79 protein-coding genes, 2 tRNA genes and 2 pseudogenes (1 of these 83 only partly in view) are annotated in these 97,700 nt (G+C 50.9%); 44 read left to right on the forward strand and 39 right to left on the reverse strand.

The genetic code is table 11. The annotated features are described in order from the left end of the window. The 6 genes from X474_RS11460 to smc form a co-directional block, all read right to left on the reverse strand. Positions 1-102, reverse strand: the 5' end (the start) of a protein-coding gene (locus X474_RS11460) for an ABC transporter substrate-binding protein (RefSeq protein WP_044348923.1). It extends 1,965 nt beyond the left edge of the window; 102 of the gene's 2,067 nt are visible here — the first part of the coding sequence; it begins with the start codon at positions 100-102; its stop codon lies off the left edge, out of view. Between the two features lies 1 nt (position 103). Beyond that, complete coding sequence (gene dnaK / locus X474_RS11465) at positions 104-2,035, reverse strand: molecular chaperone DnaK (RefSeq protein WP_044348924.1); 1,932 nt, start codon at positions 2,033-2,035, stop codon at positions 104-106. 113 nt (positions 2,036-2,148) lie between these two features. Further along, complete coding sequence (grpE, locus tag X474_RS11470; protein WP_044348925.1) at positions 2,149-2,739, reverse strand: nucleotide exchange factor GrpE; 591 nt, start codon at positions 2,737-2,739, stop codon at positions 2,149-2,151. Between the two features lie 11 nt (positions 2,740-2,750). Beyond that, complete coding sequence (gene hrcA, locus X474_RS11475) at positions 2,751-3,800, reverse strand: heat-inducible transcriptional repressor HrcA (protein WP_044348926.1); 1,050 nt, start codon at positions 3,798-3,800, stop codon at positions 2,751-2,753. Between the two features lie 367 nt (positions 3,801-4,167). Beyond that, positions 4,168-5,799, reverse strand: coding sequence for a signal recognition particle-docking protein FtsY (ftsY, locus tag X474_RS11485; RefSeq protein WP_231688320.1), 1,632 nt, complete (start codon positions 5,797-5,799; stop codon positions 4,168-4,170). 233 nt (positions 5,800-6,032) lie between these two features. Beyond that, positions 6,033-9,593 (reverse strand): chromosome segregation protein SMC, encoded by a 3,561-nt coding sequence (gene smc, locus X474_RS11495; protein WP_044348929.1) that lies wholly within the window; start codon positions 9,591-9,593, stop codon positions 6,033-6,035. 312 nt (positions 9,594-9,905) lie between these two features. Between smc and X474_RS11500 the strand changes: the two genes are divergently transcribed. The 6 genes from X474_RS11500 to X474_RS11530 all read left to right on the forward strand — a co-directional run bounded on the left by X474_RS11500 (position 9,906) and on the right by X474_RS11530 (position 16,075). Beyond that, positions 9,906-11,048, forward strand: a complete 1,143-nt coding sequence (locus X474_RS11500) for a (Fe-S)-binding protein (protein WP_044348930.1) — start codon at positions 9,906-9,908, stop codon at positions 11,046-11,048. A gap of 225 nt (positions 11,049-11,273) precedes the next feature. After that, complete coding sequence (locus tag X474_RS11505; protein ID WP_082464311.1) at positions 11,274-12,431, forward strand: radical SAM protein; 1,158 nt, start codon at positions 11,274-11,276, stop codon at positions 12,429-12,431. Positions 12,432-12,608: 177 nt separating this feature from the next. Then, positions 12,609-12,684: transfer RNA gene (locus tag X474_RS11510), tRNA-Asn, on the forward strand. A 478-nt stretch (positions 12,685-13,162) separates the two neighbouring features. Further along, a complete protein-coding gene (locus tag X474_RS11520) occupies positions 13,163-14,107 on the forward strand; it encodes an AEC family transporter (RefSeq protein ID WP_044348933.1) in 945 nt (314 codons plus the stop codon). 393 nt (positions 14,108-14,500) lie between these two features. Then, positions 14,501-14,576 (forward strand) — tRNA-Asn (locus X474_RS11525). Positions 14,577-14,863: 287 nt separating this feature from the next. Continuing rightward, the gene (locus X474_RS11530) at positions 14,864-16,075 is read left to right on the forward strand and encodes a hypothetical protein (protein ID WP_044348935.1); all 1,212 of its coding nucleotides are present in this window, start codon (positions 14,864-14,866) and stop codon (positions 16,073-16,075) included. Here X474_RS11530 and X474_RS27265 read toward each other — a convergent pair. Next, positions 16,004-16,372: an ASKHA domain-containing protein gene (locus X474_RS27265; RefSeq protein WP_044348937.1), complete on the reverse strand. Its 369-nt coding sequence runs from the start codon at positions 16,370-16,372 to the stop codon at positions 16,004-16,006. The two genes, X474_RS11530 and X474_RS27265, sit on opposite strands and share 72 nt — an antisense overlap. A 40-nt stretch (positions 16,373-16,412) precedes the next feature. Between X474_RS27265 and X474_RS11540 the strand changes: the two are divergent. From X474_RS11540 to X474_RS11550, 3 genes and pseudogenes are all read left to right on the forward strand, one after another. Continuing rightward, a pseudogene (locus X474_RS11540) lies at positions 16,413-17,098 on the forward strand (IS1595 family transposase). Positions 17,099-17,584: 486 nt separating this feature from the next. Continuing rightward, positions 17,585-18,868 (forward strand): nickel pincer cofactor-dependent isomerase, group 22, encoded by a 1,284-nt coding sequence (locus tag X474_RS11545; protein ID WP_044348939.1) that lies wholly within the window; start codon positions 17,585-17,587, stop codon positions 18,866-18,868. A 91-nt stretch (positions 18,869-18,959) separates the two neighbouring features. Continuing rightward, positions 18,960-20,921 (forward strand): aq_1923 C-terminal domain, encoded by a 1,962-nt coding sequence (locus tag X474_RS11550; RefSeq protein ID WP_044348941.1) that lies wholly within the window; start codon positions 18,960-18,962, stop codon positions 20,919-20,921. A 157-nt stretch (positions 20,922-21,078) separates the two neighbouring features. Here X474_RS11550 and X474_RS11555 read toward each other — a convergent pair whose 3' ends face one another. Continuing rightward, positions 21,079-22,440, reverse strand: coding sequence for a sigma-54-dependent transcriptional regulator (locus X474_RS11555; protein ID WP_044349115.1), 1,362 nt, complete (start codon positions 22,438-22,440; stop codon positions 21,079-21,081). A 550-nt stretch (positions 22,441-22,990) separates the two neighbouring features. Between X474_RS11555 and X474_RS11565 the strand changes: the two genes are divergently transcribed. Next, on the forward strand, positions 22,991-23,272 hold the full coding sequence (locus tag X474_RS11565) for a hypothetical protein (RefSeq protein ID WP_052515113.1): 282 nt from the start codon (positions 22,991-22,993) through the stop codon (positions 23,270-23,272). Positions 23,273-23,806: 534 nt separating this feature from the next. Here the strand turns inward: X474_RS11565 and X474_RS11570 are convergent. From X474_RS11570 to X474_RS11605, 8 genes are all read right to left on the reverse strand, one after another. Beyond that, entirely contained in the window at positions 23,807-24,556 is a 750-nt protein-coding gene (locus X474_RS11570) for an amidohydrolase family protein (RefSeq protein WP_044348944.1), read from the reverse strand. 12 nt (positions 24,557-24,568) lie between these two features. Further along, complete coding sequence (locus X474_RS11575; RefSeq protein ID WP_044348945.1) at positions 24,569-25,540, reverse strand: ABC transporter permease; 972 nt, start codon at positions 25,538-25,540, stop codon at positions 24,569-24,571. Beyond that, positions 25,537-28,011, reverse strand: coding sequence for an ATP-binding cassette domain-containing protein (locus X474_RS11580; RefSeq protein ID WP_044348946.1), 2,475 nt, complete (start codon positions 28,009-28,011; stop codon positions 25,537-25,539). The genes X474_RS11575 and X474_RS11580 overlap by 4 nt, the downstream gene beginning before the upstream one ends. 394 nt (positions 28,012-28,405) lie before the next feature. After that, positions 28,406-29,476 (reverse strand): ABC transporter substrate-binding protein, encoded by a 1,071-nt coding sequence (locus X474_RS11585; RefSeq protein WP_197282060.1) that lies wholly within the window; start codon positions 29,474-29,476, stop codon positions 28,406-28,408. Between the two features lie 108 nt (positions 29,477-29,584). After that, a complete protein-coding gene (gene larAH10, locus X474_RS11590; RefSeq protein WP_044348947.1) occupies positions 29,585-30,880 on the reverse strand; it encodes an NPN-dependent 2-hydroxyacid racemase, LarAH10 family in 1,296 nt (431 codons plus the stop codon). Between the two features lie 165 nt (positions 30,881-31,045). After that, positions 31,046-31,768: a hypothetical protein gene (locus X474_RS11595; protein ID WP_044348949.1), complete on the reverse strand. Its 723-nt coding sequence runs from the start codon at positions 31,766-31,768 to the stop codon at positions 31,046-31,048. A 153-nt stretch (positions 31,769-31,921) separates the two neighbouring features. Further along, positions 31,922-32,764 carry a 3-methyl-2-oxobutanoate hydroxymethyltransferase gene (gene panB / locus X474_RS11600; protein ID WP_082464321.1) on the reverse strand — a complete coding sequence of 281 codons (843 nt, stop codon included), beginning with the start codon at positions 32,762-32,764 and terminating at the stop codon, positions 31,922-31,924. Between the two features lie 36 nt (positions 32,765-32,800). After that, positions 32,801-33,577 carry an IclR family transcriptional regulator gene (locus tag X474_RS11605; protein WP_044348950.1) on the reverse strand — a complete coding sequence of 259 codons (777 nt, stop codon included), beginning with the start codon at positions 33,575-33,577 and terminating at the stop codon, positions 32,801-32,803. A gap of 1,347 nt (positions 33,578-34,924) precedes the next feature. Between X474_RS11605 and X474_RS11610 the strand changes: the two genes are divergently transcribed. From X474_RS11610 to X474_RS11750, 29 genes are all read left to right on the forward strand, one after another. After that, a complete protein-coding gene (locus X474_RS11610) occupies positions 34,925-35,611 on the forward strand; it encodes a GTP-binding protein (protein WP_044348952.1) in 687 nt (228 codons plus the stop codon). Continuing rightward, the gene (locus X474_RS11615; RefSeq protein ID WP_197282061.1) at positions 35,604-36,398 is read left to right on the forward strand and encodes an ATP-binding cassette domain-containing protein; all 795 of its coding nucleotides are present in this window, start codon (positions 35,604-35,606) and stop codon (positions 36,396-36,398) included. The genes X474_RS11610 and X474_RS11615 overlap by 8 nt, the downstream gene beginning before the upstream one ends. Then, positions 36,395-37,261: an ABC transporter substrate-binding protein gene (locus X474_RS11620; RefSeq protein ID WP_044348953.1), complete on the forward strand. Its 867-nt coding sequence runs from the start codon at positions 36,395-36,397 to the stop codon at positions 37,259-37,261. Before X474_RS11615 ends, X474_RS11620 begins: the two co-directional genes overlap by 4 nt. Positions 37,262-37,345: 84 nt before the next feature. Then, the gene (locus X474_RS11625; RefSeq protein ID WP_044348954.1) at positions 37,346-39,412 is read left to right on the forward strand and encodes a TonB-dependent receptor plug domain-containing protein; all 2,067 of its coding nucleotides are present in this window, start codon (positions 37,346-37,348) and stop codon (positions 39,410-39,412) included. A gap of 2 nt (positions 39,413-39,414) precedes the next feature. Beyond that, positions 39,415-40,425, forward strand: coding sequence for an ABC transporter substrate-binding protein (locus X474_RS11630; RefSeq protein WP_044348956.1), 1,011 nt, complete (start codon positions 39,415-39,417; stop codon positions 40,423-40,425). Next, positions 40,415-41,182 (forward strand): ABC transporter permease, encoded by a 768-nt coding sequence (locus X474_RS11635; RefSeq protein WP_197282062.1) that lies wholly within the window; start codon positions 40,415-40,417, stop codon positions 41,180-41,182. The genes X474_RS11630 and X474_RS11635 overlap by 11 nt, the downstream gene beginning before the upstream one ends. Beyond that, positions 41,175-41,783: an ATP-binding cassette domain-containing protein gene (locus tag X474_RS11640; protein ID WP_052515115.1), complete on the forward strand. Its 609-nt coding sequence runs from the start codon at positions 41,175-41,177 to the stop codon at positions 41,781-41,783. The genes X474_RS11635 and X474_RS11640 overlap by 8 nt, the downstream gene beginning before the upstream one ends. A 1,181-nt stretch (positions 41,784-42,964) precedes the next feature. Continuing rightward, positions 42,965-44,785, forward strand: a complete 1,821-nt coding sequence (locus X474_RS11645; RefSeq protein WP_044348958.1) for a putative Na+/H+ antiporter — start codon at positions 42,965-42,967, stop codon at positions 44,783-44,785. A 715-nt stretch (positions 44,786-45,500) separates the two neighbouring features. Further along, positions 45,501-45,896, forward strand: coding sequence for a terminase small subunit (locus X474_RS11650; RefSeq protein ID WP_044348961.1), 396 nt, complete (start codon positions 45,501-45,503; stop codon positions 45,894-45,896). After that, a complete protein-coding gene (locus X474_RS11655; RefSeq protein WP_044348963.1) occupies positions 45,889-47,379 on the forward strand; it encodes a phage terminase large subunit in 1,491 nt (496 codons plus the stop codon). Before X474_RS11650 ends, X474_RS11655 begins: the two co-directional genes overlap by 8 nt. 174 nt (positions 47,380-47,553) lie before the next feature. Then, positions 47,554-47,763 carry an Acb2/Tad1 domain-containing protein gene (locus X474_RS11660; protein ID WP_044349128.1) on the forward strand — a complete coding sequence of 70 codons (210 nt, stop codon included), beginning with the start codon at positions 47,554-47,556 and terminating at the stop codon, positions 47,761-47,763. Between the two features lie 60 nt (positions 47,764-47,823). After that, a complete protein-coding gene (locus tag X474_RS11665; protein ID WP_044348965.1) occupies positions 47,824-48,486 on the forward strand; it encodes a hypothetical protein in 663 nt (220 codons plus the stop codon). Positions 48,487-48,576: 90 nt separating this feature from the next. Beyond that, positions 48,577-49,641 (forward strand): DNA cytosine methyltransferase, encoded by a 1,065-nt coding sequence (locus X474_RS27270; protein ID WP_044348967.1) that lies wholly within the window; start codon positions 48,577-48,579, stop codon positions 49,639-49,641. A gap of 10 nt (positions 49,642-49,651) precedes the next feature. Next, entirely contained in the window at positions 49,652-51,631 is a 1,980-nt protein-coding gene (locus X474_RS11675) for a portal protein (protein WP_044348969.1), read from the forward strand. A 636-nt stretch (positions 51,632-52,267) separates the two neighbouring features. Then, the gene (locus tag X474_RS11680) at positions 52,268-53,365 is read left to right on the forward strand and encodes a hypothetical protein (RefSeq protein WP_044348971.1); all 1,098 of its coding nucleotides are present in this window, start codon (positions 52,268-52,270) and stop codon (positions 53,363-53,365) included. A 100-nt stretch (positions 53,366-53,465) separates the two neighbouring features. After that, the gene (locus X474_RS11685; RefSeq protein ID WP_044348972.1) at positions 53,466-54,338 is read left to right on the forward strand and encodes a DUF5309 domain-containing protein; all 873 of its coding nucleotides are present in this window, start codon (positions 53,466-53,468) and stop codon (positions 54,336-54,338) included. Positions 54,339-54,422: 84 nt separating this feature from the next. Beyond that, positions 54,423-54,743, forward strand: coding sequence for a hypothetical protein (locus X474_RS11690; protein ID WP_044348973.1), 321 nt, complete (start codon positions 54,423-54,425; stop codon positions 54,741-54,743). Between the two features lie 199 nt (positions 54,744-54,942). Next, positions 54,943-55,224: a hypothetical protein gene (locus X474_RS11695; RefSeq protein ID WP_044348975.1), complete on the forward strand. Its 282-nt coding sequence runs from the start codon at positions 54,943-54,945 to the stop codon at positions 55,222-55,224. A gap of 13 nt (positions 55,225-55,237) precedes the next feature. After that, positions 55,238-55,669 (forward strand): hypothetical protein, encoded by a 432-nt coding sequence (locus tag X474_RS11700; protein WP_044348976.1) that lies wholly within the window; start codon positions 55,238-55,240, stop codon positions 55,667-55,669. A gap of 210 nt (positions 55,670-55,879) precedes the next feature. Beyond that, complete coding sequence (locus X474_RS26120; protein WP_044348978.1) at positions 55,880-56,512, forward strand: hypothetical protein; 633 nt, start codon at positions 55,880-55,882, stop codon at positions 56,510-56,512. Further along, positions 56,509-56,793 (forward strand): PQ-loop repeat-containing protein, encoded by a 285-nt coding sequence (locus X474_RS11710; RefSeq protein ID WP_044348980.1) that lies wholly within the window; start codon positions 56,509-56,511, stop codon positions 56,791-56,793. The genes X474_RS26120 and X474_RS11710 overlap by 4 nt, the downstream gene beginning before the upstream one ends. Next, positions 56,780-57,496, forward strand: coding sequence for a phage adaptor protein (locus X474_RS11715; protein ID WP_044348982.1), 717 nt, complete (start codon positions 56,780-56,782; stop codon positions 57,494-57,496). The genes X474_RS11710 and X474_RS11715 overlap by 14 nt, the downstream gene beginning before the upstream one ends. A gap of 167 nt (positions 57,497-57,663) precedes the next feature. Further along, positions 57,664-59,706, forward strand: a complete 2,043-nt coding sequence (locus X474_RS11720; protein ID WP_044348983.1) for a hypothetical protein — start codon at positions 57,664-57,666, stop codon at positions 59,704-59,706. Between the two features lie 3 nt (positions 59,707-59,709). Further along, on the forward strand, positions 59,710-61,197 hold the full coding sequence (locus X474_RS11725; RefSeq protein ID WP_052515116.1) for a hypothetical protein: 1,488 nt from the start codon (positions 59,710-59,712) through the stop codon (positions 61,195-61,197). Between the two features lie 12 nt (positions 61,198-61,209). Next, complete coding sequence (locus X474_RS11730) at positions 61,210-61,746, forward strand: hypothetical protein (protein WP_044348985.1); 537 nt, start codon at positions 61,210-61,212, stop codon at positions 61,744-61,746. Position 61,747: 1 nt separating this feature from the next. After that, the gene (locus X474_RS11735) at positions 61,748-62,005 is read left to right on the forward strand and encodes a hypothetical protein (RefSeq protein ID WP_044348988.1); all 258 of its coding nucleotides are present in this window, start codon (positions 61,748-61,750) and stop codon (positions 62,003-62,005) included. Then, positions 62,002-63,105: a hypothetical protein gene (locus X474_RS11740; RefSeq protein WP_044348989.1), complete on the forward strand. Its 1,104-nt coding sequence runs from the start codon at positions 62,002-62,004 to the stop codon at positions 63,103-63,105. Before X474_RS11735 ends, X474_RS11740 begins: the two co-directional genes overlap by 4 nt. Positions 63,106-63,117: 12 nt before the next feature. Beyond that, positions 63,118-63,549, forward strand: coding sequence for a hypothetical protein (locus tag X474_RS11745; RefSeq protein ID WP_044348990.1), 432 nt, complete (start codon positions 63,118-63,120; stop codon positions 63,547-63,549). Positions 63,550-63,576: 27 nt separating this feature from the next. Further along, positions 63,577-63,987: a hypothetical protein gene (locus tag X474_RS11750; protein WP_044348995.1), complete on the forward strand. Its 411-nt coding sequence runs from the start codon at positions 63,577-63,579 to the stop codon at positions 63,985-63,987. A 108-nt stretch (positions 63,988-64,095) separates the two neighbouring features. On the opposite strand, the gene X474_RS11755 is transcribed toward X474_RS11750, so the two are convergent. Further along, positions 64,096-64,629: a hypothetical protein gene (locus X474_RS11755; protein ID WP_044348996.1), complete on the reverse strand. Its 534-nt coding sequence runs from the start codon at positions 64,627-64,629 to the stop codon at positions 64,096-64,098. 286 nt (positions 64,630-64,915) lie between these two features. After that, positions 64,916-65,356, reverse strand: coding sequence for a hypothetical protein (locus X474_RS11760; protein ID WP_156360732.1), 441 nt, complete (start codon positions 65,354-65,356; stop codon positions 64,916-64,918). A gap of 241 nt (positions 65,357-65,597) precedes the next feature. On the opposite strand from X474_RS11760, the gene yihG reads away from it, so the two are divergent. Further along, positions 65,598-66,656 carry a 1-acylglycerol-3-phosphate O-acyltransferase, YihG family gene (gene yihG / locus X474_RS11765; RefSeq protein WP_082464314.1) on the forward strand — a complete coding sequence of 353 codons (1,059 nt, stop codon included), beginning with the start codon at positions 65,598-65,600 and terminating at the stop codon, positions 66,654-66,656. Positions 66,657-66,740: 84 nt separating this feature from the next. Here the strand turns inward: yihG and X474_RS11770 are convergent, their stop codons facing one another. The 20 genes from X474_RS11770 to X474_RS11850 all read right to left on the reverse strand — a co-directional run bounded on the left by X474_RS11770 (position 66,741) and on the right by X474_RS11850 (position 88,063). Further along, positions 66,741-68,540 (reverse strand): tetratricopeptide repeat protein, encoded by a 1,800-nt coding sequence (locus X474_RS11770; protein WP_197282063.1) that lies wholly within the window; start codon positions 68,538-68,540, stop codon positions 66,741-66,743. A gap of 109 nt (positions 68,541-68,649) precedes the next feature. Then, positions 68,650-69,606, reverse strand: a complete 957-nt coding sequence (locus tag X474_RS11775) for a type II secretion system F family protein (RefSeq protein ID WP_044349000.1) — start codon at positions 69,604-69,606, stop codon at positions 68,650-68,652. 2 nt (positions 69,607-69,608) lie between these two features. After that, on the reverse strand, positions 69,609-70,577 hold the full coding sequence (locus X474_RS11780) for a type II secretion system F family protein (RefSeq protein WP_156360734.1): 969 nt from the start codon (positions 70,575-70,577) through the stop codon (positions 69,609-69,611). Positions 70,578-70,582: 5 nt separating this feature from the next. After that, positions 70,583-71,962 (reverse strand): TadA family conjugal transfer-associated ATPase, encoded by a 1,380-nt coding sequence (locus X474_RS11785; protein WP_044349002.1) that lies wholly within the window; start codon positions 71,960-71,962, stop codon positions 70,583-70,585. A gap of 3 nt (positions 71,963-71,965) precedes the next feature. Continuing rightward, positions 71,966-73,108 (reverse strand): CpaE/TadZ family protein, encoded by a 1,143-nt coding sequence (locus X474_RS11790; RefSeq protein ID WP_044349004.1) that lies wholly within the window; start codon positions 73,106-73,108, stop codon positions 71,966-71,968. A 30-nt stretch (positions 73,109-73,138) separates the two neighbouring features. Beyond that, a complete protein-coding gene (locus X474_RS11795; protein ID WP_044349006.1) occupies positions 73,139-74,170 on the reverse strand; it encodes a TadG family pilus assembly protein in 1,032 nt (343 codons plus the stop codon). Beyond that, entirely contained in the window at positions 74,154-75,665 is a 1,512-nt protein-coding gene (locus X474_RS11800; protein WP_052515118.1) for a type II and III secretion system protein family protein, read from the reverse strand. Before X474_RS11800 ends, X474_RS11795 begins: the two co-directional genes overlap by 17 nt. Beyond that, positions 75,662-76,534, reverse strand: a complete 873-nt coding sequence (cpaB, locus tag X474_RS11805) for a Flp pilus assembly protein CpaB (protein WP_052515119.1) — start codon at positions 76,532-76,534, stop codon at positions 75,662-75,664. The genes X474_RS11800 and cpaB overlap by 4 nt, the downstream gene beginning before the upstream one ends. Before the next feature lie 10 nt (positions 76,535-76,544). After that, on the reverse strand, positions 76,545-76,958 hold the full coding sequence (locus tag X474_RS11810) for a TadE/TadG family type IV pilus assembly protein (RefSeq protein ID WP_044349007.1): 414 nt from the start codon (positions 76,956-76,958) through the stop codon (positions 76,545-76,547). Then, complete coding sequence (locus tag X474_RS11815) at positions 76,955-77,560, reverse strand: A24 family peptidase (RefSeq protein WP_197282064.1); 606 nt, start codon at positions 77,558-77,560, stop codon at positions 76,955-76,957. The genes X474_RS11810 and X474_RS11815 overlap by 4 nt, the downstream gene beginning before the upstream one ends. Before the next feature lie 21 nt (positions 77,561-77,581). Continuing rightward, the gene (locus X474_RS26125) at positions 77,582-77,755 is read right to left on the reverse strand and encodes a Flp family type IVb pilin (protein ID WP_197282065.1); all 174 of its coding nucleotides are present in this window, start codon (positions 77,753-77,755) and stop codon (positions 77,582-77,584) included. 127 nt (positions 77,756-77,882) lie between these two features. Then, entirely contained in the window at positions 77,883-78,056 is a 174-nt protein-coding gene (locus X474_RS26130) for a Flp family type IVb pilin (RefSeq protein ID WP_197282066.1), read from the reverse strand. A gap of 62 nt (positions 78,057-78,118) precedes the next feature. Continuing rightward, positions 78,119-78,292 (reverse strand): Flp family type IVb pilin, encoded by a 174-nt coding sequence (locus tag X474_RS26135; protein WP_197282067.1) that lies wholly within the window; start codon positions 78,290-78,292, stop codon positions 78,119-78,121. Between the two features lie 65 nt (positions 78,293-78,357). After that, entirely contained in the window at positions 78,358-78,531 is a 174-nt protein-coding gene (locus X474_RS26140) for a Flp family type IVb pilin (RefSeq protein ID WP_197282068.1), read from the reverse strand. 57 nt (positions 78,532-78,588) lie between these two features. Next, the gene (locus X474_RS26145) at positions 78,589-78,762 is read right to left on the reverse strand and encodes a Flp family type IVb pilin (protein WP_197282068.1); all 174 of its coding nucleotides are present in this window, start codon (positions 78,760-78,762) and stop codon (positions 78,589-78,591) included. A gap of 684 nt (positions 78,763-79,446) precedes the next feature. Then, positions 79,447-80,844, reverse strand: a complete 1,398-nt coding sequence (locus tag X474_RS11825; protein WP_044349009.1) for a sigma-54-dependent transcriptional regulator — start codon at positions 80,842-80,844, stop codon at positions 79,447-79,449. A gap of 195 nt (positions 80,845-81,039) precedes the next feature. After that, entirely contained in the window at positions 81,040-83,529 is a 2,490-nt protein-coding gene (locus X474_RS11830; RefSeq protein ID WP_052515121.1) for a hybrid sensor histidine kinase/response regulator, read from the reverse strand. Beyond that, positions 83,529-84,701: an ABC transporter substrate-binding protein gene (locus tag X474_RS11835; RefSeq protein ID WP_044349010.1), complete on the reverse strand. Its 1,173-nt coding sequence runs from the start codon at positions 84,699-84,701 to the stop codon at positions 83,529-83,531. Before X474_RS11835 ends, X474_RS11830 begins: the two co-directional genes overlap by 1 nt. Before the next feature lie 229 nt (positions 84,702-84,930). Then, positions 84,931-85,353, reverse strand: a complete 423-nt coding sequence (locus tag X474_RS11845; RefSeq protein ID WP_052515122.1) for an SCP2 sterol-binding domain-containing protein — start codon at positions 85,351-85,353, stop codon at positions 84,931-84,933. Positions 85,354-85,402: 49 nt separating this feature from the next. Next, positions 85,403-88,063, reverse strand: coding sequence for an aldehyde dehydrogenase family protein (locus tag X474_RS11850; RefSeq protein ID WP_044349014.1), 2,661 nt, complete (start codon positions 88,061-88,063; stop codon positions 85,403-85,405). 485 nt (positions 88,064-88,548) lie between these two features. Between X474_RS11850 and X474_RS11855 the strand changes: the two genes are divergently transcribed. From X474_RS11855 to X474_RS11875, 4 genes are all read left to right on the forward strand, one after another. Next, on the forward strand, positions 88,549-89,091 hold the full coding sequence (locus tag X474_RS11855; RefSeq protein WP_044349015.1) for a nitroreductase family protein: 543 nt from the start codon (positions 88,549-88,551) through the stop codon (positions 89,089-89,091). Between the two features lie 796 nt (positions 89,092-89,887). After that, positions 89,888-91,867 (forward strand): hypothetical protein, encoded by a 1,980-nt coding sequence (locus tag X474_RS11865; RefSeq protein WP_044349019.1) that lies wholly within the window; start codon positions 89,888-89,890, stop codon positions 91,865-91,867. 144 nt (positions 91,868-92,011) lie between these two features. Beyond that, a complete protein-coding gene (locus X474_RS11870; RefSeq protein ID WP_044349021.1) occupies positions 92,012-93,331 on the forward strand; it encodes a hypothetical protein in 1,320 nt (439 codons plus the stop codon). Positions 93,332-94,296: 965 nt separating this feature from the next. Next, the gene (locus X474_RS11875) at positions 94,297-97,323 is read left to right on the forward strand and encodes a hybrid sensor histidine kinase/response regulator (protein WP_197282069.1); all 3,027 of its coding nucleotides are present in this window, start codon (positions 94,297-94,299) and stop codon (positions 97,321-97,323) included. A gap of 240 nt (positions 97,324-97,563) precedes the next feature. On the opposite strand, the pseudogene X474_RS26810 reads toward X474_RS11875, so the two are convergent. Further along, a pseudogene (locus X474_RS26810) lies at positions 97,564-97,700 on the reverse strand (IS256 family transposase); the annotation flags it as partial.

A 97,700-nucleotide genomic window follows, 5' to 3' on the forward strand; every position in this document is an offset into this window, starting at 1 on the left:
CTCGGGCGGCGCCGTAGTTGGTCTGGGCTGGGCACAGGCCCCCGCAAGGAGGGCCAGCGCCAGCATTAATATGACATGAAGCTTTTTAAGGCGTTGATACACGCTACTTTTTCACCTCTTCAAAATCAGCGTCCACCACATCGTCTGCCGCATCCTGGCTCTTGGCCTGGCCTTGTTCCTGGCCCTGGCCCTCGCCGGGCTGACCCTGGGCGCCGGCCTGCTGCTCGGAACCGCTGGCAGAGTACATGGCCTCGGCCAGTTTATGGCTTACCTGGGTGAGTTCTTCCACTGCCTTGTCAATGGCAGCCTTGTCTTCACTATCGAGGACCTTGCGGAGTTCCGCCACCTTGGCTTCTACATCGGATTTAAGGGCCGCGTCAACCTTGTCGCCCATATCCTTTAAGTTTTTTTCGCAGGAGTAGGCCAGGCTGTCGGCCTGGTTCCTGGCCTCTACCAGTTCTTTATGTTTTTTGTCTTCTTCGGCATGGAGTTCGGCATCCTTGACCAGCTGCTCGATCTCTTCCTCGCTCAAACCGCTGGAAGCGGTGATCTGGATGGACTGTTCCTTGCCGGTGCCGAGGTCCTTGGCGCTTACGTGCACAATACCGTTGGCATCGATATCAAAGGTGACCTCGATCTGGGGCACGCCCCTGGGTGCGGGCGGGATGCCCACCAGCTCAAAACGGCCCAGGGTCTTGTTGTGGGCGCTCATTTCGCGCTCACCCTGGAGCACGTGAATGCTCACCGCAGGCTGATTGTCGGCCGCGGTGGAGAAGATCTGGCTCTTTTTGGTGGGGATGGTGGTGTTCTTTTCGATGAGTTTGGTCATCACGCCGCCCAAGGTCTCAATGCCCAGGCTCAAGGGAGTGACATCCAAAAGGAGCACGTCTTTTACGTCGCCGCCTAAAACGCCGCCCTGGATGGCGGCGCCCACGGCCACCACCTCGTCGGGGTTCACGCCCTTGTGGGGATCGCGGCCAAAGATGGCTTTAACCTTCTCCTGCACCCTGGGCATGCGGGTCATGCCGCCGACCAGGATAACCTCGTTGATTTCGCCCTTGTTCAAGGCTGCGTCTTTCAGGGCCATCTGACAGGGGCCTTCAACCCGGTCGATGAGGTCTGCTACCAGGGCTTCCAGCTTGGAGCGGTTCAGCTTGATGTTGAGGTGCTTGGGACCGGTCTGGTCAGCCGTGATAAAGGGCAGGTTGATGTCTGTCTCCATGGAGGAGCTGAGCTCCATCTTGGCCTTTTCGGCGGCTTCCTTCAAACGCTGCAGGGCCATTTTGTCCTGGCGCAGGTCAATGCCCTGTTCCTTTTTGAATTCCTCGGCCAGGTAATCCATGATGCGCAGGTCAAAGTCCTCGCCGCCCAGGTGGGTGTCGCCGTTGGTGGATTTAACCTCGAATACGCCGTCGCCGATCTCCAGGATGGAGATGTCAAAAGTGCCGCCGCCCAAGTCAAAGACCGCGATCTTTTCATCGGTTTTTTTGTCCAGGCCATAGGCCAGGGCTGCCGCGGTGGGCTCGTTGATGATGCGCTGCACATTCAGTCCGGCGATGCGGCCGGCGTCTTTGGTGGCCTGGCGCTGGGAGTCGTTGAAATAGGCGGGCACGGTGATAACCGCATCGGTCACGGTCTCGCCGAGGTAATCTTCGGCGGTCTGCTTCAGTTTGGCCAGAACCATGGAAGAGACCTCGGCCGGGCTCAAACTTTTGTCCTGCAACTTGATGGCTGCGTCGTTGTTGGCGCCTTTCACGATCTCGTAGGGCATGATATTCAAGTCTTTTTGCACTTCAGCGGACTCGAACTTGCGGCCAATAAGCCTTTTCACGGCATAGACGGTGTTTTTGGGGTTGGTAATGGCTTGCCTTTTGGCTACCTGACCCACCAGGCGTTCGCCCGAGTCGGTGATGGCCACCACGCTGGGTGTTGTGCGGCTGCCTTCCTGGTTAGTGATGACCTTGGCTTCGCCGCCTTCCATCATGGCCAGGCAGGAGTTTGTGGTACCCAAGTCGATTCCGATGATTTTGCCCATTTGTTATCTTTTCTCCTTAAAATGCTTTTTGACGCCGCAAAGGGGCTTTTTTATTATGTAAGGCTCGTTTGCCTGAAACCAGCCGGTTTCAATGCCGCCTTCAGTAAAAAAGTTTAATTAACTTTGATTTCCACTTCTTGTTCTTCTTCGCCTGCAGCCCGGGCCGGCTTTTTGCTCACCACCACCATGGAGGGGCGTAAAAGGCGGTCCTGGAACAGGTAACCCTTTTGAAGCTCCTTGATAACCGTGTTTTCTTCCGCTTCAGGGTCTTCTTCCTGCATCATTGCTTCGTGAAACTCGGGATTAAAGGGCTCGCCCAGGGCCTTTACAGGCTCAAGGCCATGGCCCGTCAGGACCTTTACCAGTTCCTGGTAGATCATATTAAGGCCCTCTATTACCGAGTTGTTCTCCTGGTTGCCATCCACATGCCCCAGGGCTCTTTCCATGTTGTCCAGAACCGGGAGCAGGTCTTTGGTTATGGACTCGTTGGCCCTTTTCAGGAACTCGGTTTTTTCCCGCTGGCTGCGTTTTTTAAAGTTTTCCAGCTCAGCGGCCTGGCGCAAAAGCCGGTCTTTGAGATCGTCTCTTTCCTTTGCCAGCTCGGCTGCCAAGTCTTCCGCGGGGGCTTTAGTCTTTTCGGCCTCCGGCGCAGCCTGTTCCGGGTTTTCCTGGGACTTGGGTTTTGAGTCTTTTTTCTTGGTCACACTTAAACTCCTTAACAGCGTTGATCCAACAGCCTGCTGACCAGTTTGGCGGTGTAATCCACTATAGGTATCACCTTTGAATAATTCATGCGCGTGGGGCCTATCACACCCAATGCGCCCGCAGGTGTACTGGGCGTGCCATAGGAGGATGTGATGGCGCTTAAACCTTCCAGATCCTCTTCCTGGCTTTCCGAGCCGATGAAAATGCGCACACCCTGAGCCAGAAGTGATTTTTCCAGCAGCCCCAAAATGGTGGATTTCTCCTCAAAGGCTGCAAAAATCTGGCGCAGACGGGCTACGTCATTAAACTCAGGAGCCTCCATCAGTCTGGTTTGCCCCTCTATTATGATGTCGTTTTGCACCTCATACGTTAAGGCCTGCTGACTTAAATTCAAGGCCTGTCCTAAAACTTTGTCAAAACGCATCTTTTCTCGCGTCATTTCGCTGGCTAAGCGCTTTTTGACTTCAGTCAGGGTGAGGTCGGCCATGAGGTCGCTTAAGTACCTGGAAAATTTATTCAGATCTTCTTGTCTCAGGGCAGTGTCGGCCTCTATGATGCGGTTTTGCACCGCCCCTGCCCGGGTTACTATGACCACCAGTATCAGGCCGGAATCCAAGAGGATGAACTCCATCTGCCTGAGGACTTCCTGGTCGGGGTGGGGGGCTGAGACTACGGCCACCTGTTGGCTGAGGCCGCTCAGGGCCCTTCCCGTGGCCTTCAACAACTCGCTTATATCCAGGTGCGTGGCTGCTTCATCTGTGGGCAAAGCCAGGCGAAGCCGATGTTTTACCGAATCGTCCAGTTCCCTGACTTCCAAAATGGAATCCACATAAAAGCGCAGTCCGTCCGAGGTTGGTATCCGTCCCGCAGAGGCATGAGGCTGGGTCAGGTAACCCAGTTCCTCCAGCTCGGCCATGACGTTTCTGATGGTGGCCGGGGATACCTTGATGTCTTCCCTGCTGGCCACGGTTTTAGAACCCACCGGCTCTGCAGTCCTTATGTAATTAGCTATCACTGCAGCCAGAATAGCCTGCGCCCTATGTGTCAGATTTTGCGCCACTTAGCTGTTCTCCGGATGGCTTTTCGGGCGATTTGGCATCTTGATCCTTTTCCACTAGGGCGCTTTTTCGGCTTTTTTCATCAACCTGGAACACCTCGGTTTTTGGCCATCTTTTATGTTAAGCATTCACTTGGGCAAATGCCATAGCAGGGCCCCACAAAAAATATTTTTAATTGCCGTTGCGTAAGATGTCTGGAAGGTGCGGGTTTTGGTTGGCTGGCTAAGCTTTCTTTCGGGAGGGGGAGGTTTGCCGGAACCCGGGGCGCGGCCCGGAAGCCAGAACTTAAAGGCGGGGAGAGAAATTCGGTTTTGCAATAAAGAACTCCGGCCAGGCTATAAAAAGCCTGGCCGGAGTGATTATGGTTGGTTAGAAAATGGCCTTGGCAAAATCGGCGGGTTCAAAGGGACGCAGGTCGTCGATTCCCTCGCCAATCCCCACAAAGCAGACCGGGGTCTGCATCTCAGAAGAGATGGAGACCACAATGCCGCCCTTGGCCGTGCCGTCGAGCTTGGTCAGCACCAGGCCGGTCAAGGGAACCGCCTGATTAAAGAGCTTGGCCTGGCTCAAGGCGTTCTGACCGGTGGTGGCATCCAAGACCAGGAGAACCTCATGCGGTGCACCGGGGAGGCGTTTTTGAATCACCCTGTGGATTTTTCTCAACTCGTCCATCAGGTTGACTTTGGTGTGCAAGCGACCGGCCGTATCGATCAGGACCAGGTCCCGCTCCCGGCTCAAGGCCGCCTCCAGGGCATCATAGGCTACGGCGGAAGGGTCTGCACCATGTCTTTGGCGCACAATGGGGCAACCGGTTCTTTCAGCCCAGACTTCAAGCTGCTCGGCAGCCGCGGCCCGGAAGGTGTCACCTGCCGCCAAAAGCACCTTTTTACCCTGTTTCGTGAAATAGTGGGCCAGCTTGCCGATGGAAGTGGTTTTACCCACTCCATTCACCCCGATCACCAGTATGACGTGGGGGTTGTTGTCCCTTTCCGGCGCTGGTTCAGGGGTGCTCAGGATTCCCTCGATACCTTTGGCCAGGGCTTTTTTAAGGGCTTCCACATCTGTCAGCTCGCTTCTTCTGACCTTGCCCCTTAAGTTGTCCATGAGCTTCATGGTGGTGGGCATGCCCATATCAGCCGTGATCAGAACCTCTTCCAGTTCGTCCAACAGCTCCTCGTCTATTTTGCGTCCCAGGGTGATTTTGTCTATGGAACCGGATATCTTGTCCCTGGTCTTGCCCAGGCGGCTGGAGAGGCGGCTGAAAAAACCCTGCTCTTTACCCGGCTCTGAGGGGGCTTCCTGTCTTTTCTCTCCCGCCTGTTCTTGGGTGCCTGGGCTTACGGCTTTTTCCGGTTCATCGGGTTCAGCCTCCGGCTCCGGCTCAGAAGGGGGCTCTTCGGGTTGGGGATCTGCCTTTTCAGCGGGCCGGGCCTTTGGCTCAGGCTTTTGTTTTTCCCTGACGGCCTCTGTTTCTCCCTGTTCTGCTAAAGGTTCGGAAACAGGTTTGTCCTGATCCGGGGAAGGGCCTGCCTGGTCAGATGCTTCCTTGGCCTGTTCGCAAGGCTCTTGCCGGGCCTGGTCGCTTTTTGCAGGTGTTTCCGGCTCGGGCTGCGCAGGGGAGTCTTTTTCTTGACCTTGGCTTTGAGCCCCGGCCTGGGCCTTTTCCTGCCTGGCCTTTTTCTGAGCCCTTCTTTTGGCAAAGAATCCCATTTTTTTCTCGGGTTGGGTCTCCTTGTCGTCTTTTTCCGCCTGTTTGTCGGGCTCTTTTGAGTCTGCCCCGGTTTTTTGGACAGGTTCGGGAGTCTCTGTCGAGTCTTCAGAGGCTTTGGGTTTATTTTCAATATATTTCGCGGGTTGATCAACCTCAGGTGATTTATCGGCGGCTTTGGCGGTCTGCTCTTCAGCCGATTCGGCGGCGGTTAACTCCGCCATCTCCTGAACGGCCTTTTGGGCCAGATCCTTGGCTTCTTTATCTTTTTTTTTGCGATTAAAAAGGCCCATTTTTCCTTGGTGGGGAAGGGTGATTATTAAAGTAAAAATATAAGCAGGTTTCCGCAGGAAAATTAACCCCGGCTTGGGTCAAAGTCAAGCAGGCTGTATTTGCTCTGTTTTTTAAAAAAAGGGAAATGGCCGAAAAACAAAGACGGCCTGACGACTTGCCGGGTTTGGAAAAACCGGGCATTTCGAAAAAAGACCGTCTTGGTAATCGGATTTAGGCCGGACCCACCAGCTGCTCAGGCTGCCATGGATTCTCCCTGGGCCAGGTTGACCGAGAGGATCTTGCTCACGCCCTTTTCCTCCATGGTCACTCCGTAAAGCTGGTCCATGATCTCCATGGTGCGCCTGCTGTGGGTTATCATTATTATCTGGGAACGGTGACTGAGCTTCTGCACCAGGTCGTGGAACCTGTTGACATTGGCCTCGTCCAAAGGCGCGTCGACTTCGTCCAAGATGCAGAAGGGCGCTGGTCTGATCAGGAACAGGGCAAAGAGCACTGCAACTGCGCTCAAGGCCTTTTCCCCGCCGCTCAGGGCCTCCAGGTTTTTGACTTTCTTGCCGGGCAACTCCACCAGAAGATGCAGCCCCGCCTCCAGGGGATCTGCGTCCGGGTCGGTTATGAGCTGGGCCTGGCCGCCGCTGAAAAGCACGGGATAAATTTCGGCCAGGCGCTGGTTTACCTGTTCCAAGGTGGCGTTGAACCTCTGACGGCTGGTCTTGTTGATCTTCCTGATAGCCTGGCGCAGATCGGCCAGGGATTCTTCAAGGTCTTCCTTTTGGCTGGTCAGGAAATTATAGCGTTCGCTCAAGGCCTGGTGCTCGCTTATGGCCTCAAGGTTCACCGCGCCCAGGTTTGAAAGCTGTTGCCTGAGTTTGGCCAGTCGCATGCGCGCGGTTTCCGGATCAAAAGGCTTTTCGGGTAGGTGGTTTTGATGGTTGGTGGAAAGGTCCACCCGGCAGCGCTCCATGATTTTTTCGCACAGGTTTTCCCGGGAAAGGAGGAGTTCCTTGTATTTGAGATCCAGCTCCTGGCAGGCGCTTTCCGCCCGGCGCTGCTCCTGCCTGGCCTGCTTCAGGTCCTGTTCCAGGTCGGAGAGTTGCATCTGGGCCTGGCTGTGCAGTTCCTTGGCCTTTTGATGAGCTTCCTTTTGTTCGTCCAGATCCTGGTAAAGCCCCCCCAGGCGCAACTGCTCCGCTTCTTTACGCTCTGAAAAACGGACGATCGCCTGGTCGGCCTTGTCCACCTCAAGCTCCAGGGATTCGCTCCTGGCCCGGGCCTTTTGGGTGTCCTGCTCCAGCCTGGCGGCTTCGGACTGGGCGTACTCTGTTTCAGAGGCCACGGCGGCCTCTTCCAGACGGGCCTGGTTTTCCTCGGCCCTTGTCTGTTCCAGTTCTTCCTTGCCGTATTCCAGGTCTTCCCTGGCCCGGGCAAGGTCTTCTTCCAGTTCGCTGTGCCTGCCTTGGTGATCCGCCAGCTTTTCCTGGATGGTCGAGTATTCCTCAGCCACCCTTTCATAATCCGCATTAAGCTCTTCGGCGTGGTATTCCACGCCCTCAAGCTCTCTTTTTTTCAGGGAGCCTGTTTCCTTGACCCGGAAAAGGTCCTGCTCCAGACGGGCCAGGCTCCTTTCGGTTTCCTGTTTTTGGGAGCGAATGCGGCTGAACTCTTCTTCCTGAAGGCCCAGTCTTTCTTCGGCTTCGCTGCGTTCTTGAGATGCCCGCTCCAGGTCTGCCCGGGCCTTTTCCAGTTTTCCCTTGCGTTCGGCCAGTTGGTTCTGCCGGGCCAGGACGCCGTCTTCCCTTTGCCCCACACCCAGAAGCGCAGCGCCGGGCCGGTCCAGGCGATGTCCCTGGTCTGTGACCAGAAACTGACCGGGGGCCAGGGCGGCCGCTGTATCCCAGGCCTGGTCCAGGTTTGCGCAACAGGCTGCGTCCTGGAACAGGTTTGCCAGGGGCTCAAACCCCTGGTTGGGCCGCACATAGGCCGTTATGGGCTCCATGCCGGACGGCGGCCCCACCCTGGTTTGCCCCAGGTCGTCCAGGGCCAGAATTCTGAGCCTGCCCAACTTGGATTCTTCGGCCCAGGCGGAGAGATTTTTAAGATCCTGTCCGCTCTTGACCAGGATGGCCTGCAGGTCATCGCCCAGGGCGGTCTCCACCAGGGACTCCCGGCCGGGCTCAACTTGCAGGTGATCCGCGGTAATGCCCAGGATTTCAACCGGTGTCTTTTGCTTGGATGCCTCTTCCAGAACCCGGCGGACCCCGTTCTGCACCCAATCCCTGCTTTGCATGGCGAGCGTCAGGGCGTCCACCGCGGCTTTATGCTCATGCATGGCCCTGGTGGCCTGCTGTTCCTGGTTGCCCGCCTGCTTGACCCTGCCTTGCCACAAGAGCCGCTCTTCTTCCAGGCCCGCGGCTTGGGAGTCCAGACCTTCCATTTCAACGGCCAGGCCGTCACGCTCCTGTCTGGTCTCTTCAAAGCGGCTTCTTAAGTCTTTCACTTCCGCGGCCAGCTCGTCTTTTCTGGTTTGCAGGGATTCTTTTCTGCGTAAAAGGTCGGACTGGTTGCGCTCCAGATCCAGAAGGCGGTTTTTGGCCTGGGTGGTCTGGGAGAGATGGTCCACCAGGGCTTGTTTGCAAAGATCAACCCGGTTTTCCATAACCTTCAGTTTTTCTTTGAACTCAGAGGCCTCGGTGGCTGCCTGGGACGCCTTTTCCCTGGCGCGGGAGAGGCGTTCTTCGGCCTCCTCGCCAATGCGGCGGGCCTTGGCCAGGTCTTTTTCCTGGGTCCTCAAACGCAGCTTGAGCTCTTCCGATTCTTCGGAATAGCGCATGCGCATGCGCCTTTGGTTTTCCATTTCCCGGCTTAAAAGGGTGAGCTCGTTCTCCGCCTTTTGAATATCCCCTTCGGCCCTAAGGCGTTTTTGTCCGGCTTCGCTGATATCCTGTTCAGCGGCCACAAGCCTGACCTTTAAGGTCTCCAGATCTGTTTCCTGGGCTGTAACCCTCTGATTGGCCAGTAGAAGCCCGGCCCCCAGGGCGTCCCTTTCCGCATTTGACTGGCTCAGCTCATCTTGCAGACGCAAATATTCGCTGCTGGCGATGTTAAGGTCCAGGCCCCGGATTTCTTTTCTCAGCTCATTGTATTTTTGGGCTTTTTTAGCCTGGCGATCCAGGCGTTTCATCTGGGTCTCCACCTCAACCATGATATCCATGAGGCGGTTTAAGTTGTCCTGGGCGGACTGCATCTTGCGGAGCGAGAGTTTTTTCTGGTTTTTATAGCGGGTTATCCCGGCGGCTTCTTCCACCCACAGACGGCGCTCCTCCGGCTTGGCCTCTATAAAGGCCGCCACCCGGCCCTGTTCAATAATGGCATAGGAGCGGTTGCCCAGGCCGGTGTCCATCAAAAGCTGTTGGATGTCTTTTAAGCGGCAGGGGATTTTATTGATCAGGTATTCGCTTTCACCTGAGCGGTAGAGCCTTCTGGTGACCATGATTTCAGCCAGGTCGGCAAAGCTCTGGTGGGTGATGTCGCCTGTATTTTCAAATACAAGGCTTACCTCGGCCACGCCCAGGGGCCTGCGGCCGGTGGAACCGTTGAAAATGACATCTTCCCGCGAATGACCTCTGAGCTGTTTGGGTGACTGTTCCCCCAGCACCCAGCGGATGGAATCCACTACATTTGATTTGCCGCAGCCGTTGGGGCCCACCACCGCGCACATACCCAGGGGAAAGTCCACAACCGTCTTGTCGGCAAAGGATTTAAAACCGTTTATTTCCAGGCGTCGAACCCGCATGGTGCTCCTTGGTTTGGTTCACTCATCTATAGCAAAGCAGGGGAAAATCGTCAAGCTCCAATACCATATTAAGTGTATCTGCCAAGCAGTATAACAAGATATGGGGTGGGCGTGAGTAGTAAAAAACAGCAAAGGTGCACTGAAAGGGCATTTTTTTGCGGCCGGGAACATGGTTTATTTAATTGCCATATTAAATATCTATATTGACACTATTTGCCCATGATGCTAACCAATGGACCCGGGCCGCTTAAGGGGCGGCCAGTCCAACCGCCCATCTGAGTTTGCCTTTTGCTAGTAAGGAGTTAGGCAGTCATGAGTCTTACACCGTTTCTGGAGGTATCCGAAGTAATCGCCGCCATGGGAGGCGAGACGATCAGTCAGTGCATGCAGTGCGGTCTTTGCTCGGGTCTATGTCCCTGGCCCAACGTGGGTTCGGAGTTTCGCACCAGAAAACTCATGCGCATGGGCCAGATGGGTATCGAAGGCTTTGAGTCCGACGAGATCCTTTACGCCTGCACCACCTGTAAACTTTGTCAGGAAAACTGTCCCAGAGGCGTGGCCATTGTGGATGTGGTTCGTTCCATGCGTGCCATTATCGCGGAAAGCGGAGCCACCCCGCCAAGCCTGCGACCGATTATGGGGTCAATTCACAGTAACGGCAACCCCTGGTCTGAATCTCGCGATAAACGTGAAGCCTGGACCGAAGGCTTGGAAGTGCCCCGGTTTGAGGAAGGAACAGAGTATTTTCTGAGCGTTTGCTGTACTTCCGCCTTTGATCCCCGCTCCATTGCCATTGCCAAGGCCATGGTAAAAATTTTGAATGCGGCCGGTTTGAGCTACGGCATCATCGGCAATGAAGAGTCCTGCTGCGGCGAGTCTTTGCGCAAGATGGGCGATGAAGAACAGTTCATGAACCTGGCCCAGAAAAATATTAATTTGTGGCAGGGTAAAGGCGTTAAAAAAATCATTACCACCAGCCCTCACTGCTTCATGACCTATACCCAGGAATACCCCGAATTCGGTGGCGAGTTCGAAGTGGTCCATTACACCCAGTTGTTAAAGCAGCTTCTGGATGAGGGCAAGCTTAAGCTTAACGGTGAATATGCCAAAAAGGTCATCTACCATGATCCCTGTTACCTGGGGCGTCATACAGAGGTCTATGAAGAGCCCAGGGATCTGGTCACGGCGGCTGGGGCCGAATTGATTGAGTTCCCCAAAAACAGGGCTTTGTCGACCTGTTGCGGCGGCGGCGGCGGCAGGCTCTGGATGGAGACCGAGCCTGAGCAGCGTTTTTCCACCCACAAGATCAGGGAAGCCGATGAACTGGGAGCGGAAGTCCTGGCCACCTGCTGCCCCTATTGTATAAATATGTTCACAGACTCGGCCAAGGGCGAGAACCTTGATGAAAAGATCGAGGTCAAGGATGTGAGCGAGATTCTGGCGGAGTGCCTGTAAGGGCGGTTTTGTTTTTTCCGCTAGAGAATAACTCTCAGTTTTGAAAATCCCCGGTCCCCTACGGACCGGGGATTTTTATCAGGCCTTGATTTCTTGACAGCAAGGGCAGGGCGTTTTACTTTGGCCATTAATCGTAATCGCTCTTGTCCGGTTGCATCCGGGCCCGGGGCAAGGTTTTAGTTGGCGTGTTGCCGCCCAATTGAGTCCTGTAACTGGAGAGGTAAAGTGGCTGTTACTCTGGATTCCAGTCTGAGCTTTGAGCAGGGCCCCATTCGTCCGCCCAGCGAGGCCAAAAGCCTTTTGCTGAGGTTTTCCCGCAACTGTCCTTGGAACAAGTGCAAGTTTTGCCCGGTATACAAGCGCCGCACCTTTGGCAGGCGAACCCTGGAGGAGATAAAGGCCGATATAGACGCCGCCACCCAAATGAGGGAGCAGATACTGAAGCTTTCCTGGGCCTTGGGTTCGGCAGGCAAGGTAAATGATCAGGTGGTGCAAAAGGTTTTCTCCAACCCTGCCTTGTCAGACTCGTTTCGCAATGTAGCGGCCTGGCTCTATTACGGCACAGGCAATGTTTTTTTGCAGGATGCCAATAGCCTTTTGATCAACCCGGAAACCTTGGCCGAGGCGGTGGGCTATTTACGCAGATCTATCCCCGAGGTGGAGAGGATCACCACCTATGCCCGCTCATCGACCGCAGCCCAGCGTACGGTGGAAGAGCTGACCCTCTTGAGGAAAGCAGGCCTGGACAGGGTGCATATAGGCCTGGAGACGGGCTATGATCCCTTGCTGAAGTTTATGAAAAAGGGGACCACCGCAGCCAAGCAAATCAAGGGCGGCCAAAATATCAAGGCTGCGGGCATGGAGCTGAGCGAATATGTCATGCCCGGGCTGGGCGGTAAAAAGTGGTCCAAGGAACACGCCGTTCATTCGGCCCAGGTGCTGAACCAGATAAACCCGGACTTTATCAGGCTGCGCACTTTAAGGGTCCCCACCCGAGTGGAACTTTACAAGGATCTTGAAAACGGCGCTTTTGAGAAGTTAAGCGATGACGAGGTGGTGGAGGAGATCAGGCTTTTTGTATCCTGCCTTGAAGGCATTGAGTCCTATGTGGCCAGCGACCATATCATGAACCTGATAGAGACCGTGGAAGGCCGTTTGCCGGATGCCAAGGAAAATATGCTCGAGATATTGGACCATTACCTGGGGCTGCCAGAGAAGGAAAAGCTCATGTACCGCCTTTGCCGCCGCATGGGCCGATGTAGGGAGCCCAGGGATATAGATCGCTACGGCCTGCGCGGGGATCTTACGGCCGCCTTTGAACGGGTGGCGGCCCAGGGTGATGTGGAGGATATCCTGACCCAGATGGCGGACAGCATGGTTTAAGCCGCTGGTTTTTGAAGGGATTGTTTTCTTGATTTTGCCCTAATGGAAAAGACTGGCTTAACTGCGTGATTAAACCGTTGAAAAGACTGATAAGACATTTTGCTTGTCAATATGTGGCAATAAAATGCCTGTCATGTGTTGACGCGTCTGCCTGGGTGTGATAGATACATCGCACTTTCCCCGGTAGCTCAGTTGGTAGAGCAGGTGGCTGTTAACCACCCTGTCGCTGGTTCGAGTCCGGCCCGGGGAGCCAAAAGTGAATAATTCGGTGAGCAACCGTTTTAAAGCCCTTGAGGAAATCTTCAGGGGCTTTTGTTATGGGCGAAATCAATTTGCTTCCGGGTAAAACCGAGCAACTTTTAGCGTTAGGATGCGACGAGTTTACCGGAATGGGCAGGCCAAGCGTTCGCTTTAAGGGGTGTGTGCAAGTAGCTGGCTACAGTCTGCCAAAGGGTGGGGTCCAAGCCCCGGACGATAAGAAATCTATCCTTTCCCCCTTTTATGCCCCCCTATAAGTTAATTCAAAAAATAGTTGGTTTATTAACCGGTTATCAAAGTGCTTTACTTAAAATTTCACGGCAACTACTGCGAATACCGCATAATTTAATCCTGAGACTTATTTCTTATGCTTGACTGTCAGTTGTTGACAGAGTTAACATCCCTTCTGTTTATTGACTGAGGGCTGATGGTACTCATCCAGGCATTTAAGATCCCATTGTAAAGGTTTAACCATGACTAAACTCTACACCCTTGCCTTGTGCATGCTGGCCGGTTATTTTCTGCGCAAATTCGGAAAGCTGGATGCACGAAGCGTAAAAACCCTGAATGTATTTGTGGTTTATGTCTCTTTTCCGGCCATGGTTATCCATCATATAACCGCCACCCTGCTCGAATCCGGGCTTCACCCGGATCTTTTGCTGCCCATATCCATGCCCTGGCTTTTGGTGGTGTTGGCTTATGCGGGGTTCAGCCTGGCGGGCCTGGTTTTTGGCTGGAGCAACCGGGTGGTGGGGGCGCTTGTACTCACCGCCGGGTTTGCCAACACCTCTCTGGTGGGGTTCCCTTTATTAGAAGCCCTTTTGGGTCCGGAATCTCTTAAAACCGCTATCATCATCTCCCAGATCGGATCATTCCTGGCTCTCTCCACTATGGGCCTGGTAATGGCCGCCGGTTTCTCTAACAAGGAAGATCAGCTGGAAAATGAAGGAGGGATGCTGAAAAGGCTTTTCAGCTTTCCTCCTTTTCTGGCTTTATTGTTTTCCGTGGCAATTTATCTCTTGGGCATCGATTTTCCGGAATCGTTGGACAAGGTCATGCTTGATCTGGCTTCTTCTCTGGTTCCTGTGGCCCTGGTGGCGGTGGGGGCTCAGGTCCGGTTTGATGCCAAATCCATGCAGGCATATAAGCTGCCTTTGGCCGTTGGGCTGGGGTTTAAACTTCTTTTAGTTCCTTTTTTATTCATCATCCTTTTTGTGATAGAGATAGAAGCCACCGGTAAGGAGATAGAGGTCACCGTGCTGGAATCGGCCATGGCCCCCATGATTACCGGAGCCATTGTGGCCGAACGCTTTGACCTGGATTCCGAACTGGCCTATCTTTTGGTCTGCCTGGGAATCCCTTTGTCTCTCTTTACTGTGCCCGGCTGGTTTTTTGCCATTGACGCTTTTTTCAACTAAGAAGTAAAATCTCCAGCCTGATTTTAAAAGTGATGTCAGGGGCTGTGTAACTAAAGGCTTTATCCGGGATGTAATCCTTATTTATGTGGGGGCTGAACCGCATGTGGAGAAACAGGGTCTGATCACTCTGATTACAGGGCTCCGGCAAGCAGGGCGCAGGTTATGTTCACCCTGACAGGCCGTTTGATTTCCGCTTTTCCTTTTTCTGGGCTTCCAAGTTGCCGCCGCCTCAAAAAACCGGTAAAAGGGATCGAAACAGGCCCAATAAAACCTGTTTCGAGCGGTTTCCCGATGAGATGGAACCCTAGCAAATCTACAGATTTTAAAAATAGTTAGCCAAATAAATAACCCTGTTGACACCCCGCATACCCTGTGATAAATAAGTTCGCACTTTCCCCGGTAGCTCAGTTGGTAGAGCAGGTGGCTGTTAACCACCCTGTCGCTGGTTCGAGTCCGGCCCGGGGAGCCAAGCTTGAAATGCCTCATCCCGTAAATGGGATGAGGTTTTTTTTGCCTTTTGCTTATCGTTTTGTTCCCGGTGCTTCAGGTTTTAGCATTACTTCTTTGTCTTTAAAGGTAATGTGTTCTTTTTTTTGAGCCCACCTATAAATATTCCCGATGTCAGAGGACAGGTGTAAAACCAGCCAATAACCTGCTTGGTCCCTGATAAAAGCCTTGCTTACATGTCGTGATTACGGTTATTTTTATATTTTTAAAAAACCGTGTCTCTTGCGGGGTGTGTTTAAAGGGGGAAGCATGACCACAGCACAGGCAAGGATGGAGTGGGGCTTTAGTTATGTGTCGAATTTTGATACTGCCTATAATTCACCCCTGCATTGGCTTTTTACCGAGAAACCCAATGGAGAGAAGCCGGGCTTTAAAAACTATTTTTATCCTTATGCCGGGACCGTTTTTTTGCTTTTTGTTTTGCCTTTATTAGTGGCCCTGGGAACCCTGCCTACCCTGACTGAGAAGTCGCCGACTCTTTTGGTGCCTTATTTATGCGATCATAATATGAATTTCGGCACCTTGATAACCCTTCCGCTGGCCATGACCTTGCTTTTGATTCATCGCGATTATCTGCCCTATGCCTTGAAAGAACTCATCACGCGAAATGCCCTTGAAACTACGGACGACACCCGACGTTTTTTTGAAAAATGGACTACTTGGTTTAAAAAAATAAATCTATACGGGTATATAGCAGCTATCATATTGGCTGGACTGGTGGCTTATCTCCATTTCAAGACCGTGACTTCAACCCAGGCCAAGGCAGGTTGGCAAACCGATGCCATGGGAGTTATGAACACCTCCGGCTGGGTATTTATCTTGTGGAATATTCCCGCCATGATGGTCATTTCGGTTATGTACTGCGTACGGAGTGCCGCCACCATTTTTATGCTCTATGGCCTGGTAAGGGTCACCAAGGTGAATATAGATCCTTTTAACTATGACCGAAGCGGTGGTTTGCGGGAGATAGCCAGCCTGGGACTTTGGAATCAATACCTGTTGGCTGCCGTAATAATCAACGCAATTATTCTGTTTCATGTGACTAAGGTGTTTGGTCAGGTTGACAACATAAATCTGCTGATAGGAGCTATGTTGGCTGCGGCCCTTGTGTTGGGGCCATTGGTATTTTTAGGGCCGCTTTTACCCTTTAGAAAGGCAATGAAAAAAACCAAGAAACATACTGTAAAACAGGTGAATCGTAGATTGATAGGGGTATACAAAATAATCAAGGAAGGGCTGGATCAGGATGCTCCGATTAATGACTTTTTGGCAGAGCTGGAACATCTAAAAAAATTGGAGCATACAGTCCGGCATATTCCGGTCTGGCCTTTTGATACAGTGACCATGAAAAAATTCGGCCTGGCCTATATGCTTCCGCTTATTGTGCAGCTAAGCCCAAAGGTGCTGACTTTTTTGGGAGTGTTTTTGGCGCCTTATACCGCCCAACTCTTTGGGTTTTAACACCGTATTGCCTTTTTCGACAAAGTTAAGATCAGAGTCATTCCAAATTGAATCCCAGGTTTCCCACAAACGCCTTTTGAAAACCCGGATCAACGGCCATCTCCAAGAACTGTATCCTTGCTGCCAGGTTTTTTGGATATAACTGTCGTCGCACAGGGCCATTATGGCCCCGGATCCGGCCAAATTGCCTGCCATGGTGATTTTGGCGGGCGGGATTTGGGGGATCATACCCAGGGTGAGGGGATCCTGTTGGTCCAGGTGTGTGCCAAAGGCCCCGGTTATTATGATTTGGGTCATTACACATTTAATCACATTTTATCTACACTAATATACGGTTATGACAGGTAAAAATAAGTACGTAAAAGGTGCGCACGTTTCAGGATGTAAATTCAGGGAGCTGCTGCGCCTGTTTTCGGTTGATCTCAACGCTTCTCAGATAGTCTTCCTGACCGGCCTGAGCCGTAACACGGTCAACCTTTACCTCCGCGCCATTCGAATCCGTCTGCAGGGGGTTTTCAGCTCCAGATTCCCTTTCAGCGGGGAGGTTGAAGCCGACGAATCGTTATTCGGCGCCCGTCTTGTAAAAAGCAAGAGGGGAAGAGGAGTCTACGGTAAAACCATCGGTTTCGATTTTTTCAAGCGAATCGACGGCATGTACACCGAAATTGTCTCCAATTACTCTAAGGCCACTTTGTAACGGGTCATTCGTGGAAAGGTAAATTTCAATAGGGTCATATGCTCCGATAGGTGGTTTGGCTATAACGGCCTCGTCGACGTTGGCTATGGAAAGCATCTGAAGGTTGATCATGGGGAGAATGAGTGCGCTACCGGCAAGACCCAATCAATGGGATCGATGGGTTCTGGGGATACGCCAAAACACGCCTTGCTAAATACTGGGGGATGTATCCTCTTTCCTCATAGTTACATCTTGAAGAACGCGAGTTTAGGTTCAACTACATGGATCAAGATATTTTCCGGCTGCTACTACAAATCTTTAGAGAGAAGGCCCTAAAGGTGTCATGACTCTAAAAAATTATTTAAAGAATCTTGTTTCCTTAACATCCAGTCGCGCTTAATCGACGGATTTCTTATGTATGCCCTTCTGATAAGGTTTTTTCAGTTTAACTGTTCAGGCAAACTCGAGGGGCGTGCCTTTGGGAGCTGAAAAAGCAAAAAACATTCAGATCTCTTTGCCTTGCCCTAAAAGCCTTTAACAGGTCAGCTGTCAGGTTGCCATATTGGGCTGGTTGTGACAGGATAATGGAATAGCGTATTCCGATCAGGTGTTTTTTCCGCAGGCTGTTTTATAGTCATCTTGTCAGACAAATCGATCAGGTTCGTCAAAACAGGTCATTGCCTGTTGGTGTATTGCAACAGACCAGAATGTTTTCGGGTATCCTGTTAGGGAAAATTTAATTTGACTTCATTAACGTAAAAAGTTCCAAACTAAGTAAAACAGCTTGGTTATATGGATATTTCGCGGCCTTATGAAGCCTCTGTGGAGTATTAGTGGAAAAGCGCTTTCCAGCCGGCAATTTAATAAGGCAAACTTTGCCTTCTCCCAAAATTAATGATCCCAAAGTACAATTGCGTTCGCAACTGGCCGACTTCACCGAAGCCGGGGGGACCATAAAGCCCGGCCAAAAAGTCGCCCTGGCAGTGGGAAGCCGGGGCATTGCGGCCCTGTTGCCCTTGTTAAAGGAATTGATAAGTTGGGTGAAATCCCAAAAAGGCCACCCCTATATATCTCCGGCCATGGGCAGCCACGGCGGAGCCACGGATCAGGGACAGGCCAAGGTTTTGGAAGAATTGGGGATATCCTCTGAAAGCCTGGGGGTGCCGATAGTCTCCCATATGCAGGTAAAAGAGGTTGGAACCACTTCTTTTGGCAGGCCGGTATGGGTGGGAGAAGATTTCTGCAAGGCGGATCATGTAATTCTGATAAATCGCATAAAGCCGCACACCAGTTTTCGGGGAAGCATGGAAAGCGGCCTGATTAAAATGTCGGCCATAGGATTGGGTAAGCAAAAGGGAGCCGCCACCTGTCATCAGTTGTTTTTTCGCCACGGCTTTGAACCTGTGGTAACGGAAACCAGCCGGATTATCCTTAAGGCCTTGCCTGTGCTTTTGGGGGTGGCTTTGGTGGAAAATCGTTTTGAAGAGCTTGCCTGCCTCAAGGTGCTTAAGCCGAAAGAGTTTTTTGCGCAAGAGCCCGGTCTTTTGGCCCAGGCCCGTTCTTTGATGGGCCGCATTCCTTTTTCTGATGTTGATCTTTTAATTATTGATGAAATCGGCAAGAATATAAGCGGCAGCGGCATGGATTCCAATGTTACCGGCCGCATATTCCATCAGGCCACGCCCGAGCCTGCCGTTCGCCGGTTCAGAAGGATTTATCTTAGGGACCTTACTCCGGAGACCGCGGGTAATGCCTTGGGGCTTGGCTGCGCGGACTTTATTTCCCAAAGGCTTTTGGACAAGATAGACCTGGAAAAAACCCGCATTAATTGCCTCACGGCCAGTGTGCCTGAAAAGGGCAGAATACCTCTTGCCTATGAAAACGATGCCCGGGCTGTTACCGACGCCCTTTTGAGTGTTGGGGTTTTTGAGCCGGAAAACGCGCGGATGGTTTGGGTTAAAAACACCTTGGAATTGGATTTCTTTTGGGCCTCCAGTATGTTGGTAAAAGAAGCAGAAAATATGAAGGGCCTTGAAACGGCCTCCCAGGAGATGAAAATGCCCTTTGATCTAAACGGTGAGTTGCCTTTCGGGTTTTTTGAGCGTCCCCATGTTTAACTTTTGCTTTGGGGTGTTGCAGGCTGTTTAAATATAAGGCCTTGAGCTTTGGTTTCCTTAAAAACCGTCAAAATCAGGAAAGATTGATCAAATGAAAAAAATAGGAATTATTGCGGTATTGGTCTTGGTGTTGGCAGGCGGGGTGATTGCCGGCTTGTCTTTTTATGCCGACCAGCAGGCCGAACAGGCGGTGGAAAATTTCCTGGCTACCACAAAGGGTATAACTAAGGGAGTTTACGGAGAAATTGAGTCTTCCTTGTTCTCCTCCCAGGTGGCGGTGAATAATCTCAGCTTTGACTATGAGCGAGAGGGAAAAGTCAGCGTCAAGGTGGGGCGGGCTTCCATGGATCTGGCCAGTATGGAAGTGATGAGTCGGATTCTGGCCCCGGCTGAAGGGGAAAAAGCCATTCGATTGGAAGGGCTGATTACTCTGAGCAAGGTAAGCCTTATAAAGCCGGATAAGGAAGAGGTGGCCTTTGATTCCCTTAGCCTTAAAAATCTTTCCTTTGAGCCCAAGGCCTGGGAAAAGGTGGAGGAGTGGGAAGACTTCTTAAGAGCCGCCAATACAGTTAAATTGGCCAATGTGGTGGTTACGGATCTTGTTTTTTCTGAAGACGGTAAGGAAGAGGCCAAGATACGGCAAGTCGTCATAGACAATGTGGCGCAGGCCAGGCTGGGGAAATTGGAAATAACTGATTTCGACGCCTCGGCCTCCATGGAGTCCACCAAGGAAAAGGATTCCGTATTAAAGCTAAAGAAGCTCAGCTTAACCGGTGTTGACCTGGCCGCCATGGATAAAGTTTACAATCCCTTGCACAACAAAGGCGCGGCTAATGATTCTCCCCCGCAAAGCCTGGTCGAGGGTGTTTTGTTCAGCGGGTTTACCTTTGAGGATGCCCACGAACCGGTGAGCATCTCAATGGAAGAGATTCTATTTTCCAAGATCAGCTCCAGTCCGGTGGACACCTCCTTGGCCACAGGAAGCGAAGAGGAACAGACAAGGCTGGCCGCCAAACTGGCCCTTGCCATGGCTATCAATGAGATCACTTTCAAGAACTTGAAGATTGAAGCCACAGGTGGTGAGGTAAAAGGCGGTCTGGATCTGGGCAGCATCTCTTTTAAGGGTTATGACCAGGGAGCGCTCAAGGAATCGGCGATCGATAATTTTGACCTTAAAAGCGACTATGTAAACGTGGCTCTGGAGAATGCCCAGACCAATGACCTGAACTATCGCTTTACATTGAATACATTGGCCAATGGCGGGGATATGTCCTCATACCAGGGACCGCCGATTGATATTTCCGGCAAGGGCATTGTCACTAATTTCAGCATCAGTGTTCCTTATATAGATCTTGAATTCCAGGTTCCTTCTTCGGACTTCACCGGCCTGGTGAAAAAGGGCCCGGAAAATTACCAGGGTGAATGGACCGTTCCCTCCCTGACTATCCAGCCCATGATGACCGCCAACCCCGTTGATCCCGCCACCGCCTATGCCGTGCGCCGTATTTGGGACAACTTGGGTTATGAAGTCATGAACCTCAAGATGGGCGGAAAGGCGGATATCAATTACTCCACCTTGGTTTATGAGTTGAAAGACGCCTATCTTGATATAAAAGACGGCGGGATTGTTAAGAAAAATCTGGCCGTTACAGTTCCGGACCCCCGCAAGGTGAAGATGCCCACCTCCTCTAACCTGGAGGACACCTTAAGCTGGTTGACTCACTATAAGCTAAAAAATTTGGCCTTGTCCTATGAGGACAAGTCTTTGTTCGACCGCATTATGAAGACTGTGGCCAAAGAGGCGGGCATGGAACCTCAGATGCTTAAAGTAACTATCTTGGCCCAGCTTGGCATGCAGCGCAGAAGATATCAGAAGCAGCCCGGGATGGTGGCCTGCTTAGACGCCTTGAGTGATTTCGTGGCCAAACCGGGTAAACTCATCTTGCAGGTGAATCCCACCAGGCCTGCCGGTATGAATGAGTTCATGATGATGGGGTCAGACCCTGAGATGATCATCAGGGCCCTTAACCTTAGGCTGGTCTATGAGGAGTAGCCTTGAACATCCTGCTGCCAGGTTCAGGTAGACTAAAAAAACACACACGGATAAAAAATTAAGATTAAAAACGGCGTGCAAAGGCGGGTGAGTATTCACTTCCCTTGCATGCCGTTTTTTTTTGAATAAGCCCCTTGGTGTTTGCCCGTGCCGGATGTTAAATTCCGTGCTTTTCTATTTTGTTGTATAGGGCGCGGCGGCTTATGCCCAGGATTTCGGCTGTGAGTTTTTTGTTGCGGCCGGTGTATTCCATGGTTCGGATTATCATCTCCCTTTCCATGGCGGAGAGGGGCTGGCCCACCGGCATGTTAACCATGGGCACCTTGGGATGTCCAAAGCGGATGCGGTCTGTCAGGTGTTCGGGCCTTATGATGTCGCCATCGCACAAAACCACGGCCCGCATGATGATGTTCTTCAACTCCCTGACATTGCCTGGCCAGTCGTAGCTGGACATAAGGCTCAGGCAATCTGGAGAAACGCCTAAAATCTTTTTGTTGTGAACTTGGCTGTAGCTGTTGATGAAGTGCTCCATCAAAAGCAGCATATCCCCGTGGCGCTCGCGCAAGGGCGGCATGTGGATCTGTAAAACTTCCAGCCTGAAATACAGGTCCTTGCGAAAAGAACCTCTTTCCACAGCCTGCTGTAAATCTTCATTAGAGGCTGCGATCACCCTTACATCGCTTTGTACGCTTTCCCTGCCTCCAATACGGTAATATCCCTTTTGCTCCAAAAGCCTCAGCAGGCTGACCTGAACCTTTTCACTTATGGTTGAGATTTCATCTAAAAAAACCGTGCCGCCGTTGACCTGTTCAAAGGTGCCCTGGTGGCGTTCCGTGGCTCCGGTAAAGGCCCCTTTTTCATAGCCAAACAGCTCTCCAGGCACCAGGTCCTGGGGCAGGGCTCCCAAATGGACCGGCAGATAGGGTTTGTCAGCCCTTGAGCTGATCTGGTGGATTGCCTGGGCTGCCAGATCCTTGCCCGTACCGGTTTCTCCTGAAATGTAAACCGGAATTTCCGTTGCCGCTGCCTGGCGTATCTGGCGGTAGACTTGGCGCATGGCTGTGGAACCACCCACCATCTGTTCGAATTTGGTCTTTTCCACCTCTTTTTTCAATAATAGATTGGGTGCGTATTCAGGCTGTTGCTCCAGGGCTGTCTCTATAAGGAGTTTAAGCTCCTGGTCTGAAATGGGCAGTTTGGCGTATTGATAGGTCCCGGCCTTAAGGGCGCTCATGGCCATGCGCAGTTGATTGGGCTCCACTAAAAATAAAACCTGAGTGGCCGGGCTTTTGGCGGAAATAAGCTCTAAAAGCTCTATGGCGTCTATTTCCCCCTGGTTGTAGACCGCGCTGGACAGAATTAATATGTCAAAGGCCTGTTGCTCAAAACGCTCAACCACCTTGTCTATGCTTTTTTCAAACGTTACCAGCAAGGAACGCTCGGCAAAAAGGCCGGGGAGCTTGCGGGCCAGGTCAGGGTCCCGATTAACGCAGATTATGCTAAGCTGTTCGTCCTCCATTTTTACCTGCCTTTCAAAATCAAGCACCTCAACATAGGCTAATATAAGGTTTTCCGCAAGGCCTATGTAAATTTTCTATACATTCAAATTTCGTTTTATAAAGTGTGGTTTTTGGGAATATTTCTTTTGCGAAGTGCTTGGGAAGAGTTTAGTGACATTTTCCCTAAAATTAATGGCACAAGTTAGTCATCGTTTAACATGGGAAAAGGCTTTCAGCCCAACTTATGCACACTCGTTGTATTAAAAAAACAATTTGTGTGCTTATTTTTTACACTAGATAACAAAACAGGTTTTCCCAAGCGGTAGTTGAAAAGATCTTTCTTGGGAAATGGGAGTTATGTCAATCGGTTGGCTTTCAATTCCCCGAATGGCCCAGGTGTTGCAGTAAAAAGGCTGCTTTGCTATGCGGCGGCAGGGCTTTTTTGTCCTTTCCTTGAAGTCAGCCAAGAGGTTCAGGCCCTTGTTTACCTGCAAGAGCATTTTGCTTTGCAGTTTAAATGGTTGCACCTGGCCATTGTTTTTGAACCTGAACCGGAACGGAGATGAAGTCATGCCTGAAATGTCCGAGATAAAACGCAACTTTCCCGAGGCAAGCGACGAGATGGGCCAGGATCAGGTCTGCGCCCTGGATATGGGCGCGGGAAACGGAATGGCTGACGAACAGCTCAGGTTTCGTCTTGATTGCGAGAGCCTGGTGGGGGTTGATATTTTTCCGGAAGCCAAACAGGTTGTTTTTCGTGACCGGCCAGGTGTTTATGATGAATACTTGCGTAACGGACCTGACCACCCGGAAGGGAGTGGAAGAGAGAAAAAGCCTGGAGCAAAGTTTTAATCTGCTTTTACCGGTGGCGGCTTTGGGGTATGGCAACATTCCTGTGGCTGCCTTTGTGGATGCTGGATGACAATGCCCTGGTTGCTTTTAATCTTAAGGATTTTTTTTAAGCGATAAGGATGAAACAGGGGTTAAGCAGGCCATCAATAATATTTGCGCTGGTAGTCTTGAGCTGCTCCCTTCCCGTAAATACCGCCATCGTTATGCCCTGTCCGGCGAATCCTTGCATTATGTGGCCCTGGTCGGCAGAAAATTGAAAGACGCTGACCCAAGCGCCTGCCTGGAGAATTTTGCAGAGGTTTGAAAATAGCCTGAACAGATGAACCGTCCCTTCAGGCGGAATAGTTTTAAAATGCCTGATATTTTTACTAAGCCATATTGCCCTGAATTTTATCGGCCCTCACCTGGTTGCTTTTCTCTGAGAAACGCAGTGAGGTGAGGGCCTTTTGGGACAGCTACTTAAGGGTATGAAAAACAGGTTCCCTTATTTTGCTTCCGGCGAATTTTATCCTGACTCGCCCTGTGTTTAAGGCTTTACTTCTTCAATTTAAATACCATTTCCGCGGTTTTGTGGAAGACCTGCTCCTGCTCTGCCTCCTTTTTAAATACGTAGCGGTATTTGGTAAGTTCCGCTTCAACATTGTTAAGCGTATCAGAGGAGAACATTATTTTTTCAGCCCCGCATTGCCTGTACATGTTTGCCAGGGACACAGTACTGCACCAGCTGGGCTCCAGGAATGCATTGTCAAATTGCTTAGCCAATTGAATGGCCTGTGTGTTCATTATGTCCAATCCGGCATGTGCTATTATGATTTTCAGGTCATGGAAATGCTTTATAGGCTCCAGAAGTTGCACCGGATCAGCGAAAGGGATGCCCGCTCCCGTATGAACCATCACCGGCACGCCCAGTTTCCTGGCTGTTTCATAAACAGTGTAGGCGTCTTTGGATGCAGGGTGGCAGGCATGAGCTATGGGAGTTATTTTGAGCCCAACGAACCCAAGCTCTTTAACACATCTTGTAGCTTCTTCAATGTATTCTTCAGGTTCGAAATGAGGATTTATCGAACCCAGCCCAAAGTAATCTCCCTTGTGCGCATTGCAAAATTTACAAAGCCTATCATGGATTTCTCTGTTTTTCTGTATGTAAGGCCTTGAGATAAAAGGCTGTACAACTCCCCCTTGTACGCCTAGTGGTTCGTTTGTCCCCAGTATTTGCTCTTCGGTTTGCTCCTCGTCAAATACACAATCCCAACCCAAATGTATATGCGCGTCTAATATTCTCATGGTTTTCTCCTGCTAGAGCTGTTCGGTTTTTTTGCGCGAAGGCGTACCGATAATGATCACAAAAATTATAAGCAGTCCCTTTAGGACGTTCTGCATACCCGAGGATAGATCCGCAACCCGCATTGCCGTAACAAGTAAGGTGAGAAACAGACAACCAAAAAATGTACCAATGGTATTTGGTTTTCCTCCGGACATCAGAGTACCGCCAAGGACCACTCCGGCGATGGTTTCTAAAAGATAGGCGTCGCCCATTCCTAAAAATGCGCCGCTGACTCGTACGGAAATCAAAAGGCCTGCAAGTGAACCGAGCACGCTGCTGAGGACATATGAAAGGACCAGAACCTTGTTTACGCGGGTGCCAGCGTAATGGGCGGCTTCTTCATTTTGTCCGATGGCAATAAGGGATTTTCCAAAAGTGGTTTTGTTTAGAACAAACCAAGCAATCGCCGTAGTAATTATGACTATATAAATCATAATATAGATGCCGAACAGTTTTCCCCTCGCAATTGTCAATAAAAAGTCTGCTTGGGTTAACCTTTCCAGCCCCATATTTGTATTCAAAAAAAGTGCAAGGGAGCAGAGAATGTAATTAACTGCCAGGGTCGCAATAATGGGCGGCATTTTAAGGATTACCACACATGTGCTGTTGACTAAGCCAATCATAATTCCAGCTAGAATAATTATGATCACACCCGGGAGCAGCATCTCTGATCTTCCGTTGATGAAAATCATATTAAGATAGGCTGCCAGAGTCACGACTCCAGGAATGGAAAGATCAATTGCACCCTTGCCTGTGGTAACAACAAACATTTGCCCCAGGGCCAACAAAATTAAAAAAGCGGCGGAGAAGGTATTTGTCTGTAGGCTGGTAAAATTTAGATTCCTGGAAATAATCCCAGTGAGAATCCACATAAGCAGGGAACCAGCACAAATCCAAATCCATGTATGATTGTGTAGTGTTTTAAAAACGGATTTTTGTTTCATGACTTGATTCTACCTTTTTTGAGAACCCTGAGAGACAAGATTACTATGAGGATAAAACCTTGAATGGCGGCGGTTAATTCCGTAGATATCTTGAAGAATCCAAGCAAAAATGAAATTAATGAAAAAGTAACGGCACCGAAAATTGCACCGGGTATGGATACAAATCCACCTAAAAGATAACCACCACCCACAACAACTGCTGCAATTGTCTGCATTGTATAAGTTTCGGATGCGGAACCGTCCGAAGCGCCGTTAATTCCAGAAAGAACAAGACCCGCCAGTAAGGTGATAATACCTGCGGTGAGATAAACGCTAAAAAAGGCTTTTGCCTGCGACCAGCCGCTTCTGACCATGGCCAGTGGGTTATTGCCAAAGGCTTTGAGAACAGTACCGTATTTTGAGCGGTAAAAAAGGTATGAAGCAATTGAAATTAATAAAATAATGCTGAAAACGACTGGAAAATCGGTGTCAAGCCAGAAAAGATGGGTTAACCACTCAGGCGCCTTCCCACCCGGGCTCTCTTGGATGGTGAGGGATAATCCCTTCCATACAAACGAAGCTCCGAGCGTCATGATGATGGCAGGTATGTTTCTGTGGTAAATGATTAGCCCCATGCAGGCATAAAAGAAAACAAAACCGAGTAACGCCAAAATACCAAGAGGAGTGTTGGAAAATAACAAGGTGGCGCATAGTACATTAATCAGACCCAGGAAGTTTCCCACTCCCAATTCTATGTGCCCCAACCCAATAATATACATCTGCGCAAGCGATAGGATTATAAGTGGCGCTGCTCCACTTAAAAGCAGATTTACACCATATAAGGAAAACACTGCCGGCGATTTTAAGCCACATGCAATGTACATAAGCATCATGGCTATAAAGGGGATAAAAGCGCTATTCTTGGAAAACCACTTTCTATGGGAGGTATCCTGTTTTTTTTCAACAATAGGCTTTAGTTCCTCACCCATAAAGGATGCTTCAACAAGATTATCCTGAGTGACTTGCTCGTCAGCTAATTCCTTTACTATGGTTCCATATCTCATAACCAAAGTTCTGTTGCAAATTTCAAGCTCTAAGTTGTCCGTGCTATAGAGGATAATCAATTTGCCTGCTTTGGCTGCTTCGATAAGAAGATCGTAAATTTGACGTTTAGTGGCAACGTCAACACCTCTTGTCGGGTCATCGAGTATGATTATGTCAGGGTCGGCAAGCATTGCCCTTGCAACTAAAACTTTTTGCTGATTTCCTCCAGATAAATCTGTAATTGGAGCCTGTATATCGCTGCACTTAATTTTTAATTTTTCAGACCATAATTCTCCATGATCTGTGATTTCCTTTTCGTTATTAGTCTTGAACAACCTTCCAAATGACAATTTTGTAATCATCATGTTTTGCAAGATGTGCCATAAGTAAAAAATGCCTTCCTTTTTCCTGTCTCCTGTTACGTAGGCAATTCTTCCCTTTACTTCAATATTTTTTGTTCTGTTTTGACGGGCTTCAAAGAGCTTGTGCAGCAGCTCCTTTTGGCCGTTGCCCTCCAGACCCGCGATTCCGATGATTTCTCCACCGCTCATGTGGAAAGAAAGGTTATTGAGTCCGCTGTCATCTGAATAGCTATGGGCGGTTATCCCAACCGATTCAAAACCGGGGATTTTTCTATGCCTGCAAAGTGCCGGTCCATTGTCTCCATCAGCGGATTGCAACGAAGACATCATTTTGCAAAGCATGTCTTCTTCACTGGTTTCCTCAATAGGGCCGCACCATATATTCTGGCCGTTATCTATAATACTTATTCGGTCAACTAGGCTTTCGACCTCCTTTAGCCGATGGGAGATATAGATACAAGCCATACCTTCCCGCTTCTTTTTCTTTATATAGGCCAGCAGTTGGTTGGTCTGTTCTTCTGGTAATGATGAGGTTGGTTCATCCAGAATCAAGAGTCGAAGGTTTTGTGCGGTGAAAGCACGGGCTATCTCGACCATTTGTTGTTGGGAAATCGCCAGGGTGTCTAATCTTTCATCAACATCGATACCATTATCAGGGAAGACCGCATCTAAGGTTTTTCTTGCTATTTTTCGGGCTTGATTACGCCACTTTACAGATCCTTTAAATAAATCTTCCAGATCAACCAAAAAATTTTCATATACAGTTAAGTTAGTGCACAATGATAATTCTTGATAGACAACTTTAATCCCTAAAGCGGAAGCACTATGGGGATTGAATTCATTAAAGGAAATGTTTTGTCCCGCAAAAACCAAGTCGCCTTTATCTGGCTTAGTTATTCCAGATATAACCCTGGTTAATGTACTTTTCCCTGCACCATTACCACCAATAAGTCCTAATATTTCTCCTTGAGATAAATGAATATTGCAATTGTTTAACGCTACTGTTTTATTGTACCTCTTTGTAATATCTGACACATCTAGAAGCGTCTTGTTACCGGTACAGGTAGCCTTAGCAGCCTGGGACATACATCTTACCTCTTTGTTTTTCTTAATTCAGGCGTCTGAATTAAGAAAATTCAGACGCCGGCGCCACTGTTCTAAACCAAATCAAAAATAATCCCTCGGCCAGCAGAACGTGATGGGTTTCCAAAAAATGATAAATATTTGGGAAATCGTTTAGCTGGTTTGCCTGCTTGTCCTTTGCTTTAATATTCGATTCTATTTGAGTGTCAACTCCTTTGTTAGCGATTTTTTATGAACAGCGAACTTAGCTAGAATCAAGCTTATTTTATACTCTTGCTATGGTTGTTTTTAAAATTATTGGCTTGAAAACCACTGCAATGAATTATTAATTCATTGCAGTGGTTATTCATTTTCTGACTAACAGATCCCTGAATTTTTTTGATGTGTTTGAAGCAGTCTACTTCTTTTTTTTGAGAGCGGGTTCAATGATTGAGTCAAGTACATACTCAGGTGCGTATGTCGGCGAGATAATCGTACCCGGCTCCATATTGGAATATTTGCCAAGCTCCTTTTCATAGACTGTGTAATAATCGCAGATCATTTTTTTCGGAACATCGTAACCATTCAGGATGTAGAGAGACGCCCAAAATGCGGCGCTGGAGACAGAGGGGCAGGTGCCTCTGCTATAAGTCTTGTATTCGCCGTCTTTCTTGCCGACCTCACTCCACCATTTTAAAAATTCAGCAGAGTTGTCTCCGATAATAACAGGCCGGCCCAAGGAACCAATTTGCTCAAAAGCCTGGGCCGCACCATAGGCGTCGCCGCCACACTGAGTTATGACGCCATCCACCTTTTTCAGGCTGGGCAGCACCTGCAGAAGAGCCTCTTGCGTTTTTGTGGCGCTAAAATCTCCATGCACTGTGGCAAGCACTTCCATGTTGGGGTAGTTTTTCAAGGCTTTCAGGTTTCCTTGATACATTTCTTCATCTGCGGATGTTCCAGCCAAACCGCGAATAATAATCACCTTTGCTTTTTCGCCAACCAACTTGGCCATTTCAACAACAGAGTCATAGCCAAAGGTGACGAAATCGAAATCAACCGCATAAACGCTGTCCAGCGTAACAGAGCAGTCAAAAGTAATTACTTTAATTCCCGCTTTCATGGCCTTCTTCAGCACCGAATTCAGGGCTGTGGAAGATGCAGGGTCGATGACAATAGCATCCACTCCTTGCAGGATGAAGCTGTTTATTTGGGATATCTGGGAGTTGACAGTGTTGTCACCGTTTTGAACAATATAGTCGGAAATTAAACCCTGTTTTTTGGCAGATTCGGCAGCTTCGGTAAAGTTATCCACCATCTGTTTTCGCCAGGTGTTACCGTAATAAGAGTTTGAAAGTGCGACTACATACTTACCTTTTTTTAGTTTCCAATCTACCTTTGCCTCCGCCTGAATTGCATTTCCGAAAAGGAAAAGAGCTCCCACGAAAAATATGCTCAGAAGCAGAACTGAAAATTTAGATCTTGACATACGCATTCTTCCAATGCTCCCTTTTATTGTTACTGATTAAAGGTACTAAAATGGCCTTTTTGAGCCAAAAGTAATATTCTGTTGCTTTTTCGAAAGATACTCTGCCACTTAAAATTGTTTTATGGGGAAGGTATTGGCCCCTTGGGGCATGACAATGAACTTGGGATCTTTGACACCGCATTTTTGGTAAGCCAAATCCAGTGCATCCTCTATGCAGTAGACTGGTTCCACATGCGCCTTTCGGGCTAATTCAAAATTCTTTTCCGGAGTAACGAGAATGATTGTTCCCATTTTTTCATATTCCAGTTGCTTTACTGCGAGCCAGCCCGTGATGAGAAAGTTTTTCCGGGCGGCTGTTTCCAGAGAAAGCAGGTCTGGATATTCGAACCACTCAAAAAATTCCGGGGGGTCTCCAATAAGGGGGCATTCGGCCAAAATTATAGACACCCCACCCGGCTTCATGGCATAAGAAGCGTTGTCTATGGTTTTTTGGGATTGGTACAGGTTGATGTCTTTTGGGTAGCCGCCAGCAGTGGCAATAACGATATCGGCCTGTTCCTCTATGGGTACGCCAAACATGGCATCAACCATCTTACAGGCTTCAAACCAAGCGGAAACCCAGTTGCCAGCGAAGATTCCCGCAATATCACCATCCAAATTCGGCACGACATTGACTAGAAAATCAGGTTGAACAAAATCTGCGATCTCCATCATATCTTCGTGAAGCGGATTCCCTCTGGTTAAACCGGTTGCAATCAGCGGGTTGCTGCCTCCTCCCACCGTGTCACTCAGGCCATGCAGATGATTCTGGCTGATGGTATCCAGAGATGCTATACCTGGCAGGATGCTCTTCCGTCCCCCGCCGTAGCCCGCCATGTAGTGATAGATCACACCACCTGTCAGAATCAGCTTGTCGGCTTCCATCGCCAGGCGGTTCATCCGAACCTCGGTGCCCCTGGAAGTTTTCCCGAGATAAACCACGTCTTCGGCTTCAGGATTATGGTTTATGATCTTCACCCGTTTAAAAACGTCTTCTGAGCAAAGAGCCTTGAATTCTTCTTCCGTGTTTTTTCTGTGCCCGCCCACAGCGATGATGATGGTGATCTGTTCATCTGTGATTCCTGCCTTGTTCAAATATTCCAACAGAATCGGCAGGGTTTTATTACTTCTTTGCCACGCTCTGGTGATGTCGCTTACTGCTATGACTACTTTGTCGTTTGGTTTTAGTTTTTCGCTTAAAGGCGGAGAATCAATGGGGTGATCTAGGCAATGCTTGTAGGCTTTTTGCAAATCTTCAATCGCAGGTTGATTGGCTCCTACAAGTTCACAAAGTAATGATTCCTCAGGCAGATCAAAGCAAATTTTTGATTTGCCATATTTTAATTCAAATGTTTTCTTTTCCACTTTTTTACCTCTAATCTCATCGAGTTTGGGAGTGTAATGGTGTTTTTCTACCAAACAGTCCCAGATAAAATTTTGAGCAGCATGATTTTATCCCGTTTTAGCGAGATCTATTTACTTATAAAAAGGGGTTTTTAACCGTCTTATTTATTAAACAGAACAGGGTGCCTAGGGGCCCACTGTAATAATTGGGTTTAACTCATCAACACACTGAAAATATAGGTAAGATAAAGAAACAGAAGCTATTTGCCTGCCTGAATAATGAACTGGAGAAATACTCCACAGTTTCATACTTAACGATAAGTACTTCCTGCTCAGCTCTCTCTGGATGAGGACAGGCATGCTTAGTAGAAAAAAGAATGCATTTTCTTTTGAATAATAAAAGAGTGGTTTTGATGTAAATTGTATAAATCCCTCGGAAAGCAAACCTTCTGAATAGTTAGATGGTTTCGCAATCGATAAGCCTTCCAAGGAACTTTTGGGGTGCGATTTAATAGTTGAACCAAATGGATTTTTTGCCCCTGGATTTTTGTAAATTACGTTCGTGGATAAAGCATTTTCGGAAAAGACAAGGGATATCTTTTTTACCTGGGGGTGGAACTTTTCTCGGGACAAAATGCCTAAAAATGTCAATTGAGGAATTTTCAGTGGAAATCCGGTTAGGAAGTCCTCGCAAAGCGGGGGGACGAAATATTTTTTCTTTGGCTTGGGTGAAGTATCGCTATGGGCGGGAGAAAGGAATCTTGTGTAGGTGCTTGAATTGGCGGATATCTTTAATCTGGCGTAATGACAGCTGCTATTGATTTCAGTTTTTTGGTGAGCAATCCGGATCCAGGCGGTTAATAAAGGGAGGAACCATAGCAACAGGCCTGGCTGTAGCATGTGTCGCATGTAAGTCCCTCCCTTCAGGTCGGTAATATTTAAAATTTCTGTCCAGCCACACTGAAATATGGCGGTCTAAACTTGAGATCTCTTAGAATTTTAAGCTGTTGTCTGTCGTCAGCAGGTTCGCTGCTTAATCTTTTAGCTTAAAAATCCATGGGTTTAGTCAACGGGATAAAGTTTTTGGATTTCCTTCCCGCCATTAAACCTTTGCTCCGGTGCGGGATAGGCGCCTTCTCGCACCTCATTGACGAAAGTACTGAACCCACCAGATATTTCAGAGGCCAGCTTGTTGTATTGCTTAACGAACTTCGGAACAAACTGATCAAAAATGCCCAAAATGTCGTATGCATTCAGGTTTTGCCCGTTAACATGCGGGCCAGCCCCCACCCCGATGGTTAGCGCAGAGACCGACTCGCTGATTACGCGGGCCACTCCTGCGGGGATGCATTCCAGGACCATGGCGAAGACTCCGGCTTGGTCCAAGGCTTTGGCGTCTTCAATTAATTGTTTGGCTTCGTCAGGGGTTTTCCCTTGTAACTTAAACCCGCCCAGGGCGGATGCGCTTTGGGGCGTCAGTCCGATATGCCCGACAACCGGGATCCCGGCGGAAACTATTTTTTTGACATACGGGGCGAAGTAGCTTCCGCCTTCCATCTTGACGCAGTCGACTCCAGCCTCCTTAACCAGCCGTCCCGCTGAAGCAAGGGCTTGCTCAGGGCTGCCCTGGTAACTCATGAACGGCATGTCTCCAACCACCAGTGTGTTGGGGGCGCCGCGTCGCACGGCTTTGGCGTGATATATAATTTCATCCAGGGTAACCGGATTGGTGTGTTCGAGTCCCTGTATGACCATTCCCAGGGAATCTCCAACCAGGATTAGTTCTGCAGGTGTGGTGTCCACTAATCTCGCGAATGGATAGTCATATACCGTTATCATGGTTACGTTTTTGCCCTGGCTTTTGAACTCGGTCAGAGCAGGGATTGGGGTTCTGGTTTTTTCTATGGGACTCAAAATGTTCCTCCAGGTGAGACAGGTCTATTATTTATTCATTGTCCTGTAGCCTAGCCGCCGGGAAATGGCTCTGGCCGCCTCCTTGACGTTCTTGGCTAAACCGGGCAAAGTCTGCTCTGTGAACCGCTGGGCGGGACCCGAACAGCTCACGGCGGCAACAGCATTTCCGTTTTCATCAAAAATGGGGGCGGCGACGCATTTGACACCAACATGCCATTCTTCGTTGTCATAGGCGCATCCCCGCTTCCGGATTCGTTCAAGTTCTTTATCCAGGCCGGTTCTGGTTGTAATGGTGTTTTGAGTCAAAGGCGGCAACCCATGCTTTGAGATGCCCTGCTCCAATTCATCGCTTTGCATATGGGCCATTATGCTTTTCCCCATACTTGAGGAATGAATCGGAATGCGCTGACCTACTTGGGTGATAATCCGAATGGATTGAGATGAATCGATTTTGTCCAGGTAGTAGACCCTGAAATCATCTGTCACGCTGAGGTGAACTGTTTCCCTTGTTTTTTGGGCCAAGTCGAGCAAGTAGGGTTTGGCCACGCCTCTAAGGTCCAGGTTTTCTTTTGCCGCATTGCCCAAAAGAAGTGTTTCCACCCCCAACCGGTAATGCGCCGCATTGTCTGGGGACCGCTCCAAAAATCCTTCGGCGACCAGGGTGCTTATCAACCGCTGCAGGGAACTCTTGTGATAACCAAGCTGGCCGATCATTTCACTGACACGTAGTTCACGTTTGCCACTGGAAAAAAGTTTTAGCAGCCTTAGTGCTTTTTCTACGGATTGTAATTTTTTGGTGGTCATTTTTTTGTCATCACCAAAATAAGGGTTAAGCGAAATTCATCTTCTTGATCCATATTTTGATTCGCTATGCGATTTATAGATTCATTAACTGAATGAAACTTATAAAATCTTTTTTAAAAGAGTCAAGGAAAAAATTACATAGTGAATTATTGATTCGCTACGCGAATCAATTTTAGCTCTATGATCTTCTCCGCTGTCCTTTTCTTTTTCCTGGGGGAAGTAGACGTGTGTAAATAATAGTGTAATTTAAACTATTTATATGTATTTAGGTGAGACGGTTGATGTCGATTAAGACGTTTGTTTATAGTTTAACTTTTTTGTAACGTAAGTTTTTTGTTTAGTTTTTATCTGTAATAAAATATGGAAACCAGAAAGGCTCTTCTTTGCGAAAAAGATAATTTTAAAGAATTTAGTTTGAAAATTATTGGTTTTTTGTCGGGCTATTCTGAAAGTTGGTAGTGTAATTAAAGAAAATTTCTACTTCTTAAATCTGTACAGCAGTAACTTAAATAAGAGAAGAGAATCCTCTTGGTTGGACCATAGCCTAACGGGATCCTCACGGTTAAGCTCTAATCGGCCTATGTCTCATCTCTAAAATTAATAGTTCTTAATATTGTATTAATAACTTGACTAAGTCTGTTAAGTTGGGAAATTTACCATTACTGAGGTCTTGTTGGGTAGCAAAACAGTCATTGTTTAGCATTAAGAGATATCAAAACCCACATGGCGGAAGTTTCAGCATTCGATAATAAGGGTCTCAAACTTCCTGCTTCAACGAGGCTTTGGGTAATGAAGAATGTTTGAGCTAATGCACTGATCTGATTCTAAAAAGTAAAGATTAGTTATAGGAATAATTTTATTTACGGATTCCCTTGTGTATCACTGGATTCTAAAATTCAATTTTGTGTTGGGAAAGCCAGGGACGGCTTTTTCAACACCCTGATAGACGGTTTTTTGACCTTTCGCCTTGCCTTTTGGGTGCTCACCTCCTTATGGAGCTGCATTCCTTTAATCTAGCCCTTGGTTAGGTCTTATTGATGACTTCTTTTTAAATATGCCCAATTTTACTATGCCTATTCGTTTTGTAGGTGTATTGCCTCCCGAGCAGATTCACATAACAGATTGATAATACAAGATTTTTAGTGGCAAGGATAATTTTTAATATTTCGTAGAAATGTTAATATCTGATAAACAATTAATATATTATTAAAAAGTTTTGCATTCTAAAAAAAACTAGGATATAAGAACTCCATGCATTTCAAAGGCCCAGCTATTCACTCTGCCAAGGCCCGGTTCGACTAAGAGGCCTTCCAGATTTTTTAGGAAAAAGCAAAGGGGAAACAAGACATGAAAGTGATAACAGTGGCCGGTGCGCCCAGTGCGGGCAAGACATCGGTCATTACTTATACGGCCAAACGCTTTTTGGATGAAGGCGCCAAGGTGGCGGCTGTAAAGTTCGATGCGCTTAAGACAGACGATGACCGAATTTATCAGGAAAAGTTGGGCATCCCCGCTATCTGCGGTTTGAGTGACTATGTCTGCCCAGACCATTACTATGTCTCCAACCTGGAGGAAGTTTTGGAATGGGGAACCCGACAAAAGGCTGATTATCTTTTTATCGAGACCGCCGGTCTTTGCTTCCGTTGCGCCCCGCATATTGAAGATGTTCCAGCCGTAACAGTCATAGACAACCTGAGCGGATTTTCCGCGCCAGAAAAAATGGGGCCTGCCCTGGCCCTGGCCGATGCTGTGGTGATCACCAAAGGCGACCTTGTCTCCCAGGCCGAAAAAGAAGTCTTTGGTCATCGGGTGCGCATAGTCAACCCCAAGGCCAAGGTCTTTCATGTAAACGGGCTAACCGGAAACGGCTCCCTGACCTTCAAGAGGCTGGTCGATGCCTGGCCCCAGGCCGGAGAACTCACAGGGACAAAGCTGCGCTACTCCATGCCCGCCTCCATTTGTTCCTATTGCACCGGCGAGGTGCGTATTGGCGAGGAATATCAATCCGGAAACGTGGTGAAAATAGATGTCTGAGCAAAAGAATATTACCCCGGTCATGGAAGTCGAGAGCGTGACCCTGCTTTCGGGTACTGATAAAAACGGTGCTCCCGAGGGCATAGAAAGCGTGACCATAGCAGCCGGGGATTCCCTGGCCCTGGTGGGGCCCACCGGTTCGGGAAAAAGTGAATTCCTCTCTGATATTGAGCAACTGGCGGACCGGGACACAGTCACGGGCCGTAGATTGCTTATAAACGGAAAAGACCCTGACCCGGAGCTTGGGGCCATGGGGCTGGTTGCCCAGCTCTCCCAAAAAACCAGTTTTGTGATGGAAGGCAGCGTACAGAGCTTTCTTGAACTGCATGCCCAGTGTAGGGGCCGGGATATTAATGAAGCGGTGGAAAAGACCTTGGACGCGGCCAACCAGCTCTGCGGCGAGCCGATCAAGGCGGGCGATTCCCTGCAGGTGCTCTCGGGCGGTCAGTCCCGGGCCCTTATGATCGCCGACATTGCCTATATAAGCGACGCGCCGGTGGTATTGATCGATGAGATTGAAAACGCGGGCATAGAAAAGCTGAAGGCCCTGGAGGTGTTGGGGGCCAGCAACAAGCCCATTTTGATCGCCACCCATGACCCGGTCCTGATGCTGATGACCAGACGCAGGCTGGTGATGGGGAAGGGCGGCATGCGTCGCCTGGTTGAGACCACGGAACAGGAAAAAGCCTGTCTTGAGCGCCTTAGCCTCATGGATAACCTGATGACCAAAGTCCGGGGCAACTTGAGAATGGGCCGCGAACTGAACCTAAAGGAGCTTGAACTGTGAGTAGTGCCTTTGTTGTGGTGCCGCCTTCTGTTATCCGCAAAACCGATACCGACTTGAATCGGCTTTTCCCCGGGCTTGAGGTGCAACCCCATCACACCCACGGGGAGTTGGACACCTATTTCCGGGAAAAGTTTGGTCTGGCCGAGCATACTGCGGACCTTACGGTAACCGCCTATCCCCAGGCCATAAAGCAGGTGCAAAAGTCTGATATATTTGCGCCTCTTCCAGATGATCTGCCTGAGATGCGCCCGGATCTGGTTGCAAAAGGTTTAAAAGAGCCCAGCCCCTATTACCGGATAATAAGCCTGGCCTGCGCCATTTTTGTTTATCAAAAGGATCTGCCCGATCCTCCGGCCGCCTGGGGAGACCTTTGCCAGTCCAGGTTCCAGGGGCAGTTTCTTTGCCCCCCGGCAGATACACCCATGCCGAATCTTTTCCGCTCGGTAATGGAGCGTCACTATGGCGAGGCCGGGGCATTGATCGCAGACACCATGAGAGCGGATCTTTACCCTCTGGATATTAATAAGGCGGTGGATGAAAAAGAGGCCCTGGCAGGTTTGGCCATACCATCTTTTGGCCGCACTTTCCGGAATAATAACGGTGCAATGGCCTGGCCCAGCGAAGGGGCGGTTCCTGCGCCTTTGTTTGCATTTTTACGCAAAGACGCCTCCAGGGACGCCGTAGATGCCCTCAGGTATCTCATGGGAATTGAATACCAGACATTTCTTTCCAAAACAGGAGCGTTGTGTCCGGTTCATCCTGATGTTCCATTGTTTAAGGAAATGCAGGAAGCGGACGGCAAGTTGCTTTGGGACGGCTGGGACGCTTATCAGGAGCTGGTGGAGATATGCGCCCGGGCTTAAGGGCAAAATAATTTGTTTCAGGCTGCCCGGAATTTTGACTGTAAATAGTCGGCTCCGGGCAGTTTGTAAAAAAAGAGGTGAGATATGCAGAGATTTAAGTCAGTGGCCGGAGGACTGGCCCTGGCCCTGGTTTTTGCCTGCCCGGCGGCGGGCTGGGCCGAGGAAAAGGCAAAGGAGTCAACTGTAAACCTGGACAATGTTATTGTCAGCGCCAGGGGTGTGAGCAGCCGGGTCTCCGAGACCCCCGGCGGAGTCGGGGTGATCAAGGCCCCTGAGCTCTCCATTGAGCAACCGCTTAGCCTGACCAACGCGCTCACCCGCATACCTGGAGTGAGTAAGTCTTCTGATTCCGCCTGGGGGTCGGCTGTGAATATCCGCGGCCTGGGCCGTTCCTCGGTTGTGTTTAATATAGACAACTGCCGGGTTAATACCGCAACCCAGATGAATGCCCAGTTCGGTACGATTGATCCTAATGATATTGAACGGATAGAGGTGCTTAAGGGTCCTATAAGCGCCTTGTACGGTTCCGGCTCGGTCGGCGGCGTGGTCAATGTGATCACTAAAAAGGGTATGTTCACCAATACCCCTGAATGGCACGGCGACCTGGTGGGGGCCTACACCTCCAACCCCGGCGGATTCAACACCTATGCCTCCGCCTCTTACAACAGCCCGGATGTCTGGGTCTATGGCAGTGGTTCATACAGGGATCATGATTCCTATGAAGACGGCGACGATGAGGAGATCCACAACAGCCAGTTTGAGGACCGCCAGGCCAAGTTGCGCACGGGGTTCAAATGGGCAGCCGGTGTGACCGAGTTCCAGGCTCAGTTTATGGAGGCCGAGGATGTAGGAATCCCCGGCGCGGGTACTGCGCCCTTGCCAGCCACCGCTGACATTACCTATCCCAAGACCAGGCGCACCCTGTTTTCCTTGAACCACAAGGTTACTGACATTACCGAGGTGTTCAAGGAATCCCAGCTTAACGTCTATTATCAGAAAATTGATCGCAGAGTTATCATTGATCATTTCCCCCAGACCATGCCAATGAAGAAAATAAACCCTTCGGCTGATCATGAGACCTGGGGCGCCAAATGGCTCAATGTGTTCAAGCCCGGAGCCCATACCCTGGTGACTGGAGTCGACTTATGGAATTGGCATATGGATTCCACCCGGAGGAAGGCTCTGAAAAACGGTTTGACCATTATTGATGAGCCTCTGCCCGATGCAGACTACCTTTCCGGTGGGGTCTTCCTGGAAGACGACTGGGTGTTGGGTCAACGCTTCACCCTGAACCTGGGCGGCAGGGTGGATTACATCTCTGTCAAAAATGATGATCAATACCTCTATATCAAGCCGCCGATGCCCCAGGCCCCGAATCCGCTTTTGAGGGAATCTGAGACTCAAAACGACACCTCCTGGAACCTGCATGCGGGCCTGACCTGGAATATGGCGCCTAAATGGTCCATGACCTTCCTGGCTGCCAGCGCATACCGGGCCGCCAGTATGGAGGAGCGCTTCTCCTACATTTCCTTGGCCGGAGGCAAGACCAAATGGGGAAATCCGGACCTGGAGCCCGAACGCTCCATGTTCCTGGAGTATGGGGTGCATTACGAGGGCCCCAAGGCAGGTTGCTCCCTGGCCTTGTTCGGCAATTTCCTGCGTGACCTGATCACGGAAAAATTGGTGAATCCAACCACCATCGAGTACCAGAACGTATCCGAGGCGGTTATCAGCGGTGCTGAGGCCCAGGCCCATTGGGAGTTTTTGCCCGGGGCCAAGGTCTATGGAAATGTGGCCTACACCAGGGGCGAGGATACAGACCTGGAAGAGGACCTGCCCTTTATCCCGCCGTTGAATGGCCTTTTCGGCTTGCGCTATGACCACAACTCCGGCCTTTGGGGCAGGGTGGAGGCTGCCTGGGCAGCCAGCCAGGAGGATGTACCTACCGGAATCGAGACCACCGACGGTTGGCAGACCGTGGGGCTTCGGCTGGGTTATCGTTTTAACTACAAAAACACCAACCATGAGCTGGTCTTGGGTGCGGACAACGTCTTCAGCGAGGTTTACCGCGACCACCTTTCCACCAGCCGGGGGATCGAACTGCGTGAGCCTGGTCTTAATTTCCTGGCCATGTACAGGTTCAATTTTTAGCCATGAATAAAAAGCCTAAGCTTATCCTTTGGTTAAGCCTGGCGTTGGTGTTGGCTGTGGCTGCCTTGGGAGGCGTGTATGCCTTTCAGGGCGGCCAGGCCGCCACTTTACGCTTTGGCAATAACCCTAAACTACCCACTTTAAGTTTTTACACCACTGGGCTGGCCAGCACTCCGCAGATGCCCTTTTGGGCCGGGGTTCGTTCAGGTGAGATAACCAGTTTAATGAACCTTGAAGTGCATTTGTGGAAGGACCTGGATGGCCTCAGAGCTACGGTTTTGGCTGGAAAAGGCGATATCTGGCTGGGCCATATTGAGGGCTTTGCCCAGGCCAGACTGCAAGGTGCGCCGGTGTCCCTTTTGGCGGTGACCGGTTGGCGCAAGCTTTATTTTCTTTCCAAGGATCCGGCCCTTCAAACAATTGAAGATTTCAAGGGACGAGTGGTGCCGTTTACCCCTCCGGCTTCTCCCGGGGTGCCAGTGATGCGCTCCTTGATGCAAAAAGGCGCGCCTGAACTAAATTTTGACCCTTATGAACCCAAGCGCCTGGCCATGAGCCTGATTGAGGGCAAAATAAACTGGGCTTTTGCGCCTGAACCCATGGTCAGTGTTTTATTGGCCAAGGTTCCGGGGCTCAAGGTAGTTGGCAGCCTGGAGGATCTTTATGGCCGCCTTACCAACGGCCCCAAACGCATGCCGATTGCAGGCATTGCCATGAACACCCGGACCCTGGCCAAATACCCTGCTTTGGCAGATAAGCTGAACCGGATAATGGTCAGGCAGGCTGATATCCTGGCTGAAAATCCTGCCGCCGGGATTGCCGCCCTGCCCAAGTCCTTTGAAAAGTTTGTTCCCAAAAAAATAGTGGAAAACTCACTGAAAAGGGATCTTCTTCTAGTCAAGCCAGCCTTGGAGGCAACCCCTGAGATTGAACAGTACCTGAGGATGTTGTTGCCGGAAAAGATGAATGAAAACAACGGGGCCTTACTAAAAGGGGATTTCATTGCCAAATAAAGGTTTTTTGAGCCGCCTGGCCCCCTTTGCCTTTTCCCTGGCCTTGGGGCTGGCCCTTTGGTGGGGCGTGTCCAGGCTGATGGAAAGCCGTTTAGTGCCGGGGGTGGGGGAGACTTGTCTTACCCTGGGCGATCTGTTGTTTACAGCTCATGCCTGGCAGGATATTTGCGTGACCGTCTTCCGGGGAGTCTGCGGCCTGGGAATCAGTATATTGGCCGCCCTTATTTTTGGCATACCCGCCGGGTTGAGTAAAAAGGCCATGGAACTCTTAAGTCCCTTGGTGGCTGCCTTGCAAGCCTGCCCTCCGGTGCTTTGGATCTCCCTGCTTCTGGTATGGTGCGGAACCGGCTCTGTGGTGCCCTTGGGTGTGGTCTTTGCCTCGCTTTTTCCACCGTTGTTTGCCAATGTGGCCGGCGGAGTGGCTGCCATTGATCCCAGACTCTTTCAGATGGCGCGCATATATAGGGTGGGGCGGTTTACCGTGCTTAAGGAGGTCGTCCTGCCCGGTATGTTGCCTTTTTTTCTGGCCGGGCTTTCCTATGCCTTGGGCACCTGCTGGAAAATAACCGCCGTGGCTGAGTTTTTAGGCTCCGGCACCGGTATGGGCGCAAGGATTTACTGGTCTTACCGCATGCTTGAGATGCCCGAACTTTTTGCCTGGGGCCTATTGCTGGTTATCCTTGGCATGGGGCTGGAGTTGGGTGTGGTAAGGCCTCTACGCCTGGCCGCCGAGATAAAAGGAGGGCGGGATGCTTGAGATGCAAAATGTATCCAAGACATTGGGCAGACGCAAAATTTTGGAAAGCGTGTCCCTGAGACTCAAGGATGGGGAGGTCCTTTGTCTCATGGGGCCTTCGGGCCTGGGCAAAACCACTATATTGGAGACTGCCTGCGGACTTATAAAGCCTGACAGAGGAGAGGTGCTGACCAACTCCAGGTTGGCATATGCCTTTCAGGATAATGCCTTGATACCTTGGCAAACCGCTATGGGAAACATGGTTTTCGCTTTATCGTCATATATGGACAGACAACGGGCCAAATCTGAATCTGAGAAATGGCTCAAACGCCTGGGCCTGTTTGAGGCTGCCGCTCTTTACCCGGGCCAGATGAGCGGCGGCATGAGGCGTCGTCTGAATCTGGCCCGGGCCTTTGCGATAAAACCCCAGTTGATGCTGTTGGACGAGCCTTTTGCCTTTTTGGATGAGGCCTGGCAAGATAGGTTGACCCGCCTTATAGCCGAGTTTCAAAAAAAACATAACTCTTCGTTTCTTATGGTGAGCCACCAGCTTGAGCCTGTACGGGAACTTGGTGGGAGACTGGTCAGGTTGCATTCCTCTCCTGTTGTTTTAGCTACCTGAAAACAGGCGGGAGATTTAAACCTCCCGACTTTGAATGGGCAAGTTGCTAAAACTCAGTTTTAGCAACTTCAGGCAGTTGACAAACAGCTTGACCGTGGGCCAGGGACACAACCCCGAATGAGCACCCCCAAAAATCTTCGATTTTTCAGGGACCCCGAGTGACGGCCCGGCGAATTGTGAGGCTCTCTAAGACGAATAATTTTAGCCACTTGGCAGAGTCCTGGAGGACCTTGCCAGCAAGCTAAAGCTGCAAAAAATAAATTTTAGCAATTTGCCTGCTTTGAAATCAGGGGAAGATTTTAAAACACCCGGTTAGGTGAAGCAGATGCAAAGAAAAGAGTAGGGAGGAATTAACCCGGGAGGGAAATAGTCAGAAATAAGCCTGATAAGTAATGGAAATTTATAATAAGGCGTTACATTGGGGTAAAAGCCGTTTTCCAGCCGGACTCCACTTGACCTTTTGGATCCGCAAAAAAAATACCAGCCGGCTTAAATCTCTAACAAAAATTACCCTTTAAAGTAAAAAAGACCTGATCTGGTGGCTGGGCTGATGCTTTAAAAGTAAAAGCACAACTGCGGCCGGCTGAGGAGTTCAAGCACAGGCTTGCCCAGCTTAGTACAACTTATCAGGCACTTTTACCTTCTTCCTATCGTTAAACACGATCTCTGCTTCTATCTTACTTCCTCATTAAAGCGCTAAGCATGCTATTATTATAAGTTTTCTAATAACTTGCCGGTTATGTATTGGCTACAGATTTTATTGAATATTTTTTTTGTAATTTTTACCTTGATTAAATAACCACACTGTTGATAATAACGCTAATCTTTCCTTACTAAACGTTTGGGAAATTATCTAGTAAATTAGCTCTAATCATGTGAAAAATAGTACTAAAGAGATACTTTTCTGATAAAACACTGCAAAATTAAATGGTTTTTTATTTTTTCAAAAAAACGTTAATCCCTACTGACAAAGCCCCTAATTAAAAAGGCTTGCTTCTGGTAAAATCCCTTGCACAATGGACGTATAGCACCTGGGATTTAGTCTTGGTCGGTAAAGGGCTTCGCCGTTTCCCTCCCTTGAGCGACAAATCATCAAAGACAAAAAACAGGTAATAGAGCGACAATGATACGACTTTAGCAACAAAGCCCAAAAGGCCTTATTACTGTTGCGAGGAGTGTATATGCCGTTTAATAGAAAGGTGTTTGGTTTTTTTGTAGTAGTCAGCGTATTGTTCCTCTTTACTGTTCCGGTGTTCGCTGGGGGAGACACCACACTAACCGAATCGACTCCTTTTCCCAGGCCTCTTGACAGCTATGGAGACGCCAAGGACGGCGGTGTTCTTTCTACCTTGCTCAACAGGGCAAAATTAGAGCCTTTTAACGTTGTTGCCTCTCTGATTTTTCTCTTAGCCATTATTCATTCATTCCTAACCAGCCGTTTTTTAAACATAAGCCATAAGTGGAAAGAAAAACATAAAAAGAAGATAAAGGACGGAAAAGTATGCAAGGATTTTGTCTCAAAGAGGGGTGAAATTTTCCACTTCCTTGGTGAGATAGAAGCGGTGTTCGGCATCTGGGCCATTGCCTTGCTGATCGCCATAACCGTGTTTTTCGACTGGCCGACCGCACTTAGATATATAACCCGCGGGGTCAACTTCACCGAACCGTTGTTCGTAGTGGTGATTATGACCCTGGCCGCCACCCGCCCCATTCTCAAGCTTGCCGAGAACATGATGTGGAAAGTGGCGGAAATTTTTAAAGGCACACTTACCGCTTGGTGGTTCACCATTCTCACCCTGGGCACGCTTCTGGGCTCTTTTATCACCGAGCCCGCAGCCATGACCATCTCCGCTCTTCTGCTCTCCAAGAAATTTTATGAGCTTGAACCCAAGGAAACTTTTAAATACGCCACCCTGGGACTGTTGTTCGTGAATATTTCCGTAGGCGGCACCCTGTCCCATTTCGCTGCGCCCCCGGTTCTCATGGTTTGTGGCCCCTGGGACTGGGGAATGGGCCACATGATATTGAATTTTGGCTGGAAGGCGGCCTTGGGCATTATTATCTCCAATGCTTTGTATTTCTTGATCTTCAAAAAGGAACTGAAACGCCTCCAGAAAAAATTCTGTATGCTCAAGCTCAAGGACGAAATACAAAAAAAGTATCTCTGCCGCACAGTGTTGGAGGCCGAATTCGACAAACTCGAGTGGATGTTGGGCGACAAACTTGGATTTTTCAAGCAGTTTGAGGAGCGTGCCGAAAAGATTAAAAAAGAGATCGGAAAGCGCGTACTTGAGCGTCATAATGATATTTTTGTCTCAAAATGCATTGACATGGACGTGGTGAATGAAGCCTTTGAACAGCGCTTTGATGAGATTAAAAAGCGCAAAATGAGGCTCACAATCCCCGGATTGATGCGCGAAAGGGAACGTCCGGTCATAAGGGACCCCGAATGGGATAAAAGAGACGATGATGTTCCTTTCTGGGTTATTGCGGTTCATCTCCTTTTCATGGCCTGGACCATTTACAATGCCCATCATCCTCCTCTTTTCCTTGCCGGTCTTTTGTTTTTCCTGGGTTTTTCTCAAGTCACGGTGCAGTATCAAAACCGGATAAATTTGAAGCCCCCGCTTTTGGTTGGATTCTTCCTGGGAGGACTGGTGGTTCACGGAGGAGTGCAAGGCTGGTGGATATCTCCGGTGCTGCAATCTTTTGGCGATACAACACTTATGATCTCGGCCAGTATCCTGACTTCGTTCAATGACAATGCGGCCATCACCTTCCTTAGCACTTTGGTTCCCTGCTTTACAGAGGAGCTTAAGTATGCGGTTGTGGCCGGAGCCGTTGCAGGCGGCGGATTGACTATCATTGCAAACGCGCCCAACCCGGCGGGCCAGTCTATTTTGAAGGGCCATTTCAAGGATGGCATCTCGCCTGTGCAATTACTTAAGGGTGCGTTAATCCCCACCATTGTCATGATTCTGTGCTTTCTGGTTTTGGAATAGCCTGTCCAGACTGTTTTTAAAATAACTTCTATTTAAGAAAGGCCTGACAGTTCATTTTGTCAGGCCTTTCTTAATTACAAATAATTTAAATGGAGATTGAGACCTGCCTGTAATTCGGCGGCCTTGGCAAGGCATTACATGTAAAAGAGCCCCCCCGAACAGAATTCCCCCTAAACCTTTTGATCAGATAAAAAACAACGGCGTCTGCCGCCAACGCCAACTGTACTGTTTGGTTGATTTTTGATCCCTTTTGGGGGAGTAGATGGAGATGTTTTGCCAACCTCCATGGTTTCGGCCTTTAGTAATATTTAGCTGGCTTGAGGTTTAGTTAAATTCACTGATATGAATCCTTTTTTGTCACTTATAGAGTACTCGCCTTGTAGACCCTGTTCTATTTCTTTTCTTTTTAAATAATTCAATCCCGATAAGTATTTTTAAGAAGGTTGTTATAACGCAGTTAACTTTTATTTATGTGCGTTATTGGGGGTTGGATTTTGCTCTTATTTAACCGATATTTGCCTTGACATGTTTTGAGAAATTAAAAAAATTTTTCCCCTAAAGGGAATAGTGCCTGTTAAGGCTTGATTGGGTTTAAGGTTTGAAAATATTGAACAAAAACACATTGCAAAATTACTAAATAACGATAAATCTGGATTTGCGAGAGGGGACGAATTTTTGGGCTCAACAGATAAATAGCTGAGGCGGATATTTGATAATGACCAAAAAGACCAGCCTGAAAAACGCTAAGCAAGTGGACCAAAAGGCGGGTGAATATTTTGAACAGTGTGATGAGAATAAGAAACCGTATGCCATATCAGGCCTGGCCATGGCTTTGGGACTCTCCAGAAAAGAACTTCTTACAAGGCAGCATGAAGGGGCTATTGGCAAGGCCATAAAAAGAGCTTTGGCTCAATGCGAACTTTCAGCTGAGGAGCGTTTGCTAAACGGAAAAAACGTAAGCGGCGTTATTTTCAGCCTTAAGAGTAATTGGGGATGGACAGATAAACCTGAACCAGAGATCAGGGAAAAGGAATCCCAACCCCTCAAAATCGAACTTTCCCTGAAACCTTCCAGCGTTGACTACTCAGAGACCGAGGTTGGCCATGAATAAGGCGGCCAACACGGTTAACTTGGGTGAGTTGCATCAGCGGCAGAGTGACGCCTGGCACAGTCCTGCCACTGAGATTCTGTATGGCGGGGCCGCGGGAGGGGGCAAGTCTCATCTGATGCGGGTGTTGGCGACTGTGTATTGCCTCAAGATACCAAACCTTCAGGTCTATTTGTTTCGCCGCACCTATCCTGACCTTTGGGCCAACCACATGGAAGGGCCTTCGGGTTTTCCGGTTTTATTGGCCCCTCTCATGGAGAGCGCCGGGGTGACTATCAATTACTCCAAGAATGAGATTCGTTTCAGGAACGGGGCTAAGATCCATTTAAGCCATTGTCAGCATGAAAAGGATGTGACCAATTACCAAGGAGCTGAGATTCACATTCTTTTGATCGATGAGTTAACCCATTTTACGGAAAAGATGTACCGCTTCTTAAGGGGCCGGGTGCGTTTGGCCGGGCTTGAAGTGCCGAAAGAGCATAAAAGCAAATTGCCCATGGTTTTTGCGGCCAGTAACCCCGGCGGAGTGGGTCACAACTGGGTAAAGGCCTCTTTTATCGATCCCCAGCCCCCGCTCAAGGTCTGGCGCACGCCCAAGGAAGAGGGCGGTTTTTTGCGCCAGTATATTCCCGCCCGTTTGGAAGACAACCCCACCTTGATGGAATCCGACCCTGATTATGAATCCCGGCTCGAGGGCTTGGGTTCTCCCGATCTGGTGCGGGCCATGCGTAAAGGTGATTGGAATATTGTTTCCGGCGGGGCGCTGGATGATCTTTGGGACCCTGCGATTCATGTTATTCCGGGTTTTGAGATCCCGCCGACCTGGCGGGTGGACCGGTCTTTTGACTGGGGAAGCAGTAAGCCTTTCAGCGTGGGTTGGTGGGCCAGATCCGATGGTCTGCCTGTAGCTGCCCGCGACGACACACCCCGCCTTTCTGACCAGCTTGTCTTTCCAGCCGGCACCCTTATTCGCATACACGAGTTGTACGGTTGGTCCGGCCGTGCGGATGAAGGGTGCCGCGCGCCTTCCAGCGAGATAGCCAGGCGGATTCTGGAACAAGAGCGCACAGCGGCGGTGCTCAAGAATCTACATGTATTGCCTGGGCCTGCGGACACCAACATTTATCAGGAGAATGACGGGAAATCCATTGCGGACAAGATGGCCAAGGCCGGGGTGCGCTGGGTGCCCGCGATTAAGGGGCCTGGATCACGGAAGACCGGTCTGGAGCTTTTACGGGAACGTTTAAAGGCCGGATTGGCCAGGCCCATGGAAGAGCCGGGTTTGTTTGTGTTTGAAGGGTGCAGGCATTTTATCCGCACGGTGCCGGTGTTGCCCAGGTCTGAGAGTGACCCTGAGGATGTGGAGACCAAGGCTGAAGACCATGTGTATGACGAAACCAGGTATCGGTTATTGGCCAAGGAAAGCGGGGGCGGTTTTTTAGGGGAGAGTGGGGAAGGGGTGGAGGCGTTGTTTGATGAGGGGTGAGGGGGATTAAGAGAAGAGAAAGAGAAGATCTATTTTTACCCCACCCACGCCGCCCTTATTGGATTTGGGAAAAGAGAAAAGGCTTTCTCTTAAGTACCGACCGAGTGCCGGGTTGGGTGGGTAAAGAATAGATTCTCTCTTAGTTGGGGCAAGTAAAAGGAAAGGTTGAAAACCATGGAACATAGAGAGCTTATGAACCGGTTCACTTATCATGCGCCCAAGGAAGGCCAGCCGGAGAAATATGAAGCCATGCGAGCGGAAGCGCTCAAGTTGGCTGAGCTGGTCAATGATTCCTGCCCGGAGAGCAGGGAGAAATCCTTGGCCTTGACCAAGCTGGATGAGGTGGTTTTTTGGGCGAATGCGGCGATTGCCAGGCGGGGATGAAGAGGGGGAAGGCATAGATCCCCTTACAGAAATAAACCAGCCAAGCAAAAGGCGGGCGTCATGTCATGGAGCATCAAAAAAATCAGGTTAAGCGGAGGCAGGGAGAACCTCAGTCTTTGTCTTGCCAAGGGTGACCCTATTGATTTGGCCCGGGTATGGGCCGGGGTGGCCTGGCCCGGGGAGCGGGAGGGGGCCATGGTGCTTTTGGCTCAGTCTCAAGAGGGCAAGGTTTGGGTTTTGGATGAAGCTTATTCGCTCATGTGGCAGGGGTTGGCGGCCAAGCTGGCGGTTTGTCTGGCCAATGAGGGTCTTAGCCGGGTTTATCACCAAGAGGATGATTTTGGCCTGGCCTTTAGGGAGCGGGTCAACCGGTATGTGCGGGAGCACGGGTTGACTGTGCGTGACGGTTGGGGCGGAAGGAAGACGATTCCGTTTTCTGATGCGCCCTTTTGGCAGCGGCCCGAGTTTGCGGTGCAGGTTGTACGGGATTGGTTCAAGCCAGAGCAAATGACGGTATTGGCCGGGGCCAAGCGGCTTAAAGATGAGATCAGGCAGGCAGCTGCGATGAGTTTGGAAGAGGCGGCCCGGGCTTGGGAAGAGCTGCCCGGCTGGCAGGGGCTTTGTCACTGTTTGGGTGGGATGGATGTTTGCAAGTTGGGGCAGGAGAAAAGAGTGGGAGAAGAGCTTTGGGAAAAGCCGGGGGATGAAAGGACGGGGTTTTAGTGGGGTTATGGGGGATGAAGAGTAAGAGAAGATCTATTTTTACCCCACCCACACCACCCTTTATGGATTGGAAAAAGAGAAGAGGGAATTTTGAGGTATTTATCTCTTTTTAGCGGCATTGAGGCCGCAAGCGTTGCCTGGCGGTCCCTGGGTTGGGAAGCGGTGGCGTTTGCCGAGATAGAGCCGTTTTGCTGTGCTCTGCTCGAACATCATTATCCGGATGTGCCAAATCTAGGGGATGTAACTAAGACTAATTGGAGTGACTATGCCAATGGATCATCAGCTGACCTTATTGTCGGCGGTTCCCCGTGCCAGGCTTTTTCGGTCGCTGGCCAAAGGGGAAGTCTCACTGATGACAGAGGAAAATTGATTTTTAGATTCATAAGGATTTGCGATGATATTAACCCAGATTGGATTGTTTGGGAAAACGTGCCCGGAGTGCTTAATACCCGGGACAACGCATTCGGCCATTTCCTGGGAGCAATTGTTGGAGCAGATTCCCCCCTCATATCGCCGTATTCAGGGGGAGTCTGGCCAAGTGCAGGTTTGGTGTCTGGGCCCAGACGTCAAGCGGCTTGGATTATTAAAGATGCGCAATTTTACGGAGTGCCCCAAAGGAGGAGGCGTGTCTTCGTCGTTGCCTCAAATTTTGGAGCATGGCCCTGTGCCGAAGCGTTATTTCCTGTCGAAAGTTGCATGTCGGGGCATTCTGCGCCGGGCAGCCAAACGGGGCAAGAGACTACGGGAGCCATTACAGACAGCGTTGGAGCAGGCGGCGCGGTAACGGCATCGCTTACAACCAATCCGAATGCAGATAATCATGGGCAGGACAGTAAACTGGTAGTCACCCACCCCTTGACCGCAAGATATGACAGTGGCGAAGACGGATGCGGAAGGGGAACCCCTCTTGTTGCCGCTGCTCTTACATCGCATTCCCCCAGGTTTGACGCCGCAGTGCGCCGCCTAACGCCGCTTGAGTGTGAGAGATTGCAAGGTTTTCCGGACGGCTACACTCATATTTCGTATGGCCGTCCTAGATGCCCCGATCAATTGTGTCCAGACGGCCCCAGGTATAGAGCCCTGGGAAACAGCATGGCAGTGCCTGTCATGCGTTGGATAGGCGAACGTATCAGCCAAATCGAAGAACAAATTTAAAGGAAGCCAAATGCCCAAACCACAAGCCGGTGAATACGCAAGGATAAGGCATCACTTGGACAAGGCTTTGGAGGAAGCCAAGGCCTGGGATGAGGTGAAGGCCGAAGACCGTAAAAAGGCCTATCGCTATTACCGGGCGCGCAAGCTGGGCAGTCCGCGGCCTGGTCAGCCCAAGGTGGTTTCTTCCGATGTATTGGACGCGGTCGAGGCCATGCTGCCGGATCTTCTGGAGATATTCGCGGGCAGTGAGGAGCCTGTGGCGATCAAACCGCGCACCACCCGGGCCACTGATTCGGCCAGGTTGAACAAGCATCTTTTGAAGTATCAGCGTGAGCGTCAACTCAACTGGTTTGAGTTTCTCTACACCTGGCTCAAAGACGGATTGCTTTACAGAAACGGCATTTGCCGGTGGGGCTGGAAGTATGAGGAAAGGGTTCACGAAGAGCGCTATGAGACGATCTTTCTGCCCGAGCTTCGACAAAAGCTGGACCAGGGGGCTGAGTTGGTCTCCTATGATCAGGAGATCCCCTCGCCCTTGGGCGGCCAGGCCCTGGGGCTCACCAATGCGGTGATAAGGGAAATAGAAGTTATCACGGATCAGCCCGAGATAGAGGTTATACCGCCGGGCAATTTCCTTATCTCCCGTTCGTCCAAGGCCATAAAGAATGCGCCTTTTGTGGCCTTGCGTGATTTTCCCACCAGGTACGAACTCAGGCAGGTCAAGGAGCAGCTGGGCTATTTTGACCTGAACGCCATACCCAAGGAGAGCGTGAGTTCTACCGAGGAAGAGCAGTCTTCTTTTCAGGAGATAGGCCGGGAAGACCCTTATGCCGGTGATGACGAGGGTCCGGGCCAGTGGGACAGGGTTGAGCGGTTTACCTGTTATGTTCTGTGGCCCGGTGATAACGGGGAGATGGTTCCCATGGTGGCCACCCTGGCCAATGAGCGGCTCATTGGCTGGCAGGAAAATGTATTCAAGGAGCCGCCTTTTCTTTCCTGGTCTCCGATTCTGGACACCCACAAGTTCGAGGGCATATCTCTGGTGGACCTCACCATGGAATACCAGCACATAAAGACCACCTTATGGCGGGCGCTTTTGAGCTTCATGGCTCATCAGACAGCCCCTCAGCATTTATACGAGCGTGACGCGGGCGTGGACCTTAACGCTCTTTTGGCGGGCAGACCGCATAGCCTGATTGGGGTGGACCCGGGCAAGCTGGGGGCTGTGCGCGCCTTGGAGCGGCCCCAGTTGGGCCAGGATGTGTGGCGGTTTATTGAGTTCTTGGAGGCGGGCAAGGAACAGCGTTTGGGTGTGACCAGGCTGAACCAGGGGTTAATGGGCGGGAGTTTGAACGATACTGCCCGGGGGATGATGAGCCTCATGCAAAAGGCGGATAAACGCCTGCGCCTTATTGCCCGGCTTTTTGCCGAGATGGGGCTCAAGCCCCTGTTCCGCAGGCTGATCAAGATGAACCAGGATTTTATTGATCAGGAGATGGTTTTGGGGGTGAGTGAATCAGAGGATGTGACCCTTTCCCCCGAGATGCTCGGTGGAGACTTGGATTTGGTGGTGAATGTGGGGCTGGGCAATTCAGACAGCGCCATGACCATCCAGCAGATGCAGCAGCTTTTGGGGATCTTGTTGCAGGTGGGGCAGACGCCCCAGGGCCAGGGGTTGATTACCCCGCAGAATATTTATCATGTGGTGCGCCACATTGTGGAGGCCATGGGCAGGCCGGGAGCCCAGTTTATTACGGACCCGGATGAACAGGGAGGCATGTATGGATTTGCGCCAAACGGACAAGGCGCTTATGGAGCAGCGGGAGCAGGAATGCCTGGACAAGCTGGACCTGGCCCGGCTGGGCCGGGAGTTGTTGGACCACCCGGCATGGGGCCGGGTGGTGGAGCCGTGGCTCAAGAGATCCCGCCTGAGCTTATGGCAAGGCTTCAAGCAGCTCAAGGCCAAGGACCCGGAGGAGTACTTAATTAAGGCTCAGCATTACCAAGCCGCCCTGGTGGTTTTGGATGGTTTTGAGCGGGGGATTAAAGAGGTTCTGGCTGATGGGGATGCTGCGCTTTTAAGCCTCAGGGAGATTGCGGAGCAAAGAGAAGAGGCCGAGAAGCAAGAGGAAGAGTGGAGGGCTTGGGAGGATAGGCATGAGGGGTGAGGGGGTGAAGAAGAGGGGGGAGAAGAGAAGGCAAGAGAAGAGAAGGCAAGAGAAGATTCTATTGTTACCCCGCCCTCACCACCCTTTATGGATTTAAGAGAAGAGGAAAGAAGAAGAGGCATTCTTTTTTTAATACCGACCGAGGGCCGGGCCGGGTGGGGTAAGTATAGATCCCCTCTTGAGCTAAACCGGGATAAAGCGGGGAGGAAAAATGAAAAATCACGGCAACGGCGTCACGGTGGACGTGATCGAGTCAGCATTGCTTGGGTCTCCAAGGGGTTGCCTTTCCCTGCCATAAGCCCAACCACTGACCTGTAGGCCGGTTCGAATCCGGCCCGTTGCCGCCACTAAATGAACGAATAATTGCACGCATATTTTGTGAAAGCAATTTGTAAATATACGGGGATAGAGATTCAAAGTTAATTAAATCGATAAGTTAAAAACGGGAGATTAAGAAAATGGGAGACGAAATTTTGACCAACCCGCAGGGAGAGAAGGCAGCCAACCCTGGACAGGGAGCTGATGAATTTTCCACAAGCGGGAGTCAGTTTAAAGAGGGAGATCTTGTGCGCGTGGAGCATCCGGACTTTGACCAGGCCGATGACGCGGCAGTCAAAGCAGACGGAGAGGCCGCGGGCCAGGCCCGGGATGGGGCGGCCATGGGTGAATCCGATGAACGGGAAACCGGGGATCAGGCCGGTTCTGAGCAGAACCGGGAGGGTGATTCCGGGTCCGAAGAGGGGAAACCCGTGGCCACCTTGACCTATCGGGGTCAGCAGGTGCCGATCAAGAGCCGGGAGCAGCTGATCGAGCTGGCCTCCAAGGGTCTGGACTACACCGCCAAGACCCAGATGGCAGCGCCTTATGTGCACCTGGCCCAGGCCATGAACGTTTTGGAAGCCAAGGACCCCCAAAAGGCGCAGCAGGTGATCGACATATTGAGCGGCAGGGAGCAGTCCGGTGCGCAGAAGGCGCAGAATGCGAACCAGGCCGAACAGTTTTTTATCACCGATGAGAACGGGCAAAAGCTGCCTGTGGACAACACCTTTATTCAGGCCTTGGACACTGTTTTGCAGGCAAGGGGGCTTACGCCCGAGGCCCTGCAGCAGCAGCTTAACCAGCAGCAGGACCCGAACCAGGCGGCGGCCAGTCAGTATATGAGCCGGTTGGTGACCAAGGAGCAGGTGAACGAAGTCAGCTCTTATGTGAAGAACACCTTTGGCCGGGACGACTTTATGCAGGCCATACCCATGATTCAACAGGAGATGGCCCAAGCGGGCATAACCCAGGGAGACCCCAGGGACAACCCCACCACCTGGATTCAGGCTTATCAGAACCTGGCCCTTTCCGGCCGTCTGCCCCAGACCAAAATGGCCAAGCCCGAATCCAAGAGGGGGCTTAAGCAAAAGGCGCAGAGCGGCAAGTTCAGCGATGCCGAGGCCAAGGCGGAAGCCTGGCAGCAGGCAAGTAGGCAGGCGCTCAAAAGTGGAGAAAATCAGGATTTTGTCCGGGCTGTGGGGGCCAGGATCTCGCATCCGGACTTTGAGAAGGAGTAGGGGGAGAAGAAAAAAGGAAGGGAAAGAGGGAAAAAGATCTTCCAAGTTTCTTTGAAAAACAAAGTCTCCTCTCCTTACCTCTAAAAAGGAGACCAAGAAAATGCAGACCACATACGACACTTCAGGCAACCGGGAAGACCTCTCGGATCTGATCACCAATATCAGTCCTGAGGATACGCCGTTTTTTACGATGGCGCCCAAGACCAAGGCGACCAACACCTATCACGAGACCCAAAAGGACAGCCTGGCCGATGCGGCCGAGAATGCCCAGCTCGAAGGCTGGAGCATTGGGGATGTGACTCACACCACGCCCGACCGGGTGGGAGGCTACTCCCAGATCCTGATCAAGGATGTTGAGGTGAGCGACACTCAGAAGGCGGTTAACCAGGCGGGAGTCAAAAACGCCTATGACTACCAAGTGACCAAGAGACTCAAAGAGATAGCCCGGGATATCGAGTTTGCTTGCATCAAGGGCACGGGTGCTGCCGGAGACGCCACCCATGCCCGCAAGATCAAGGGCGTCATGGCCTGGATGACTACCAATGCGACGGATAACGCGGGCACAACCGCGCTCACCGAAGACGGCTACAACGACATGTTGCAGACCGTATGGCAGAACGGCGGGCATCCGGATGTGACCCTGGTTAACGGCACCTTGAAAAGGGTCTTCAGCGGGTTTACCGCCGGTTCCACCAAGAATGTGGAATCCAAGTCCAAGAAGCTTATCGCTTCGGTGGATGTGTATGAATCCGACTTTGGCCTGCAGAAGATTGTCTTGGAGCGCTACATCAATAACGATGATGTGGCGATTCTGGAGAAAGATCTTTGGGAAGTGGCTTTTTTGCGCAAGACCAAGCATGTGCCCTTGGCCAAGGTGGGCGATTCCACCCGGGGCTATGTGCGGGCAGAGCTGGCCTTGGTGGCTCGGAACGAGGCGGGCAACGGGAAGATTGAGAACTGTGATATTTCCTAGGCCAGCGGGTTATTAAAAGATTCTAAAGATATTCATCCGGCCTGGGTGAAGGCCCTGGCCGGATGAAATCAAAAGGGAGTTTTCATGTCTAAAGAAACCTTTGGATGCTTTATAGGCACGGACCCCACCTATGCCGGGGATATGAGCGGTGAGGCGCTTACCTTGAGCGGGGACTTGGTCGTAAACAATGGCCAGGTGGAAGGGGATTTGACAGTCATTGGCGATAGCCAAATGACAGGTGATCTGGATGTGGGCGGGGATCTTATGCTGACTCCGAATCCCTCCACCACTGTGCCATCTATGACCGTGGGCCAGGTGACGCCCATGGTGAGCGGGAGCACCCTTTATTTTAAGTATCAGCAGGCGGCAACTACGGTTTTGAGTGGGGCGGTGGCGCTGAGTTAAGGGGGGAAAAGAGAAGAGGAAGAGAAGATTCTATTTTTACTCCGCCCACACCACCCTTATTGGATTTGGGAAAAGAGGGGAACAAGAAAAGAGGCTCTTTTCTCAACTACCGCCCGTGGGTGGCGGGGGAGGGGAAAGAAGAGATTCCCCTCTTAAATCCCCTGACTTTTTCTCAAGTTACAGCAAGAAAGGAAGCCCCATGCCGACCATATCCATAGTCAAGGGTCAAGAGCTTGAATTTATAGGCGATGAATACCGCCTTAAGACTCGGGTGGATTCCGCGCCTCAGGATATTTTGAATTTCAGGGAGCAGCAGGCGACCGGGGGTTGGAGCAAAAAGCGCAGCCTGCGCAAGGTGGCATCGATCCCGGTTGAAATCTTTTCCCGGCTGCCGCCTGAGATAAGGAACGATGACCGGGAGCTTAAGAAATGGATCAAGGCTCATCCGGAGATGTGCACAGCAGACAGGATGGGTTTTTAAAAAAGGGGGGATCATGAAAAGAATTATCGTTTTAGTGGTTTTGGCCGGGTTGGTGATGGGGAGCTTGGCCGGGTGTGCGGGGAAGGATGAGCAAACCGCCTATATGCAGGCCCAACTCCAGGCCTTGGCCCTACAAAAGCCCTTGCTTGAGATCGAGGGTTTCAAGGATCAGCCCATTGTTTTCAAGAAGCTCACTGTTTACGCCCCGGGCCAGGGGCAAATACAGCAGTATGTGGACCCCTGGGCCAATGTGGCTACCAATGCCCTGGGTGTGTTGGGTGCGGTTGGCGGCATTTGGGTTGGGGGTGACGCGGCGGTGAGGTTGGCGGACACGGTGGGTAAGCATGCATCGGCTGTTTATACGCACAGTTATAACCAAACGGCCCCGCCTCCTGAGCCGGTGATTGTTACCCAGCCGGAGCCGATTGTGGTTAAGGGGGAGTAGGGGGGAGAGGGGGATTTAAGAGAAGAGAAGATTCTATTTTTACCCCGCTTGAGAACACCCTTATTGGATTTTGGGAAAAGAGGGGGACAAGAAAAGAGGCTCTTTTCTTAACTACCGCCCGAGGGTGGCGGGGGAGGGGAAAGAATAGATCCCCTCTTGGGAAAAGCGCCCCTCACAATGCCTTTAAGCATGGGAAAGGGAAGACAACCCATGAAAAAGCAAGCAAGCAGGATCAGCACGGACAAGCTCGGTCGAGAGGTTGAGCTTTGGACAGTGGAAGAGCTGCAACATGATCTTGACACAAAATTGTTCCCCGGCATGCCGGTTACGGTTTATCGGCCTTGGGATTGGTCCAAACCTTTTGATTCCTGGTTGGCGGCCCGGATTCGGGCGTATTCCAGCGAGATTGTGGGCCATGCGGCCAGTGAGCACCACGCCATGCTTTATACCGGTTTGGGCAGGGTGGCAAGCCAGGACCGGCAATACAAGGTCAAGGACCTGAGTGACTATGTGGGTGACACCCTCACCTTTTATATGCCGCCTTGGTCTGGTGAGCCCCAGTTTAATATCTGTGTAGAGGCTAAGCGCTATGAGGGCCAAGAATACGGCTATTTGGACATAGCCGGTCAGGTGATGCGGGCCTTGACCGGGCGGCGGGCCTGGGTGCGGGCCATTGGGGATAGTGACAACTGGATATGCAGTGAGGCGGTTTGCCAGATTATCCGGAAAACCGCTGCCCCTGATTATGGGGGCGGGCCTTATTGCGACCACACGCCCCAAGGCCTGGCCGACTGGATGATATCCCAGGGTTGGGGGGTTCGCAGGATAAAGGTGATGGCGTGAACTTAACCGAACTGTTGCTTTTTCTGGGTTATGCGCTTTTGACCGTCTGCTACGTGCCCCAGTGGTGGCGGGTTTTCAGGACCAGGCGGGTCGAGGGGTTGTCACCGGTTTTTATCTGCCTGGTTTTCCTGGGGTTGGCCTTGATCCAGATCGGGCTGGTTTTGGGGCGGATATCCGGCGCGCTTATGTGGGGCAACGGGTTTGCGCTTATAAACGCGGGCCTTCTCTTGGTTGCTTATTTTTCAGTCAGGAACAAGGGGGTGAGCCATGGCCCAGCCTGAGACCGGAATAAAGGCGTCCAGCCTGATTCAGTCCGCCTGGTGGGATCTGCGTTCCGATGAGTCGGGTGACTACACCAGGCAGGAGATGCTGGGATATTTACAGCGGGGTTTAAGGCTCTTGGCTAATGAACTGGCCGCGCGCAAGTCCACCCTGGTTTCCAAGACCATTCAGAGTGGCAGTGTGGACTGGGCTTCTGAGATAGCGGGCGGGGTGATTGCTCTGCCTGAGGATTATTTAAGTCTTTATGACCTGCATGTGGAGGGGCGGACCGGCTTAGGGCCTTTGGGGCTTATATCCGCGGCTGACCGGTTCAAGATCACAACCGGCTCGCCTGGTTGGTATTTCCTGGACCAGGGGAGTTTGCATGTGATCCCCGTGCCTGCCGACGGGGCAATTATTTATCTGCGCTATGCCGCCTTGCCCGAGTTGGCTCGGGTGGCGATTCCCACCACGGATGCGGATACAGCCGTTTTACTGGATGCGCATAATCTGCCTTTTCGGGGGCTTTTTGATGAGGCGTTGAGGCAGTTTGTGGCTATGAGCGCTGCCAATCGGAATGAATATGACACCAGGGTGGAGCAGGGGTTGTTCCGCATGTTGGCCAAGACTGCCCATGATTTGGCCGGGCAGGAGAGCTTGGAGCCTTTGATCAGGCAGGTTGACTATCCGGATGTGGGGTTTGATTGGACGGGGGGGGATTAAGAGAAGAAAAGATCTATTTTCACCCCGCTTGAGACCACCCTTTATGGAATTTAAGAGAAGAGGGGAACGAGAAAAGAGCTTTTTTTTAGTACCGCCCGAGGGTGGTGAGGGAGGGGTAAGTATAGATCCCCTCTTAACTTTCCCCAAATAAACGGAAAGGTTGACAAATGCGCAGTGCGGCCAAGCAGTACAAGGTGAAGCGCAAGCAGGCCTTGCAGGCGGGGGGCATGGTGACCAGTAAGGAGCCTTGGCTTATTCCCCGGGGCAAGCTGGCCCGGGCCGTGAACATTCGGCTTATCACCACGCCTTATGGAGACGGCAAGCTGGCCTTGCAGGCGGTTACCAGGCCGGGGAGCAGGCGCTTGAGCGCTTCACCCCTGCCCGGCGGGCAGGCGATCAAGGCGCACTTGCGTTATCTGGGGGTGGATTTTGTGGCCGGTGACACAGGCCTTTACCGGCTGGTGGATGGTGAGCCGGTCTTTATCTGCTCCCTGGCTTCTGCGCCCGAGCTTTTGCCTTATAGGGGCAAGGTCATGGTATTGGACGGCGGGTATGCCAAGTCCGTGGACCCTTCGGACGGGTATGCCTGTTCCGTGCTTTGGGATGAAGACGGCTACCTCTGGGACTGGCTGGATGCGGATACAGACGCAGGCCAGAAGCTTTATTCAGGCTCTGTGACCAGGTTTGGAATCAAGGACGCCAGCCCGGCCTTTGGGCCTGGCGCCATACCCATTACCCAGGTTTCGGTTTGGCTAAGCCGGGTGGGTTCTCCCACTGGTTCGGTTTTAGTCAAGGCCTATGCGGCGGATGGAACCACGCTGCTTGGTTCCGGTGAGCTTACCGACCTGGCTACCACCCTGGGCACGACTTCCACCTTGCAAAGCCTTTACCTTGAGTCCGCGGCGGGTCAGGAACTTTCCACGCCCCAGAACACGGAGCGCTATATAGTAATAGAGTATGCTTCCGGTGATTCATCCAACTGCGTGCAGGTTCATTATGCCAATGTGTCCTCGGGCGGCAAGGGGGTGTCTTATTCCGGGTCCTGGTCTTTACAGGCAACCAAACAGCCGGTCATGGCCGTCACTCCAGGGCTGCCGCCCATGGCCTCCACCGGGGCGGTGCGGGATGATCGGCTATGGTTGGCAGGTGGTGACTGGGTTGACGAGGCGGACAAGTCCAAGGCTCATTACTCGGGTTTGGGCAACTGCTGGTCCTGGGGTTCGCGCATGTATGTGGGGGGCAGCGCGGGCTGGATCGGGGTTGACCGGCTCGACGGCGGGGTGATCAACCAGATAACCGGCTGGTTCGGCGGCCTGGTCATCAGTAAATCCGGCAGGCAATCCCTGCACCTTATCTCGGGCCGCATACCGGGTGAGGACCTGGGAGTGACCCGGCTCTTTCTTGATGAGGGCTCCCAAGGTAAGACGCTCACCCAAAGCGGCAACAGCCTTTTATTTCTTAATGACGCTGTCCTGGCCCTGGAAGGGGTGCAGGAATTCGGAGACGTGCGCAAGCTGCCGAGAAGCAGGGATATTCAGAACCTGGTGGATCAATACCAGGGAGAGGGCGCTTTCAGCGTGTATCACAGGGCGCACGACCAATATTTTCTGCAGCTTCCGGGCCTGGATTCCACCCTGGTTTTGCACCTCTTGCCCAGGGCCTGGACCATGTATTCCTGGGCCGGGTTTGTTCCCACCTGCTTCAGCCATGACGACGCCACCACCTTTATAGGGGCTGACAACGGGCATTTGTATTGCCTGGAAGAGGACCTGACCGGGGTGGACGGATACTTGAGCGGGGCCGAACCTGGGCAATCCTGGCAGGTGGAGCTTTGGGGCGGCATGGATGATTATGGACACCCCGGCCTGGACAAGCATTTCAAGAACTTGAGCTATGACCTTTCCGCCCGTTTGGGCTGTTCCGGCGAGATCCGCTTTAAAAGGGATTTTGCCAAGCTGGTCGAGGACCGGCTCACCAGGCAGTTGAGCGAACCCCTAGACGATGACGTAACCGTGGGTGAGCTGGTGAGCCTTATTGTGGGATCTGACGGGGAGCTTTATTCCGTGGGCCTGGGCAGGGCCAGGAAGGGCAATCAATCCATTAACTTTGTGGCCAAGCTGGCCCAGGTGGGGCTTTATCTCAACCCGGGCGGCGCGCCGGTTTATCTGGGGCCGGTTACTTTGGACCTGGCCCCCATGGGGAGAAGCTGATTCATGGCCAATCCGCCTAACACCTTTACAGATGAAAGCAACTGGAAGTCCGCTCTGGATGCGCTTTTGGCCAATGACCAAGAGCTTTTCGGGCGCATGGACACCTTAAACGCTTCCAATACCGAGTGGCTGGCCAACTCCTGGGAAGTCTTTTATGTGGAAACAGACCAGTTTTCCATAACCGGTGATGTGGCCGGGCATTTTCCGGAAGACCGCATGGTGCGTGTGCAGCTGAGCACGGGCTATGTCCATGCCTTGGTTCTGGGGGCGTTTTATTCCGCCGGTTTGGATCAAACCCTGGTGACCCTTAAGGCTGAGGTTTTGGACAACACCATAAGCCAGGTGAACCTGGGCATATTGACGCCCGGAGAGGAGAGCGCGCTTCCCGGAGATGTGGTGCGCACAAGCGGGGATCAGGAAATAGCGGGCGATAAAATTTTATCCGGAGACAGCCTGGTTACAGGGACTCTTTCCCTGCCGGAGGGAACTGCCGGAGCGCATGGGGCCAGGCTGGATCAGGTGCCAGGCAAAAACCGCATTATAAACGGCGGTTTTGATGTTTGGCAGAGGGGAGAGTCGTGGACACCCGCAGCCAATGGAGACTACACGGCAGACAGATGGCGAATCAGTGCGGATGATTACACCCCGGATGTAAGCCGCCAGGCATTCACACCGGGGCAAACTGATGTGCCGGGGAATCCTGTTTATTTCATGCGCATTAGCGATTCAGGTATAGCAGCTACAGCTAACAGTCAACTTATTCTGCAACATAAAATTGAAAGCGTACACACCTTTGCCGGAGAAAATGTAACCCTTTCCTTCTGGGTCAAGGCAGCAACTGCCGGTCAAATGTTTTTGGATTTGCGGCAGTATTTCGGAATTGGTGGCAGTGATTCTGTCTTTCCACCAGGCGTGATCAAAGACATAACCACAGATTGGCAACGGATAACACACACCTTTTCGGTTCCCGGCATCTCCGGCAAAACTATCGAAGAAGACAATAACCTACAAGTGAATTTATGGTTCGCTGCGGGCAGTGATTCCGATTCCCGAACCGGCTGGTCAGGAGGTTACACTCCAGCATCTCTTCAAATCGACATCGCAAATGTGCAGTTGGAAGCGGGAGGGGTGGCAACTGATTTTGAGCAACGGCTGCCGGGCGAAGAGCTGAAGCTGTGTCAGCGGTATTACCAAGTAATGGGAAAATATGCCGAGATGACGGGCATAGCAATTTCAACCGAGCGGGTTTACTGTTACAGCCCCACAAAAGTACATATGAGGGTGCCCCCATCCATCACTCTGCTGAGCACCACACCAAAATTCATTTTAGACGGATCTACTAAACAGGCTACAGCTGCCTCAATTATAGGCACAACTCCAACACGTGATGGCATTGCAGCAAACGTTGACGGGTTCCCCTCAATGACAATTGGAATGGCTGGGACTTCTATTAACCCTGAGCCGTTTTTAGCCCTGGACGCTGAACTATAAGGAGGTGGGATTATGTCCATTCAGCAGATCAAAATCAACGAAAACGGCCAGCCAATTATATTCTGGGCTGATGGTAAAACCACGGCAGTGCCAAATCTGGGGCGACTGCAACAAATTCCCGAGGCCCAGGCTTGGCTGGATGAGGGCGGGCAAATCATCCCTTATCCTCAGCCCACCCCGGCCGAGGCCCTGGCCCTGGCCAAGCGGGAAAAGCACCGAAAGCTCAAGCGCAATGTGCAGCGCTTCATTTGTTTCAAGCCAGACGGATCCACCCGGTATGACACGGACCTCAAGCTGAACCTCATGGATTACATAAGCGAGAGAAAAGAAGCGGGGTTGAGCCCGGCTCCGGCTGATGCGGTGCGGGCCTGGATCAGGGAGGTGCAAGGGGAGTATCGGGAACTTTGCATCGCTTTGAAGGCGGCTGTGGACCAGGCCGGGGTTGAGGCGCTTGATATAAGCCTTGCGCGTTTGGAGGGGCTTTTTGGGGTGCAGGGTTCCCGCACCCCTGATCCGGATGTTTACACCAGCGATTTATGGGGGGAGTGACATGGAGTTTATCCAACTGCTCACTGCCGCGGGTTCGCCCGCCGTGGTGGCTGTGGGCGCGGTTTATTTCCTGATGAAAAAAGACTTAAAGGAAGTGCGCCGGGATGTGGCAGAGCTTAAGGAAGAGGCCAGGCATTGCAAGGAAGAGCGCTGCCGGGTTGAAGCTGTGCTGCATGACCGCGTAACCAAGAACCAGACCAACCTGGCCAACCTAAAGGGCAGGATGAACGGCCAAGACCAGGCAAGGGGGGCGGCATGATAGACCTTTTAAAAACCATTCCCGGGCTTGAGACTCCGGACCTTTTGAAGCCTTTGTTCAACAACCAGACCAGCCAGAACATCCAGGCCAACCAGGGAAGCGGGCTGTTGGGGTTGGGTGGCTATCAGCCCCCGGCCCAGGGCCAGAACCTTATTAACACTCTGCAGGGCCAGAACCAGGGGGCAAACCAGCTTGCGCCGGTCGCTCCCCTTAATCAGCAGACCCAGGTTCAACCCGAGCCCAAGCCCGAGCCCATACGCATACCCAATGCTTCCAGTTTTTCCGGGCCTCCGGGCTGGCTCGACAGCTTGGTGCGCTCCACTGCCACGGGTCCCAATGGAATGGATTATTGGTGGAATCAGAACCAAAAGGATTATCAGAACTCCAAACAGGATCTTAACAAACGATGGTATCAGAATTACGGGAGCGACAGCCGGGCGGGAAAGTGGCTTAGTGATCTGCGGACCAGCAGCGGGCAGGCACTGAACGATCAAAAAGCGCAGCATGACAAATGGTGGGGAGACGCCCAAAACGCCTATGGTCAGTACCAAAGCGCCATAGACCAGATGGCCGGTGCGCCCGCGCTTTATGACCAGTGGGTGGACCAGGCGGGCAAGGCCTATCTGAACCGGCAGGACCCTTTTGAAGACACCTTGCGGAACCCCTTGAACCGCATGTCCGCCTCTGGGGCTTTTGACTCCAGCCTGACAAGGGATGTGACAACCGACTTGGCCAGGCAAAGGGCCAAGGGTTTCCAGGAGCATCAGGAACAGCTGAACACCCAGGCCTTGGAGCTTAAGGCTCAGAACCTGGCCCAGATGGCCGACGCCCGGGGAAACGCGGCCCAACTAGGCGGGCTGATGGCCGATCAGGCCCTTTCCGGCCGAAACGACATTTGGAACCAGCTTCTGCAATCCAGGCAGAATGAGGCCCAATTGGCCGCCAACCTGGCCGACCAGGCCTGGGCCTCTAGGTTGGGGTATTACAACTCCCTTAACCAGAATGACCTTAATTCCCTTAACTGGCTGGGCAACCTGGGCAACCTGGCCAGATACAACACAAGCAACACGCCCCAGCTAAACATTCTGCCTTATCTATAGGAGAAGGTGACCATGGGACTTTTAGACCTGAACCTGGCCCGGAACTTTAAGAACTTCCGGGACCGGGAAGAAGAGGAAAAGGCCGCACAGGCCGCCCAAAACCAAACCTTGCCCTTGACCGGGAACATGGGGAGCCTGAGCGCGCAGCTTCCCCAGGCGCAGACAAGCGCCATGGGACAGGAAGCGCCCGAATTGCCGGTTATCCCGCCCCGGCTCTCTTGGCAGCTTGACCAGCCTGACGACGGCCTGGGTGGATACGGCAGGCCCATAAACCTCTTCAGCCAGCCGCTTATGGCTTATCGGGGAGACTTTGGCCCGGATATCCAGCAAAGGGCCCAGGCCATGCCTTGGCTGATGCAGCTGGTGGAGCGTTATAACCAGCCCAACCCAAGGCTTGCCATGCAGGGGCTCATGGGCATTGACACCAAAGGCGGGGTTGCCTGAAACCAGGCAAAAAAGGAGAAAAGAATAATGGGACTTCTCGACGATCCAGTGGGAGCCTTGTTTGGAAGCGGAGAAAAAAGCGGCGCAATTGACCCGAGGCTTAACCGTGATCCTGCCGGGCAACGCTGGTGGGACACCTGGGAGCGCATGTATCAGGGCCAAACTTCCCCCGAAAACATCCTGGCCCAGGCTTACAACCTCATGACCGAGCCCATAGAGATTAAGGCAAACGGCGCGGTTGTGCCCATACACCGCATGGCAAGGGCAGAGGGCCTTATGGGGCTCTTGCAGCCCTGGCAAAGCGGCGGCCAGGCACTGGAACAAGGGAGGATGGGGACAACTTATTACAATCCGGGAGATAGCGGGATTTTGGGTGGAGCCATATCAAATTTTGCAGGCGGATTCGGAAGAGGCTTTGGTCTTAAACTTGGGGAATAGGTAATTTTAACAGGGCGGCCTGGAATAATGCCAGGCCGCCCTGTCTTTTAGGTAATAATATTTGGTGGCTGATCATTACGATAAACTGTCTTGATAGAGACTACAATTTTATATCTGTAGTTCCTGTTTATTCTTGTCCTGTTGTTTGATTTTTTCTTCTAGAAAATTCTTCAGTTTATCTTTTTTCTTGTGTTTTTGCAGGGCATTGTACGCAGATATGCGATTCTTAAGAGCTTCTGTTAACTGGGTGACATCAATCAGTTTGGGGTCGGCATCATAAAGTATCGCCTGGCAGGTGCTCCATTCAATTGGCAAGCCTTCCGGAGTATTATTTTTCAAATAGCGCATTATCGCTTCAAGGGCATCGGGAATCCATTCTGCTATCAGCTCGCGTTGTCTTCTTTTTTCAATCCGTTCTTTTTCTATAGAAGAAAGTAAGTCCTCAGTGCGCATAAAATACCAATAGTCTATACTGGAAACGTAATCTTCTTCAACTAACGGAAGGGGCGGTATGCCGTATTTAGAAAAGCCTTCGGGGCAATAATGTGTAGGCCGGGCATCAGCGGTTTCGTTTTTGGAGGCGCATGCCGAAAGGCATAGACAAGCTATTGCGAGCAGAATGATAACAGCTTTAAGTTTCATGGATCCCCCCTTAAGCTATTTTGGTATTATGCGCTTATCTGTTAAGAAATATATACTTATGGGAAAAAGTAATTACAAGCTTCCCTTTTGGGGTGGATATGGCAGGGGAGATGATTTGTATTGTAAGTGGTTTTTATGTTGATAAAAAATTTTTAGTTGGTGTTTGGTGGTAAATTTTTAGGTTTGGCCGTATGGCTTGAATCGACCAGATCGTAAAAGGCCGGAGAGCTTGGTGATAGCCGCAAACTCTCCGGCCTTCAGATAAAATATTCATCTTAAAATAGGCTTATTTTTTATCTTCCTTGGATTTAAGTCCCGAATATCCGCGATTTAGGATTTTCTGCATTTTTTCAGAGATAAGAACCTGCCAGTCCTTTAGCATGGGGTCATCCCTGGAACTTGTTATCTCCACAATGTAGGACTCCGCGTCCCTGGCCGGAGTTATGAAAAGACCCACGCCTTCGCCCGAGTCCCAGCGGGGCCTGCTCCCTATGAGTTCGCCTTTTTGCTTGTCAACCGAGGTGAGATTCAATTCAGAGGTCATGGCCCGTATGGCCGCCTGCCAGACCTTGAGATAGGGCTTGTCCTTTACGGTAAAGATAATGCCTTTGCCCCTCGGCACATCAGGTGCTGTGAGCTGGTTTTTGGCGGTTACGCCGCAACCCAGGGACAAGCAAAGTATAAGTAAAAGAAAGCCGGCTAAAAGAAGATTTTTTTTAATGGTCACAGCTAAGGCTCCCATGACGGTTAGGTAGACAAAGGCCCAAGTTTTTGTTACCGGCATTTTAGCATTTTTTGCAACTCAGGCCAGCCCTCAAGAATTGGGTGTTCTGGGAAAATTCAAATCCAAAAAAACGTCCCATATGGCGGTGGTTATTTTCCCTGTTTCAGGTATAGATTAAACATGACTTTACCGATAGTCCAACGGATTATTATTTTAGGTGTTTTTATTTCAAGGACAAGTTTACATGCCTTGCCCCAAGCCCGAGCCCGAAAAGGACCTTGTCCGGGTGAACCAGGATAAGCGCGCCTCAACCAAACAGACTGACGCCCCGCCCGTTAACCGCACACCAAAAGGACCAGGCCCCTGGAAAACCGTCACCGAACAGGTCAGGGGTGGCGCCTCCGTTTTGGTGTATTTTTTTAACACCTGTTTTTGGACCCCGCCGCTTGTGGCCGTTTCCCTGGCCAAGCTCGGCATTCCCCTTAAGTTTTGGCGCAAAGCCTGCACCAGGCTGTTGAACGCCATGGCTGAGAACTGGATTTGGCTCAACAACCTGGATATGAGGCTCACCAAGCGCATCAAGTGGCAGGTCAGCGGGCTGGAAGGGCTGACCAAGGATAAATGGTACCTGGTCTTGGCCAATCACCAGAGCTGGGTGGATATATTGGTTTTGCAAAAGGTGTTTTATAAGAAAATACCTTTGCTTAAGTTTTTCCTTAAGAAAGAGCTGATCTGGGTGCCGCTTCTGGGCATGTGCTGGTGGGCCCTTGATTTCCCTTTTATGAAACGCTATTCCAAGGCTTATCTTGAAAAGCACCCCCACCTTAAAGGTAAGGACTTCTTAATCACCAAAAAGGCCTGTCGCAAATTCAAAACCACGCCTGTTTCGGTAATGAATTTTGTGGAGGGCACCAGGCGCACCTTGGAAAAGCATCAACGCCAGGCCTCTCCCTATGCGAACCTGTTGCGTCCCAAGGCCGGTGGGGTGGCCCATGTGCTCGGTTCAATGGGGCAAAGTATGGACCGTATTCTGGATGTGACCATCCATTATCCCCAAGGAGTAAAAAGCTTTTGGGCCTTTTTGTGCGGCAAGGTGGATGAGGTCTGTGTACAGGTCAAGCAGATTCCGGTCACTACCGATCTTCTGGGAGACTACACCTGGGACCAGGAATACAAGGACAGGTTACATGACTGGATCAACAGCCTTTGGCGGGAAAAGGACACTCGTCTGACCTTTTTGCTGGATTCAGCAAAACAAGGGGTTTTGACCAATAACTGCATTGACACAGCTCCTGTGGAATAAACCGGCCTCTCATATCAGATAATCATTAAAAAGCAGCAAGCCGTGTTATGGGCTTGCTGCTTTCTTTGTGAGGAATTAACAGAATCAGATCAGTTTACCCTGCCACCTGGAAAAAACCATATGCCCGGAAACCAGGCCGGTGTTTTCCAATTTCCGGGCTTGCTTCAATGCGTCATTTTTAGCGGCAAAAGGCCCAAGCAAAACCCTTTGCCATTTAACTTGCTTGGTGGATTCCCAGTTTTCCAACTTGACCTTCTTGGTGTAACGGCTGATTTGTTCACCCAGGCGCTCGGCCCGGTCTTCTGAGCGCAGGGATGCGACTTGGATATAAAAAACTTTTTGAGCCTTGTCCACTTTCACCAACCTTTCCTCAGGTTCCGGTATGTCCACAGGCAACACCTGCGGGGCTTTTTGGGTGAGGATAATAGGCATGGTGGGCATGGGTCTTCTGACAAAGCCTCTTTTTTTTATTGTTTTAGGCTCTTCCATGGAGGCTTCCTTGAGATTGAATTTCGGCATAGGCCTTCTTACATATCCCCTGACCTTCGGTTCGGCTTTTTGAACTGTCTTTTCGGCAAATTTAGGCTTGATAACCAACTTGGCGCTTGCCCCTGCTCCCGCTTTGACTCTTGCCTTGTAAGTTGTCTTTTTAGGTGCGTTTGCGGGTTTTTCCGCGCCTATTATGATGGTCAGGTCATGGCGGATTTCATTTCTCCTGGGCGAGGCTTCAAAGGGGGGAAGTAAGGTTGCCTTTTGCTTTGGAAAAAGAATAACGGTTCTTTCCTGTTTTTTGGTGGGGATTTTGGGCCCGACCCGGCTGCTCTTTTGTTGTTTCATTGCTTGAGGCCGAGGCTTTGATATCTCTTCTTGATACGTCTTTCTTTGGATATCGATTTCAAAATGACGATACCGGTTTTTAGGAGTCAGCAGCTCCGGCCTGGGGGTGGTGGCCTCAAGTTGTTTAAGCCCTTCGGAGGCCCGGTCGTAATGTCTGGGAGAGTTCTCCATGGCCCGGCGAAACTGCTCGGCGGCTTCTGCGCTCATACCCTGGTCCGCCATGAGAACACCCAGGTTGTGATGCGCCTTGGCCTTGCCCAGCCCCATCTCGAAATATCTTTGGGCCTCTGCCCATTTCCCTTGTTTGGCTGAAAGCAGGCCCAGGTTGTTTAAGGCCAGCTTATGTCCTGGGTCAAGGCTAAGGGCTCTTTTAAACTGCATCTCGGCTTGGTCATATTTTTTCATGAGCATCAGGCTGAGCCCTTTGTTGTTGTACAGCGCGGCTGAGCCGGGCTGGATAACAAGGGCCCTGTCAAAGACTTCCAACGCCAGGTCCGGATGGCCCGTGCGGTTATGGATGACACCCAAGGCGTTTAGAGATTTCCAAAGCCCGGGGTCCAAAGTGATTGCCTTGATAAAGCAATCCCTGGCATGACTTAATTTTCCCTGGCTAAGCAGGGTAAGCCCTTGCCCTTGCCAAGCCAGGGCACAGTCTTGGTCGGCTTTTAAAACCTCTTTAAATTGGCTTTCGGCCTGCATGTATTGCTTCATGCGCAGGTAAATCTGGCCTATTTTCAGGCGCAGGCGCTTGGCCTGATCAGGCTTTGCCTTGGCCAAAGCCCGGTGATACTCAAAAAGAGCTGCCGTGGCCTGGCCTTTGCGCACCAGCTGGTCTCCTTTTACTTCCTTGGCGGGAGCGGTGGCCAGGCTGGGATCAGGGGCCGGCATTTGCCTGCCTGCCTCTTGCTTCTGCCGCAAAGTCCTGAATTCGTCATCGGTAAGGTTGCGTACTGCCTGATCCTGTTTGCCTGCGCAGCCCCCCAGCCCGAGCACCAGCAAGTATGCGGTCATAAAGACCAACATCTTGATGGGGATTTTTGGGTTCATGCTCTTACCTTCTTTCTCCGGAGAAAAAAAGGGACCGGATGTTGCGGGGGCGGCTGCCATGGAGATTTCTCCCCAACGACGGCCATGGTTTTTATAACTAATGGATTTTTTATTCAATTATGCTTTCCATGATGTTTATGATTGCTGGCCCTGCCATTACAGCCATAATGGCAGGGAAGATCATGAAAAGAACGGGGAACAGGAGCTTGAGGGGGATCTTGGCCGCTGCTTCCTCCATCTGCTGCCTGCGTTTGGTGCGGATTTCATCGGAATAAACCCTTAGGCTGCGACCCACGCTCACCCCAAAACGGTCTGCCTGGATAAGCATTCCTGCCAGGCTGGACATTTCATCCACACCGCAACGGGCGGCCAGGTTGCGCAAGGCCACTTCCCTGGTGGAGCCCAGCTTGAGTTCCATGGAATAGACTTGCAGCTCCTCAGCCAAAATGGGGCTGGAGGTGACCAGGTCCTTGGAGACCCTTTTCACCGCGGCGTCCAGGCCCAGGCCGGATTCCACGGCAATGACCAAAAGATCCAGCATATTGGGCATTTGTTTGGTTATTTGGGCCCCACGGGCCAGGGATTTTTTTTCCAGGATGTATTTGGGCAGGAAAAAGCCAAAAAACGCGCCTCCAAACACGCAAATGAGAAGGGGCATGCGTTTTAGCTCTAAAAAAACCCCAACACCCAACCCCAAGAGGGGAAGGAGAATGCTTAAAACCGCTCTTAACCCTTGAAAGACTCTGAGGGCATTTTTAGAGCGAAAACCTGCGCTTATCAGGTCCTTTAGCAGTTTGCTCTTATCCCATGACGGTTTGGCCTTGGGCTGGGGAGCAAAAATCATTAGAAAACCGGATAAGCGCTCCAAAAAAATTTTCTTGGCGACTTCTTTTTCTTCTTTGCGGGAGCCCGTGACCAGGATGTTGAGCCTGCGTTCCTTGGCGCCTGGTTTGCTCCAGAGTTTAATCAGGGCGATGATCAAGGCCAGAACCGCAAGCCCCGCAAGCAGAGCCAGGCCTACCTCCAGAATAATAATGGCGTCAGGGCTTCTAAAAAAGGCATCCATGCTCAGGCATCCATTTTAATTATAAATTTGATGACAAAAATGCCTAAAACTTCAAAGGCAGCGCCTATCATGAGGGTGGCCTGACCAATGGGGTGCTCAAGCGCCATGTTTATGTAGCCCGGGCTGGTGAAGTAAAGCATGACAAAAAGCGCGGGCGGCATAAGGGCCAGGATGGTCCCCGAAAGCCTGCCTTCTGCTGAAAGGGTTTTGACGGTTCGTAAGAGCCTAAAACGCTCCCTGATTATGTGGGATATATTGTCCAGGACCTCTGTCAGGTTACCGCCTGTCTCCCTTTGCAAGGCCACTGCGGCTGCAAAGAAACGTACATCAGCGTTATCGACTCTTTTCACCAGTCCGCCCAGGGAGTCTTCCATGGTTTTACCGTAGGAATAATCCTCAAAGGTTTTGGCAAATTCAGAGGAGACCGGTTCCGGCAGTTCCGAGGCCGCCATCTGAAGCCCCGAGCTGAAGCTGTGCCCCGCCCTGAGGGCCCGGCCCATAAGTTCCACAGCTTCGGGGAACTGGGTCTCAAATACCGCCATTCGACGGTCTTTTAATTTTTTCAGCAAGATAAAAGGGGAAAAGCCACCGAGCAGAGCCAGGGGAATGATTAACAGTCCCAGCTTCATAATTACTCCGGTTAATATCCCCAGCATGGCCATTACAGCGGCCAGAAGTATCAGGGTGCCTAAGTTCATGGGCGAGCCCGCTTTTTCCAGAAGCTCTTTTATGCTGGTTAAACGGCGGGCCTTGGCCAGCAAGTTGTCCAGAAAGCCGATTTCCGAAAGGCTGCTGTGGCGCATTATGGCTTCAGCGGAAAAATCGTTTACGGCTGTGGTGTTAAGCAGTTTTTCGAGCCTGCGGCTGGTGGCTTCCTGGGTGCTTTCCAGACCGGGGCGGATAAGTCTGGCCAAGGCCACAACCACCAGCAGAACGCTAAAAAAAATAACTCCGGTCAAGGCCCAGATCACGGTTTTCACCCCCTTCTGAAATTATCGTCGCCAAAAAGGTCTGCGTCCAAGTCAAATCCGTGAGCAGCAAGTTTCCCGGCAAAGGCGGGCCTGATGCCGGTGGGGCCAAAGTGACCCTTGACATTGCCCATGGCATCCACGCCGGTCTGTTCATAACGGAATATTTCCTGCAAGGTGACAGTGTCGCTTTCCATTCCCGTAACCTCGCTGAAGCTGATCACCTTTCTGGTGCCGTCTGAGAGGCGGGCCACCTGCACGATTACATCCAGGGCGCTGGCTATCTGGCGACGGATGGCCTTTTCGCTGATCTCCAGACCGCCCATGGAGACCAGGGTCTCCAGGCGGCTGATGCAGTCCCTGGGGCTGTTGGCGTGAATGGTGGTCAAGCTGCCGTCGTGGCCCGTACTCATGGCCTGCATCATGTCCAGGGCTTCGCCGCTTCGACACTCGCCGACCACAATGCGGTCCGGCCTCATTCTGAGGCAGTTTTTCACCAGATCGCGCATGGTCACTTCGCCGTGGCCTTCAATGTTCGGCGGCCTGGTCTCCAGGCGGACCACATGTTCCTGCTGAAGTTGCAGCTCAGCCGAGTCCTCCACTGTAACTATGCGTTCGTTGGGAGGGATAAAAGAGGAAAACACATTCAGGAGAGTGGTTTTGCCCGAGCCGGTGCCCCCGCTGATGATTACATTCAACCGGGCCTTGACCACCCCCTCCATGACCTTGGCCGTGGCCCTTGAGATGGAGCCAAAGCGGACCATGTCTTCAACCTGCAATGGGTCTTTGGAAAATTTACGAATGGTAAGTGCCGGGCCATCCAGGGCCAGAGGCGGGATAATGGCGTTCACCCTGCTGCCGTCGGCCAGCCGGGCGTCGACCATAGGCGAGGATTCGTCCACTCTACGTCCTACAGCTGTGGCGATTTTATCTATTATTTTAAGTAGATGAGCATCATCTCTGAACCGGATGGGTGCTTTGGTAAGGCGTCCGTTTTGTTCTATGTATATGCGGTCGTAGGAATTGCACATAATTTCGCTTATGGTTTCGTCCGCCAGCAAGGGTTCCAAGGGTCCCAGGCCCAGAACCTCATGCCTGATCTCCAAGACCAACTGTTCCCGCTCCTGCTGGGGCAGGGAGACATTTTCATTCTCCAGCACCGTCTTGATCGCGGTTTCCAACTCGCGACCGGCCACCTCGTCTTCAAGTTTGGCCAGCCTGCCCAAATCCACCTGGTCAATGACCTTATAGTGCATGCGGCCCTTTAATTCCTGAAAGGCGCTCTGCATCTCCATGACCGCAGGGGAAGGGGCAGCCTCCTGGCTTTTGCCCTTTTCAGGCTTTTTGTTGTTTTCAACAGGTCTGCCAAGTCGTTCTCTGAGGCCCATTTCTTATTCCTCTTCGCCCTGCCATTGGGCTACTTTTTCGGCCAATTCACGCAAACTTGTCCCCCATTTACTTTTGGGCTTGATTCTCAAAAGGGGTCTGCCGGAATCCAGGGCTTCGGTGATGTTGGGATACTCGTTTGGCAACCAGGCCGCCACTGATCTGTTAAGGGCGGATTCTATCTGGTTTGCCGTTATGGCTTTGCGTGAATTGGTGCGGTTGACCACGGGCCAGAGCTTGCCTTTTTCATGCCCAAGGCGGTCCAGTAAAGAACTCATGCGGGTGGCCGCTTTAAGCCCCACCAGGTTAGGTTCAAATACCATGAGGATGCGTTCAGCTTTATCCAGGGCGGCCAGGGTGGTGTCTTCCAGCCCGTCTCCCAGGTCAAGGACCACAAATGAATGGCTCCTTGCCAGGCGCCCCAATATTGCCAATACGTGATCCGGCGTTACGGTTTCCGCCTCGGCCGGGTCTTCAGGTGCGGCCAAAAGTCGCATACCCGGGGTGATTTCAATCAAGAGGCTGTCTAGAAAAACATCGTCGAGCTGGTCAAAATTGCGGCTTATCAGGCTGATGTCCTTATCCGGGCTTACATCCAGCATAAAGGCCTGGTTGCCCCCGAAAATATCCAGATCGACCAATACAGAGCGATGGGCCTGATCCTGGCTCAAAGACCAGGTCAGGTTAAGGGCCAGATGGCTGGTCCCCACACCGCCTTTGGCCCCGGTTACGGCTATGATCCTCCCCCTGGCGGATTCTCCGCTTTGCCCGGGCATGTTAAGCCGGAGCATGGCGTCTTTGAAGTTCTGCCCCAGTTCCTGGTCTACTATCAGGTATTCACGGACCCCCAGATGAATTGCGTTAATAATGTGATCCGGATCTTTGGAAGGGCTTAAGGCCACCACCATGGCCCAGGATGCTGATATCCTGAGCCGTTCCAAAAGGTCAAGTTGGGGCTGATTCGCCGGGTCATGCTCGACGATAAGTAGTCTGGGGCGCATGCCCATTACTTTGCGTTCAAATTCTTCCAAAGAGGATTCAACCAGAATAAGATCCACCAAAGGGGTGGAGGCTGACAGCTTTCTGATTAATTCGCTGCCTTTTCTGCTCAGGCTCAATCCCAGGGTTTCCAGACTGCTCTGATTCACTTCGAGCCCCTTGAAATAGTTTATGTTTATTTAGTTGGTCAAAGACGGTATCCCGGCCCGGGTGCCGTAGTCGGCCCCGCCGTTATTGCTGTCCGGAACAATCATGGCCTGACAATCCATATAACCGGAAAGTGATTTGTCAGGTGGACCCAGTATTTCGGTTATGACAAAGTGGACAAACCCTACAACTGCGCCATTGGTTGAGCTGTAGTCGTCCACTACAGGTATAAGCACCCGCCATTCGCCGTTTCCGTCTCTCTCCTGAATGTATCTTCCGTTTAAGGTCTCGAACAAAGATGCAATAACACCGTTGTTTAAAGTTATGTCGTCCCCGACCTGCAAAGCGGGGCAGGGCTCCTCGCCTGTTATGTACTGGCTTATGTTTGGGTTGTTGGCATTGGGCAGGAAAAAAGAGGTCCAGGATGCGGTTTCGGTGTTGTTGCTGTTGTAGCGTATAATTTGTCCGCAATCATCCAATGCATCCTGGTGCAGGGCGATCGGCAGGTCCACCTCACCAGCCGGGGTGTTGCCTGCCCAGCCCAGAAAAGCGGTTGCATCTGCCGAAAGGGTGACGGTGGCTATGCCCACCACCCGGGCAAAAAAGGTTTCCACGTCCCGAGTGAGCGTGACCCGGGCCGCAGTGAGATCGTCCGGGTCTGCGGTGGGGCCGGTGGAGGTGAAATTATCCAGGTCATGATCCCAAAGCCCCGCCTCAAACAGGTCCACCCCTGTCTGCCAGATAAGGGGGTCGCCCAACATCTTATTTGCCTGGGTGAATTCGATCGCCTCGGCCTCTGCACCGGCATAATTGGCCTGGGCTTCTCCTGCGGCATTGGAAACCACCATTGTGCTGGCCCCGGCCAGAGCCGCGGCATCGGCCGTGTTCTGCAGTTGGTTGCGGGCGGAGTAAAGGATGCCCAAATCCACGGCAGCCCCGGCAAAGGCTATAAAGGCGGTTAAAAAGACCGCGGTAAGCACTGCCACTGCGGCTCGCTCGTCGCGCCATAAAAGGGTCGGCTTTTGCCTGGTCAGGCAGCGCAGTTTTTCAATAAAGTACCTCATGGCCGAACTTGCCTTCCATCTCGGTGATTTTTTCCCTGGCCGGTTCTTTGGGCAAGTTTTTTTCCTCGGGGCTTAGTCGGCCAAACAGGAAAAATTCCAGATCGCTGGGCGGGACAAAATCCCTTTCTGTTAACACGTTCTTAGGTGATTGCTGACCCTTTAAAATAGTTGGGGTCACAACAATAATCAGCTCTGTTTCCTTTTTTTTGTAGGCGGAGCTTCTGAATAAAGCGCCTAAGATGGGAATATCCCCCAAAAGAGGCACCTTCTCCGAATCGCTGGCAATTTCATGCTTTAAAAGCCCTGCCAGGGCGAATTCCTGGCCGTCGGCCAGTTCCAGTTGGGTTCTGGCCCGCCTGGTGGTAAGGCCCGGAACCACATAACCGCTTATGGCCACGGTGTTGGAAAAATCCAGCTCACTCACCTCGGGAGCCACGGTTAGCCTGATGCGTCCGTCAGAGAGGATCACCGGCAAAAATTCCAGTTCCACCCCGTATTTTTTGAACTGAATGGTGATGGTGTCTTTTTGGGGAACCGGGATGGGAAACTCGCCACCCGCCAAAAAACTGGCTTTTTTACCGCTTACACAGACCAGGTTTGGCTCGGCCAGCACCTTGACCAGCCCATCGCCTTTAAGGGCATCCAGAAAACCCAGGATGCGACCACTGCCGGTTCTGATGCCGCCTGCACCGGTGGCTGTCTGAGCGACTCTCAAGTCAAACAGGTTTGCCGGTTCCTGGGGCGGCACCGGAGTGAGCAGACCGCCTAAAAAGGTAAATATGAAGTTGCCCGATATGTCCGCAAATCCAAGGCTGAAACCAAACCTTTTCATGGCCTCCCGGTTAACCTCTGCAAAGTGCAGTTTCAAAAGGACCTGCTTTTGCCCGGCCACTTCAATCAGGTTTCTTATTTTTGGAGAAATCGGTGCTTGGTCTTTTTCTTTAACAGGTATGGCCTGAATACCGGGCATGGAGACTGAAACAGTGGGAGCCGTGCCTTTTTGATCATCGTCTTCATCGTTTTGCACAAATATACTGGCCAGGGATTCAGCCCTGTCCTTTACCTGGTCGCTGCTTACCCGGCCGGAAAGGATTATCACTCCTTCCACTTCCCGCACTTCCACCTGTTCTTTGGGTAAAAGCGTGGCCAGCATCTCCTTCAGCTTGGTGAGGTCCCTTCCCACCCGAACCTCAAAGGCGCCCATCACCCGGTTTTTGGCATCCCAGACAGTTATGTTGGTGCGCCCGATCTTCCGCGCATTTATATAGACTTGTTTGGCGCTTATAACCAAAACATCGGCCACTTTATCATTGGCCACACTTATTCTTTTTATTTTAAAGGCAAAATCAACCAGCCTGGAGTGGCCTTTTTCTATACGCACCTGGGAGGGGAATCCGCCCGCCTCCGGGGTGAGGCTTTGGGCTGAGTGGGGTGTAAAAACCAGGCAGGCGCACAAAAATATCCAGGAAACGATTTGGAGTCTTCGGCTGGTCATTTGCTCAACCTCTGCTCGCTACGGGTGATTCCCTTGATAACCTCTATTTTGGTTTCCGGAGGAGCTGCCGGTTTCGGCTTTTCCTTTGGTTTTATCTCGGGCATGAGCTTGGCCAGATCCAGGCCCGGGGGATTGACCGGCCCTTTTATCAGGTTGTCAAGCCTGACGCCTTTGGTGGTTGCCGCCCTGTGATCAGCCTGATTGCGCAGGCTTAAAAGAAGTTTGCCTTCAGTAGACGCCAAGGCCAGTTTTTCCGCATCCGCAGGCGTGAGCTGCAACGTGGCCACCCTTAGTTTGCTTTTACTTTTTTTCTTGCCTCCGCCGGTTTCAACCCTGGGGTTTTTTTCAACGGCAAGAACTTCCACATCTTGCAAAACTATTCTGGCGGCTGGGTTTTTGGAATAGCCTGAGCGGTTTACAGTGACAATTACATCGACCCTGTCTCTTGGTTGCACAAAATCGCCCACACCGATGACTTCGTCAACCTTGACGGTTACAGCCCGCATACCAGGAGCAACCACCGCCGAAAGGCCGCCTCTCAAGCCTTTGGGGCTGAGTTTGGCCTTAAGTACAGGCTCTCCGGCTATGAGCCGGGTTTTCACCACCCTGCCGTCCAGATTCTTTACCTGATTGAAACTGCCCGGCGGCAGGCTGTTTCTGGGCCAGTCCCTTACCGTCAGGTCCGCCACAGTGAGGGTTTGGCCTTCAGGCAAATTGCGTTTGGCAACCACCACCCAGGTTGTGGCGATCTTTTTTTCTTTGGCTTGCTCCACCCTGGATGTGATGATCCGGTGAGCGCCAAAGGCAGCCAGCCCGGCCAGGATAAGCGCAACAAGCAAAAGAATGATGGTGCCTTTGCGACCGCCCATGGTTTAACCCCTATTCATGGCGCATTACAGTGGTGGCCGTTAGTGTTATGGAGCCTTGCAGGTTGGAGACCAGGGCGCCCAATACCGGGAACTGATAAGGTGAATCAATCGTCACGCTTACCGGATCTCCGGAAGCGCCGTTCACCCCACTTACCGCTATGGAGTAACTGTAGGGATAGCCTGACCCGGTCAGCTGATTCTGGACTTGGGCCACCACTTCCGATTCGGTTATGTCGTTTTCACTGTATAGGCTGGTGTATCTGGCTCCTTCTCTGCTTGCGTTTATAAGCATCTGCTTGGAATACCAGGCATTACCCAACTCTATGATGCTGAAGACCACCATCAGCAAAACAGGAAGGAACAGGGCGAATTCCACCGCCACTGTTCCCCTCTCGGATTTTAATTTTCGAAGCAGTTTTGTCATAAGCCAAGTCCTGTTAGGGTCAAGACCAGGCTGCCGCCCCAAATAGCCAGGCCATAGGGCAGATTGGCCTTGCCGGAGGTCAGGCGCAGGTGAGCCAGGCTGGTGCCGGCTGCCATGAAACCGCGACCCTTGGCGAGCATTACCGCCAGGGCCAGGACTCCGCCTGTCAAGGTTGTGAGGACAAAGAGGTAAAAAGCAGCCAGTGGATTCAACAAGGCGCCCAAGGCGCCCAGGGCCTTGACGTCACCCGCGCCGACAGCGCCGATGAAAAAGAAGACCGCCATAAGGCCGAATCCGCTTAACCCACCTAAAAAACTCTGCAAAAGCCCTTCAGGGCCTTCAATTGCAAATGAAAGTAAAAGTCCGTATAAGGCGCACAGGCCGGTTAAAACATTGGGTATGCGGCGTGAGGCCAGATCATAGCTGGCCATGAGGCTGGCCATGAGGATAAGGCTGAGCCTCATGGTTTCAGTTGAACTTAAGGATCCCGTGAACAAGGGCAGGCACAGGAAGGCGGGGAGGAATCCCCAGTGGATCCCTCCCAGTTCCCCTGCCAGTCCTTTTGCTTCCGGACCTTGCATATATCCAACCTTTGAGGTCATGACCGCTACACCCATTTTGTTTTACTGAGTCAAAGCGGTGGTTGCGCTGTTGATGTTTGTCTCAACCTGTCCGCCCAGGAGGAAGGCTGCGGCAGCGATGCCGCCGCCGATCAAGGCCAGCAGAAGGGCGTATTCCACGGCACTGATGCCGCTGTCGTCTTTGATAAGCCTTTTGATTTCCTTCAAAGCTTTCATTTTTATTCTCCCAGATTTTGGCCTTTGTTTGCCAAATTATTTGTAATAATTGGTTATTTTTTCTTACTGTTTTTTGCCTTTTTCAGGTTTTTTCTCTGTTTTGGCTTGTTAAGTAAAAAGTTTTTCTTTACTGACTCAAAGCAGTGGTCGCGGTGTTGATGTTGGTTTCAACCTGTCCGCCCAGGAGGAAGGCCGCGGCAGCGATACCGCCACCGATCAGGGCCAGCAGAAGTGCGTATTCCACGGCACTGATGCCGCTGTCGTCTTTGATAAGTTTTTTTAAGGTGTTGATGGCCTTCATTTTCTTTCTCCTTTCGGGCGGTTGATGCCCCGCATCCTTTGCTGAGGCGCGGGACAGTGGTTTTACTGGGTCATTGCTGTGGTTGCAGCGTTGATGTTGGTTTCAACCTGTCCGCCCAGGAGGAAGGCCGCGGCAGCGATGCCGCCGCCGATCAGGGCCAGCAAGAGGGCGTATTCCACGGCACTGATGCCGCTGTCGTCTTTGATAAGTTTTTTTAAGGTATTGATGCCCTTCATTTTGGTCTCCCTTTAGGCGTTTTTTGTTCCCGCGCCTTTTTTAAAAGGCGCGGGGAGTTTTATTCTTACTGAGTTAAAGCGGTGGTTGCGCTGTTGATGTTTGTCTCAACCTGTCCGCCCAGGAGGAAGGCCGCGGCAGCGATGCCGCCGCCGATCAGGGCCAGCAAAAGGGCGTATTCCACGGCACTGATGCCGCTGTCGTCTTTGATAAGTTTCTTTAAAGTGTTGATGGCCTTCATTTTGGTCTCCTTTTAGGCGTTTTTTGTTCCGCTTTTTCAGGCGCGGGAGTTTTATTCTTACTGAGTTAAGGCGGTGGTTGCGCTGTTGATGTTTGTCTCAACCTGTCCGCCCAGGAGGAAGGCCGCGGCAGCGATGCCACCGCCGATCAGGGCCAGCAAGAGGGCGTATTCCACGGCACTGATGCCGCTGTCATCTTTGATAAGTTTTTTTAAGGTATTGATGGCCTTCATTTTGTCTCTCCTGTTATTTTGGGTTCCCTTGATTGGGTTGTTTCCATGTTTGACCTTTTACTAAGCAATAGCTGTGCCAAACGAGTAGTTTTAGGAGGTCTACAAGTTAACTGGTTATTTTTAAAAGCTAAATTGTAGTCTGGGGCACTTGGGGGAGTCGGTGGAGGCAGCGGTGGAGAGACTGTGAATTACTTTTTTGTTTTCGCGGCTTACAAATTTGTAATTCAATTTTGTAATCAGAGGGGGCAGGCCTCAGAATAAAAAACATCTCCTTTTATTGTTATAGGTTGACACAAAAAATAGAGTTAGGCTAGGGTTTTGTAGGGCTTAAGCGTAATTATGATATATGTCATTTTTGGCATATATATTCCATATTTTAATACTGCCAATGAAAGATTTGAGTGATTAGCATTATTAAAAGTAATAAATTAAGGCGGGACCGCCTTTTGCGCGTTCAGTGGAAAATTGTCCAAAGAAGAGAGGGAAAACAGTTCTGAGTTGGGAGGTGGCTTTTTTGTTTAATCGGCTGCATTTAGCGGTGGTGATTGGAATTGTTTTTTGCAGGTCGTAAGTAAAACGGCCTGCAAAAAACAAATTGGTCTTGCTGGTAAGGTCAGGCGCTTTCAGGCGGTTGTCAAAGCTGAAACGGTACCTGGTTTGGGTCGAAAAAAGCCCTGACACCTTTTAAAACCTGTAAGCCCCGCTGCGTTCTTCAGAGAGTCCCAGCTTCTTAATACGATAGCAAAGGCTTCTGGGGCTTATATTCAACAGCAGGGCCGCCTGGTTCTGGACCCAACCGCATTTTTCCAAGGCCCGCAGGATGGTGTTTTTCTCCACTTCCTGCAAGTCCAACAGGTCGTCGGTTTGGCCATTGGGGCTGGGCGAGGCTCCGGCCATGGGGGCGTTTTGAATCAAGTCCAGGTCTTTTGGCTCTATGGTCGGGCTTTCGCTGAACAATACGGCCCTTTCTATGGCGCTGCGCAGCTCCCTTACATTGCCTGGCCAGTTGTGAGCCAGCAGGGCCTTTTCCGCCTGGGGGGAGAGTTCCTTGGGTGTTATACTTGCCTCTTTGCAGACCTTATCCAAAAAACGCCTGGTAAGGGGCATGATGTCTTCCATTCTCTCTCTTAAAGGGGGCACGTGCAGGGTGGCCACACCCAGGCGGTAATAAAGATCCTGCCGAAAACTTTTCTCAGCCACCGCCTGGCTCAAGTCAACGTTGGTGGCGCTTATGATGCGCACGTCAACCTCAATGGAACGGGTTGTGCCCAGGGGCTGGATCACCTGGTCTTCAATGGCCCTCAGAACCTTGGCCTGAATGGCGGACGACATATCCCCCACCTCATCCAGGAAGAGGGTGCCTCCATGGGCCTGTTGTATGCGGCCAATGCGGTTTTTGTCCGCTCCGGTGAAAGCCCCTTTTTCATGGCCAAAAAGTTCGCTTTCCAAGAGGGTCTCGGGCAGGGCCGCGCAGTTGACGGTTACCAGGGTGTGGTCCGCCCGTTTGCTGTTGGCGTGTATGGTTCCTGCGATCATGCTTTTACCGGTGCCTGTTTCTCCTGTGAGCAAAAGCGTGATATCTGAAGAGGCTATCTTGGCCGCCTGGTCTAAAAGCCTCTTCATGTTTTCGCTTTCGGCCACCAGCTTGCCGAATTTATAGATATAGGGCTGGGTGCGGCGCAGGTAATCAAAAGCGTTGCTAAGAACCGTCTCGCGCAGGGCACGGTTGATGGTGTGTTTCAGGTGTTCTATATTGATGGGTTTTTCTTGAAAATCATAGGCCCCCTGGCGCATGGCCAAAACTGCCTGATCTACTGATCCGTAACCTGTGGTGACAATTACCGGAGTCCCCGGTATGTTTTCTTTGATATAGGTGACAACCTCCATGCCGCTTTTACCGGGCATGCGCAGGTCCGTAACCACGAGATGAAATCCCCTGTTTTTTAAAAGATCCAGGGCTTCTTCAGCACTTTGGGCTCTGGTGACGGTATGACCCTGTTCCATAAGGGCGTTTGTTATGAGTTCCCTGGTTTGCAGGTCATCGTCCACTACAAGAATGTGGTTTTTGGCGGCAGCGGTCACGGATATTGGTTCCTTTACATTATCCCCCCAGCTGTTAATCACGAAGATGCTCAGGAAAGGAATGAAATCGTTTTCCTTTGCTACATTGGCATTTTGTTAACCTAAATATTACCTGAAAATTCTAAAAAACAACAAACTTAACTAGTTAGGTATTCTGTTCTTTTTTGGGAGCGCCTATTTTTTAAAGCTTTAGATCTATTGAAAGGTGTTCTGGCTGTTCGAATTGCGGTCCAGGGCCTGGCGCACGGTTTGGGCGATCTCCCTCATTAAAATGGGTTTTAAGGCAAAGCCCGCAAAACCCATTTCAAGAGCTCTTTTTTCGTCCATGCGTTCCTGGTAACCTGTGCAAAGCACTACCGGCTGCTCCGGCCGGATCTGTTTTATCTGCTTTGTGAGTTCCATGCCGGTTAAGTTGGGCATGGTTTGGTCTGTTATCACCAGATCAAAACGATTCGGTTTTTCCTTGAATAATTCAAGGGCCTTTTGACTGCTGGTCATTGCGGTGACCCGATAGCCCAATCCCTCCAGGATTTCTCGTTCCAATTCCGCTACCGGGACTTCGTCGTCCACCAAAAGTACACTTTCACTGCCCGTGGGCAAAGGAGAGTCTGAAATCGTCTGGCTGGGCAAAGCGGTTTGCCTGATAAGGGGCAGAAGCACCATAAAGGCAGATCCCCGGCCCGGCCGGCTCTCCACTTCTATACTGCCGCCATGGCCGGTGATTATGCCGTGTACAACCGCCAGGCCGAGGCCTGTACCATCGGCCGATCCTTTGGTGGTGAAGTAGGGCTCAAAGATGCGATCCAGGAATTCCGGCTCCAGACCCGGGCCGTTATCCTTTATCGTGAGTTTTATGTATTCTCCCGGTTTTATTTGCCCCTGGGACAGGGTGCCGGCACCTTCATGTATCATCTTTGGAGTGGGTGCGCTGATGCTTATCAGCTCAAGGGATACGGTAAGCACACCGCCCGTGGATTCCATGGCTTGCGCCGCGTTGGTGCAGAGGTTTAAAAGCACCTGATGGATTTGGGTCGGATCGGCCATGACCATGCTGTAGTCGGCTTTGATCTCTTGAACTATCTCTATGGTGCTCGGCAGGCTGGCCCGTAAAAGTTTTAAAGCCTCTTTTATAACCAGGCTCAGTTCAATGGGTTTGCGTTCCTGGGTGCTCCTGCGGCTGAAGGTGAGGATCTGGCGCACCACTGCCTTGGCCCTTTTACCGGCTGTCAAAACTTGGTCCAGGTTTTGGACTACATCAGGAGATCCTTGTGCTTTTTTCTGGGCCAGCTCGGTGTAACCCAAAATTGAGGTGAGTATATTGTTGAAATCATGGGCTATACCACCCGCAAGGGTGCCGATGGCTTCCATTTTTTGAGCCTGACGAAGCTGGTTTTCCAGACGGATGCGTTTGGTTATATCCCTGCCTACGCTCAAAAAGGCCTTCTGCCCCAGGTAAGTCACGGGCCGTACATGGATTTCAGTGGCTCTAAGCTTGCCCCCCCTGGCTTTGAATTCAACCTCTTTTACGGCCTTGCCCTTTTGGGCGATTGATTTTCTGACATCTTCGCGGAAGCCCGGGGCATTATAAACCGGCACAACCTGCCCCACATTCATGCCTAACAGGACCTCCCTGGTAAAGCCCAGGGATTCCGCGGCAACCTGGTTCACCTCCAGGAAATTGCCCTGATGGTCATGAATGGTGACTATGTCGCCCACTCCCTTGAACAGGGTTTGGTAGCGTTTCAGTTCATCTGCCTTTTTAAGCTGAACCAGCATGGTGTCCAGGGAATTTGAGAGCTGCTCAAGCTCTGTAATGCCGCTCGGCATTATACCCAGCCCGCTCGCCTGCTCTCCCCTGGCTATGGCCAAGGCTTTGAGGGATAGTTTTTTTAGAGGTGAGGACAGTTTGTGGCTTATGACCAGTGAGACTAAAATAGAGATCAAAAGCACCCCGCCGGTTGCCAGGGAAACCAGCAGAAAAATTCTGGTCTGGCTTTTTTTATATTCGCTTAAACCCGCCAGAAAAAAGAGCCCCGGATGTGCGCCGGGCAGCCCCACCGGGGTTGAATACAAGGAGGTGTTGATTTTTTCCCCGGTATAGATATCCAGGTATTCTCCGGCAATGCTTAAGCCCACCGCCCCTTTGGTGTGGCTCATGGGTGGGGCCATCAGCCTTAAAAGACATGCCGCCGCACCCAAGGTCTCGTTTTTTCTTTTTATGGGAAGGCTCATTCCCAGGGAAAAACCACGCCCCGGGTTTTTTATGAGCCCCTCTGTATGAGGGGCCGCGGCCAAGAGCGCCTTGATCGTCGACTGATTGAAGTCTCCTTGATCGGATTTGAAGATGATGTTTTGGTTTTTGTCGGTCACAAAGAAGATGATGGCCTTATTGGTGCTGCCCATCTGAGCCAGACGTTCCTTGAGCTGTTGATGGACGCCCAGCATCAGGGTCACCCGGATCGTGTTGTCCAGGGAGAGTTCCCTTAGCCGACTGGCGGCAAGGTTCATCAGGTGATCATAGCGCTGGGCCGCGGCCTCGGCTTGGGCCTGAACCCGGTTTTGAAATTCCCTCTTCAGCTGGGTGGCAAGCCCCAGGTAGATAAGCCCCGCCATAACCAAGGTGGCGCAGATTACAAGACTGCTTACAGTAAGGCTGATGTAGGTAAAAAGGCTTTTATTGCCCATCAGTGATTCACCTTGGATTTAAGGGGATATATTTCGTCCGTGGCCAGCAGGATATCTCTGGGGATTTTAATCTTAAGCTCTTCGGCCCTTTTTAGGTTAAAGACAAGCGCCACCCGGTCCGCCTCCATGATCGACAATCCGGCCGGCGGCTCGCCTTCCAGTATACGGGCGGCCAGGTGTCCGGCCTGTCGGCCCATGGCTTGGAAATCAACTGAAGCCCCGCCAAACAATCCCAGGCGGATAAATTCATAATTGGGCCCAGTGGCGGGCTTTTTCATGTGGCCTGTGGTCCATTCAATGATTTCCGTTGCGCTAAAAACTTCTCCCTTTTGATTATTTAAGCCTAATGCGGCAAGGTAACAAGCACTTATTTCAGGGTCTTGGGCTGCATTTTTTATCTCTTGGGTGTACTCCTCCCAGGAATACACCGTCTTCATCAATATTCGGTAATCGCCCTTTTCCTCACTACTGCCGCTTGACTCCTTCAGCGATTTGACTGTTCCGGGCTTGGCGTCTCCTTGCCTGCCGATCATTTTATCCGAATCAAAAAAACCATGGAACAACTCAGATTTGATCTGTTTGGCCACCGCGGCTCCGGTGGGTGTGGAGTCTGTGATGATCAATATGGTGTCCAATTTTATTATACGGTTTAAAACCTTAAGGGATTCCTTAATGTGCAGCTTTTCATAGACTCCGGTTACATTGTGCCCGGGATGCGCCCTGGAGTCCAAATATTGTTGAAAACGGTTGTAATATTCGGGCTGTTGATTCATGCCGCTGAAAACAACCGGTAGGCCCTCTGCAGACAATCCGAGCCCCACCAGGCTGAAGGCGTTGTCGTCTATGGTTATTAACAGGTCCGGCTTGAAATCTTTTATCTTTTTTCGGGCGATCTTTGCCTGCCCGGCCATTTGGGCCGGGGTGCGATTGGCCCTTTTTGTCTCCATGTAATAGGTTTCCAGGGCAAGGTTTGCGGGGCTCTCCCAACCTGCTTTTTTAAGGGCTTCCAAAATGCCCAGATGCTGAGGGGAGCCGCATATATGGCCTTTGTCATAGCTGTGCAGGATAAATACCCGCATGGGCAAGACCGGCTTGGCATGGGCAGTCAGGTTCGATGCAGGCAACAGGAAAAGTAGACAGATAAAACAGAATTGAAATAGGATTCTTTTCATAGCCTGTTGACACCTCTGAAATTGTAAATCTCATTTTTTACCTGCTTAAGAAAGAAATATACCAGCGGAGATGGTTTTTGTTGCGCATGCTTTTTAGTGAAATTGGATAATTGTGGATTGAAGTGGAATAGAGATGATGTCAGAGGCTTGGCCTTCATTGCCGCTTGCCGGGTGAAAGGCTTTTGATTCTGGGCCGGAGGGTGCTTGGCGCCTCTCCGGCCCCTCATTTCTAAAGTTTAATTTCTCCGAGGCCCTTTTCTTCCAGCACTTGATTGTAGATTTTTGAAATCCCTTTTAAAAGCGGGGCAAGCTTAAGAAGCTTGGAGGTGCTGCCCTTGGCCTTGAGCTTGCCGGTGGCCATGGCCATCATGGGGTTGAGCTTGTTTGACCAGGCCTGGTGGGCAATGTCCAGGCTGTTTATCATCTCAACATCCGGTTTATCCTCGGGCTTCCCCTGAGCCACTTCATAGGCCCCGCCTCTGGTATCCACATAAAAGTAAAGATCAGGCCCGTCTTGGGTGTAGTTGAAACCGGCCAACATCATAAGATCGTCCAGGGCTTTTTCAGCCTCCGGATCCTGGGGCAGCCTTCTAAAGGTTTCCACAAAAACCTCCATGGCCAGTTTTTGGTCTTTGAAATATTTAGAACCCATTTATTCCTCCCTTTAAGCTTGGTTTTTTGAAGGTGATCCGCATTGCGCCTCAGTAGGCTTTTTCCAAAAGATCCATTACCAGGCCGGGATCAGTCACCGGTCTTGGGTTGAATATGCAAACCGGGTCTGCGACTGCGTGCAGGGCGCAGTCATAAAGCGCCTCTTGGGGCACGCCCAATTGACTGAGCCTGGTGGGATGGCCGCAGGCCTGCATCAATTCCTCGACTTTGTTTGCCGCTTCCTCACCGGCCTGTCCCGGTTCAAGGCCTTCCACTCCAATGCCTAAGGCCCTGGCGATCGCCTTTAAGGGGCCATCGGCGTGCTCGGCATTAAAACGCATGACAACAGGTAAAAATACACCGCAGGCAGTTCCGTGGGGTATTTCATGCAAGGCTCCCACTGTGTGGGCCAGGGCATGGGCCAGGGCCACCTGGGCTATGCAGAATGCCCAGCCGGCCATGGCGGCCGCGACCTGAAGATTCAAACGGGCTTCTTTGTCTTGCGGGTTTTTCATTACCAAGGGCAGGTTTTGGTTTATAAGGTTGATTGCGGCCAGGGCCTGGCCATCGCAGACCGGGTTTGATTTAAGGCTCATCATGGCCTCGGCCGCATGGGTGAGGGCATCCATGGCTGTGGAGGCGGTGAGCCCCGGCGGCAGGCTTAAGGTCAAGTCAGGGTCCAGCACCGCTGTTTGGGGGAAGAGGTGGTTGTCGGCCAGGTACACTTTTCTGTGGACCTTTTGGTTTTTGATGACCGCAACGTTGGTCACCTCGCTGCCGGTGCCGCTGGTGGTGGGAATGGCCAGGTGGGGAAGCCCTGCCTTTGTGAGGCGGTTTATGGCTATATGGTCTGTTGCCTTTCCCCCGTGTTCAAGCACCACGGAAACGGCCTTGGCCGTGTCCATGACGCTGCCCCCGCCAAGGCTGACTATGAGGTCAGCTCCTGCCCGGCGGGCAGCCAGGGCGGCTGTGTCTACTGTCTCAAAGCTTGAATCAGTGGGCACATCTGTGAATGATCCCACCCAAAAATCACCGAGCGCCTTTTCAGCCCGGGCCAGAAGACCGGCCGCGGCCACTCCCTGATCACTTATCACAAAGGCCTTTTGGCAACTTAAGAGCCCCACTTCCGTATTAAGTGAGTTAAGGGCTCCGTGCCCTGCATTCAGTTTGGTGGGGCCGATATACTGAAAACTTTTGCTTTTGGGATAGGAGAACATCATCTGGAAACCCAGTTTGTTTTCCTGATCCCCTTCGCTTGAGATGTGTATGCGCTTGGTCTGGGTGTATTCGGCCAGACCCTCCTGCCCCAGTTCCCGGCCAATGCCGGACTCTTTGTAACCGCCAAAGGGGCAGTAGTCGCCAAAAGCGTGGTAATCGTTTATCCACATGGTGCCGGTCTTGATATTCCGGGCCAGCTCCTGGGCCCTTTTCATGTCCCTGGTCCAGATACCCCCGGCCAGGCCGTAGATTGAGTCGTTGGCCAGTCCGGCTGCCTGTTCGTCATTTTCAAAGCGGATCACACAGGCCACCGGGCCGAAGATTTCTTCCTGGGCCAAGCGGGATTTGTTATCCACATCGGTAAATATCGTGGGTTTGTAATAAAAGCCCTCTTGGAACATGAAGCCTTCGGGCCTTTCTCCGCCGCAAAGCAAGTTGAACCCTTTTTCCAGGCCCAGCTTTACATAGGATTCCGTGGTGCCCCTTTGCTCGGCGCTGACCAAGGGCCCCATCTGGCTTTCCGGGTCCAGTTGATAGGCGATTTTCACCCCGGAAACCCGTTTTTTCAGTTTTGCGATAACCTTATCGTAGACTGCGTCATGTACCAGGATGCGGGTGCCTGATTCGCAGATTTGGCCTGTGTGGAAAAAGGTGCCAAAAAGCACTCCGTCCACTGCCAGGTCAAGGTCCGCGTCATCTAAGATGATATTGGCGCTTTTGCCTCCCAGCTCCAGGGTTACTTTTTTTATTCCTTTAGCGGCCTGGGTCATGATTTCCCTGCCCACTTCGGTGGAGCCGGTAAAGGCGATTTTATCCACCTCGGGATGGGTCGCCAAGGTTTTGCCCAGGACCCCGCCGGGGCCGGTTATGATATTCACCACGCCTTTGGGTATGGAGCTTTCCGCCACTGCCTCGGCCAGGACCAGGGCCGAGATCGGGGTGTTGCTGGCCGGTTTCAAGACCACGGTGTTGCCCATGATAATGGCCTGGCCTATTTTCCAAAGGGCCATGGTAAGGGGAAAGTTCCAGGGCACAATACCCACAGTCACTCCAATGGGCTCCCTGACAATATAGTTGCGGCCCGGGAAAAAAGGATTTCCCGAGACAGGTATCTCTTCCTGCCAGGGGAATGAACCGGCCGCATATTGGGCCAGGTTGCGCAGCATTTGGGAGCCTAAAAAGACCTCTGTTTTGGTGCGGTTTATGATCCCACCGGAGTCCATGGACTCCAGTATGGAGAGCCTCACTGCATGAGTCATCATACGGTCTGCAAAATCCATCACCAGTCTTGAACGGTCAGGGGGCTTTAACCCGCTCCAGTCTCCTTTGTCAAAGGCTTCTCTGGCTGCGGATATTGCCTGGTTCGCCTCATCTTCTCCGGCCCGGGCCACAGTGGCGATTGCCTCGCCCGTACCCGGATCCAGGGTCTCAAAGGTGCGGCCGTCGCCCGGGTCTACAAACTCGCCCCCAATAAATAACCTGTAATGGTCCATGGTCTTCCCTCTAAAAGGCTGGTGTTTTTGATTGGGCAAAACTTACCCATTAGATAATGAATCACGGTTCAGGGTCAAGATAATAACCATGGGGTTAATTGTTTATTAGGGCTGTCGCACGGCAGAAATAAATATTGTGCCGTTAATATAAATAGTTGGGATGTGTTGCCGTTTTCAGTTCAAAAGGCCTCAAGCGGGCCATGTACACACCTCCCCAATGCTGCCTTATTTTCGGGGACCGATGGCCCGTCAGGTTGCGGCTGAACAAAGCGAGAGAAGTAATCGTACATTGCTCAGCAATCGACCGGGGTTGTGCTTTTCCCCCACCCTGTTATGATGAATATAATACAAAATCAGGGGAGCCAAAATCGCCTGATGATCAGGGGCTTTTTGCTAAAGCCCATTTTCGTGATGCCAATCGGCGGTTTTGTTTTTATGCCTGATTTGAAGATTCAAAATTTAAAGACTTCCATGGGAGGTATGTAATGTCCGGTTTAATGGAACATCTCAAGAATAGGCGCAGTGTGCGCAAGTTCGAGGACACCCCGGTGAGCCAGGAACAGCTTGACCAGATTTTGGAAGCGGTGCGCTGGTCGCCTTCCTGGGCCAACACCCAGTGCTGGGAAATCGTGGTAGTGAAAGACCCCGAGCAAAGGCAAAAGCTTCAGGAGACCATGGGTAAAGGCAATCCATCCACCAAGGCTATTGTCACCGCTCCTTTACTTTTGGCTGTCTGCGGCAAGCTTGAGAGTTCGGGTTATTACAAAGAAAAGGTAACCACCAAGTTTGGCGACTGGTTCATGTTTGACCTGGGCATTGCCACCCAAAGCATTTCTCTGGCCTGCGAAGCCCTGGGGCTGGGCTCTGTAGTGGTCGGCCTGTTTGACCAGCAAAAAGCCGCCGAGGTGGTTAAGCTGCCCCAGGGCTATGAACTGGTGACCTTGATGCCCATCGGCGTGCCCGCCCAGGATCCCAAGCCGCCAAAGAGAAGAGAAATCGCGGAGTTCATCCATACCGACGTTTTCTAGGGTAGTTTTTTCTTAGTGTTTAAGTGATTACTTAAATCTTTACTTAAAGCTTTCCAAAGAATAAAGATCCGGTCCGGAACTATTCCGGACCGGATCTTTATTATTATTTTTATTCCTATAAAAAGATAAAGGAAATTTTCGGGCTTTGGCAAGCCTGGCTGCCGGATGCAACCCCAGGGGCCGATCATGCTTACAACCGTTTTTCGAGCTGGATACTGTCTGATGCTCCAAGTGGAGTTGGCTGTTTGATTTAAAGCGGGATCAGTTAAGGGGATAAAGAGGCATGAGGGAACAGGGAAAATCAGGTGGTCCTTTGCCTCACCCTGTTAGATCATCGCCTTTAGTCATAAAACCTTTAACTCATGGGCTGACGTTAATTGGCAACGCTTGTTGTTTTGTTTGTATCTCAGCTAAATTTTAGATTTTTTTTGAGACCTGTAGCGAGAATGTTTGGGAAGGCTGCAACCTGCGGTGGGAGTTTGATTATTTCCAATGTTAAGGAGTGTGTTGTAGTTGTGCAGGTTGGGCTTGATTTGAAAATAACATATAATTTCCGTTTGTTATTTAAAAATATTAATTGACTTATTACTTTAGTAGTATTTATTATTTATTTTCAAATTTAAACTTTAAGGCTAAGACTCCTCTCCGGTATCAACCGCGCCCAGATAATCTGCCTCAGTCAAAAAGTCTAAGAAAATAGTATGGGGGCTTGATTAACCCCGTACAAACCGGTCTTTCGCTAAGCGCCGACCAAATATCGCGACGACTTTGTTACTTTTTTACAAAGGGGGCAAGCATGGTCAAAGGCCAAATAGTCAAGGCAGAGGGTGCCTCAACCGGTTACGGAGCCATGATAGGCTCCGTGGTTGGAGGCGTCATTAAGGGGGCCGGGGCCAAGATTGTGGCCAAAGTGGGGTTTAAGGCTGTGGGCGTGCTTCTGAATACAGCATTTGGCCTGGAAAAGGAGCCCTCCAACAAAGAGCTGATGGATAAACTGAATCAGATGGATGCCGAGTTGCATCAGATATTGGACGGCATAGCCGAGATCGAAGACAATCTGAAAAAACTTTCCCAGCAGCTTGATTATGCCGTAAAGGTGATTGTGAATGAGATAGACAAAGCGGCTTACCAGTCTTATGTCACCACTATCAAACAGTGGTTTGATGATGACTACATGAACATTTGCCCTGACGGGCCGGATTCCTGCGCTCCGTCTGAACAGATCCAGACCCTGGTGGATACTGTTTTGGATAATAACAATGGTGTGGAATGGGTGCTAAGTCACTTGAACAGCTATATTGCCGGTGACCAGGTTGAGGGGACTTTGAGAAGCACCATGGATGTGCTGATAGGCAGTCAGGACAAAGGCGATCCTTTACTGGTCTACCAGAGCTTTGAAAATTATTTCGTGCAGATGATTTGGCTTCAGCTTAAGGGCCTTATCCTCATGGTGGACGCCCTAAATTATCAAAAGGATCACCCCCGGACCGTTGCCAAGGATATCTCCTGGCCCGGCACCGCCTTATCCTATTGCGAGGAAATCTTTCTGCCCAATATTCAAAACCAGTGCCAGGTGTTCTTGCAATGCGTGGAAAAACTGGTTGCCTCGCTCAAGGCCCTCTCTCCGGACCCGCACGGCTTTTTGATTGACGAGGCAAATGAGATCTTCCTCCAGGCAGATTTGCTGGCTTACCAGATTTCCGGTTTTATCGATCTCAAGGAGGATCAGCTTGATGTAAAAGACGCCTTGGAGGTAAGGCTCACCGGCAATCCGGATTGGATGGGCCGCTATGGAGAAGGCTTTGAGGCCACGCTTGTGCCGGGCGCTGGTGATGCATTGCAGGTGGGATTGACACCTCTGCCTAATTACAACTCGGCGAACTTAGAGGCCCCGGTAAGGGATTTTGAGGCCGGGGTGGTTTATCCGGCCTGGATTCTGGATACGGGAGACCAGGATATATGCTTTGACAGTTTCACCTCCCAGAATAAGGTGACTGTGGCCAAATTGTGCCCCCTGGACCAGTCTGCGGATTCGGTAATTAATGGCGCAGCCCTCAGTCTAAAGCTGCCTAAGCCCTTTGACGGGGCAATATATGAATTCCAGGTTGTGCAGCTTATTGGAAATGAAGGGGATTCAATTGAAAATCCATTTTATTTTTACCACCTTTCCGTGCTTGAACCCTATGTGAGCGGAACCTGCTCCAATATGTGGGTGAAAGGCGACACCGAGTACTATGTTGAACCTGAAGGACATAACCCCATAAAAGTGGAGAACGAACAGTGGTATACCGGCAAACAGGACGGCATCCCTTGCTGCGGTTTTGATCTAACCTTGAAGATCACCAACAACGGTGTTTACGACAGTTGGGATTATCATGCCAAGGCAAACACTGTTCTGAATTTGCCCTATGTGGGGGCTGAAAAAGTAAAATCTTTGGCCGTGATGATAAAAGGCGAGGCTCAAGTGAATCAGGACCCAGGCAAAGAGGGCGATTACAAGGAGAACACAGGGGGCATCTCACTTGCCTTGCCCGGGGTTCCGGATCTGGCTTCACTTTCCTTGACGCCTGATCAAGAAAGCCAGACCTGGAAACTCCCCACCACCTTGACTGCAGGCCCCTTAAATCCCGGAGAACAAGGGCCCTCTATGATTGGTTTCGGGTTGGCAGTCAACGGAACCGCGGGCTGGGACCCGGTTACCTGGAGCTCTTCCCGCACCTTTAAAAACAAGGTTATGATAACTCTGAGCGACTGGTGGGTTGAGTATTTAGACTGAGATTTCCTTAACCAAGGCGTTTTCCAAGAGCCGGCCCTGGCGTATCGAGCCAAGGGCCGGTTTTTTATCTGCCCCTTAATTATGCTAACCTGAAGTAGTCAAGAGCTGATTAGTGGGGCGTTAGCAGTTGGAAAGGCGGGCTTCATGGGCATAATCAAACGGCGCATCCTGGGTTATTTTTTTCTCAGCATGGGGATCGCCCTGGCCTTGGGGCCTTATGACCTGGTGGCTAACAAACGTTATGAAGGCCCTGGCCTGGTTCTTTCCGCTCTGGCTACAGATCAAAAGAGCCTGAAGCTGGTTTGCCCCGAAGGAATCAAGCAGATTGAGCCTACCTTGCTTGAGGGCTTTGTCACCTTGAATAAGGCCTGGCAAAAGTTGAATCTGGGCTGGCCTGAGGAGACCAAGGTCTATCTGCAAACGCCGGAGATTCAGACCCTTGGCAATAAATTGGGCATAGCCAAAAAAAAGGCGTTCTGTTTTAAATGCCAAAAAAGGATTTATCGATTGGTGCCGGTGCCTTTTTTAAAAAACCGTGGGGACTTGTATCTGGTTGGTGCAGAACCGGGCGAAATGGGGGAGCCGGTGGCTCCTGGCCAGGGGGTGACTCAAAACCAGACCTGGCAAACTTATCTGGAAAAAATAACCAAACCCAACCTGCCTCATAAAGAGTATCGCTATATGCCGGCGGAATATCCGGACCCGGCGGCCAGGCCTACCTGGGTGTTTATAGAACCTCAGACCTGGCGAGATATCAGCCCCAGATTAAAAGGCGACAATGCACCTTTGATCCGGCTTGACGGTTTTGTGATCAAGTCCTGGATCAAGCCGGTTTATGAATCCTATACTCAAAAATTAGATTGGCTTATGTGGCTGCGCCTTGTTTTGGCCGCCTGCTTTCTGGCATTTGGTTGGAGATTTATAAGCGGTTGTTACGGCAAAAAGCCCGGTATTAGTATTAACCCTAGCTGGGTGGGTGTCTTTACGGACACTATGTTCATTCTTTTTACCGCGGCCGGGGCCTATGCGATTTTGGCCTATTATCAAAAAGAATATTTAGCAGTAACCCCCATTTTAGATGACCAGGCCGTACTGGTTGTAATGTCAGCCATGTATGTGCCTGTTTTGATATTTTTGGCTTTTTACGCCTCCAACCTGGCTGGCCAGAGCCTGGAGGTGACCCGGTCGGGTCTGGTGCGCCATGGACCCGGCAAGTCGATTAACATGCCTTGGGAGAAAATAAGGGGATTCTCTTTAAGGGAAACCCAAATCCCCCTGGTGAGGGGCGGGGTGGCCTTGCCCAGGAAGTTGCAGACCAAGCTGGTGATAGAGCTTGATAATGACCAGGTGGAGGTTTTTGAACCTGCCAATAAATCCATAAAGCTCAATATCTTGTTGACCATTGCTGAAAAAGGGCCGGATAGGCTGGAGCCGGATTTAAAGAAAATCAGTGAGAAGTGGTAACTAATTTGGACTGTTGGCCCTTTTAATGCCTTTCGTAATTTTGGGCTTTTGACAAATTTAAGTAAACTTAGAAAGTATAATAATATCTTTGGGTTTTAGCTTTTACTAATAGGACTAGATCTTTGTGCGCTTTTATGATTCGGAATTATTCGCCGGACCACTAATAGGAATGGCCGTTTTTTACCTTCCTGTTCCGCTTTTCTCTAATTCCCAGCGGGTCCTTTCTTGAAGAAATGCTAAATAAGAATTTTACTCTTCAGATAGTTAAATGCAAAATCAGTGGAATGATAATACTGATCAAAGTATACTCTAATTAGTAAGAATAATTACCTAATACAACACCAAGTTGTCATACAAAGGCTTTTTCTTGACTTGTTAGGCTGCTGAGAGAAACAGTGACCTGTAAACGGTCGGACGACAATTTCACAGGTTGTAATACCAGTAAGCTGGTATTGGCGTAATCAAAAACCGTGAAGATCGGCAAATACCATGGGCAGTCCTTTTTTGGATTTTTTTAAAAGGGAACTGTAGCCAGCGGCGGACACTCTGTGCGATACCTTTCCACTTTAAGATACATAGGCCGGATATTTTTTTTCCCAGCCATATTTGTCCTGATCGCCTTTTCACCGGTTCAGGCCAAAGAACCTTCTTTGCCCCCCAAAGTGCTTCTTTTGCATTCTTTTCCTCTTGCAAGCCATTGGGAGGTAAAAACCCGTGAATCATTTCGTTCAACTCTGGCCGCAAGCCGAACGGTTGAAATTTATGAGGAATACCTTGATTTAACCTTGCCCACTGTTGTTGATTACAGAGGGATGTTGTTGGATTTGCTCAGGGTTAAGTATTCTCAAATAGACTTTGATCTTGTGGTTGCGATGAGTGACCCGGCTTCAGATTACTTGCTGCAACATGGCCAAGAACTTTTTCCCGGCATTCCCAAGATTCTCAATAGTGGAGGGTGGAATGAGTTGAAGGAACCACCCCGCAACCGGAAGATGACAAGTGTTTATTTTGAGTATGATGTACTTGCAAGCCTCAGATTTGCCTTGAAACTTTTTCCCGAGACCACCGATGTATTAATCGTAACCGGTAGCGGCAATTTTACAAAATTTTTACTGTACATTGTCCGTAAACAGCTGGCCAAGCTGGGTGCATCCCCAAAGCTGACCTATCTGCCAATCCTGAGTATTGAGGAAATCTGCGACAAGGTTTCAAGGCTGCCATCCAATTATCTGGTTTTCTATATCGGGATTGCAAAGGACTCCACTGGCAGGCGTTTCAGACCAAGTGAAGCCTGCAAAATCATCTCTGATGCGGCCAATGCCCCTGTTTTTGGAATTTCCGACACCTATTTAGGCAGTGGCATTATAGGGGGTAAACTTGTCAGTTCTGAAATGAACGGCCGCACCCTGGGCAAGGTGGCTTTGCGGATTTTAGGCGGTGAAAAACCTGAGGCCATCGCCCCCACTAGGGCTCTGGATAAAACGGTTTTCGACTGGCGACAGCTGAAACGTTGGGGCCTTTTGGGGCACCCTCTTACAGCCGGGGCAGAAATAAAATACCGTGAAATTACCTTTTTGGGTCAATATTGGCACTGGTTTTTGATTGGCGTGGGCCTGCTTATATTGCAGAGCCTGGTCATCGTTCTTTTGTTGGTGCAGAGGAAACTCAAACGGGAAAAGGAGCAGGAGAGGCTCAAGGCGGAACAAAGCTTGCGCGAGAGTGAGCAGCGTTATCGCGAGATGTTTCATTCCGATCGGGTTGTTCAACTTTTGATAGACCCTGAAGACGGCTCTATAAATGACGCCAACCAGGCTGCCTGTGATTTTTACGGTTATGGATTTGACGAGCTGACAAATAAAAATATAACCGATATCAACACGGCCTCTCCTGAGTGGATTTACAAAGCCATGGGCGAGGCTGAGAGCGGCAACAATTTGTCCTTTCGGGGCAAACATCAACTTGCTTCCAGGGAAATCAGGGATGTGGAAGTTTATTCCAGCCCCCTTACCCAAGAGGGGCGCACCTTTTTACATTCCACTATCTTTGACATAACCAAGCGCAAGCAGGCCGAAAAGGCCTTGCGGATCAGTGAAGAAAAATTCAGCAAAATCTTTTTCGATTCTCCAGTGGCAGTCTGCATCACCACTATAAATGAGGGGCGTTTACTGGAGGGCAACCATGCCTTTTTTGAACAAAGCGGACACAACCGGGAAAAATCCATAGGAAAGACTACGGAAGAACTGGATTTCTGGTCTGATCCTGTAGGAGATCGGGAAAGGGTTTTGGAGCGGTACCGTAAAGAAGGCAGTATCCGCAATATGGAGGCAAATACCCGGCTGAAGAATCAGGATAGCACCATACTCTGGTCCCTGGATCCCATCATCTACGATGATCAAAAATGTTTCCTGAACGTGTTCATAGATATAACTGAGCGCAAAAAGGCTCAAGAGGCTCTCTTGCAGAGCGAAGCCCAATTCCGGATTTTGGTGGAAAACGCTCCTGTAGGGGTTGTGATTCAAACGAGAAACAGAGCAGCCTATGTAAATAAAAAGGCCGCTGAAGCCTTTGGCGCAAAAGATAGAGAAGAATTGTTGGGCACGCCGGTGTTGAACCGGGTGCCCGAACGTTTTCATGATTTGGTTTTAAAAAGGATAAAACTGGCAATCGTGGAAAAACAGAGCACACCGCCTTTGGAATACCAGTTCCTGCGAATAGATGGCAGCGAATTTGATGTGGAAGTTATGGCTGTGCCGTTTAACTACCAAAATGAAGATGGGACCTTGATTTTTTTCCAGGATATTTCGCGGAAGAAGAAGGAAGCGGCGGATAAGAAAACACTGGAAGCTCAACTGGGGCAAGCCCAAAAAATGCAGGCCATAGGAACTTTGGCCGGCGGTATCGCCCATGACTTTAACAATATCCTGGGTGTGGTCATTGGTTTTACCGAGATGGCCCTCCTGAAAAGCCAAAATAGGCGAGAGATCACCCCCGAACTTTCCAGGATTTTGGAGGCGGGGGAACGCGCCCGTGATCTGGTGCGCCAGATAATGACTTTCAGCCGCAAGGTGGAGGTGGAGTTAAAACCGCTTAGCTTGAACGACGAGTTGAAAAACATAGTGGATCTTTTGCAGAGAACCTTGCCCAAGATGATAGACATAGAAACCGACTTTGCCGCCGATCTCACACCTATAGAGGCCAATGCCAACCAGTTGGAGCAAATAATCCTCAACCTGGCCAACAATGCCCAGCATGCCATGCCCGAGGGTGGGAATTTGGCTTTCAAGACGCGGAACATAACACTGACCGCGGATTATTGCGCCCGGCATTTGGAGGTTAAACCGGGCCGGTATGTGTTGCTTGAGGTCTCGGACACAGGAATGGGAATGGATGAGCAGACTAAGGAACAGATTTTTGATCCCTTTTTCACCACCAAGGATGTGGGAGAGGGCACGGGTCTGGGGCTTTCAACCGTATATGGCATTGTAAAAGCCTTTAGGGGGCAAATAATCTGCTACAGTGAACCAGGAGTGGGAACCACTTTTAAAATATACCTACCGGCCTTTGACACCCAAATTTCCACGACTGATGTTGTCTCTTCTTCTAAAAGCGAACTGGCGACCGGAAACGAAACCATATTACTGGTGGATGATGACGACGCTTTGCGTGAGCTGGGCAGGCAGATATTGACCATGGTCGGCTACAAGACCATAACCGCCAGGAGCGGGGAAGAGGCCTTGGACTTATATACAAAGCAAAAGGATGCCCTGGACTTGGTGATACTTGATTTGGGGATGCCGGGTATGGGTGGGTACAAGGCCCTGGAAGAGATATTAAAGTTCAATCCCCGGGCGAAGGTTGTCATCGCAAGCGGCTATGCTGCCACAGATGCTGTGAACAAGGCTCTGCAAGGCGGCGCCGCCGGATATATCACCAAGCCCTTCAGTAGTGCGGAGCTGCTCAGTACAGTAAGAAAGCTGCTTGACCTGGATTAGCGTTTTTTTAATCCAGACCCGCCGAATTGAAATGTACAAGCTATAGCTTTAACTGCTAATCACCCCTCCTGGGAAGTGGGGGGAAGTCCCTTTGCTTCCTATACCCAGGTGATCAAGCAGGGTCACAAAAGAGGGGGAGGTGATAAAGTTTGCGCCATGAGGTTGAAGCCCAGGTAAGGGGAGGGTGCGAGACTGTCTTGTTTTCTGTGTATGAGCCAATTGCGGATTTGATTTACGATTTCAATTTCGCACCGCGTGAATTCTTTCGTCAAATAAGATAGCGAATTGATTCATGGCTGCGGTCCAATCCTTTGGCGGCCTCTTCCACTTTTCCGCCAGGTTTTTGATGGCAAGGAAAAGCAGCTTGGTGGCGGCCT

Source organism: Dethiosulfatarculus sandiegensis (genome assembly GCF_000931935.2).
In the GTDB taxonomy this organism is placed as follows: Bacteria; Desulfobacterota; Desulfarculia; order Desulfarculales; family Desulfarculaceae; genus Dethiosulfatarculus; species Dethiosulfatarculus sandiegensis.

What these genes read in the sequence shown, in the direction of transcription:
- dnaK (WP_044348924.1), bottom strand. Translation starts at nt 2,035, where the DNA reads ATGGGCAAAATCATCGGAATCGACTTGGGTACCACAAACTCCTGCCTG.
- ftsY (WP_231688320.1), bottom strand. Translation starts at nt 5,799, where the DNA reads ATGGGCCTTTTTAATCGCAAAAAAAAAGATAAAGAAGCCAAGGATCTG.
- smc (WP_044348929.1), bottom strand. Translation starts at nt 9,593, where the DNA reads ATGCGGGTTCGACGCCTGGAAATAAACGGTTTTAAATCCTTTGCCGAC.
- X474_RS11500 (WP_044348930.1), top strand. Translation starts at nt 9,906, where the DNA reads ATGAGTCTTACACCGTTTCTGGAGGTATCCGAAGTAATCGCCGCCATG.
- X474_RS11520 (WP_044348933.1), top strand. Translation starts at nt 13,163, where the DNA reads ATGACTAAACTCTACACCCTTGCCTTGTGCATGCTGGCCGGTTATTTT.
- X474_RS11530 (WP_044348935.1), top strand. Translation starts at nt 14,864, where the DNA reads ATGACCACAGCACAGGCAAGGATGGAGTGGGGCTTTAGTTATGTGTCG.
- X474_RS27265 (WP_044348937.1), bottom strand. Translation starts at nt 16,372, where the DNA reads ATGACCCAAATCATAATAACCGGGGCCTTTGGCACACACCTGGACCAA.
- X474_RS11550 (WP_044348941.1), top strand. Translation starts at nt 18,960, where the DNA reads ATGAAAAAAATAGGAATTATTGCGGTATTGGTCTTGGTGTTGGCAGGC.
- X474_RS11555 (WP_044349115.1), bottom strand. Translation starts at nt 22,440, where the DNA reads ATGGAGGACGAACAGCTTAGCATAATCTGCGTTAATCGGGACCCTGAC.
- X474_RS11565 (WP_052515113.1), top strand. Translation starts at nt 22,991, where the DNA reads ATGCCTGAAATGTCCGAGATAAAACGCAACTTTCCCGAGGCAAGCGAC.
- X474_RS11570 (WP_044348944.1), bottom strand. Translation starts at nt 24,556, where the DNA reads ATGAGAATATTAGACGCGCATATACATTTGGGTTGGGATTGTGTATTT.
- X474_RS11575 (WP_044348945.1), bottom strand. Translation starts at nt 25,540, where the DNA reads ATGAAACAAAAATCCGTTTTTAAAACACTACACAATCATACATGGATT.
- X474_RS11580 (WP_044348946.1), bottom strand. Translation starts at nt 28,011, where the DNA reads ATGTCCCAGGCTGCTAAGGCTACCTGTACCGGTAACAAGACGCTTCTA.
- X474_RS11585 (WP_197282060.1), bottom strand. Translation starts at nt 29,476, where the DNA reads ATGTCAAGATCTAAATTTTCAGTTCTGCTTCTGAGCATATTTTTCGTG.
- X474_RS11595 (WP_044348949.1), bottom strand. Translation starts at nt 31,768, where the DNA reads ATGCGACACATGCTACAGCCAGGCCTGTTGCTATGGTTCCTCCCTTTA.
- X474_RS11605 (WP_044348950.1), bottom strand. Translation starts at nt 33,577, where the DNA reads ATGACCACCAAAAAATTACAATCCGTAGAAAAAGCACTAAGGCTGCTA.
- X474_RS11610 (WP_044348952.1), top strand. Translation starts at nt 34,925, where the DNA reads ATGAAAGTGATAACAGTGGCCGGTGCGCCCAGTGCGGGCAAGACATCG.
- X474_RS11615 (WP_197282061.1), top strand. Translation starts at nt 35,604, where the DNA reads ATGTCTGAGCAAAAGAATATTACCCCGGTCATGGAAGTCGAGAGCGTG.
- X474_RS11625 (WP_044348954.1), top strand. Translation starts at nt 37,346, where the DNA reads ATGCAGAGATTTAAGTCAGTGGCCGGAGGACTGGCCCTGGCCCTGGTT.
- X474_RS11630 (WP_044348956.1), top strand. Translation starts at nt 39,415, where the DNA reads ATGAATAAAAAGCCTAAGCTTATCCTTTGGTTAAGCCTGGCGTTGGTG.
- X474_RS11640 (WP_052515115.1), top strand. Translation starts at nt 41,175, where the DNA reads ATGCTTGAGATGCAAAATGTATCCAAGACATTGGGCAGACGCAAAATT.
- X474_RS11645 (WP_044348958.1), top strand. Translation starts at nt 42,965, where the DNA reads ATGCCGTTTAATAGAAAGGTGTTTGGTTTTTTTGTAGTAGTCAGCGTA.
- X474_RS11650 (WP_044348961.1), top strand. Translation starts at nt 45,501, where the DNA reads ATGACCAAAAAGACCAGCCTGAAAAACGCTAAGCAAGTGGACCAAAAG.
- X474_RS11655 (WP_044348963.1), top strand. Translation starts at nt 45,889, where the DNA reads ATGAATAAGGCGGCCAACACGGTTAACTTGGGTGAGTTGCATCAGCGG.
- X474_RS11660 (WP_044349128.1), top strand. Translation starts at nt 47,554, where the DNA reads ATGGAACATAGAGAGCTTATGAACCGGTTCACTTATCATGCGCCCAAG.
- X474_RS11665 (WP_044348965.1), top strand. Translation starts at nt 47,824, where the DNA reads ATGTCATGGAGCATCAAAAAAATCAGGTTAAGCGGAGGCAGGGAGAAC.
- X474_RS11675 (WP_044348969.1), top strand. Translation starts at nt 49,652, where the DNA reads ATGCCCAAACCACAAGCCGGTGAATACGCAAGGATAAGGCATCACTTG.
- X474_RS11680 (WP_044348971.1), top strand. Translation starts at nt 52,268, where the DNA reads ATGGGAGACGAAATTTTGACCAACCCGCAGGGAGAGAAGGCAGCCAAC.
- X474_RS11685 (WP_044348972.1), top strand. Translation starts at nt 53,466, where the DNA reads ATGCAGACCACATACGACACTTCAGGCAACCGGGAAGACCTCTCGGAT.
- X474_RS11690 (WP_044348973.1), top strand. Translation starts at nt 54,423, where the DNA reads ATGTCTAAAGAAACCTTTGGATGCTTTATAGGCACGGACCCCACCTAT.
- X474_RS11695 (WP_044348975.1), top strand. Translation starts at nt 54,943, where the DNA reads ATGCCGACCATATCCATAGTCAAGGGTCAAGAGCTTGAATTTATAGGC.
- X474_RS11700 (WP_044348976.1), top strand. Translation starts at nt 55,238, where the DNA reads ATGAAAAGAATTATCGTTTTAGTGGTTTTGGCCGGGTTGGTGATGGGG.
- X474_RS26120 (WP_044348978.1), top strand. Translation starts at nt 55,880, where the DNA reads ATGAAAAAGCAAGCAAGCAGGATCAGCACGGACAAGCTCGGTCGAGAG.
- X474_RS11715 (WP_044348982.1), top strand. Translation starts at nt 56,780, where the DNA reads ATGGCCCAGCCTGAGACCGGAATAAAGGCGTCCAGCCTGATTCAGTCC.
- X474_RS11720 (WP_044348983.1), top strand. Translation starts at nt 57,664, where the DNA reads ATGCGCAGTGCGGCCAAGCAGTACAAGGTGAAGCGCAAGCAGGCCTTG.
- X474_RS11725 (WP_052515116.1), top strand. Translation starts at nt 59,710, where the DNA reads ATGGCCAATCCGCCTAACACCTTTACAGATGAAAGCAACTGGAAGTCC.
- X474_RS11730 (WP_044348985.1), top strand. Translation starts at nt 61,210, where the DNA reads ATGTCCATTCAGCAGATCAAAATCAACGAAAACGGCCAGCCAATTATA.
- X474_RS11735 (WP_044348988.1), top strand. Translation starts at nt 61,748, where the DNA reads ATGGAGTTTATCCAACTGCTCACTGCCGCGGGTTCGCCCGCCGTGGTG.
- X474_RS11740 (WP_044348989.1), top strand. Translation starts at nt 62,002, where the DNA reads ATGATAGACCTTTTAAAAACCATTCCCGGGCTTGAGACTCCGGACCTT.
- X474_RS11745 (WP_044348990.1), top strand. Translation starts at nt 63,118, where the DNA reads ATGGGACTTTTAGACCTGAACCTGGCCCGGAACTTTAAGAACTTCCGG.
- X474_RS11750 (WP_044348995.1), top strand. Translation starts at nt 63,577, where the DNA reads ATGGGACTTCTCGACGATCCAGTGGGAGCCTTGTTTGGAAGCGGAGAA.
- X474_RS11755 (WP_044348996.1), bottom strand. Translation starts at nt 64,629, where the DNA reads ATGAAACTTAAAGCTGTTATCATTCTGCTCGCAATAGCTTGTCTATGC.
- yihG (WP_082464314.1), top strand. Translation starts at nt 65,598, where the DNA reads ATGCCTTGCCCCAAGCCCGAGCCCGAAAAGGACCTTGTCCGGGTGAAC.
- X474_RS11770 (WP_197282063.1), bottom strand. Translation starts at nt 68,540, where the DNA reads ATGAACCCAAAAATCCCCATCAAGATGTTGGTCTTTATGACCGCATAC.
- X474_RS11775 (WP_044349000.1), bottom strand. Translation starts at nt 69,606, where the DNA reads ATGGATGCCTTTTTTAGAAGCCCTGACGCCATTATTATTCTGGAGGTA.
- X474_RS11785 (WP_044349002.1), bottom strand. Translation starts at nt 71,962, where the DNA reads ATGGGCCTCAGAGAACGACTTGGCAGACCTGTTGAAAACAACAAAAAG.
- X474_RS11795 (WP_044349006.1), bottom strand. Translation starts at nt 74,170, where the DNA reads ATGAGGTACTTTATTGAAAAACTGCGCTGCCTGACCAGGCAAAAGCCG.
- X474_RS11800 (WP_052515118.1), bottom strand. Translation starts at nt 75,665, where the DNA reads ATGACCAGCCGAAGACTCCAAATCGTTTCCTGGATATTTTTGTGCGCC.
- cpaB (WP_052515119.1), bottom strand. Translation starts at nt 76,534, where the DNA reads ATGGGCGGTCGCAAAGGCACCATCATTCTTTTGCTTGTTGCGCTTATC.
- X474_RS11810 (WP_044349007.1), bottom strand. Translation starts at nt 76,958, where the DNA reads ATGACAAAACTGCTTCGAAAATTAAAATCCGAGAGGGGAACAGTGGCG.
- X474_RS11815 (WP_197282064.1), bottom strand. Translation starts at nt 77,560, where the DNA reads ATGACCTCAAAGGTTGGATATATGCAAGGTCCGGAAGCAAAAGGACTG.
- X474_RS26125 (WP_197282065.1), bottom strand. Translation starts at nt 77,755, where the DNA reads ATGAAAGCTTTGAAGGAAATCAAAAGGCTTATCAAAGACGACAGCGGC.
- X474_RS26130 (WP_197282066.1), bottom strand. Translation starts at nt 78,056, where the DNA reads ATGAAGGCCATCAACACCTTAAAAAAACTTATCAAAGACGACAGCGGC.
- X474_RS26135 (WP_197282067.1), bottom strand. Translation starts at nt 78,292, where the DNA reads ATGAAGGGCATCAATACCTTAAAAAAACTTATCAAAGACGACAGCGGC.
- X474_RS26140 (WP_197282068.1), bottom strand. Translation starts at nt 78,531, where the DNA reads ATGAAGGCCATCAACACTTTAAAGAAACTTATCAAAGACGACAGCGGC.
- X474_RS26145 (WP_197282068.1), bottom strand. Translation starts at nt 78,762, where the DNA reads ATGAAGGCCATCAATACCTTAAAAAAACTTATCAAAGATGACAGCGGC.
- X474_RS11830 (WP_052515121.1), bottom strand. Translation starts at nt 83,529, where the DNA reads ATGGGCAATAAAAGCCTTTTTACCTACATCAGCCTTACTGTAAGCAGT.
- X474_RS11835 (WP_044349010.1), bottom strand. Translation starts at nt 84,701, where the DNA reads ATGAAAAGAATCCTATTTCAATTCTGTTTTATCTGTCTACTTTTCCTG.
- X474_RS11845 (WP_052515122.1), bottom strand. Translation starts at nt 85,353, where the DNA reads ATGGGTTCTAAATATTTCAAAGACCAAAAACTGGCCATGGAGGTTTTT.
- X474_RS11850 (WP_044349014.1), bottom strand. Translation starts at nt 88,063, where the DNA reads ATGGACCATTACAGGTTATTTATTGGGGGCGAGTTTGTAGACCCGGGC.
- X474_RS11855 (WP_044349015.1), top strand. Translation starts at nt 88,549, where the DNA reads ATGTCCGGTTTAATGGAACATCTCAAGAATAGGCGCAGTGTGCGCAAG.
- X474_RS11865 (WP_044349019.1), top strand. Translation starts at nt 89,888, where the DNA reads ATGGTCAAAGGCCAAATAGTCAAGGCAGAGGGTGCCTCAACCGGTTAC.
- X474_RS11870 (WP_044349021.1), top strand. Translation starts at nt 92,012, where the DNA reads ATGGGCATAATCAAACGGCGCATCCTGGGTTATTTTTTTCTCAGCATG.